This is a genomic window from Pigmentiphaga sp. (genome assembly GCF_033795525.1).
In the GTDB taxonomy this organism is placed as follows: Bacteria; Pseudomonadota; Gammaproteobacteria; order Burkholderiales; family Burkholderiaceae_B; genus Pigmentiphaga.
Window position 1 is genome coordinate 223258 of record NZ_JARYGM010000001.1, and the last position, 115343, is coordinate 338600.

Genomic DNA, 115343 nt, shown 5'->3' on the forward strand with positions numbered 1-115343 from the left:
CGCCGCGCGCCGCACGATGGTGGGGCGCTGGAACAGTTCCGACGGCACGAAGGGCTCGGCCGAGGGCGTGACGTGCAACCGCGGCGTGCCGCGTAGCGCACAGCCCGCCTCGTCGATGGCGCGCAGAAACCTCGGCACCAGGTCCTCCACGCGGCTACGCACGATGCAACAGACGTTCAAGGTATTACAGACCTTGCGATCGAGAGAATGGCGCACCGAACGCTCGAACCGCTCCGCGTCCGCGCTAGGATCGGCGACCAACCATGCCCCACCCGTCCCGTGGGCGCTGACCGGCACGCCGGCCTGGCGCGCGACGCTGCTCAATTGCATGACTGCCTCGCCGGATCCCCGCGCGACCGCCAAAGCGAGACGGCTGTCGCTGAACATGGCCCAGCCGGCAGCGCGATCCTCGAGCTCGACGAGGCTCACGGCGCCGGACGGCAGGCCTGCCGCGGCCAGGGCCGGCTCCAGCGCGTGGCGCAGGAGCGCGGACGCGGTCCCTAGCGCGTCACTGCCGATGCGCAATACGGCGGCATTGCCGGTGGACAGCACACCGCAGGCATCGACGAGCACATTGGGACGTCCCTCGAACACGAAACCGATCACGCCCAACGGAACACGGACCACCTCCACCTGCCAATCGCCGTGGTCGACGCGATCGACCACGCGGCGATCCGCGGCCGCCAGCCCGGGCCACACGCGCAGTCCGTCTATCATCGCGGCGCGCATCTTGTCCGAGACCCGGAGCCGGGTGGTCGAGCGGCCCCGTTGCATCGCCCGCCGCACGTCCTCGTCGTTGGCCGCCATCACCCGTTCCCAGACGTCGTTACGGGCCAGCGCATCCGCGAACACATGGTAGAACCGGTCCACCGAACCGGGCGGAACCTGGGCCAGCGCCTCGAAGGCCGCCCGGGCCTCCGCCACCCGGGCTCGCACGACCTCGTCCACGCGCCCCGGAATGCGCAGCAATGCGCCGGTTTCCTGAACCACTAGCAGCCGGTCGCCAGGACCGAAGGCGTTCGCCAGCGCCTCGCCCACCCGCGTGTACCGGTTTCCACCATAGGGAATCATCATCCCCGGTTCCAGACGATCCAGGGTTCCGTGCTCATTCATTGAAACTCTCCTTGACCCGCCGCTACGGCGGACGCGGGCCTTGGCAACCATATTACTCCGCCAGCGGCGTTGGACGGCTTGCTCGGGCGCCCTCACTTTCGTTCAACGGACGAGTATTTTTTACCAGCGCGCCGGGAAGCAGCCCTGCTCCGCGCCCCCGCGACACCTCTTCGAGGGCTGGCGCGGAAATTGATACTGCAGGGCTTGCACCCCGGCCCAAGCGGCCACACCCGGGAGAGAACCAGCCCGGGCGGCGGATTCATCGGCCTGGAGATCGGCCGACACGGGCAATCACTACAGGACCACTATGGCAAATCGTCCTTTCCGGATCGGTATTTCCGGCTCCTACGGCGGATTGAATCTTGGCGACGAAGCGATTCTCGAGAGCATCGTGTCGCAGCTGCGCGCCGGCACATCGGTCGACATCACCGTCTTTTCACGCAACGCGCAGGACACCGAACAGCGCCATGAAGTCGACCGGGCCGTTCCGGTCCGCGAACTGTCCCGCAATGAGGCGAGACAGGAGATCGCACGGCTCGACCTGTTAGTGCTGGGTGGCGGAGGTATCCTGTTCGATGCGGAAGTCGACATCTACCTGCGCGAGGTGCTGCTTGCAAACGAGCTGGGCATTCCAGTCATGGTTTACGCGGTCAGCGCGGGGCCGCTTGCGCAGCGGTCCAGCCGCGAACTGGCCCGCCAGGCACTGATGCCTGCCGCGCTCGTCACGGTGCGAGACCGCCAGGGCGCCCGCCTGCTGGAGGAAGTCGGCCTGCAGCGGGCCATTCATGTCACCGCCGACCCTGCCTTGTTGATGAAGGCCCAGCCGCTGCCGGAAGATGCCTTGACACGCGAAGGCCTGGACCTGCCCCGCCGCCGGATCGGATTTTCGGTTCGGGAACCCGGTCCGGCGGCGCCTGGCATGAGCGCCGGCCACTATCACGACCTGCTCGCCAACGCGGCCGACTTCATGGTGCGACGTCTCGATGCCGACGTCGTTTTCATCCCGCTGGAGCGGGGCAACAAAGACCTGCAGCACAGCCACGCGGTCGTCGCCCAGATGCAATGCGCGCAGCGCGCCACGGTCCTCAAAGGGGAGTACAGCCCCGGCCAGCTGATGACCATCATCGAGAGCTTCGAATTCTGCGTCGGCATGCGGCTGCATTTCCTCATTTTTTCCGCGCTGCAGGGCGTGCCTTTCGTGGCGCTGCCCTATGCCTCCAAAGTCACCGGCCTCCTCCAGGACCTGGACATGGACACACCACCGCTGGACGACGTGAATCCCGGGCGGCTGCTTGCGACCATCGACCATGCGTGGGACTACCGTGCCCATATCCAGGCCCGTATCCAGGAGCGCCTGCCTGCCCTGCAAGAGCGGGCCCGCGAAAACAACCGGCTGCTCGTCTCGTTGCTGACGCAGCTCGGCGCCCGCGCGGCCGCCAATGAAGGGGGATGAAATGCCCATACTGGAGAAACCTGCCGACATTACCGAGCTCACCTTGTCTCCCCGGCGCGCAAAGCTGGCGGCCGAGACCGACGTTCTCGTGGTTGGCGGCGGTCCCGCCGGGATCGGCGCCGCGCTGGGCGCCGCCCGCGCGGGCGCGGACGTGATCCTGGTGGAGCGCTACGGCTTCCTCGGCGGCAACGCGACCGCCGCCCTGGTCATGCCGCTGATGTCTTTCCATACCCAGCGGCCGACGTTCGAGAAACTCGGCGTCAGCAACCTGCTGCCGAACGACCACGGTCCCGGCCATCCCGTCATCGCGGGCGCGCTGAAGGAGCTGCTCGAATATCTGGTACAGCGCGGCGGCGCCATTTCGCCTTCGCTCGCGACCGGCTATGTCGTTCCGTTCGACCCCGAGATCTTCAAATGGGCGGCGCTCGACCTGCTCGACAAGGCCGGCGTTCGCATCCTGTTCCATGCCTTTGCCAGCGGCGTCTACGGGGACGGTCATGCCCAAGGGGGGATATTCGAAACGAAAAGCGGCCCGCTCGTCATCAAGGCGGGCACCATCGTGGACGCCACCGGTGACGGAGATATCGCCGCCCTGGCCGGCGCCGACTGCGACATCGGCCGAGAGGAAGACGGTTTAGTGCAACCGATGACGCTCATGTTCCGCATGGCCGACTTCGAACACGCGGCCTTCCAGGCCTACGCGCAACGGCATCCAGATCAGTGGCGCGGCGTCCACGGCCTATGGGATCTCGTGCAGCAAGCCACGGCGACCGGCGAACTGGACCTGGCGCGGGAAGACATCCTGTTCTTCGCTACGCCGCACCCGCGCGAAGTCAGCGTCAACTCCACCCGGGTCACGCGAGTGCTGGGCACCGACGTCTGGGACTGGAGCTGCGCGGAATGGGAAAGCCGGCGCCAGCTCGACCAGATCGTGCGCTTCCTGCGCAAGTACGTACCTGGCTTCGAAAGAAGCTATGCGGTGCAAAGCGGCGTGCACACCGGCGTGCGCGAAACGCGCCGTATCGTCGGCGAATACCAGCTCACCGCCGAAGACCTGCTGAGCGCACGCAAGTTTCCCGACGCCATCGCACGCGGTTCGTATCCGGTGGACATCCATAACCCGACGGGCAAGGGCACTCTGCTCAAGCGCATTCCCGCCGATGATGCCTATGACATTCCCTTGCGTGCGCTCATTCCTCAGCGCGTCGAACGGGTAGTGGTGGCTGGCCGGTGCATCTCCGGAACACATGAGGCGCATTCCTCTTATCGCGTGATGCCGATCGCCATGGCGACCGGCCAGGCAGCCGGCGTCTGCGCCGCGATGGCGGCGAGGCGCCGCATCGTGCCTCGCGACGTAGCCGCGGACGAAGTGCGACAGGAGTTGATCCGGCAGGGAGCGAACCTGGGCGAGCCGGCGAAGACGGCTTAGACGCCGTCCGTGGTGCCAACGGTACCGGCGTAGCGGCCGCCTCTTGATTCTGAACGATGACCGAGGAGGCGATCCGCGCGGCTTGATTTAGATGATGATCATAATCTATCATGCGCCTGGTCAACGCACCGGAGGCATCCATGCGGGTAAGCCGAGCACAAGCCGAACACAACCGCGCCAGGGTCATCGATACGGCGAGCCATCTTTTTCGCGAGCGTGGCCTCAACGGCATCGGCGTCGCCGATCTCATGAAAGCCGCAGGCCTCACCCATGGCGGCTTCTATCGACAATTCGACTCCAAGGAAGACCTGGTGGTGGCGGCCTGCCGCCACAGCGTCGCCCAAAGCCGCGAAGCTTGGAGCAAAGTACTGACGAAAGCGGCAAACAGCCGCCTTGCCGCCCTGGTCCGCTTTTACCTGTCGCGCTCCCATCGCGATCAACCGGGCGTGGGCTGCCCCTTCGCGGCCCTGGGGCCGGATGCCGCCCGCGCTGGCAACGCCGTGCGAGAGGCCTTTGCAGAAGGCATCGAGCAGCGCGTGGCCATGCTGGGCGAACTCCTGCGCTCCCGCGATGCAGGAACGCGGCGAAAACAAGCCATCGCGATGCTGTCCACCATGGTAGGCGCATTGCTGCTCTCGCGGGCGGCCGGGGACGAAGCCCTTTCCCGGGAGATCCTGGATGCCGCGGCCGATGAACTCATCACCGGCCACACCGCCGCCCCGGACACGGGAACCCATCCATGACCGGGCACGGACATCCATCGCCACCCGCTCGCCACGACCAGCCAGCCCCGCAACAGCTCGCCGGACTAGATCGCGTACGGGCCCTGGCCGACGGCCGGACGCCCGCGCCATCGATGGCGCAAACCCTGCCGGCAACGGTCCTTGCGCCCGCGCCCGGTCACGTCGAACTTCGCGCGACGCCCGATGGGCGATTTCTCAATCCCATGGGCACCGTCCACGGCGGCTGGATGTTGACCATGCTGGACACCGCCATGGCCTTGGCCGCGCAGACGACCTTGCAAGCAGGCGAGGACGGCCCTACCCATGAAACCTCGGCAAAGTTCGTACGCCCCATTCTGCCCGATGGAAAACCCTTCCGCATTTTCGGTACGGTGGTCTCGCGCGGCCGCGGTCTCATTACCGTCGATGGACGCATTGAAGACGAAACCGGCAAACTCTATGCTCATGGAACGTCGACGTGCGTGGTCGTCCGCCGGGAGGTCGCGGGTGGATGATCCGTCCGGCTAGCACCCGATCAGATAGCGACGGCTTCTCGGCCATCGATCGCACTTCGCAGAGAACGACTTCGGTCCCGCTGTGGACCGCCTGCTGCGGCCGGCAATCCCTGAGTGGCCGCTGGCACGTTCGTCAGCCTGAGATTGTTGACAATTATTGAATTGACACGGCAATTTTTCCATCTTTATCCATTCCAGGTTAACCGACATCATGACGTCCGTGGTGCTACTGCACGCACTTCGTCAAAACCCTGAATGGAAAAATTGCCATGAACGCGAAACTGACCCTGACCGCCTTGTGCCTGAGCCTCTCTGGACTGGCCTTCGGAGCCTCCGCTGCCGAAAGCGACAACCCCATGCCGGAGATCACCAAAGGAACATCCAGCCGCGCCGAAGTCCTGGCCGACCTGGCCTTGTGGAAGCGCGCCGGTGTGCCGGAATACATGCTGGAGTCCGGCCCGGACTTCGCCAACCCCAAGTATCGCGAAGCCTTTGCGCGCTACGAAAGCCTGCGCAACAGCGCTGAGTATGCCCGCGAGGTCGACCGCATCGCCCGGGCGCGTGGCGAGCGCCTTTCGCTGGCCAGCGGCGGCTGATGTCGTGACGGTGGTGCTTCCGCCGTGGACGCGTCCCGCGGACACCACTTTTTCTGTACGAGAGACATTCCCACCGTGAAAACGTCACGTAACTCGATCGTTGTCGCGTTCTGGGCGGCAGTCGGCTTGGCGGCGCTTCTGACCGCTGCAGCTTGCGCCGGCGGCGGCCAAAAGAACGGCTCGGCGCGTCCCGCCTCCTTCGATGCCTATCGGCAAGAGATGGTGCAGATGCTGCAGCAGCGACGCGCCTTCCAAAGCTCCGACAGCATGTCCGAGCTCGCGTGGAATGCGCCGCGCGAATGGCGCCCCGAAAAGACGCCGCAGCGAGGCGTGCTGCTGGTGCACGGTTTAGGAGATTCTCCCTGGTCTTTTCACGATGTCGGCAAGCAGCTGGCCGACGATGGGTTTCTGGTCCGGGCGATACTGCTGCCAGGCCACGGAACGCGCCCTGAGGACATGCTGGACGTAACGCTTGAAGACTGGCGCCGAGTGGTGGCGGAACAGGCCGCGGCGTTGCGTCATGAGGTCGAACAAATCTATCTGGGCGGATTCTCAACAGGTGCGAACCTGGTCCTCGATTATGCGTACGCGCATGCGGACGTCGCTGGCCTGCTTCTTTTTTCGCCCGCCTTCAAGTCGAACAGTGCCTACGATTGGCTGACGCCGCTCATCGCGTGGGCTCGACCATGGCTGCTGGAACCGGACAACGTCCGGCCGATGCAAAATGCCGTGCGATACATGACGGTGCCGACGAACGGCTTTGTGCAGTTTTATCGAAGCAGCGTCCGGGCGCGCGATTCGCTGCGGAAGAATGCGTACGACAAGCCGACCTTGATGGTTGTGGCCGAACATGATTCGGTGCTAGCCACCGCTTACCTGTCGAAAATGTTCAGCTCGCGTTTCACCCATCCCGCCAGTCGCTTGATCTGGTACGGCGATTCGCCTGGTCCGGAAAGCGGTGATCCGCGCATCGTGGTGCGCAAGGACAAGCTCCCGGAACTCCGCATCAGCCAGTTTTCCCACATGGGCCTGCTGTTTTCGCCAGACAACGAACTCTATGGAGCCGAGGGCCGGCTTCGCCTTTGCTGGAACGGACAGACCGAACCCGCACGGCTAGCCTGCGAGCAGGGCGCGCCCGTGTGGTTTTCCGAATGGGGTTATCGAGAGGCGGGAAAAATCCATGCGCGGCTGACTTTCAACCCTTATTTCAAATGGCAAAGTCGCGTCATGAGGGAGGTGCTGGCCGCTTCCTCGGAAGTCGGCGTGGCCGTCGCAGCGCGATAACGGATGCCCTCCCAAACGTATCAAATCGCGCCATTGCCCTGCCCGCGCTGTCGGGAGCCATTTCCCGCGCGCGGAAGACGCGGGGTTATACCGTTTCAATCACGATAAGCTCTCATGGACCGCCTTACCGCGTTGCAACTGTTCAACCGAATCGTTGAGCTGGGCAGCTTCACCGAAGCTGCCGAAATGCTAGCCATCCCGCGCGCGACCGCGACTCATGCCATCAAGCAGCTTGAGAACCGGTTGGGCGCGCGACTGCTCGACCGCACCACGCGGCACGTCAAGCCGACCCTGGACGGCCAGGCCTTCTACGAACGAAGCCGGCGCATTCTGGCTGAACTGGAGGATGCCGAGTCCTCGCTGAGCACCCAGATCGCCAATCCACACGGGACACTGCGGCTGGACGTCCATGGCGTACACGCCACGACAGTCATCCTGCCGCGCATCGCCGAGTTCAGGGACCGCTATCCCCACATCGAAGTCGTCCTGAGTTGCGGCGACCGCCTGGTTGACCTGGTGAAAGAAGGCATCGACTGCGTCGTGCGCGCGGGCCAACCGCGCGATTCCTCACTCGTCGTCAGAAAACTGGTGGACCTGGAAGAGATCATCTGCGCCAGCCCGGAATACCTGGCCCGCTACGGAACGCCGACGCATCCCTCCGAATTGGAACGGCATCATGCGGTCGGCTTTTTCTCGCGGGGCAGCGATCATCGCTATCCGTTCTCCGTCATGGTGGACGGGCAGCTGCAGGAGTTCCAGGCCCGCGGCTGGATGTCCGTCAGCGACGCGGAATGCTATACGAGTGCCGCGCTTGGCGGTTGCGGGCTGATCCAAGTGCCTCGCTTCCGCCTGGAAGACTACCTGCGCGATGGTCGCCTGGTGCGAGTCTTGGCCGATTGGCCGTGCCCGGACCTGCCGGTCAGCGTGCTCTACCCCTTTCATCGGCAACTCTCACCGCGGGTCCGCGTATTTATCGATTGGGTCCGCGAGCTGTACGGCGAAACGTTCAGGCGCCGCCCGGGCAAGTGACGGCGGATGGGACGCAAGAGCGAGGTCTTCGCGACGGCGGGCGGACACGTGCCGGTTTAACTATCAGGCAGAGACAGGAAAGAGAAAGGCCTTTCGAGCAGACTGCCCGAAAGGCCTTGATTGTATTGGTCGGGGCGGCGGGATTCGAACTCGCGACCCTCTGCTCCCAAAGCAGATGCGCTACCAGGCTGCGCTACGCCCCGATTGGCGTCATTGTATCTCAAACCCTCTAGCGGCCCCACCGGTAAATGAGCCAAGCTATGGTATGGCGCTTTACCCATTGACCCACAAGGCCATCGTCAATCAGCAGCCTCTCGCGAAGGAGGGATTCTTGAACGGTGGAGGTGGATTGTACCTGCGTCTGCGGCCCGTTGGGTCCAGACTCCGGCCTTTCCGCTTCTCCACGCCAATGGACAAACCGGGTCCCGCGGGCAGAATCTCGACCGGCCGTTACTTGAGAATCCGCCTGCCATCCGAACGGCAGTCTGCCCCATCAGGGTGTCCAGATTCGGAAGCGGTGTCATGCTGTGCCGGCGACTTTACGTACAAGCGTTCCGCCCCTTTAGACCGGCCCACCTGGCGTATGACTTGTCATGTGTCATGCCATAAATGGACCATGGACTTCGGCGGCCCACTATGAGCAGCTCCCGCCCTGAAATGGACCAATGCTATCGGAATCTGTCATAGCGCCGGCTGATCGTCTCCGCAACACACACAGGCTTGGTCGAACCCTCGCGCTCGATGCGAGACTCCCAAGTCAGCTCGACGACGCTGACGTCCGGCCGGTCGGGCATGGACGGTAGCCGCTGCATGTCCTTCAGCCTGATGCGGGCGCGAACCCTGCTGTCCCGAGGAACCGGCGCGGGGAACCGGACCTTGTTGAGCCCATAGTTGATGCTCATGTCGGCGGGCGGCAGCGCCAGGGCCTGGCGCATCAAATCCGGCAAGAGAGAAAGCGTCAGGTAACCGTGCGCAATCGTGGTGCCAAACGCCGACTCCTGTCGGGCCCGCTCCTGATCCACGTGTATCCATTGATGGTCCCCCGTAGCTTGCGCGAACAGGTCTATGCGTTGCTGGTCCACGCGCACCCACGGGCTGACGGCAATTTCTTTTCCGATCTGTTCATGCAGTTCATCGAGCGTCCGGATGGTCCGCATTCTTGTCTCCTGGCAATGAAAAGACAGGCCATTGGTAAGACAGTGGCTCCCGCGCCAACAGCCTTCGGGCTGCGTCGGCGTGATAACTCGTGGAGTAGGCGATGGCCTGCGAGGACGTTTCCATATCGCACATCGAACCGAGATCGGCGGACAGGGATCTGGCGAGGGCCGCTTTGGTCATGGCGAACGCGCTGCGCGGCAGGCGAGTGAGCGCCCGTGCGATCATTTCGGCGCGCTGGTCGAGCGCATCGGGCGGAACCACTTCGCTGGCAATGCCCAGCTGCAAAGCTTCTTCCGCGCCGATCTCGCGGTTCGAATACAGCAGCGTCTTTGCGCGCGCCCATCCCACGATGCGCGGCAGCGTAAAGAGCGAACATAGATCGGGCACCAGCCCAATGCGGAGGAACGACATGGATAACCGGACCCGGTTCGTGGCGATCACGACGTCGGCCGCCAGCACGAGACTGCAGCCCGCGCCATAGGCGCATCCGTCGACCGCCATGATCACGGGCTTGGGAAGTTCCAGCAGGCGGCGCGCGCCGTCCGTGGCGGAAAGAATGCGATCGCGGCCCGCTTCGGCGTCGAGCTCGCCGGGGCGCATGTCGGCGATGTCGCCACCCGCGCAGAAATGTCCGCCTTCCGCGCGCAGCAGTACCGCTCGCACATGCTCATCGTGTTCGGCGCGGCCCAAGCAGGCCCATAGTTCGTCGCGCATGGCCGAGTTCATGGCGTTGCGCTTTTCCGGCCTCGCCAACGTGATGGATGCAAGGCGTCCTTCAACGCGATAGCGGATGAATGAGTGGCTCACGGGCGGCCCCTCCTCGGGCCTGGCCGGGACAGCCGCTTCTTGGCGATTTCTATGAAACACTCCCGCAGCCGGGATTCGGCGCCGGCGTTCCACGCCAGCGCGAGCGTCAACGTAAGCGGGCCCGTCGGTCCGGCCAGCGGGCGGAAGGCAACCTGTTTCATCCGGATGTTCTCCGAGGAGGAGGGCACGAGCGCCATGCCCATGCCGCTGGATACGAGCATGATCATGCTAGGTATGTCGCCCACTTCCTGGACGATGCGAGGGTGGAAGCCCGCATCGTTGCACAGGCGGGTGATGCGATGCGAGAGCGACGAGTCGAGCGAACGGTTGAATGCGATCAGCGGCTCGCCCGCCAGCCGCGCGATGTCTATTTTTTCGCGCCGGCTCAGAGGATGATCGACAGAGAGCGCCACCACCAGACGTTCCCGGGCAAAAGGCAGCAGCGCGATATCCGACGAGGCGACGGGCGGCCGCACGATGCCCAGATCCAGCTTGCCTTGTAGGATGGCCTCCACTTGCTGGGGAGTCAGCATGCTGTCGTGCAGCTCCAGCTGCACCTCCGGATACTGGCTTCGATAATCGGCGAGCAGCCGCGGCAATTCGGAATAAATGGCCGAGTTGGTAAAGCCCAGACTGAGCCTGCCCATTTGCCCCGCGTCGGCCCGTATGGCCGTGTCGCGGGCCCGCTCGGCTGCCTTCAGGATATCCCGGGCTTCAGGCATAAAGGCCCGGCCGGCATCGGTAAGCGCCACATGCCGTTTGGTGCGGACGAACAGGACGACGCCCAGCGATTCCTCCAGAAGCCGGATCTGCCGCGACAGCGGCGATTGGGCGATGTGCACCCGCTCGGCCGCGCGGCCGAAGTGGAGCTCTTCGGCAACGGCAAGAAAATATCGGAGTTGTTTCAGATCCATGGTCGGGGCGGCGGCTCAGGGTGGCGTTTTCTAAGACCCCCAGCGAGGCAGGCTTGCTCCCAGCAGCAAGGGGGGGCTGCTCCAGAACGCCGGCGTGCCCGAAAACCGGGTGATCGGAGCAAGATAATCGAGCTTCCCGAAGGGGCTGTCCATATGCAGCACCTCCGGCTCCAGCGGCGCTGCGGGCGGGCCGGACTCCACAAGCCCCATGTCCTGGACCCACATGCAGGTGCGGGCAAGCGCGAGACTGACGCGATAGCTTCCGCCCTCGGCCGCGCGACGCCTCAATGCGGCCAGTACGCCCGCGGCGCCAAGGTAGGCCGTGGTGTAGTCCGCCACCAAGGTAGTGGGCGGCAGGCGGGGGGAGTCCGGCCCGCCCTCCACCCAGCTGATGCCCGTCGTCGATTGCGCATTGTGGTCGAATCCCACGCGGTGCGCCCATGGGCCGCCGGCATCGCCATAGGCGCTCAAATCGACGTAGACCAGGCCGGGATGTCCCGCGATCATGTTCTCCAATGACAGGCCGCGCCGAGCAAGACTGCCAGGGCTGTACGACTGGACGACGACGTCCGCCCCGGCTATCAGCTCGCGTACGGTAGCCAGATCCCGGCGCGTGTCGAAGTCGAGAAATGCGCTCCGCTTGCCGAACCCGGTATCGAGCATGAAGTTCAGCGGGTCCGTCTGGGTCGGGGCGGAAATGCGCAACACGTCGGCGCCTTGCTCGGCGAGCGTCCGGGTCAGCCCCGGGCCGGCAAGAATATGGCTAAGGTCCAGAACCCTCAGCCCCGCGAGCGGCCGCGGGCCGGTCTGGCGCCACAGCCGGGGGGCGCCCGGCGCCGCCCGTTCGATATGGATCACGGGAAGTTTGGACAGAGCCCGGCCGTGCGGGTGGCTGCGCCATTCCTCGGGCGAACGGACCAGCGAAACCGGCAGGTTGGCCGCAATGCACGCATCCTCGAGCTCCTGGCCGGACCAGGTAGCCACCGCCTTCTCAATCGCCTCCCGGTTGTTCGGGGCGCCCAGCAGCGTTAGCAGTTCGTTGCGCAATTGCGGACGGGTGAAGACCAGATAGACCCACCGCCCGTCCCGCGTCCGGAAATAGCCGTTGCCGGGCTCGTTAAAGGTGAAGTCGAACCCTATCGGATAGCCATTCTGCTTGAGGTATCGCGAAGGATGCAGCGCATGCGCCGCCCTTCCGATTTCGACGGACACGTCCTGGCCGGCATGCCCGTGTTCCCGGGCAAGACTGGCCAGCGCGGTGCCCTGCGCCGCGGCGGCAACCGCCATGGCGCCTGCCAGCCGATGCGGACTATCGATGGCCGGGTCGGCTCCCTTTATCGATACTTCGCCGCCGGAATCCGCGCGTTTCAGCCCCAGGACTTCCAGGCATGCGTCCAGCTGCGCATTGGCAACCGGGTCGGAATCGGAATGCGCGCTTGCCGGCGCATCCGCAGCCTCTTGCCGCGATTCGCACATCATTGGTTCTCCACGTGGCGATCGCTTCCATCGCCATATCGCATTTTCAGCCTCAGCTTGTCGATCTTGCCCGCCCCGTTCTTGGGCAAGTCATCCACGATGAAAATCTTCGTCGGCTGCTTGTAGCGGGCGAGCCTGCCTTGCAAGTGCGCCATGATTCGGCGTTCGTCCAGGCCGCATCCAGGAACGGGACTGACAACGGCGCAGACGGTTTCGCCCCATTTCGGATGAGGAATGCCGATAACGGCCGACTCCAGAATTTCGGGGTTTTCGGCCAGCTTGGCTTCCACCTCGGCAGCGTAGATGTTCTCGCCGCCGCTGACGATCATTTCCTTGATGCGCCCCGCGACGGTCAGGAACCCTTCGCCGTCCAGCCGCCCCAGGTCGCCGGTGCGCAACCACCCGTCTTCGAGCACGGCTGCCGATTCGGCCGCCTGATTCCAATAGCCGAGCATGACGTTGGGGCCGCGCATCCGGATTTCTCCGACCCCATCGCTGCCGGCAGCCGCGATGCGGACGTCGCCGAACATGGGGGCCTGACCCGCCGTCATGGCCTTGGAGGCGGCCGAGCCCGGAGCAAGGGCGGTGACCAGCGGCGCGGCCTCGGTCAGCCCGTAGCGCTGGATCACGGCGATGCCTCGGTGGTGATAGCGCTTGATCAGCGCATCAGGGACCGGGGCTCCCCCGACGATGATGCCGCGCAGGCTGGACAGATCGGCGCGGTAGAACTCGTTCTGTTCTGCAATGAACTGGTACATGGCTGGTACGCCGGCGATGATCGAAATGCGCTCCGAGGCGATACGCTCGATGATGCTGCCGGGGTCGAACGATTTTTCCAGATGGATCGTGGCGCCGCGCAGAAAGCTTTCCATGACCGTCGAGACGGGCGCGGCATGGAACAGGGGCGCCGATACGAGCACTCTGTCGGTGGGCAGCCCGCCCTGAATAAGAATCGTATTGATGGTATTCCAGAAAATATTGCCATAGCTGAGCATGACGCCCTTGGGACGGCCGGTGCTGCCCGAGGTATAGAGCAGCCATGCCGTTTCCTCCCACCCTGCCTGCCGTAGATCGGCGAGATGGTCGGGCTCGACGGAGCAGGCCTCTTCGAATTCGTCGTTGCCGCGCCTGTCAGAGCGCAGGAAGCGACCGCAGCCGGTCCGCCGCGCCACCTCGGCCTGAATGGACGCGAACTCCGCGCCATGGATCAGCAGAGTCGCGCCGCAGTCCTGCATCATGGCCACGACCTCGGGCGCGGCCAGCCGGAAGTTCAACGGAACGAAGATCGCTCCCAGACTGGCGGCGGCAAACATCGTCACCAGAAAGCGCACGTCGTTGAAGTCCAGCAGGGCGACGCGGTCGCCTGGCCGCACCCCCGACGCCCGCATCCAGGCGGCCAAGCCTTGCGCCATCCGGTGCATGCGCCCATACGTCCAGCGTTCGGCCTCTTCTCCTTTCCTCCAATAAACCATCGACAGCGCATCGGGACTTCTTTCGGCATGCTTGGCCAGCCAGTGCTGAAGATTCGGATTGGGCATGGACCAAGGGTGCTTCATGCGGGGCGACCCTCCGAGGAAGTTCCAGACAGGCGACCTCCCGCCATGAGCAGGCCGTCGACCATGGCCAGCGTACTGCCCAGGTAGGATTCCGGGCCGCACAGCCGTTCGATTCCCGCTGCGCCGCCCAGCGCATCGCAGATATCCGCCTGTTCGGCCAGGACTTGCGAAAGCGGTCGAGCGTTTTCCGCAGCCTGCTTGCAGGCTTCGTAGACGCGTTCATGGGCGGCCTGGCGGCCCAGCACCGAGGCGGCCGCCATCATGATGGCCTCCGCGACGATCAAGCCGCCGGTGATGTCCAGGTTCTGGCGCATGCGCTGCTTGTCGACGGTCAGTCCCTCGAGCATGAAGACCGCGTTCGCCAAGGCCCCTGCCGTCAGCACGAAGCTCTGCGGAATGGCAAGCCATTCCGCCTGCCATGGACCGGTCGAACGTTCGAAATCGTGCACGGCCGCATCGAACATCAGGGCGGCGTTCTGGCGCACCGCCTTGGCGTTCGCAATGATCACCTCGCACGAAATGGGATTGCGCTTTTGCGGCATCGTGCTGGACGCGCCCCTACCGGGAACGAAGGGCTCGGCCACTTCGCCGAACTCATTGGCCATCATGAGCGATACATCGGTGGCGATCTTGGCCAGCGATCCCGTCAGCAAGGCCAGGAAGCCGACCGCTTCGGCCAGGTTGTCGCGCGCCACGTGCCAGGTGATCGCCGGAACACCAAGATCCAGCTCCTCGCACAGCGCGCGCTGGACTTGCAGTCCTTGGCTTCCCAGCGAAGCGAGCGTACCGGCCGCGCCGGAAAAGGATCCCACTAGAAGTCTGGGTTTGAGCTCCCGCAGCCTGGCCATGTGGCGGTCGAACATCGACAGCCACACCGCCGCCTTGTAGCCGAACGTGATGGGTAGCGCGTGCTGCAGATGCGTGCGGCCTGCCATCAGGGTCTCGCGATGATCCTGAGCCAGGCGCGCAAGCGTCGCCTGAAGCATGCCGGTCTGTTTCTCGAGTTCCCCTATCGCTTGCCGAAGCTGCAGCACCAGCGCGGTATCCATGATGTCTTGCGTCGTCGCGCCCCAGTGCACATATCGTCCCGCCTCTCCTGCCGCTTCGGACAGTTGCCTCACCAGGGGCAGGATGGGATAGCCGACGATCAGCGTCTCGCGCGCCAGACGATCGATATCGGCAGTAAAGGCGCCGGCGGCGCGGGCGATGTCGGTCGCGGCCTGGCCGGGAATGATGCCGACGCGGGCCTGGGCTCTGGCCAACGCCGCTTCGACTTCCACGTAGCGGTCAATCAACGCTTCGTCGCAGAAAACCTGGCGCATCTTCGCGGTACCGAACATATCGCCGAAGATCCGCGAATCGATGAGGGATGTACTCATGGTCGTTTCTCTGTACTGGTTTCGCAAGGCTGCTCAGACCGGATCCCAGCTGAACACGTCTGCCGAGCGGTCGAGCGCATAGAAGCTGGCGCGCATGGCCGGCATGGCGTGTTGCGCGATCGTCTCGGGCGTCCAGCCTTCGCTGCGTTGCACCGAGCGCAGCGGGCGGTTCTGGCTGATCAGGAAGAGCTCATTGGCGCGCACGGCGAACACCTGGCCGGTCACGTCGCCGGCGGCATCCGAGGCCAGATAGACCATCATGGGCGCGATCTTCGCGGTCTCCATGGATTTGATCTTCTCGACCCGGGCTTGCTCCTCCGGCGTATCCGCGGGAATGGACCCGATCAGCCGGCTCCAGGCGAAAGGACACACCGCATTGGCGGTGACGCCATACCGCGCCATATCCAGGGCGACCGACTTTGCCAAGGCAACGACGCCCAGCTTGGCCGCTGCGTAGTTGGCCTGCCCGAAGTTGCCCACCAGGGCCGAGGCGGATGTCATGAACAGGTAGCGGCCGCCATTGCGGGACTTGAAGTGCGGCGCAGCCGCGCGGCTGACGTAGAACGAGCCGTTAAGGTGGACGTCGACGACGGCTTTCCATTCCTCTACCGACATCTTGTGGAAGATGCGGTCCCGCACGATGCCCGCATTGTTGACCACGATGTCGAGCTGCCCGAAGTTCCGGATCGCCGTGTCCACCATGTTTTGCGCCGCGTTCCAGTCCGATACCGAGTCGGTATTGGCGATGGCTTGCCCTCCGGCCGCACCTATTTCGCGAACGACCTCGGCGGCCGGGCCAGCGTCGGCCCCGCTGCCGTCCAAGGAGGTGCCGAGATCGTTGACCACCACTTTCGCGCCATGCGCGGCCATGGCCAGCGCGATGTCGCGCCCGATACCCCGCCCCGCTCCTGTTACGAGCGCAACTTTTCCATCCAGCATACCCATTGTTTTTCCTCGATCTTCCGATGATCTGGCAGGCGGCATCAAAGCGTGCCCGCGCTGCCGAAAAGCGCCGTGCATTGGCTCGACAGCACGGCGCCGTTGCCGTGCGCCAGGCCGACGTCGCAAGAAGCGACCTGGCGCGCGCCGCATTCCCCGCGTATCTGCCGCACGATCTCTATCATGGCGAGCAGGCCGTACATCCCTGGGTGACAGTACGACAGGCCGCCGCCGTTGGTATTGACGGGCAGGCGCCCGCCCGGCGCGATCGCGCCGTCCGCGACGAACGCGCCGCCTTCTCCCTTCCTGCAGAAGCCCAGATCTTCCAGAAACAGAATGGGCGTGATCGTGAAGGCGTCGTAGAGCCCGAGCACGTCCACGTCGGCGGGCGTGAGCCCGGCCATGGTGAAAGCACTTTGCCCGGATTGAACCGCGCAAGTCGTGGTCAGCTCGGGCATGTTCGAAATCGTGCCGTGCCCCAACGCTTCGCCCACGCCCAGCACATAGACCGGAGGCTTGCGCAATGAACTGGCGCGGGCGGCCGAGGTCAGCACCATTGCGCCTCCGCCATCCAGGACCAGGCAGCAGTCGCGCACCGTCAGCGGCTCCGAGACCATGCGCGACGACAACACCTGTTCGATGGCGAGCGGCTCTTTCTCCCACGCGCTGGGGTTCAGGAGCGCCCATTGCCTGGCAGCCACGGCGACTTCCGCTAGATGCCTGCGAGTCGTCCCGTATTCATGCATGTGGCGCGATGCAGCCAGGGCATAGGCGCTGACCGGCAGAAGCGGCCTGAACGGATCCTCATAAGGGTTCGGGTCGGGACGCGATGCCGTAGCGCGGGATACCGACCGCTGGGTGCTGCCATAAGCGATCAAAGCGACTTGGCAAACCCCGGCCTCGATGGCCTGAACCGCATGGGCGACATGAGACATGAACGACGATCCGCCTATCTGCGTGCCGTCGAAGCAGCGCGGCGAGAGGCCCAGATACTCCGCCAGCATCATCGGTCCGAACCGGACCTGGGCGCTGGCGACGAACAGTCCGTCCACATCCCGTAGCGACAAGCCCGCGTCCGCCAGGGCTCGCGTCGTAGCCTGCGCCATCAGGTCCAGCGGCGTCGTGCCGGCCGCCATCTGGCCGAGATCGGACTCCGCGACGCCGACTACCGCCACGCGTCCGCGCATCGATGCATTCATAGCTCGTTCTCCGCACGGGACGGCAGCGCCACCGTCCGGTCGACGTCGAATACCGGATAAGGCTGACCCTCGTCGGGGCGATGGACACGCATGCGTACGCGCGTGCCTATCCTGAGTTCCGAAGGCGGGATACCTTCCACTCGGCTCATCAGCCGGAATCCTTCGTCCATGTCGATGAGCGAGACGTTCAGCGGCACTTCTCCGCGGTAATGAACCACGGTGGTGGCATAGACCGTGCCGGTTCCGGCCGAGACTTCCCACACCAGGCCGCAGGCGCCCGTGCCGGGAGCCGCTACGCGGGGATAGAACACAGCGCGGCCCGTCTCGGGGTCGCGCTGGAACACCAGCTTCCCTTGTTCGAGAAACGCCAGGTAGCGTCCGTATGGCGATTCTTCGGCCAGGCGATTCAGGTCGCGATAGGCGCAATCGCCTGCTTCGGGCCGGCTCATGCCTGCCCCCCGGCGTTGACGTCGACCGACCGCTGCTGGCGGTCCGCCTCGGTCTGCGCCTTGATCCGCTCGCGCGATTCGCGCCATTGCTCGTCTCCCCACGCCATGTAGTGGGTAAAATACGCGCCCTGCGCCAAGTGGTAGGCGCCATCGATGGCAATGGTCTCGCCGCTCAGCCATTCGCAGCCGTCCGCCATCAGGAAGGCCGCGAGGTTCGCCAGCTCGTGCATCTGGCCGAGCCGCCCCGAAGGATTATCCGCGGTCTCGCGGGCGTGCGGATCGCTTCCCGGACGCAGCCGGGCCGTCGCGCCCTCGGTTGGAAAAATCCCGGGAGCAATCGCATTGAAGCGAATGCCATAGCGCCCCCATTCGGTAGCCAATGACTTGGTCATGGCGTCCACCCCCGCCTTGGACATGGCCGACGGCACGACGAAGGGCGATCCCGTACGCACCCAGGTCGTGACGATGGAAAGCACCGATCCCTTGCTTTTCTGTGCGATCCAGCGCTTGCCCACCGATTGCGTCACATAGAAGGTACCGTGCAGCACGATGTTGGCGATGGCGTCGAAGCCGTTGGCCGAAAGGTCTTCGGTGCGGCTGACGAAATTTCCGGCGGCATTGTTGACCAGGCCCGTCAGCGGACCGTCTTCCCAGATGCGCGCCACCATCGCGTCCACGGCCTGGGCATCGCGTATGTCGACGGGCAGCGGAATGACCTGCCCCCCGTAGCGCCGTTGCAGTTCATCGGCGGCATCCCGCAGCACGCTCTCGCGCCGGCCGCAGATATACAGAATGGCTCCCAGCTCCAGGAGCCGGCCGCCGATCTCCTTGCCGAGGCCGGACCCGCCGCCGGTTACGAGAATCCGATGTCCTTTGAAAATGCCAGGTGCAAACATGTCCTATTCGTTCCTTCGCGAAGCTGAGGCTAGTCTTCCAACAAACCGAGTTCCTGGATCTTCTGCCGGTAGACGGCGTCCTGTTCGGCGATGAGCCGTTCGAATTCCGGCCTGCCAGATGCGTTGAGTTCGAAGCCCGCGGCGCGCGCCGCCTGCGAGACCTCTTTGCTGGCCAGGGCCTTGTTGACGATCGCATGAAGCCGTTCGGCCGTGGCGGACGGCACGCCAGCGGGGCCGAACAACCCGGCCCACGGCACGATGTCCAGGGCGGGAACGCCCAGTTCGGCCAGCGTAGGCGTATCCGGCAGCAGTTCCGTGCGCCGCGATCCCATAACGGCCAAGGCGCGCAATCGGCCGTTCTCTACGTGGGGAACGCCCATGGTCGTTGCAACGATGGCTTGCACGCGGCCGGCAATGATTTCCTGGATAGCCGGCGGCTCCCCCTTGAAAGGAATGCGGGTCATCTCCAGCCCCGATTTCTGGCTGAGGTGGGCAAAGGCCATCAGGTTGGTGTTGGAGCCAGTTCCATAGTTGTACTGGCCCGGCTTGCGCTTGACCTGGGCGACGAACTCCGCGTAGTTGCGTGCCGGAAAGCTGGCGCTCGTGTACAGCAGATAGGTGTAGCGCCCGATGTCGGCGATGGCGGTAAAGTCCCGGCGGGCTTCATAAGGCGGCTGACGGCGGATGTGCGGGGCAATGGACAGATTGCCCGACGTAGCGAACAACAGCCGGCAACCATCGGGTTTGGCCTTGAGCACGTCGAGCGCCGCGATCTGGCCTTCGGCGCCGGGCTTGTTCTCCACGACGACGGCCGTGGTGAGCTGCGTCCCCATGTCCTTGGCCAGCGCACGGGCGATCGTATCGGTGGTCGACCCGGCCGGGAACGGCGCAACCAGCGTGGTGACGGGGCAGTCGGCCGCTTTCGCGGCAGGGGCGGCCGCGAGCAGGGACAGGACGGCGCTGCGGGCGAATCGGGCGATAAGCATCGAAAGGTCTCCCAATCGGTTGGCGCTTAGAGTTGTTCGATCTTTGCGCTCTTGACGATGCGCGACCACAGTTCGATCTCTTCCTTCTGGCGGGCGCGGAGCGTAGCGGCTCCGCCGGTCGGGACTTCCGCGCCGCGGTCAGTGAAGAACTTGCGAGTGGCCGGGTCATCGGCGATCTTGGCGAATAACTGTTCGAGCTTGGCAAGCCGGGCCGCAGGAACCCCGGCCGGCGCAACGGCCGCGACCCAGGTAGAAGCCACGAAATCGGGAAGGCCGGCCTCGGCGGTGGTCGGCACATTGGGCAGGAGCGCCAGCCGTTCCTTGGAGGCCACAGCCAGCGCCTGAGCCGTCCCGCCTTGCACCGACCCCAGCGCGCTCGTCGCGTCGACGATCGAGAAATCGACCTCCTTGCCGATAAGCGCATTGAGCGCCGCGCCCACGCCCTTGTAGGGAATCGCGCGAGCGGTAAAGGAGGCCTTTTCCTGGAGCAGTTCGCCCATCAGCTGGTAGCTCGTCGCACCGGCGGAGTAGTTCAGCGAATCGGGTTTGGCGCGGCCCACCCTCACCAGCGTCTCGATGCTGGAACGCTCGGAGCCCGCAGGCACGGCGATGACGCTCGGCACCGAAGCCATCATGCCCAATGCCGCCAGATCCTTGAGCGGGTCGTAAGGGAGGGCGCGGTACAGCGCGACGTTGGTCGCCAGGATGGAGGTCGTTCCTATCAGGATCGTGTAGCCGTCGGGCCGCGCGTTCAGGACGGCGCCCACACCTATGAGCCCATTCCCGCCCGCTCTGTTCTCCACGACGACCGACTGGCCGGTTTCCTCGCCCAACCGCATGGCGTAATAGCGGGCGGCAATGTCGGTGATGCTGCCCGGCACGAACGGGACGACGAACTTGATCGCATGGGAGGGAAAATCGTCGGCCGCTGCCGTACCGCTCGCGGCGCTAACCGCTATCGCGAAAGCAAGGGCCAGCATGCGAGAGGGCAAACCGGCGCGAGGGCGGTGGGAAAAGAACATGATCGTCTCCTGTGCGGCTGCCGACGCAGCCATAGCCTTGTTGTGAGGCTATGGTAGGAGGACGGTCTATGCTCGTCCAACACTTAAATTCGCACGATTGAGACCTGATGAGTCTTTATTCTGAACGACTGATAAGGACCGACGGCAGTACATCGCCCAGTTCCGACATGGCCTCCGCTAATGACAATAGTTAGTGCGCATCGCCGATAGGGAAGGAATTCGAAGCTATTCGCCTTGATGAGCGACGACCGGCTTTTGCGTGAGCTTAGCGCCTAAGGCAAACTCTGTGCGATGCAAAGCACCGCGAACGGGAGACCCCATGTCCAAGCCACCGGATCTCGATGCATATTTCGGCCGTATCGGCTATGTCGGCGCCGCTACCCCTACGGCCGACACGCTGCGCAACCTCGTCCTGCACCATGTGCGGACCATCGCCTTCGAAAGCGTCGACCCTTTCCTGGGCCGGCCGGTCAGCCTGGCACTCGCCGACATCGAGCAGAAACTGGTCCACGGCCGCCGTGGCGGTTACTGCTACGAGCACAATGGCTTGTTCGGCGCGGTGCTGCGTGCGCTGGGTTTCAAGGTGACGACGCTGTCGGCGCGAGTCTTGTGGGGGCAGCCAGAAGACGCTACCGTACCGCGCGCCCACATGCTCTTGAAGGTGGAGCTGGGCGATGCGCCGCTGATCGTGGACGTCGGGTTCGGCGGCCAGACCCCCACGTGCCCGCTAAGGCTGCACACCGATCTTCCCCAGCCCACGCCCCACGGCCATTGCCGACTGCTGTCCGACGAGCAGGGCTGGCGGCTGCAGGCCGATGTGCGAGGTGAGTGGCGCACCCTGTACCGGTTCGGCATCGAGCCGGATTTTCCGCCCGATTACGAGATAGCCAATTACTACCTGTCCACGCATCCGGAATCGCCTTTCGTATCGAACCTGATCGCAGCACGCGCCACCGCCCAAGGCCGGCTGGCCTGCACAACCGGGACTACACGCGTTACGGCGCGGATGGCAGCGCCGTGCGCCGCAGGCTGGAAAGCGCCGCAGAGATCAGGGAAGTGCTGCGCCGCGAATTCCTGGTGGAACTGCCGCATACCGCCGAAGGCGACCGTAAACTGGACGCGCTTCCCTAGGGGGCAGCGTCGCTCCCACGTCAGCCGGCCTATAATCCTACGATCGGGCGGCAGCACCCTGTGCGCCGAACACGCCGGCGCCACGCCGCCGGCCACTACCATTCAAGGCCCCATGGAGACCACCCACCGGCTGCGTCGATGTCTCGCCTGGCTGGCGCTTTGCGCCATGTGCCTAGGGGTCTTCGCGCCGGTTGTTTCGCAGTGGTTGGCGAATGCGCGAACCGTCGTATGGGTCCACATCTGCAGCGAGGCCGGCGCAGCGCCGGTGGCGATCGCCGTATCGCACGGACACTCGCCGAAGGCCCCGGCCGTTGGGGATGGCTACTGCCCTTATTGCACCCTGGCGCAGCATTGGCCGTTCGCGCCGCCAATGTCCGCCGGCTCGATCCCGCCTCCCCAGGGCGCTACGCTGGCCTATGCCGGCTCGGCGCTTCCTTCCCCGTCCCTTGCTCCGCGCTGGCACGCGCACGCACCGCGCGCGCCGCCCCTTCTTTCCTGATCCGTCCCGATACGCCCATGGTGCGGCCTGCGTGGCGGCCTCCATGGCGCCAGCTTGCGCGCGCGTGATGCGCGCGGGGTAGTCATTCGCTTGAGGAGGGGAAAGTGCATCCGGCCTGGACGGTGATGCGCGGACTCGCAGGTAGACACTGGCATTGCGCCGCCTGGTGGCTGGCGCTGGCGGTGTTCGTCCTCAAGGCCACGATTCCGCAGGGATTCATGCCGGGCAAAGCCGACGGCCGGGAAGCGTTCGTCGTCCTGTGTTCGGCGGGTGGCCCGCTGCCGTGGCGAATAGCGCTTCCGGGCGGGGACACCGGGGACGATGGTCCGACCCCGGTGCATGTTCTGGATCTGGCTTGCCCGTTTGCAGCGGCCGCAACGCCGGGACTGCTTGCCGGCCCGGGCCCAGGTCTGACGGGCAGCCTGCGCGTCGCCTACCTGCTTCCAGCTCCAGCGTTTACGTCGCAGTGCGCCGTCCAGCCGGCCCGTGCGCCACTGGGCGCGCGGGCGCCGCCGCATTCCGCGTGAAGACCCGAGACCGGGCCGGGCGCGTTGCCTGGCCCTCTTCCCACGATCTTCTACCGGAATGCTGCCATGAAGCTCTCTTTTCGCGCCGCGGCGCGCCGCGCGCCTTCGGTGCGCGCCTCCCTGTACTGGCTTTGCCTGCCGCCCTTGGTTCTCATTGCCCAAGCGGGCTGGGCCGAGGATACCCCTGTCACGCTCCCTTCGATTTCGGTCACGGCGGAGCCCGAAACACCGCTGGACCAGCCTGCCTCGACGGGATCGAATCTGCCGTTGACGCGGCGGGAGACGCCAGCCAGTGTCGATGCGATCACGCGTGCCCAGCTCGACGAACGCGGCGATACCCGGCTGACCGACGCCATCATCCGCGCGCCAGGCTTCAGTTCTATCGGCCACCCTGGCAACGGCGGCTCCGGGCTGTCGGTACGCGGCTTTACCGATGCAGCATCGGTAATGCAGCTCTACGACGGCATACGCCAATACGGACAGATTGGCGTGACGTTTCCGTTCGATACGTGGGCGGTGGACCGTATCGAGGTGCTGCGCGGGCCGGCTTCGGTCATCTACGGCGAAGGCGCGATCGGCGGCGTGGTGAACGTGATTCCGAAGAAACCGCGCCGCGGACCAGTCGAGAACCAGATCCGCGCCACGCTCGGAACGGATGCGACGCGGGGGCTGGCTTTTGGCAGCGGCGGCTCGATCGACGAGCAGTTCTCGTATCGTTTCGATATCAGCGGCGACCGGTCGGCCAACTGGGTGGATCGGGGCGATTCGCGCAACCTGGCGATGTCGGGGGCGCTGCAGTGGGAGCCATCGCCCGACTTCCGCCTCAAGCTGAGCCATGCCCAGGGCTGGCAGCGGCCGATGCGGTATTTCGGCACGCCGCTGGTGGACGGGCGGCTGGATGATGCCTTGCGCGGGAAGAACTACAACGTGGATGACGCGCTGATCCGCTACAACGACCAGTGGACCGAGCTGTCGGCGGAATGGACGCCGAACGATGCGACCACGGTGCGCAGCCGCCTCTACCGGATCGGCAGCCGCCGCCACTGGCGCAATGCGGAGTACTACGATTACCTGCCGGCCACCGGCCTCGTCCAGCGCTCGTCCTACACCGAGATCCTGCATGACCAGTGGGAGATCGGCAACACCACCGATGCGACGTTCAAAGGCCGCCTGCTGGGCCTGCCCAGCCAGGTATCGGTAGGGGTATCGCTCAGCCACAGCGCGTTCCGGCACACCAACAATTCGCCTTATGCGGGCACGTCGGAGGTCGACCCTTACGACGTCGATCCTGGCCACTTCGTGAACGTCGCGGGCACCTCTCCGCGGTATCGGAACGGGGCTTGGCAATACGCGGTTTTCGGCGAAAACCGGTTGGCGCTGACGGATAAGTGGTCGGTGCTGGCCGGGATCCGTTATGACCATGCGGAGGTCGCGCGCCGCGACCTGGTCCTGGGCCAGGAGACGCTGTCGCGTTCGTTTTCCCACGTCGGCTGGCGGGCAGGTACGGTGTACGACCTGACGCCGGACCTGGCCCTCTATGGCCAGTATGCCGAGGCCGCCGACCCTATCGGCGCGCTGTTGATGCTGTCTCCCTCCAACGGCCGCTTCGACCTGGCCAGCGGCCGGCAGGTGGAGCTGGGCATCAAGCAGACGTTCTGGGGCGGCAAGGGCGACTTCACACTGGCGGGCTATCACATCGTCAAGAAGAATCTGGTGACCGCCGACGTGGCCGATCCCTCGGTCAGCGTTCAAGTCGGCCAACAATCGTCGCGTGGCATCGAAGCCACCCTCGGCCTGGAATTGGCCTCCGGCTGGCGGCTGGACGCCAACGCCGCGCTGCTGCGTGCCCGCTACGACGACTTCACCGAATCGGCGGGCGGCGTTGCGGTTTCGCGCGCCGGCAACACCCCTGTCAACGTCCCGGAACGTCAGGCCAGCATGTGGCTGAGCTGGCGCTTCCTGCCTGCCTGGACTGCCAGCGCCGGCATGCGCTACGTGGGGCGGCGCTTTGCCGACCGCGCCAATACGTTGGAATTGCCGTCATACACGGTGGCGGACCTGTCGCTGCAATGGCAACCGCGGCGCGACACGACCATCTCATTGCGCGGCTTCAACGTATTCGACCGCGACTATGTAACCACCGCCTATTACCACCCCACGCAATGGCTCTATGGCAGCGGCCGGCGCGTGGAGCTGACCGTGCTCCATCGATTCTAGGAGACGCCTATGCTGACGCGATCGCGTGGCAAGCGCGCCATTTACCTGATCCACCGATGGACCGGCATCGCCGCCTGCCTGCTGATGGTGGCTTGGTTCGCCAGCGGCATGGTCATGCTGTTCGTAGGCTACCCCAAGCTCACGCCTTGGGAACGGCTGGGACACTTGCCCGACCTGCCGGCTGGTCCATGCTGGGCGCCGGTGGAACGGGCGCTGGCCGCAAGCGCCGATCCGGCCGCCGTCACCGAAATCATGCTGACAACGGTGCGCGGCCGGCCGACTCTGCGCCTGCGGGAAGGCGACGGCCGCTATCTCGCCGTCGATGCGCGGACGGCCTCGCCCATGCCCCCCGCGGATGCAGGCGACGCGGTCGAGAGCGCACGCGCCTATCTGCCCGGCGTAGGCGCCCGCTACCTCGGCTCGGTAGACGAGGACCGGTGGACGCATTCAGCCACGCTGAATCCCCATCGTCCGCTGCACAAGGTCCAGATGAACGACCCTGCCAGCACGCTACTTTATGTGTCATCGGCCACGGGGGAAGTCGTGCTGGACGCGCCCCGCGCGCAACGCCTGTGGAACTACGCCGGCGCATGGCTCCATTGGCTCTATATGTTCCGAGACCGGCCCGTCGACCCGGGATGGAGCTGGCTGGTCATCTCGCTCTCCGCAATGGGGACCATGGTGTCGGTGACCGGCACGGCAGCCGGTCTTTGGCGCTGGCGTTTCCGCGGCACCTACAAGTCGGGCGCCCGCTCGCCTTATCGCGACGCTTGGCTGAGATGGCACCACATCGCCGGCCTTGTGTTTGCGGGGATCACCTTTGCGTGGATCTTCAGCGGACTGATGTCGATGAACCCGGCCGGCCTGTTCCACCCCTCGGGCCTGCGGCCGGACCTCGCCGCCTATCGCGGTGCGACGCCCGGCCAGTCGCGGCCCACGCTGGACCTGACTGAGGTTACCGCGGCCTTGTGGGAGCAAGGGTTCGAGCCGCGCGAAATCGAATGGCGGGTATTGGGGGGCCGGCCCTACTTGTTGGCCCGCGACGGCGCCGGCCACACCCGCCTGGTCACCGGCGATGCCGGCGCAATGAGAATTCTTGGACAATGGTCGCCACCCCAGCTGAAATACGCCGCCACGCGCTTGCTTGCCGCGCCCATCGCCGCCTATCGCCGGCTCGACGACTACGATGCCTACTACTATGGCCGGGAGCCGGAAGCCATGATGGGCGCGAGCGAACGCCGGCTGCCAGTCTGGCGTGCGCAGTTTGCAGACGCCAGCAAGACCTGGGTCTATCTGGATCCGTATACCGGCGACCCGGCATTGAGCGTGGACGGGCGGCAGCGCCTGGGCCGATGGCTATTCAATTTCCTTCACAGCTGGGACCTGCCGCCCATGCTCGCGGCCGGCGTCTGGCGGGAGGCGGTGCTGATCCTGATGAGTCTGGGCGGCCTGGCCTTGAGCGTGACCGGGACTGTCATCGCGTACCGGCGGGTACGGATGGCGGCGCGCCGCCCTGGGCGGGGCCGGACTAGCCTTGCGGCGCCGCCGGCACGGTATCCACCGCCGCAATAAGGCCGTCCTCGGTGTGATGCACCACGAGGATGCGCGCGCTTTCCATCCGGGCCAGCAGTTCGGCCGACACGCCGAAGCCCGTGGCCAACCGCTCTGGCTTCATGGGAGCCGGGGCGCTGCGCCGGTCCAGGCCGCGAAAGCGCCGCCAGTTGTACCAGGCCCAGGCGAATAGGATCAGCGCGTTGATGACGGCCAGCGCGGCATACACAGCCAAGGTCCGCATCGTCGGGAATGCGCCGGACCAGAACGGCGCGTCCAGCCCCGCCATCCGCCCTTCAACGACTGCGATCATGCCGCGCGCGAACAGATAGAGGAACACGATCCACGCGATCGCCGTCAATACGACGTCCAGAAGGTAGCGCAGCCGCGTCCGCTTGGTCGTGATGACCATGGTCGAGGCGTCGATCGCCACCCGGGGCTCGCCGGCGGCCGGCGCATCCAGCTTGGTGGGAGGAGGAACGAGACTCATGCTTTCTCCAGCGATTTGATACCCCGGTCAGGACTGATCCAGCGCGCGCGCCGCCGCCGGATCTTGAGCATGACCTTGGGAAAGCTGACGAGCGATGTGAAGAGGCTGAGCATCCAATAGGCCAGCGGATACCACACCACCCAGTACAGCGCGCCGGCCAGGCGAGGCTCGTAGCGCCGGTCGATGAAAATACTGAGGGCGAACTGCAGCAGGCATGCCATGGCCAGCACCAACCCGGTGAAGGCCGGCGGCATCAAGGTCTCGATGTGGATATGCGGCGGCAACTCGATGAACTTGCCCAGGGCCCACAGGACGATGGACATCGCGAACGCGAAGGCCCAGAACGTCGAAAGGCAGAACTCCGCGACCAGCGGCCACAACCGCCGGTGGCGCCACGTCCATATCGAACGCACGTTCTTGAGGAAGACTTCCGCCCCGCCCTGCGCCCAGCGCAGCCGCTGCTTCCACAACCCGCGCAGGGTCTCAGGCATCAGGATCCAGCACAGCGCCCGGGGCTCGTAGAAAATGGACCAGTGATCACGCTGCAGTTTCCAGCTGATGTCGATGTCCTCGGTCACCATGTCGAGGCTCCAGTACCCGACGCGGTCCAGTGCCTGCCGCCGGAACGCCGCCACCACGCCGGACACGGTGAACACCTGTCCGTACACACGCTGGGTCCGCTTGATCAGGCCGATGATGGACGAGAACTCGCCCACCTGCACGCGCCCGATCAGCGTCGACCGCGTACGCACGCGCGGATTGCCGGTGACCGCGCCGACCCGCGGATGCGCGATCAGCGGATGGACCAGATAGGACACCGCGTCCGGCGCCAGCACGGCATCCCCGTCTATGCATACCAGGTAGTCGCTGCGGGCCGCCAGCGCGTCCAGCATCGGCGCCGTCCCGTCCTTGGAGCCGTCATTGATGGCAATGACTTCGAGGTTCGGATAGTTCTGGCCCAATGCCGCCAGTACGGTTTCTTCGCCGTTCTCTTCTTCGTTGAAGCAGGGAATGAGAATGGTGACCAGCGGATTGCCCGGCAGCTCGGGCACGGCACCCGGCTCGTCCCAACGCCAGCGCCTCTCCAGGCGCAGCCAGAAGTACAGGCCGCCCGACATCCACAGCCCCGACATGAACAGCGGGTAGAAGAAGACGAAGTCGAGCAGGAAGTCCCCGGTCACGGCAAGAGCGATACAGAACGGCAGGATCAAGACCGCGGCCAGGATGAAGGAAGCTAGGATTCGGTCTTTCATCGGTAGGGATACCAGGCGTTGGACAACACGGGACGGATGGTCTCCAGGCGCGGCTGATCCTGAGAGAAATCGTCGGGGTAATAGCCGAAATGGACAGCACCACGGCGCTGCAGGCGCTTCATCCAATCGGCCAGCAATACGGAGTCGATGGGCGCGCCCGCTCCGCGCCAGTCGCGGCTCTGCAATTCGAAGACGGTCTTGCCGAGCGCGCCAGGGCGCTTGGCGACCTCATCGACCAAGCGATCGAGCCAGGCGCTGGCTTGCGAGGACGGCACTTCTTCCATGAACGGCATTGCCATGGGCGCAGTCCAGTCGTAGGCGGCGAGGAAATCGTCGAGGTTCTGCGCGAACCACGCTTCGGACTCGGGATTCAGGATGGGACCGGCGAAGATGTTCCGGGCGGTCAGCACCTGCGGTCCGCGCACCGCCCGCACGCGTGCCGTCAACTCGGCGGTGAAGTCCACGAGGTAGCGGCTCTTGAAGCGGGTCCATTTCCACAAGGTCGTGGCATCGGCGCGCAAGGCCTCGATCGAGTCCGGTAGGCCCGCAGCACGGTAAGCCGCCAGCGCCGGCGCGCTCGCATCCTCGTAGTCGGACAGGACGGCGTCGTCGTGGAACAGGATGCCGTCGAACACCGCGTAGCGCGCCAGGTCTTCATACAGTTCGCCTATCCTGGCCCGCACCTGGGGCGAGAATGGCGACAGCCGGCGGTACTGGTCCGGATCGATGGCGGCGCCTACCTGCGGATTCCATCGCGTCACCCGGGGCAGAGAGGGATCGAGGTCGAACGAGAGCACCGGCATCCAGGCGAATATCTGCACGTGGGCACGATTGCGCAGTTGCCAGGCCGCTCGGTTGAACAGGTCGGCCCGCATGGGGAGCACGCGATTGGGGAAGTACACCGATTTCACCAGCCCGTCGCCCACGGGATCGGCGTAGGCCTGCAGGAACACGGCCGAGATCTGCATGTCGGCAATGCGTTGCACGAGCGCTCCGAGATTCCGGTCGGTCTGGGCCGGGTCGGGATCGTAGACATAGTCCAGGTCGACATGCGCGACGCGCATCTTGTCGAGCTCCTGCACGTCGACGATCGCGCTCGCAACGTTGCGCAGCGAGGCTTCTCCGGACAACAGCACGCGCGGGGTCGACATCAGGCGGTCGATGCGGCCCAGGCCGCTTTCCAGCGTGAGTGCCATGTCGTAGCCGTTATCCCCGACGATCTTCAGCGCCACGCCGCTGGCGGCGCCGTAGGGCCAGACCCACACCCGGGGCGGCTTGCCCGTCACGCGGCGGATCTTCTCGGTAATGCGCGCCGTGTCGCGGGCCATGCGCTCCTGGTACTGGGCCGGCGATTCGTATTTCGCGGCTACGGGGTCGTAGACCAACGTGGCCGCCGCAGGCTGTTCGCTGCCCTGCGGGTTGGCCTGCACCCCGTAATGCAGGTTGTCGGTATGGGCGCCGATCTCGACCACCCCGGAACGCGCAAGCTCGGCGACCTGCTCCCAGGTGAGGAATTTGTCGCGCGGCGCAGGCTGGCCGCCGAAGTTCACCTCCTGATCGGCAGGCGTATCGATCCAGGCGCCGACGGGCGCGAGCACCGCGGGCCAGCCATAGGCCTTGAGTACGGGAAACACCCGCGTATAAAAGCTGCTGTAGCCGTCATCGAAGCTCAGCAGGACCGCCCGCGGCGGCAACGGCGTCCCGCCCCGGCGGGCTTCCAGGATCTGGTCCACCGATACCGCGCGGTAGCCGTTCTCGCGCAGCCAGGCCAGCTGCGCAATGAGTTGGTCGGTACGCACCGACAGGTAGGTCTGGTCGGGCTCGCTGTCCTCGACGTCGTGATAGGCCAGGGTCAGCAGCTGGTTTTTCGGCCAGGGCTGGTCCGCGGCCGCGACCGGCCGCTCGGCAGGGGGAACGAACAGGGGAATGTCCTTGGCACAACCGGCCAGCACGGCGCAGGCCGTGATCAGGAACCAGCCCAGTATCAGGCGGAAACGAATTCTGCACATTGCTGCTTCTCTCAGAACCGGAAGATCACGTCGGCGACAATGCGCCATTCGTGTTCGCGGGTGCCGTCGTAAGGGCGCGTGATGCCCGATACGGTGGCGCCCACCTCGAAGACGTCATTGGTGCGGTAGCGCTGTCCATAGCTGATCAGCCCGACCGCCCCCGTGCCATAGTCGCGCTGGGTGTAGCTTCCCGCAGCCACGGTGGCCTCCTGTTCCCACACCGTCTCGTAGCGGCGGTGCAGGATATGGGTGACCGTCACCGACGGCAGGAACACCAGATCGCGGCTAGGGTTGAAGTACGGCGCGTCGGTCCGCGTATTGCGCGATGCCGACAGCTCCAGGCCGAGGTCGACCTTCAGATGCGGGCGGGTATAAAGACGCTCGCTTCCGGTCAGCGCGGCGGACAACCGGTTATTGCCGTCGCTGAAGCGCGAGGGCGTGAGTGCCAGCGTCCACTCGCGCCGCTCGCTCTGGCGCCATCGCACATAGCCCTGAAGCGCGTTGGACGAAATGTTGTGGCTCAGGGCGCGCAGCGGCGTATCACGCGAACGCAGGCTGGCCTCGCCGCCGATCTGCCAGTGGTCGTCGATGTCGTACGCGACCGAGGCACGTGCGCCCTGCTTGGCGCCGAAACCATAGTGGTTGACGGACAGCTCGGCTTCGGCCGTCAGGTCGCGGCCCCGATACTCGAGGCCGCCCCGCAGCCAGCGCGATGTGCCCCGGCCCTCGATGAACTTGCCGGTGGCATAGCCGCCGCCGCCGAAGGCGCGCCAGTTGTATTGCAGCGGCGCGGAGTACAGGACCGAGTCGAAGCCATAGCTGCCGCTGCCGGCCACCGGGCTGTCCGATGAGAAGCCACGATAGGCCGAGGTTCGCCATTCCGCCTTGTTGTGGACTTGCCAGACACGCGCCAGCCGCTGCGCCCTTAGATTCTCGGGAAAACGCGCCATGGTGTCTGCGCTGAGCAATTCGGCCTGCCGCCATTCCTGCAGGTCCATCGCGGTGAATCCCTGGCCGGATTCCACGTCCAGGCCCCGCGGCGCCAGCGCCTCGGCCAGCTTGTATTCCGATTCGGCACGGCGCGGCCATCCGCGGCCCAGGTAGACCGTAGCAAGCGAGGTGCGCAGGCCTGAATTGTCGGGGGCGAGGTCGACCCACTCGCTCAGGCGCTTTTCGGCCTCGACGGTATCGTCGCCATAGTAGTAGGCCATGGCGGCCGTCTCGTCGGCCAGCAAGCGCGGATCGTTGGGCAGACGCTCGGGATTCCCGACCAGGTAGCGCCAAGTCGAGTAGCCGGCCGGCGCACCATCGGCCGATGCCAGCGCGGGGCCAAAGGATTCTTCCTCTATGTGCGCATACAGCAGCCCGGTTTCATTGGCCAGGCGCATTTCCTCGTCCAGCCCCTTGCCGCCGTTCCTGACGAGCCGGTCATAGATTTCGCGGGCCGCTTCCGGACGCCGCAGGTACAGATAAGCCGAAGCCACGTCACCCAGGGCGTAATCCGGTACCTCCACGCCTTCGGCGCGCAGCGCCTCGTATTCGGCCACGACTTCGCCCATGCGGACTCGCGCGTGCAGCGCCTGCAGGCGGTCGATGCGGGCACGCCGCACATCGGCGGCGGCCTCTTCGCCCAGCGCCTGCCAGGCAGGAATCAATTGCGCGTAACGTGCCAGGGCGCGGTCGGCCACTGCGAACCGTTCCGCTTCGCCACGCGATGGCAGCGACGAAAGGCGCGCCAGTTCCGCGGCTGCGTCGCCCTCGAGCTGCCGCATCTGCGACTCGTTCAACAACCCCGGGTGCTGCCGCGCCAGGCGCAGCGCCGGTTCGGGCATTGCGGCACGCTGCCAGGAAAGAATGCGTTCGCGCACGACGTAAGGACGCTGCGGCGCAAGTTCGTAGGCTCTGTCGACTTCGCTCAGGGCTGCATAGGGCCCCTCGGCCCGCAGGTACGCATAGCCGAGCGCAAGGTGATTGTCAGGGTCGGCCGGATTGCGCTGGACCAGGGCCCGGCCCCGGCGCACCGCTTCCTCGGCCTGGCCCGCGTCGGCCAGCGTCATGACCTCGCCCTGTTCGAACGAAGCAACGCCGGGATAGCGCCTCGCCCCTTCGCGAAAAAGATCGAGGGCCGCATCCCAACGCTGCGCATCCCGGTGCGAACGTGCCTGCGTCAAGAGCGGCTCGTAGGAGGCCTGCTGGGCATGGACCATGGGAGGAGCGGCCAATAGCAAGGCCAAGGAAACGCTAAGTGCGGCACGCCGAGGCAGATCAGGAAATCTGCGCGCACGACAGCCCGCCGATACAGCCGCAATGGGCTCGTCGGGTAAGAACGACATTGAACGTCTCGTTGAAGAAATGCTCCGCCGGCCGGCGGGATGCCGACCGCTTCGCGTTGTCTTTGTTAGTCTTTAAGATGAACGCCGGCGCGGATGCCGCTCAAGCGAGCGGACGCAGTCTTCTTGTCGCCATCTCTTCCACGACTACATTCTCGACAAGCCCGGACAAAACTTGAAAGCAATGTTCAGGCTTGTTGACGATGCTGCAACCGTGCCGTGCCGCAGGACACGATACGAGGAGGCGCAAGCATAACTAAACGTATCTGGAATTGTCTACTGGAAAAGATGCCGCCCCACAACACTTGGATGCTGCGGGGGGATGAGGCGGCTCCTCCGGATGGAGGAGCCGACGCAGCCGGAGCCGCGGTTTTTCAGCCGAAACGGCCAGTGATGTAGTCTTCGGTCGCTTTCTTGGTCGGCTTGATGAAGATCTCATCGGTCACGCCGAACTCGACCAGCTCGCCCAGGTACATGTACGCCGTGTAGTCCGAGCAACGCGCGGCCTGCTGCATGTTGTGCGTCACGATGACGACCGTGTAGTCGTTTTTCAGTTCGGCGATGAGCTCTTCGATCTTGGCGGTGGAGATCGGGTCCAGGGCGGAACACGGTTCATCCAGCAACAGCACTTCCGGCTTGATCGCAATGCCCCGCGCAATGCACAGGCGCTGCTGCTGGCCACCGGACAGGCTGTGCCCGCTCTGGTGCAGCTTGGTCTTGACCTCTTCCCAAAGAGCGGCCTTGGTCAGCGCCCACTCCACCCGTTCATCCATTTCGCCCTTGCTGAGGTTCTCGAACAAGCGCACGCCGAAGGCGATGTTGTCGTAGATGCTCATCGGGAACGGCGTGGGCTTCTGGAACACCATCCCGACCTTGGCGCGGATCAGCGAGATGTCCATCTTCGAAGCCAGCAGGTTCTCGCCGTCCATGTTGATCTGCCCTTCGGCCCGCTGCTCGGGATAGAGCTCGAACATGCGGTTGAACGTACGCAGCAGCGTCGACTTGCCGCAGCCCGATGGCCCGATGAAGGCCGTGACCTTCTTCTCGGGGATCCTCAGGTTGATATTGCGCAGGGCGTGGAACTTGCCGTAGTAGAAGTTCAGGTTCTTGACTTCCAGCTTGGGGTTCGAGATCTCGGCGATGTTTTCCATGGCGTATCCGATAGTGTCGCTTCGATGTCCGCGGGCTCAGGCGGCCTGCTTGCGGAACATGATTCGGGCAATGATGTTGATGGCCAGCACGAGCAGCGTGATCAGCGTCGCGCCAGCCCACGCGAGGCGCTGCCAGTCGGCGAACGGGCTCATCGCGAACTGGAAGATCGTGACGGGCAGGTTGGCCATGGGCGCGTTCATGTCGAACGACAGAAACTGGTTGTTCAGAGCGGTGAACAGCAGCGGCGCCGTTTCGCCCGCGATGCGCGCCACAGCCAGCAGGATCCCGGTGATGATGCCCGAGCGCGCTGCCCGATAGCACACCATGGTGATCATCTTCCAGTGCGGGCACCCCAGCGCGATGCAGGCTTCGCGCAGGCTGTTGGGCACGAGTTTGAGCATGTCGTCGGTGGTGCGGACGACGACCGGGATGACGATGACCGCCAGCGCCAGCGTGCCGGCCCAGCCGGAAAAGTGCTGGATGTGAGCAACGAACACAGTGTAGATGAACAGGCCGATCACGATGGACGGCGCCGACAGCAGCACGTCGTTGATGAAGCGCGTGGCCGGCGCCAGCCAGCCGCGCTGGCCGTACTCGGCAAGATAGGTCCCGGCCAGGATGCCGATGGGCGTGCCGATCATCGTACCGAGGCCGGCCATCAGGACACTGCCTACCAGCGCGTTGAGCAGGCCGCCGTCCTGGCCCGGCGGGGGCGTGATCTCGGTAAACAGCGAAAGCGAGATCGCCGCCGCGCCCTTGGACAAGAGCGTCAGGATGATCCAGAACAGCCAGAAGAGTCCGAACAGGAGCGCTATGGCCGACAAGGTCAACATCACCTTGTTGACGACGCGGCGCCGCCGGTAGACCGAGTTCTGCATGGTAATGACGGACATCGCGGCTCCTTAGGTCCGTGCGCCTTCGCCCCGGGCCAGACGCAGCAGCAACAGCTTGGAGCAGGCCAGAACGATGGTGGTGATAAGGAAGAGGATCAGGCCGAGCTCGATCAGTGCCGACAGGTGGACGTCGTCCGAAGCCTCGGCGAACTCGTTGGCCAGGGCGGAGGCGATCGAGTTGCCCGGCGCGAACAGCGAACTCGAAAGCCTATAGGCGTTGCCGATGACGAAGGTCACCGCCATGGTCTCGCCCAGTGCGCGCCCCAGGCCAAGCATGATGCCGCCGACCACGCCGACCTTGGTGAAGGGCAGCACGACGCGGGAGACCACCTCCCAGGTGGTCGCGCCGAGCCCGTAGGCCGACTCCTTCAGCAAGGCCGGCACCAGCTCGAACACGTCGCGCATGACCGCGGTGATGAACGGGATGATCATGACGGCCAGGATGATGCCGGCGGTGAAGACACCGATACCGAAGGCCGGCCCCTGGAACAGGATGCCGGCACCCGGGATGTTGCCCAGCGTGGCGATCAGTGCGGGCTGCACGTATTGCTGGAACAGCGGGGCGAAAACGAACAGCCCCCACATGCCGTAGATGATGGATGGGATCGCAGCCAGCATTTCGATGGCGGTCCCCAGCGGGCGGCGCAGCCATGCAGGCGACAGTTCTGTCAGGAACAAGGCGATACCGAACGAGACCGGCACCGCGATCAAAAGCGCGATGGCCGAGGTGATCAGCGTGCCGATGATGGGCACCAGCGCGCCGTATTCATTGTTGACCGGGTCCCATTCCGAGGACCACAGGAAAGACAGGCCATACTTTTCGAGCGTGATCTGGCTGCCCAGCACCAGCGATACCAGGATCGCGGCCAGCAGGCTCAGCACGGCAAAGGCAAAGAACCGCGTCAGGTTCTTGAACAACGCGTCCATGGCCGCGTTACGGTTTTTTTTCATCGGGGGCGTATTCCCGGTAACAAGGGGATCAGAGGACGGATTTCCTCGGCGTACGCCCGAAATGTTATCAAGTACCGCGCTCATGGGTATTTCCGGAAGAGAGGGACGGGTCGGAAAGAGGGCCTGGAGACGCGAAAAACGGGGCGGACGTTACTCGCCCGGCCCCGCTTCCGGTAGCGATGCCTAGGTGCTTAGTACACAGCCTTGCCGCTGGCGTCCTTGATGTCGGACTTCCACAGCGCGCGGATCTGGGTGGTCACTTCGTCGGGCAGGGCGACGTAGTCCAGCTCGGAAGCCGACTTCTTGCCGTTCTTGAACGCCCAGTCGAAGAACTTCAGCACTTCGGCGCCTTGTTGCGGCTTGTCCTGGACTTTGTGCATCAGGATGAAGGTGGCGCTGGTGATGGGCCAGCTCTTCTCGCCCGGCTCGTCGTTCAGGATCACGCCCATGCCAGGCGCGCTCTTCCAGTCGGCGTTGGCGGCCGCCGCGGCGAAGGCAGCTTCCTCGGGCTGGACGAACTTGCCGGCCTTGTTCTGCACCTGGCCGTGCGACAGCTTGTTCTGCTTGGCGTAGGCGTACTCGACGTAGCCGATGGCGCCAGCGAACTGCTTGACGTAGTTGGCCACGCCTTCGTTGCCCTTGCCGCCCTGGCCGGTGGGCCACTTCACAGCCTTGCCTTCGCCAACCGTGGACTTCCACTCGGGGGAAACCTTGGACAGGTAGTTGGTCCAGCCGAAGGTCGTGCCCGAGCCGTCCGAACGATGGACGACGATGATGTCGGTCGACGGCAGCGTCACGCCGGGGTTCAGCTTGGCGATGGCTTCATCGTTCCACTTCTTGACCTTGCCCAGGAAGATGTCGGCCAGCAGGGGGCCGGTGAACTTGAGCTGGCCGGGCTGCACGCCCTGCAGGTTGACCACGGGCACGATGCCGCCGATCACGGCCGGGAACTGCACCAGGCCGTTCTTGGCCAGGTCGTCGCCGCCCATGGGGTCGTCCGAGGCGCCGAAGTCGACGGTCTTGGCGATGATCTGCTTCTGGCCGCCGCCCGACCCGATGGATTGGTAGTTCACGGTGTTGCCGGTAGCGGCCTTGTAGTCGGAAGCCCACTTGGCGTAGATGGGATAGGGGAAGGAAGCGCCTGCCCCGGTGATGTCGGCGGCGTGCGCGGATAGCGCAGCTACGCCCAGCACGACGCCAACCGAAACTTGCTTGAATACGGATTTCAACATTTGCAGGTCCTCTGCTTTGTGGAGGGGAAACTCACGACATCGACAGATTACGTATCAAATATGACATGACCATGACAGTCACACTGCCCCCGGTCCGCCTCGCTCCGCCAGGCGGCTTGCTGCGCCAATTGGTATACAAAAGTATTTCCCTGAATACCGTCAATCTCGGCCATTGCACCGGTACACGAACCTGGCCGCCCTACTCTCCCGGCCCCTCGAATCCGCCCAGCGTCTTCATCAAGTGCGCGTGCAAGTTGAATGGCCGGCGCCGCGAGCGCACCCGCTCGTAGTCGCCCGAGGGCAGCTGCTGCCACGCGAGGCGGTTGTCGCGCAGCGCGAAGGTGAACGACTCATCGATAACACGCTTCTGCAGCGCCTTGTCCAGGATCGGAAAGGCCACTTCGATACGCCGGAAGAAATTGCGGTCCATCCAATCCGCCGACGAGAGATAGACCGCCTCCTGGCCGTCGTTGAGGAAATAGAACACCCGCGAATGTTCCAGGAACCGGCCCACGATGGACCGGACGGTGATGTTCTCGGACAAGCCGGGCACACCGGCCCTCAGGGTACATACGCCGCGCACGATCAGGTCGATCCGCACCCCGGCCCGGCTCGCCTTGTAGAGTTCCTCGATGACCGAGGGCTCGAGCAGCGAGTTCATCTTGGCCATGATGCGCGCGGGCTTGCCGGCCCGGGCATGGCGCGCCTCGCGCCGGATCAGCGCCACCATCGTCTCGTGCAGCGAAAAGGGCGCCTGCAGCAGGCATTTGAGCTGCCTGCGCGCACCCAACCCGGTCAGCTGCGAAAAGATCTGGTCCATGTCCTCGCACAGCCGCGGATGGGCGGTAAACAGGCCGAAGTCCGTGTACAGACGAGCCGTGCTCGGGTGATAGTTGCCCGTGCCCAAGTGGCCATAACGGCGGATCCGCCCCCGTTCGTGGCGCAGCACCAGCGACATCTTGGCATGCGTCTTGTGGCCCACCACGCCATAGACTACATGGGCGCCAACCTCTTCCAGCCGGGCAGCCCAATTGATATTGGTCTGCTCGTCGAAGCGCGCCATGAGTTCCACCACCACGGTTACTTCCTTGCCCGAACGGGCAGCCGCCAGCAGCAGCTGCATCAGCTCGGAATCCTCGCCGGTACGGTAGATGGTCTGCTTGATGGCCACCACACTGGGGTCGGCCGCCGCCGCGGTCAGAAAGTCGATGACCGGCTGGAACGACTGATAGGGATGGTGCAACAGCCGGTCCTGCGCAGCGATGGCCTTGAAAAGCTGGTCTGGCGTCTGGCTGCGCTGGTCGAACGGCGCCGGGATGGGGCTCCGGAAGACCGGGAACTTCAGGTCCGGCCGGTTGACCCCGTTCACCAGTTGCATCAGCCGGCCCAGATTGACCGGCCCATCCACCCGATAGGCATCGGCCGGCGTGAGCGCAAACTGCTTGAGGAGGAAGTTCTCCAGCTCGGGCGGGATGGAATCGGCCAGCTCCAGCCGCACGCCGTCGCCGAAATGGCGCTGGGTCAGCTCGCCCTGCAGCGCCTGCCGCAGATTGGTAATTTCCTCGTCATCGACGAACAGGTCGCTGTTGCGGGTCAGCCGCCACTGGTAGCAGCCATCCACCGTCATGCCGGGAAACAGATCGCCCACGAAAGCCTGCATAAACGAAGTCAGCATCACGTAGCCATGGGGGTGTCCCGACAGCTCGGGCGGCATCTGGGTCAGCCGCGGCAGCGCGCGGGGAGCCTGCACGATGGCGATGGCCACGTTGCGGCCGAACGCGTCGCGGCCCGACAGTTGCACCGCGAAATTCAGGCTCTTGTTGAATACCCGGGGGAACGGGTGGGCCGGATCGAGCCCGATCGGAGTCAACAGCGGCATGACGTCGAGCCGGAAGACCTCGTGGGCCCAGGCCCGCTGCGCCGGCGTCCAGCTTTGCGCCATGTGCAGGACGATCCCTTCGGCCTGCAGGCGTGGCAGGATCTCGCGATTGAGCAAGGCATACTGGCGATGCACCAGTTCGCGCGCCGCGGCCGACACCTGCTGCATCACCTCCGCCGGCGTCAACCCATCCTGGCCCCGGGCCTCCGGATTCTGGCGTACCTGCTCGTGCAGGCTGGCCACCCGGATCTCGAAAAACTCGTCGAGATTCGACGCTACGATGCACAGAAAGCGCAATCGTTCGAGCAAAGGGGTATTCTCGTCTTCAGCCAGCGCCAATACCCGCTCGTTGAACTTGAGGAGCGCAAGCTCGCGATTCAGAAACAGGTCTTTGGCGGGCAATCTGGCGGCCATGTCGGTATCCCGGCGACGGGGGTAGAAGATAGGGCGCTTATTTTTGCGTCAAAATGATGACTACCTTATGACAATGCAACCATTCTGTCATCGAAGCGCCTTATTCTTCCTGGCTTCCCTCCTATCCCCTTGCACGCCTTGTCCATGACCCATTTGCTCGCCGCCGTAGATCTCGGCTCCAATAGTTTCCGCCTGGTAATCGGCCGGGTCGTCGACGAGGGTGGGACCATCCAGATCTATCCGGTGGACCGGCTCAAGGAGACCGTCCGCCTGGCGGCGGGGCTGCGTCCCGACAAGACGCTGGACACGTCCACCGCCGAATTCGCGCTGGAGGTCCTTCGTCGATTCGGCGAACGCCTGCGCAGCTTCCACCCCGAACGCGTACGAGCCGTCGCGACCAACACCTTCCGGGTGGCACGCAATGTCGCGGAGTTCCTGCCGCAGGCCGAAGCGGCCCTGGGCTTTCCTATCGAAGTCATCGCCGGCCGCGAAGAAGCGCGCCTTATTTTCTCCGGCGTCTCGCACTCCCTGCCGCCCTCCCCGGCCAAGCGCCTGGTGGTCGACATTGGCGGCGGCTCCACCGAGTTCATCGTCGGCCGGCGTTTCGAGCCGGAATTGATGGAATCCCTCTATATGGGATGCGTCAGTTACAGCCGCGCGTATTTCCCCGGCGGCGTCGTCGACGCCCACGCAATGAAACAGGCGGAAATGGCGGCTAGGCGCGAAATCGAAGTCATTGCCCGCCAGTACCGCAAGGCGGGCTGGCAGGAAGCCTATGGCTCCTCGGGAACCAGCAAGGCGCTGGGCGCCATCCTGACCGAGTCCGGCTTCTCGGAGTACGGCATCACCCGGCGCGGCATGGACAAGCTCAAAGAGCGGCTGGTCAAGGCCGGGACGGTGGAACGCGCACAACTCGCTGGTATCAAGCCGGATCGCATATCCGTGCTGCCCGGCGGACTGGCCATCATGAGCGCCATTTTCGACGAACTCGGCATCGAGCTGATGCGCACGGCAGACGGGGCCTTGCGGGTCGGCGTGCTGTACGACCTGGCCGGGCGGGACGCCTCCCTCGACAAGCGGGACGATACCGTGCGCCAGTTCATGAACCGCTACAAGGCGGACAGGGCGCAGGCCGCCCGCGTGCGGCAGCTGGCGCTGGGGTTGTTCCACCAGCTGGTTCCTTCGCCGGAACACGAGGAACTGGCCCGGATCCTCGGCTGGGCCGCCGATCTGCACGAGATCGGGTTGTCCATCGCGCACAACACTTATCACAAGCACTCGTCCTACATCCTGCAGCATGCCGACATGCCCGGATTCTCGCGCCAGGACCAGAGCCTGCTGGCACTGCTGGCGCTGGGGCACCAGGGCAAGCTGGGCAAGCTGCAGACGCTGGTCACCCACGACGAGCAATGGATCGCCATCCTGTGCCTGCGCATGGCGGCCATTCTCTACCGGCGGCGCGAGGACATCGGCGAGCCGCCCCTGACGGTTTCGGTCAAGGGTACGTCCATCGTCGTCAAGACGGATGCTGCGTGGATGAGCAGCCACCCGCTCACCGATTTCACGCTCCGCGCCGAGGAGTCAGAATGGCGCAAGGTGGGTTTCACGTTCGAGCTGCTTGAGCTCTGAACGGATCCGGCGCGTCAGCCGGCGCTGCAAGCGCAGCCCGGCGCGCCGTAGCCGCCGAGCCAGCCGCAGGCGGCGCCGATGACGCGGCCGGCCCACCGGAACGACAGCCCCGCCGCCGGATGCCAGCGGGCTCACGAACGCCTCGAACCCTGCGACTCCAGCCCGAAGTGCCGGCGATAACGATCGTCCAGTGCATCGATGGACAGCAGCATCGGGAAATCGGCGGTATTGAAATCGGCGTCCCAGGCCGGCTCGCCGCAGACGCGTGCCCCGACCTTCAGATAGCCTTTGATGAGCGGCGGCACGCGGGTCGGCAGGTTGCAATCCAAGCGCTCGACCGGCAGCCTGTGCAGCGGCTGCACTCGCAGGTCGCGCGCCTGTTCGATATGGGAGGCAATCGACCGGTAGACGCCGGCGGCCGTTGCGCCATCGTCGCGCAGGCTCACGCTGGCGCAGCCGAACACGTAGCGGTAGCCCGAGCGACGCAGGAATTCCGCGAGTCCCGACCACAGCAGCATGATGACCGCGCCGCTGCGGTAATCGCGATGCGTGCAGGAGCGGCCGAACTCGACCAACTCGCTCCGTATGGGGCTCAGGCCGGACAGATCGAACTCGGATTCGGAGTAATAGCTGCCGGCATGGCGGGCCTGCTCCGGCCCCAGAATGCGGTAAGTGCCCACCACGCGGTCGGTATCGAGCTCGCGGACGATCAAGTGCTCGCACCAAGCGTCGAACTTGTCTTCGTCAACGCCGTCGACCGCTGTCGGGAATACGGCCCCCATGTCTTCCGTGAAGACTTCATAGCGCAGGCGCTGGGCTTGTCGGACTTCTTCCCAGGACCGCGCTAGCCCCACAGCCAAGCCGGGGGTCTGGACACCGTCATGAAGCTCGTCGACCAGGCCTCGACTCGCTTCGATGCGGGTGAATTCGAGCATATGCACACTCCTTGACAGGTAAGGTCGAGTGTCGGCGCTTCGCGTTTCACGTCATTGACAGAATAATGACGGTACCATGACTACGACACAATACCCCTGCCCGACCGGAAACGCCTGCTTACGAATGCCTTACAGGAACTCCGGATTCACCACCGCCCGCACGACCACCTGGAAGTCCTCGTCGCGCTGGCGCCGGGCGAGCCACCAAAGCCCGCCCTTTTTCAGGCTCCAGGGCAGGTCCTGCCCGGCCAGCAGCGTGCTGGCCACCCGCCCCAGCGTGGGCTGGTGGCCGACAACCAGCACCGGCCGCGGCGACAGCGGCCAGCCGGTCGCGGCCAGCACGTGGACGGGCGCAGCGTCGGGCGCCAGGTCCGGCACCACGGCATAGTCCAGGCCCAGCGCATCGGCAGTCTGGCGGGTGCGTACCGCGGGGCTCGCCATCACCAGCAGATCGGACGGCGCATGGGCGCGCAGCCAGCCCGCGACGGCCTCCGCCTGCTTGCGGCCACGCCGCGTCAGCGCGCGCTGCAGGTCGTCCTGGCCGTCTTCGGCCTCTGCGTGGCGCCAGAGAAGTAGATTCATGGATGATGCTTGCATAGTCATAATCGGCGGACCCTGATTGTGCCCAAGGGGCATGACTGGCGCTTGACAAAGGGCCCGCCGCGCCGGCCCTAACGCAGGCTGGCGGACAGGGTTTCCAGGCAACCGTCCACCAGGGCGGCATCCGCAGCTTCGACCATCAGCCGCAGCTTGGGCTCGGTGCCGGAGGCGCGTATCAAGACGCGTCCCTTCCCGTCCAGCTGGCGTTCGACCTCTTCACGTGCCTGGTTCAACCCCTCGTGCGTGCGCCAGTCCAGCCCCGGCGCAAGCGGTACATTGACGAGTTTCTGCGGATATAGCCGCAGGCCGTCCAGCAATTCGGACAGCGGCTTGCGTTGGCGCTGCATGGCCGCCAATACCTGGAGCGCCGCCACGATGCCGTCGCCGGTGGTATGGCGATCCAGGCAGATCAGGTGGCCCGAACCTTCACCTCCATAAAGCCAGCCCTTCTGTTGCAACATCGCCAATACATAGCGGTCGCCCACCGCCGCCCGCTCGAAAGGCACGTTCAATTCCCGCATGCGATGCTCGAACGCCAGATTGGTCATCAGGGTCCCGACCACCCCCGCGACTGGGCCTCGGCGCAAGCGATCCGCCACGATGACATACAACAGCTCGTCGCCGTTATAGAGCCGGCCGGTGCCATCGACCATCAACAGCCGGTCCGCATCGCCATCCAGGGCAATGCCAAGATCGGCCTGAGCGGTCACCACCGCCTTGACCAGCGCGTCGGGCGCCGTGGCGCCCACACCGTCGTTGATGTTGAGGCCGTCGGGCGCGCATCCGATCCGGCTGACGGTAGCCCCCAGTTCTTCGAACACGCTGGGAGCAATATGGTAGGCCGCGCCATGGGCCGCATCGACCACCAGCTTCAGCCCGACCAAATCGAGGTCGGCCGGGAATCCGCTCTTGCAGAATTCAATGTAGCGGCCAGCGGCGTCGTTCAAACGCTTGGCCCGTCCGAGTTTTTCGGAAAACACGCAGCCGACCGGCTCGGCAAGCGCCTGTTCGATGCGCAGCTCGACCTCGTCGGGCAGCTTCATGCCGTCGGATGAAAAGAACTTGATGCCGTTGTCGAAATACGGATTGTGGGACGCGCTGATCACGATCCCGGCCGACAGGCGCAGCGCGCGCGTCAAATAGGCCACCGCCGGCGTGGGCATGGGGCCGGCCAGCAGGACGTCGATGCCGGCGGCGGACAACCCGGCCTCGAGCGCCGACTCCAGCATGTACCCGGAGATCCGTGTGTCCTTGCCGATCAGCACGATGGGCCGGGCGCTCTCCCGGTGCTCGCGGGTCAGGACGCGTCCTGCGGCATAGCCCAGGCGCAAGGCGAACTCTGCATTGATGACGCTGGAACCGACCCGGCCCCTGATGCCGTCGGTCCCGAAATACTGGCGTTCTCCAACCATTACGGTTGCCCTCGTTTGTTATTTGTCTATCGAAAAAAACCTGCCGGCTCAATCGTCCCAGGCCTGCACGGCGCGCCAGACCTTCAATGCATCGACCGTGGCCGCGACATCGTGGACGCGGACGATGGCGGCCCCCCGGTCCACCGCGGCCAGCGCGGCCGCCACGCTGCCGGCCAACCGCTCCCCCACCGGCTTGCCGGTTACCGCGCCTATCATGGTCTTGCGCGACACGCCGATCAGCAGCGGATACCCCAGTGCGCCCATAGCCGGCAAACTGCGCATCAGCTGGTAGTTATGGCCGGTGGTCTTGCCAAAGCCGAATCCCGGGTCGAGGCAGATGCGCTCGCGGCGCACGCCTGCAGCCGACAGGCGCTCGGCACGCCCGGCCAGGAAGGCGGAAACTTCCCCCACCACGTCGGCATAGACAGGCGCCTGCTGCATGGTGCGCGGTTCTCCCTGCATATGCATCACGCATAAGCCGCTCGTTCCCCGTGCCACCGCCTCTATTGCTCCCGGCTGCCGAAAACCATAGATATCGTTGATCATGTCGGCGCCGGCGTCCAGCACCGCATGCATTACGCCGGGTTTGAACGTATCAACCGACAGCGGTACGCCCGTGGCGCGCAGCGCCTCGATCAAGGGCAGGAGCCGCGCGAGCTCGTCTTCCTGAGACACGGGCTGGGCGCCGGGCCGGGTCGACTCGCCGCCCAGGTCGAGAATGTCGGCGCCTTCGGCGATCAACGCGTGGGCGTGCGCGATCGCCGCGTCCAGTGCGAGATTCTTGCCGCCATCCGAGAAGGAGTCGGGCGTGACGTTGATGATGCCCATGACCAGCGGCCGGGAAAGATCGAGCTCGAAACGGCCCAGGAGCAGGGTCCGTCCGCTGCCCGTGGGTGCGTGGTCCCCACGGGACGGCGCAGGCAGGACCGCGGACCGGACCTCACCTGTCCGCGATTGCCGCGCCTTGTCTTCGTCGATCATTTCCGCCACCGAAAATCAAAAGCGGCGTCGAGACGCCGCCATCGTAGATATCCTGCTGCCCGGCCCCGCCGCCACGCAGGGCGCGCGGCGGGGACCCCATCACGCAGGCGCGGCAGCGTTCTGCGCCACGCCGCCCGTGCTGGGGGGCGTATTGGGAGGCGTATTGGCCGAATCCGACGTCTTGGGCGGGCGCGGAGGACGGCCGTCGATGATGTCGTTGATCTGGTCGGCGTCGATGGTTTCCCATTCGAGCAAGGCCTTGGCCATCACTTCGACCTTGTCGCGGTTGTCCTCCAGGATCTTGCGGGCGACGCCGTATTGCTCATCGATGATGCGGCGGATTTCGGCGTCGACCTTCTGCATGGTCGCTTCGGACACCTGGGTGGTCTTGGTAATGCTGCGGCCCAGGAACACTTCGCCTTCGTTCTCGGCATAGACCATGGGGCCCAGCGTATCGGTCATGCCATAGCGAGTAACCATGTCGCGGGCGATCTGGGTCGCGCGCTCGAAGTCGTTCGAGGCGCCGGTGGTCATCTGGTTCATGAAGACCTCCTCGGCGATACGGCCGCCGAACAGCACCGCGATGGTATTGAGCATGCGGTCCTTGTCCATGCTGTAGCGGTCGCCTTCGGGCAGCTGCATGGTCACGCCCAGCGCGCGGCCGCGCGGAATGATCGTAACCTTGTGCACCGGATCGGTCTTGGGCAGCATCTTGGCGACGATGGCGTGCCCGGACTCGTGGTAAGCGGTATTGCGGCGCTCTTCCTCGGGCATGACGATAGAGCGGCGCTCGGCGCCCATGATGATCTTGTCCTTGGCCTTCTCGAAGTCCAGCATGTCCACCGTACGGCCGCTGCGCCGGGCGGCGAACAGCGCCGCCTCGTTCACGAGGTTGGCAAGATCCGCGCCGGAAAACCCGGGCGTGCCGCGCGCGAGAATGGTGGCGTCCACGTCGGACGACACCGGCACCTTGCGCATGTGCACTTTGAGGATCTGCTCGCGGCCCCGGATATCGGGCAGCGGCACCACGACCTGGCGGTCGAAACGGCCCGGGCGCAGCAGCGCCGGATCGAGCACGTCGGGACGGTTGGTGGCGGCGATGACGATAATGCCCTGGCCGGTTTCAAAGCCGTCCATTTCCACCAGCATCTGGTTCAGGGTCTGCTCGCGCTCGTCGTTGCCACCGCCCAGGCCGGCGCCACGCTGGCGACCGACCGCGTCGATTTCGTCGATGAAGATGATGCAGGGCGCGTGCTTCTTCGCATTCTCGAACATGTCCCGCACCCGGGCCGCGCCCACGCCGACGAACATCTCGACGAAGTCGGAACCCGAGATGCTGAAAAACGGCACCTTGGCCTCGCCGGCGATGGCGCGTGCCAGCAGCGTCTTGCCGGTGCCGGGCGAACCGACCATCAGCACGCCGCGCGGGATACGGCCGCCCAGCTTCTGGAACTTGGTGGGGTCACGCAGGAAATCGACCAGTTCCTGCACGTCTTCCTTGGCCTCGTCGCAACCCGCGACATCGGCGAAGGTGACGGTATTGGAGTTTTCGTCGAGCATGCGCGCGCGCGACTTGCCGAAATTGAACGCGCCGCCGCGCCCGCCTCCCTGCATCTGCCGCATGAAGAATATCCAGACGCCGATCAGCAGCAGCATCGGGAACCAGGAGACGAAAATGCTCATCAGCAGCGACGGCTCTTCCTTGGCCTTGCCCGAGACCTGGACGCCATATTTCATCAGGTCGCTGACCAGCCAGAGATCACCGGGCGACGTGATGGTATAGGGGCGGCCGTCGGTCGGGGTAACGCTGAGCACGTCTCCCTGAATGTCGACTTTCTGGATGCGTCCCGCCTTGGCCTCTTCCATGAATTGGGAATAGGATATGGTGTCCTGGGGACGGGCACGGCCTTCGAACTGCTTGAAGACCGTGAACAGAACAAAAGCGATCACCATCCAGACCGCGACTTTGGAGAACATATTGTTCAAGGTCGATCTCCTACTTGATTGCCGATCGGTCGACCTGCCGGGAAATCCCGGTCCGACCGGACACTAAGTCCGATTCTACTATTGTCCGCCGCCAGGATTCTTCAGCCCTATTCCGACCAGGAAGGTTTCCGAAGATTTGTCCCGGGACGCCTTGGGCTTGCGCTCCACCACCCGGCGGAAAGTCTGCTTGAAACTCTGCACGATCTGGGAAAAACCGCTGCCGTGGAAAGCTTTGACGATCAAGGCCCCATCCGGTTTCAGATGGGCCTGGGCAAATTCCCGAGCAAGATCGCATACATGCTGGATCCGCGCGGCGTCTGCCGCCCCGACCCCGGATAGGTTGGGGGCCATGTCGGAAATCACAAGGTCCACCGGCTGGCTGCCGAGCAAGGCCTCGAGCTGGTGCAGCACCTCTTCCTCGCGGAAATCTCCCTGGATGAACTCGACGCCCGGCACCGGTTCCATCGGCAGCAGGTCCAGGGCGATAATCCTTCCCCGAATAGTACCCTGCGGACCGGCCAGCCGTTCCCGCGCCACCTGCGACCAGCTCCCCGGGGCGGAGCCGAGATCGATGACCACGTCGCCCGGCTTGAGCAACTTTTCCGTGTCCAGGATCTCGGTCAGCTTGAAGGCTGCCCGTGCACGATACCCCTTTTGTTGCGCGAGCTTCACATAGGGGTCGTTAATGTGCTGGTGCAGCCAGTTCTTCGAAAACTTGTTTTTTGCCATATTTGCCCAGTTTCCTGGGTCGGTATCTAGAAAAATGCGGCCCGCGATTGCGGCACGGCCGCCATATCGCAAGCATACTTCGTCCCGGGCATCGCGCCTTGCGCCCGGCTCCCGTACAATCTCGAAATGCCAGTCCTTGACATCCCTTCACCCTTGCGCAGCGCCCTGCGGGCCGCTGCCCATCCGCTCAAGCCCGTCGTCCTCATCGGCGACAAGGGGCTGAGCGATGCCGTCCTGCAGGAAATCGACCGCAACCTTACGGCGCACGGCCTGATCAAGGTCCGCGCCGGCGGCGAGGACCGCGCTGCGCGCGACGAACTGCTCTACAAGATCTGCGACGAGCTCGGATGCGCGCCGGTGCATCACCTGGGCAAGATCTTCATCCTGTACCGGCCCACCGAGCGCGACCCCGACGCCGCCCTCCTGCTGGGAGCCGGCAAGGCCAAGTCCGGCCTCGCAGCACTGGGTACGGCCCCCCGCAAGGCGAACGAACCGCACTTGCCCAAGAAAATGGCAGTGGTCGGCAAATCCGCACCGGCCCGCGCCCGCGCGGATCGTCCGGAACGGGAACGGACGGCGCGCGATGCCGGACCGATGACACCGCGGGAACGCTACCTGGGCATCGAAGGGAAGCGCCAGCGGCCAAGCACGCATGAAGAAACCGGCTCGCGCCGCGGCGCGGCCCGTACCACGCCGCCGCGGCGTCCCTCGGGCCTGTCTTCCACGCTGGGCGCGGCCGGGAAATCGGCAGGCAGGCCGGCGGCCAAACGCTCGGGCAGCGCCTTGTCCTTGCGGGCGGGTGCCCGCGAAGGAGGCCGTTCCGCAAGCGGCGGTCAGCGCACCACGGCCACCAGCCGCAAGCCCAGGACCGCCACCAAGAAGTAAAGCACGCTTGCCACGCCGTGCCAGGTACCGAAATCCGCCCAGGCGGGGACGGCCTGGCCGGCAGCAATCAAGGCCCGGCCATAATCCATGACCGGCCGCGTTCCGAAATACCCCAACCCCACCCCTACCGCCATGACCAGCACGGTACGCCGGCCCGCCGCCCCGAGCGGCAAACCGCGGCCGATCCGGTCGAACAGCAGCATCGCCAGCGCGACGCCCAATCCGCCATAGGCCAGTAGCCGGAACAATGATCCGGCCGTTGCCGCGGCCCGCATGGGCTCGAGCTGGGAGAAAAGCAGGGGCACGACCAGCAGCCCCACGGTCCAGAGCGCGCCGCACCACAGCGCCGCCAACCACCGCACCAGCGTCGCCATCAGTACGCGCTCCCCCGCACCCGGCTACTCATAGCGCACGTCGAGGACCTCGTACTCCCGGATGCCCGACGGCGCCTGCACTTCGGCGACGTCGCCCACCGACTTGCCGATCAGCGCACGGGCGATGGGGCTGGACACCGAGATGAGGTTGGCGCGGATGTCCGCTTCGTCGTCGCCGACCACCTGGTAGGTCACGCGCTCGCTGGTTTCGAGGTCTTCCAGGTCCACGGTCGCGCCAAAGACGATGCGCCCGTCGGCGTCGAGCTCGACCGGGTCTATGATCTGCGCGTTCGACAGCTTGGCTTCGAGCTCCTGGATGCGGCCCTCGATAAAGCCCTGCTTTTCCTTGGCGGCATCGTATTCGGCATTCTCGGAGAGGTCTCCTTGCGCACGAGCGTCGGCGATTGCATTGATCACCGCGGGACGCTCCACCGTCTTGAGGCGATGCAGTTCTTGTTTCAGGCGCTCGGCACCGCGCACGGTCAGCGGAATAGCAGCCATGTGTACTTCCTTTTTTACGTCTGGTGGATTTCTTTCTCCCGAAGGGGCGCGCGCAGGCACCTACCCTCGTGGGTTGCGTGGCCGCGGGCTGGAAGAAAGAAAAATAAAACCCCGGCTCGATCAGGAACCGGGGCGATCAATGTAGATTGTCCAAAAACTCGACCGAACGTGCAAGCGCCCTCGGGCAAACTTTACCGTTTGAAATCCAAGGGTTATCCCTAGACACCACTGGCCAAGCCGCACCGCGCGGGGCTTGGGCTCGACCGAACCGCTTCCCGGCCGATCCGGGCATTTATCGCAATTGGCACGCCCTGACCTGTGCTCTATGCTCGATACGCGGTTTTTACCTGACGGACCAGCATAGGAGCACTGCCATGTTCGACAACGCACCACGTGTCGGTTATCTGCGCGATCAACTGACCGTCTGGGGACCACGCATCCTCATGGCGATCGTCATCCTGGTCATCACCCATTTCGTCGCTCGCGGGGTCAAGTGGGCCGTCGTGCGCGGGATCGGGGCACTTCCGTTCTTCTCCCGACCCGCGCACCGGCCGGGCCAGACCCTGGCGGAGTCCCTGGGCTCGCTGGCTTACTGGATCGTCTGGCTGGTCGGCTTGATCGTGGCAATGCAGCCGCTGGGACTCGATCAGGCCATGGACCCCATCCATGCCCTGACCCACGAAGTCTTCTCGTATGCGCCGCAGTTGATAGGCGCGGCGCTGATCTTCTTCGTCGGCCTGATATTTGCCAAGATCGTGCGGAACATCGTCGAAACGGCCTTGGGCGCCGTCAACTTCGACCGTATCGGCTCGCGCCTGGGCCTGTGCAAGCCCGCCGACGCCGCGGCGGACGGGAACCGCTGCGCCGAGCCGCTGGTCCGGGCGTGCGGCGCCATCGTATTTACGCTGATCATCATCCCTGTTTCGATCGCAGCCCTGCAAACGCTGGGGATTTCCTCTATCGTCACGCCGGCTGTGACGGTGCTCGAGACGGTCCTGGACGCCATTCCGCGGGTGGTCGCGGCCGCTCTGCTGCTGGCCATCGCCCTGGTCATCGCGCAGTGGGTACGTCAGCTGGTGGCCAGCACGCTGGCATCGCTCGGGTTCGACCGGGCCCTGGCAAGCATCGGCATCTTCGGCACTTCTCCGACGCCCTCCTCGGTGGCGGCCATGGTGGCCATGGTCGCCATCATGCTGTTCGCTGCGATCGAAGCCGCCAGCCTGCTGGATTTCGATGCCGTGGCGATCCTGCTTACCGAGGTCACCGAACTAGGGGGCCAGGTGATTTTCGGCAGCGTCATCATCCTGGTCGGCGTCATCATGGGCCGTATCGTCGCCCGCATCGTGGGCGACTCGGTGGGCGAAAGCGGCCTGCCGTCCATCCTGAAGTACGCCGTCATTGCCCTGGCCGTTGCCATCGGGCTGCGGTTCATGGGGTTGGCCAACGAAATCGTCAATCTGGCCTTCGGCCTCATCCTGGGTGCCGCGGCAGTGGCGTGCGCGCTGGCATTCGGCCTCGGCGGACGGCAGACGGCGCACGAGCTCCTGCAGAAATGGACCGCAAGCCGGCCGTCGATCCTGCGCGAGCCGCCGCCTGCGGGCGACCGGCCCATACCGGGCCCCGAGGACCGGATCTGAGGCTGTAGCGTACCGGCCGCCCTCGATGACCGAGGACGGCTTGTACGCCCCGCTTACACCATCGACTGGTGCAACTCTTGCACCGAGTAAACCTGCAATCCGGCGCCGCGCCGCATGTACTGCATGCCTTCGACCGCTGCCCAGGCTCCGGCCACCGTGGTGTAGTAGGTGACGCGCGAAGCCAGTGCCGAGGTGCGGATGGCACGGGAATCGGCAATGGCGTTGCGGCGCTCTTCGACCGTGTTGATGACCAGCGACACCTCGCCGTTCTTGACCATGTCGACGATGTTGGGCCGCCCTTCGGTCACCTTGTTGACGATACGCACCGGGATGCCGGCCGCCTCGATGGCCGCGGCCGTACCGCGCGTGGCGACCAGCGAGAAGCCGAGCGCGTGCAGGCCGCGGGCAACGGCGATGACCTTGCCCTTGTCCTCGTTCTTGACGCTGATGAAGGCCGTCCCGCTCTCGGGCAGGCGCACGCTGGCCGCCAGTTGCGACTTCACGAAGGCCTCGCCGAAGCTGTAGCCCACGCCCATGACTTCGCCGGTAGACTTCATTTCGGGTCCCAGGATGGTATCCACGCCCGGGAACTTCACGAAGGGGAACACCGCTTCCTTGACGGAGAAGTACTTGGGCACGATCTCCTGACCCAGGCCCTGGTCGTCCAGCGACCGGCCGGCCATGGCCCGCGCGCCTATCTTGGCCAGCGGCAGCGAGGTCGCCTTGGACACGTACGGCACCGTACGCGAGGCGCGCGGATTGACCTCCAGCACATACACCGTGCCGGCCTGGATAGCGAACTGGACGTTCATCAGACCGACCACGTTCAGCGCCCGAGCCATGAGACCGGTCTGGCGCTTGATTTCCTCGATCAGCTCGGCCGACAGCGAGTACGGCGGCAGGCAGCACGCCGAATCGCCCGAGTGGACACCGGCCTGCTCGATGTGCTCCATCACCCCGCCGATGAACACGCGCTTGCCGTCGGACAGGCAGTCGACGTCCACCTCGATGGCATCGTTCAGGAAACGGTCGAGCAGCACCGGCGAATCGTTGCTGACCTTCACCGCCTCGCGCATGTAGCGCTCCAGGTCTTTCTGCTCGTGCACGATCTCCATGGCGCGGCCGCCCAGCACATAGCTCGGGCGCACCACCAGGGGATAGCCGATGTCCTGCGCGTGGGCGAGCGCCTCGGCCTCGGTGCGTGCGGTCCGGTTGGGCGGCTGGCGCAGGTCGAGCTTGTGCAGCAGTTTCTGGAAGCGTTCGCGGTCTTCGGCGATGTCGATGGACTCGGGGCTGGTGCCGATGATGGGCACGCCATTGGCCTCCAGCGCCTTGGCCAGCTTGAGCGGCGTCTGGCCGCCATACTGCACGATCATGCCGACCGGCTTTTCCTTGTCCACGATCTCGAGCACGTCCTCCAGCGTCAGCGGCTCGAAGTACAGGCGGTCGGAGGTGTCGTAGTCGGTCGATACGGTCTCGGGGTTGCAATTGACCATGATGGTCTCGAACCCGTCTTCGCGCAGCGCCATGGCGGCGTGCACGCAGCAGTAATCGAACTCGATGCCCTGGCCGATGCGGTTCGGACCGCCGCCCAGCACGATGATCTTCTTCTTGTCGGTCGGATGGGCCTCGCACTCTTCCTCGTAGGTCGAGTACATGTAGGCCGTGTGCGTGGCGAACTCGGCAGCGCAGGTATCGACGCGCTTGTAGACCGGACGCACGTCGAACTGGTGGCGCAGCTTGCGCACCTCCGTTTCGGTGGTGTCGAGCAAGTACGCCAGGCGACGGTCCGAGAAGCCCTTGCGCTTGAGCTGCCAGAACGTGTTGCGGTCGAGGTCGGCCAGCGTCTTCTTCTCGAGAGCCAGTTCGATGTCGACGATTTCCTTGATCTGAGCGAGGAACCACGGATCGATATGGGTCAGCGCGTGCACTTCCTCGAGCGTGAAGCCCTGCGCGAATGCGTCGCCTACGTACCAGATCCGCTCGGGCCCCGGCTCCCCCAGCTCGACCTCGATGCGCTCGCGGTCGGTGGTCTTCTGGTTCAGGCCGTCCACGCCCACTTCCAGGCCGCGCAGCGCCTTCTGGAACGATTCCTGGAAGGTGCGGCCGATGGCCATCACCTCGCCCACCGACTTCATCTGGGTGGTGAGGTGGGAGTCGGTCTGGGGAAATTTCTCGAACGCGAAACGCGGCACCTTGGTGACCACGTAGTCGATGGTGGGTTCGAACGACGCCGGGGTAGCGCCGCCGGTAATGTCGTTGCGCAGTTCGTCGAGCGTATAGCCCACCGCCAGCCGGGCGGCGACTTTGGCGATCGGGAAGCCGGTAGCCTTGGAAGCCAGCGCGGACGAACGCGACACCCGCGGATTCATCTCGATCACGATCATGCGGCCATTGTCCGGATTGATCGCGAACTGGACGTTCGAGCCGCCGGTATCGACCCCGATTTCGCGCAACACCGCGATCGAGGCATTGCGCATCAGCTGGTATTCCTTGTCGGTCAGCGTTTGCGCGGGGGCCACCGTGATGGAGTCGCCCGTGTGAATCCCCATGGGATCGAGGTTCTCGATCGAGCAGACGATGATGCAGTTGTCGGCCTTGTCGCGCACGACCTCCATCTCGAACTCTTTCCAGCCGACCAGCGATTCCTCGATCAGCAGCTCGCTGGTGGGCGAGGCCTCCAGGCCGCGCCGGCAGATGGTCTCGAACTCTTCGGCGTTGTAGGCGATGCCGCCGCCCGTGCCGCCCAGCGTGAAGCTGGGCCGGATGACCACCGGGAAACCGCTGGTGCCGGTTTCTTCGGCGATCCGGCGCTGGGTTTCCCAGGCTTCGTCCATGGAGTGGGCGATGCCGGACTTGGCCGATTCCAGCCCGATGCTGGTCATCGCTTCCTTGAACTTCTGGCGGTCCTCGGCTTTCTCGATCGCGTGCGCATTGGCGCCGATCAGCTCGACGCCGTACTTGGCCAGCACGCCGTGGCGGTCGAGATCGAGCGCGCAGTTGAGCGCGGTCTGGCCGCCCATGGTGGGCAGCAGCGCATCGGGACGTTCTTTCTCGATGATTTTCTCGACCACCTGCCAGGTGATGGGCTCGATGTAGGTGACGTCGGCCGTTTCCGGGTCCGTCATGATGGTGGCCGGGTTGCTGTTGACCAGGATCACCTTGTAGCCCTCGGCCTTCAGGGCCTTGCAGGCCTGGGCGCCGGAGTAGTCGAATTCGCACGCCTGGCCGATGACGATCGGGCCGGCGCCGATAATGAGGATGCTTTGTATGTCTGTACGCTTGGGCATGACGCGGCTTAACCTTGTTGCTTGCTGTTTTGCATCAGTTGGGCGAACCGATCGAACAGCACAACGATATCGTGGGGTCCGGGGCTGGCTTCGGGGTGGCCCTGGAAGCAGAACGCGGGCCGGTCGGTCAGCTCGAAGCCCTGCAGCGAGCCATCGAACAGCGACACGTGGGTGACGCGCGCGTTGGCAGGCAGGGTGTCGGGATCAACGGCAAAGCCGTGGTTCTGGCTGGTAATGAATACGCGGCCGGTGATGACGTCCTTGACCGGATGATTGGCGCCGTGGTGGCCCAGCTTCATCTTGAGGGTCTTGGCGCCCACGGCCAGGCCCATCAACTGATGTCCCAGGCAGATGCCGAACAGCGGGATCTTGCGGTCGAGGAACACGCGCGCCGCCTCGATGGCGTAGTCGCACGGCTCGGGATCGCCCGGCCCGTTGGCCAGGAACACGCCGTCGGGATTCATGGCCAGCACGTCGGCGGCCGGCGTCTGTGCCGGCACCACCGTCACGCGGCAGCCGCTGTTGACCAGCAGCCGCAGGATGTTCCACTTGACGCCGAAGTCGTAGGCCACCACGTGGAATTGCCCTGCCCCGGAGCCGTCGTGGCCGGCGCCGAGTTTCCAGACGCCTTCGCGCCATTCGTAGGACTGGTCCACCGAAACGACCTTGGCCAGGTCCAGGCCCGACATGCCCGGGAATCCCCGGGCCAGGCGCAGCGCTTCCTGTTCGTCGCTACCCACGTAGACGCAGCCATTCTGGGCGCCCTTGTCACGCAGGATGCGGGTGAGCTTGCGCGTGTCTATGCCGGCGATGCCCACGACGTTCTGCTGTACGAGATATTCCGACAGGGAACGCTGCGAGCGGAAATTGGACACCACCAGGGAATGGTCGCGAACCACCAGGCCGGCAGCATGGACCCGGGCCGCCTCGCGGTCTTCGTCGTTGACGCCGGTATTGCCGATATGCGGGTAAGTAAGCGTTACGATCTGGCGGTTGTAACTGGGATCGGTAAGGATCTCCTGGTACCCTGTGATGGCGGTATTGAAGACGACCTCGCCCACGGCATGGCCCGGCGCGCCGATGGACATGCCACGAAAAATCGTGCCGTCGGCAAGCGCCAGTATTGCGGGGGTAGTCTCGGGAAAGAGAGACGGCAACAAGAGAGAATCTCCGAATCGAGTCCTCCCCCCGAGGGTACGCCAATGGGCGCCGCCGGTGTCGACGACGCAGCCACTCGCGCGCTGCGCCCTGTGCGGACCGGGCGTTGCGCACGCGCCGTCCGCGCGCTGCCACGCAATCTGGCGGGCATCGGAAGCGGATTTGGCGGCGCAGGCTCCGGAACGGTCGCAACAAGACCGCGGGTGTAGCCATTCAGCGGCGGGAATCGGGTACGCGCTAGGGGAAGACGTGAAATGTGAACGTCAAACCTTACAATTATAGCCCATAGAACCAGTCTTACGGAGGAACCGTGTCCAATCAGCTTGAAGCCTTGCGGCGCCACACGGTGGTGGTGGCCGACACCGGAGATTTCGAGGCCATGCGGGCCTTCCGCCCCACCGATGCGACCACCAACCCTTCGCTGATCCTCAAGGCGGTGCAGAAAGAAGCCTACCAACCGTTGCTGGCCCGCACCGTACGCGATTACCGCGGCGCCAGCGCGGCAGAACTGATGGACCGGCTGCTGGTTGCCTTCGGCATCGAGATCCTCGGCATCGTGCCCGGCCGGGTCTCGACCGAAGTCGATGCCCGCCTTTCCTTCGATACCCGCGCGACCATCGAGCGGGCGCGCACCATCATCTCGTGCTATGAAGCCGCCGGCGTCCCCCGCGAACGCGTCCTGATCAAGATCGCCTCGACCTGGGAGGGCATCCAGGCCGCGCGCGTGCTGCAATCCGAAGGCATCCGCTGCAACATGACGCTGCTGTTCTCGCTGGTCCAGGCGGCAGCCTGCGCCGATGCCGGCGTGCAACTGATTTCGCCGTTCGTCGGACGGATCTACGACTGGTACAAGAAATCCCTGGGCGCGCAATGGGACGAGGCCAAGTACAGCGGCGCCGACGACCCGGGCGTGCAGTCGGTCACCCGCATCTACGAATACTTCAAGAAGTTCGGCATCGCCACGGAAATCATGGGCGCCAGCTTCCGCAACACCGGACAGATCGTGGCGCTGGCCGGCTGCGATCTGCTCACGATCAGTCCGGAACTGCTGGCCACCCTGGAACAGACGCAAGGCGACGTGGCCGCGCGCCTGACACCGGCGCTGGCGCAGGCAACCCGGGTTTCCCGGCTCGACACGTCGGAAGTCGCATTCCGCACGCAGCTCAACGACGACGCCATGGGCACCGAGAAACTGGCCGAAGGCATCCGGCAATTCGCGGCCGACGCCATCAAGCTCGATGCCTTGATCGAGCGGGCGCGAGGATGAGCCGGGATACACGATGACAACGCCCGATATCGAACGCCGGCTCACCGAACTGGAAATCAAGGCGGGCTTCGCCGAAGACCTGCTGGAGCGGCTGAACGAGACCGTTTTCCGGCAGCAGCAACAGATAGAGCTATTGGCCCGGGAGCTTTCCGCGTTGCGGCGGCAGCTGGCCGAGTCCCCTACGCCGGCCGGGCCCCGCAACCCCCGGGACGACATTCCCCCGCATTACTGAAGCTTCCCTGAACCGCAAGGGGCGTCGCCACCCCGTGCGTCGGGCGGCCCACAGGACTACGGCGCCCGCCGGTCCATCAACGCCCAGGCGATGGTGCCGGCGTCGACGTATTCCAGTTCGCTGCCCGCAGGCACGCCGCGCGCCAGGCGTGTGACGCCCAGGCCGCGCGCTCGCAGCAGCTCGGCCAGGTAGTGTGCGGTGGTCTCGCCCTCGGTGGTGAAATTGGTGGCCAGGATGACTTCCTTGACCTGACCGTCGGCCGCCCGCTCCAGCAGTCGATCGAACCCGACCTCATGGGGACCGACGCCCTCGAGGGGCGAGAGTCGTCCCATCAGGACGAAATACAACCCGTTGTAGCTATGGCTGGCCTCGATCATGTTCTGGTCGGCCGGCGTCTCGACCACGCACAGCAAGCCAGGATCGCGCCGCGGGTTGGCGCAGGTTTCACAGATCTCGGACTCGGTGAAAGTATTGCAGCGCGCGCAATGGCGCAGTCGATCGACGGCGTCGCCCAGCGCCTGGCTCAGCAGCCGGGCGCCGTGCGGGTCGTGCTGCAGCAGATGGTAGGCCATCCGCTGCGCCGACTTGGCGCCCACCCCAGGCAGGCGCTTGAGGGCATCGACCAGCACCGAAAGCGGCGCCGGCCCGACGAATCTATCGCCCGCCATGCGAACCCTTGATCAGAACGGCAGCTTCATGCCCGGCGGCAGCGGCAGCCCGGCGGTCAGCGCAGACATTTTCTCCTGGCTGGTCGCTTCGGCCTTGCGCAAGGCATCGTTGAACGCGGCGGCCACGAGATCTTCCAGCATGTCCTTGTCGTCGGCCAGCAGGCTCGGATCGATCGCCACGCGCTTGACGTCGTTGCGGCACGACATGGTCACCTTTACCAAGCCGCCACCGGAAGCGCCCTCGACGAGGATGTCGGCCAGCGCTTCCTGCGCCTTCTTCATGTTTTCCTGCATCTGCTGCGCCTGGCGCATCAGGCCGGCAAGCTGTCCTTTCATCATGATGGGGTTCCTTGGTTGGAGTCGGTGGAAACCGGGCGTATCGAGTCGGGCACGATCTGACCGCCGAAATTGTCGAGTAGATCCCGCACGAAGGGATCGGCCAGGATTGCCCGTTCGGCCGCTTCCTGGCGTGCCTGGCGCTCGGACTCGGCCACCGCGAAAGCGGTGGCGTCGCCGGTTTCGCCGATTTCGAAGCGTAGCCGCACGGGTACGCCGAAGTGGTTTTCCAGCACGGTGCGCAAACGCTCCACGCCGGCACCCTCGGCAAGGCCCCGGGTTGCCACGCGCAGAACGATGGTGCCGCCCTCGACGCCCACCCATTCGCTCTGCTGGGCCAACTGGGCGGCGAGGCCCTTGATGGGCAGCCGCGCGGCCAGCGAGGGCCAAGGTTCGGCCAGTTCGATGGCGGACGCGGGCTCCCGGACGGGTTCACGGGAGGACACCTCGGCGGGCGGCCTCGTATCAGTTTCCGGGACCCCTTCAAACTGCGGCTTCGTATCGGACGGGCGCCCGGCATCAGACCGCGGTTGCGCGTCGGCGGCCTGCCGCGTGCCGGCCGGCGGCCGTGCCTCTACGGGTGGCTCGGCCGGCGCCGGCTCGGACCGTCCGGCAGGGACAGGCGCAGCAACGGGGGCGGAGGCCGGGGCAGGCTCTGGCTCCGGAGGCGTCTTCGGACCCGTTTCATGCCGCGCCCGCTTTTGAGCCGGGGCAGACATGCTGCGGGCCGCGGCGAGGGCTTGGGCCGCAGCCGAGGCTCGCGCCGGGCCGCCGGACGGCTCCCGCACAGGCGACGGCGGAGGAACCGGCGCCGCCCTGGCGGCCACGGCCGCAGGCGCCTTCAGCGCAGCGGAACGGGGGGCCGGAGACGGCGTCTCGACCGGCACGCCCTGCGACTGCGACTCGGCGGTAAACGCCAGCATGCGCAGGCATGCCATGACGAAACCGGCGTATTCGTCAGGAGCGAGGGCCAGTTCCGCCCGGCTATGCACCGCAATGGAATAGAACAGCTGAATCTCGTCGGCGCTGAATTGCTGCGCCAGCCGCAGGATGTCGCCCGCCAGCGGATCGTCGTCCGGCAGGGTCCGTGGCACACGCTGGGCCATGCCCATGCGCGACAGCATGACCGCCAGGTCCGCCAACGCCCCGGTATACGACAGGCTGCGCGCCGCCAGCTCGTCCGCCACGGCGACCACCGCAGCGCCGTCTGCCGCCCGGATCGCCTCCAGCAGCCGGACCAGGTGCCGCTGGTCGATGGTGCCGAGCATGGTGCGCACCGCCTCTTCCGACAGATTGCCCGCACTATAGGCAATGGCCTGGTCGGTCAACGACAACGCGTCCCGCATGGATCCCCGTGCGGCCTGGCCGATCAGGCGCAGGGCAGGCGTCTCGAAGGGTACCTGTTCCTCGGTCAGCACATGCGCAAGATGGCCCACGATGGATTCAGGCGGCATTTGCTTCAGGTTGAACTGCAGGCAACGGCTCAGCACCGTGACCGGGATCTTCTGCGGATCGGTGGTCGCGAGGATGAACTTGACGTGAGGCGGGGGCTCCTCGAGCGTCTTGAGCATCGCGTTGAACGCATGGCCGGTCAGCATGTGCACTTCGTCGATCATGTAGACCTTGAAGCGCCCCGAAGTGGGCGAGTAGACGGCCTGCTCGAGCAGCTGGGTCATTTCGTCCACACCCCGGTTGGACGCCGCATCCAGCTCCAGGTAATCAACGAAGCGCCCGGCATCGATCTCGGTGCAGGCGCGGCACTGCCCGCAAGGCGTGGCGGTAATGCCGGTCTCGCAATTGAGCGACTTGGCGAGGATGCGCGACAACGTGGTCTTGCCGACCCCGCGCGTCCCGGTAAAGAGCCAGGCATGATGCAGGCGCTGGGTCGAGAGGGCGTGCGTCAGCGCACGCACCACGTGTTCTTGTCCGACCAGCGTATCGAATGAACGCGGCCGCCATTTGCGGGCCAGCACCAGGTAAGTCATGGAAAGTATTGTACCCCCCTGCGCTCGCAGAAAGCCCACCCCTGGCGGCCTTCGGCCATTCCATTGGAAGGGCGGCGCGGGCGGCCCGGCGAAGCCTCGTCCGTGGCGCCCGGATTCAAGGAGGGAAGATCGGTGGCGCGGCCGCTTAGCGGCTGCGCCCGCTGTGCAGGGCAGGCGCAAACGCAGGGGGGACAGCCGGGGGAATTGGGGTGGCGAGCCTGACTTCGGCACTGGCGGGTGACAGCTATGGCTGCTTCGTTCCCGACCTGACCAGGTTCACCGCTCCGCCATGCGAAGGGGCCCGCCACGTAGAAGTGTAGCAGTTACGGCGGGCCGCCGCTGGGCACCCTGCCCGTGGCAAATACCCAACGTATGCCCGCCGCAAGACGGAGCGGCCGCCCGCTCCGGAAAAAAAACACACTGACCGCTTCGTGACACTTGGAAAAACCACTTTTTTGCGGTTACCATAAGGTTATCTCGGGCTCTACGCCGACCGGTTCCGGCGCCTACCTGCCCTGCTCCAGCCGCGCATCGTGCTTCCACGCATCGCCAAGGGGTACTCCCGTCAGGACCCGCGCATAAAAATTTCCAGGAAGGGGTCTGGAATCCGAGCATCGGCGCCCATATAACTATCGAGCGACATACCGCGATATACCCCGATATACCTTTACCGCGCGCTGCACGGCTCTCCCGTGCACATTGCGCATACCTCCAGAAGGAAAACCATGAGCGACGCGATCAAGCACGTGAGCGACTCCAGCTTCGATGCCGACGTACTTCAAGCCAATGAACCGGTCCTGGTCGATTACTGGGCCGAATGGTGCGGTCCCTGCAAGATGATCGCGCCCATCCTGGAAGAAGCCGCGGCGCAATACAAGGGCAAGCTGACGATCGCCAAAGTGAACGTCGATGAGAACAACGCCACGGCGGCCAAGTACGGCATCCGCGGCATTCCCACCTTGATGCTGTTCAAGAACGGCCAGGTGGTGGCAACCAAGGTCGGCGCGCTGTCCAAGTCGCAGCTCACCGCCTTCCTGGACAGCTCGCTGTAATCCAATAAACGACACGGACCGGCCCTCGCGCCGGTCTTTTCCGATCAACCTACCACGCCCTCTCTTGCGCACAGGCGGGGCCCCGGCCTCGGGAACAGCCCTCCGCCCCCAGGAGCAACAGACTCCCTGCGCAAAGTCCTCTACCGAGGACGTGTCACCACCAAGAACTCCCCCCGGAGCTTTATCCGAGATGCATCTCAACGAACTGAAGGCGCTGCACGTATCGCAACTGCTGGAAATGGCTGCCACGCTCGAAATCGAGAATGCCAGCCGCCTGCGCAAGCAGGAACTGATGTTTGCCATCATGAAGCGGCGCGCCAAACAGGGTGAACCGATTTTCGGCGACGGCGTGCTCGAAGTGCTGCCCGACGGTTTCGGCTTCCTGCGTTCGCCTGAAACGTCCTACCTGGCCAGTACCGACGACATCTACATTTCGCCTTCGCAGATCCGCCGCTTCAACCTGCATACCGGCGACTCCATCGAGGGCGAGGTCCGCACCCCCAAGGACGGCGAACGCTACTTCGCCCTGGTCAAGGTGGACAAGGTCAACGGCCAGGCGCCGGAGACCATGAAGCACCGGATCATGTTCGAGAACCTGACGCCGCTGCACCCGAACAAGCCGCTGCGCCTCGAACGCGACATCAAGAGCGAGGAAAACCTCACCGGCCGCATCATGGACATCTTCGCGCCGATCGGCAAAGGCCAGCGCGGCCTGCTGGTGGCCAGCCCCAAGTCGGGCAAGACGGTGATGATGCAGCACATTGCGCACGCCATCACCGCCAACCACCCGGACGTCACCATGATCGTGCTCATGATCGACGAACGCCCGGAAGAAGTGACCGAGATGCAGCGCTCGGTGCGCGGCGAAGTGGTCGCCTCCACCTTCGACGAACCTGCCACCCGTCACGTGCAAGTGGCCGAAATGGTGATCGAGAAGGCCAAGCGCCTGGTCGAACTCAAGCATGACGTCGTCATCCTGCTCGACTCCATCACCCGCCTCGCCCGCGCCTACAACACCGTGGTCCCGGCCTCCGGCAAGGTGCTGACCGGCGGCGTCGACGCCAACGCCCTGCAACGCCCCAAGCGCTTCTTCGGCGCCGCCCGCAACATCGAAGAAGGCGGCTCGCTCACCATCATCGGCACGGCCCTGATCGAAACGGGCAGCCGCATGGACGACGTGATCTACGAAGAATTCAAGGGCACCGGCAACTCCGAAGTCCACCTGGAACGCCGCCTGGCCGAAAAGCGCGTCTACCCGGCCATCAACCTGAACAAATCCGGCACCCGCCGCGAGGAACTGCTCATCAAACCCGACGTCCTGCAAAAGGTCTGGGTCCTGCGCAAATTCATCTTCGACATGGACGAAATCCAATCGATGGAATTCATCCTGGACAAGATGCGCTCGACCAAGAACAACGCCGAGTTCTTCGACATGATGAAAAAGGGCGGCTAAGCCCTCCCGCGCGCCATCGGCAGCCGTCTCAAGAACCCCACCCCAGCGCCCCCACCGACACACGACAGTTGCACACCCGATAAAATCCCGCGATAATATCGGGCTTAGCTCTCAAAATTGGGCACGTTGTCGGACCGGCTTTCCATCCCCTGCGGGATGTGGGGCCCCAGGCGCAAGCAAACGTCTCGGCTGGCGACCCGCACTTTCCAAGGAAGACCATGAAAGAAGGCATCCACCCCGAATACCGCGAAGTCGTGTTCCAGGACCTCCAGACCGGTAACAAATTCATTACCCGTTCGACCCTGAACAGCCGCGAAACCATCGAAATCGACGGCAAGACCTACCCGCTCTTCAAATGCGACGTAACGTCTGAATCGCACCCCTTCTACACCGGTGCGCAAACCCGTATCGTCGAAACCGGCCGCGTTGAAAAATTCCGCGCCCGTTTCGCCCGCACGACCGGCAAGCCGTCTGCCTAAGCGGCACTGTCCCCAGCAAAAAAGGCAGCCCTCGCGGCTGCCTTTTTTGTCTGGTAACACACCCGACGGCCAGCTCCCCACCGCCAGGGAAGCGCACCAGCGCCCACGGGACACTAGAATTCGATTTGTCGCCTGTTAGGCCCCAGCCGCTCGATGTCCGATCGATTTTCGTCCTCGTTCTACCCTTCGGTGACGCCCACTCCGGCGCGCCTGACCGCGCTCGCGGCGATCAAGCTGCCGCGCTGGTGGCTGCTTGGCCTCTGCCTGCTCTACATCGTGACAGGGCTGGTCATGCGCGAGCCCTGGAAAAGCGAGGACGTGATCGGTTTGGCCCAGATGTGGAGCGCCTACGATGGCGGATGGCGACAGTGGCTGGCGCCGGAGGCCGCCGGAGTGGCCGTATCCCAGGAAGGGCCGCTTGCAACCTGGGTGGGGGCGCTTTGCATGTGGCTGTTTTCGCCCCTACTCGGCTATATCATGGCGGGACGAGTGCCCAATCTGGTCTGGTTCGGCATTGCCAGCTCCAGTCTCTGGTATGGCGCCTACCTGCTGGGCCGCCGGGCGGAAGCGCAACCGCTCGCCCTGCCCTTCGGTGGCCAGCCGGAGCCCCGCGATTACGGGCGCATGCTGGCCGATGCGGCCCTATTGCTGCTATTGGCCACGCTGGGGATTCTGTGGCGCAGCCACGAAACGTCCGCTGAACCGGCCAGCCTCGCCTTCCATGCCCTGGCCTTCTATTCCCTCGCCCGTATGCTGGACCATCCCCGGTCCGGGGCATTCACCTTGGGCCTGGCGCTGGCCGGCGCCTTCCTTGCACGGGGGTTTCCGGCGCTCGTCCCGCAACTGCTCGCGATCGCCCTATTGGCCTGGCGCTGCCAGGCGCTGCGGCCGGCGGTACGATGGATGGCGTGGATCAGCCTGCCCATCGGCCTTGCCCTTGCGCTGGCCTGGTGGTGGCCCACGGCGGTGCTCAATCCCTACTGGATGAACGGCTGGTGGAATTGGAATGCCAGTGTGTTCGGCCTGATGACGCCCAATGGGCTCTCCGGCGCCGTGCGCAACATGCCCTGGTTCCTGTGGCCGACCGGCCCGCTCGCCCTGCTGGCGCTGTGGCGCTGGCGCGGCCATTTACGGTCGCCGCATATCCAGGTGCCGCTGGCCTCGATGCTGGCGGGACTGGTCATGCTCTGCCTCACCCGCGAACCGGTCGACGCTGAATACCTGACGCTCGTCCCCGCCTGCGCGATGCTGGGGGCGCTCGCGCTGCCGACTTTGCGGCGGGGCCTGGTCAACGCCTTGGACTGGTTCGCCGTCATGGTGTTTTCGGCGGCGGCCTGCGTCGTCTGGATGGGCTGGATCGCGATCATGACCGGGGTACCCCCGAAGATCGCGCGCAACATCGCCCGCCAGACACCGGGCTTCGAAGCGGACTTCTCGATATTCGCGTTCACGGCGGCAACGGCCGCATCGATCGCCTGGATCGCGCTCATCATCTGGCGGTTCCGGTCTCGCCCCACCGGGCTTTGGCGCGGCACGGTGCTGTCGGCGGGCGGCGTGGTTGCCTGCTGGCTGTTGATCATGACATTGTGGCTGCCGTCGATCAATTACAACAAAAGCTACCGCGAGGTCTCGAACCATATCGCCCGCACGCTGACTGACGAACGGGCGCGGACTGGCAAGCACGAATGCGTCCGCAGCGCGGGCTTGGGCCTGTCCCAGCGCGCCTCGTTTGCCGTCTTCGACAACCTGCGCTTCGAATTATCCGGCGACTGTCCGCTCGTCTTGCTCCAGGGCAATGCCAGCGTGCTGTGGAATACCATCCGCAAAGGCGAATACGCCGGAGGCCGCGTGCTGTGGGAAGGCACGCGCGCGGCGGAATTCCGCCGCGCGCCCGACTCCCGCGAATATTTCATCCTGCTGCGCCCGGGTCCGGCCGGGCGCCCCGGACCGTGAGCGGCCCTGCGGCCGAGCTTCCCGCCGGCTGGGGCGCCACACTGCGCCGCATCCTGCAACAGGGCTGGCCGGTCCTGGTCGGCCAGTGGGCCAGCATGGCGTTCGGCGTATTGGACACCGCCATGACGGGCCACGCATCTCCTGTCGCGCTGGCCGCCATGGCACTGGCGGTTTCCATCTACGTCACGGTCTTCATCGGCCTGACCGGCGTCCTGCACGCACTGATACCCATCGCGGCGCAGCATTTCGGCGGGCGGCGCCTGGCGGACATCGGGCGCGCCTGGGGACAGGCGGCGTGGCTCTCGTTCGGCCTTGCGCTCGTGGGCGGCCTGGCCATGATGTTCCCGGACGCGTGGCTGGCCATGTCGGGCGACATCGATCCGGCCGTACGAGCCCAGGTGCATGGCTACCTGTACATGCTTATCCTCGCGCTGCCGGCGGCGCTACTGTTCCGTACCGTCTATGCCCTCAATACCGCCGTCTCGCGGCCCAAGGTGGTCATGGCGATCAACATCGCCGGCATCGGGTTCAAGGTACTGTTCAACTGGCTTTTCATCTATGGCAAGTTCGGCCTGCCCGCCCTGGGGGCCGTCGGCGCCGGGCTGTCGACCGCCCTCGTATTCTGGATCAGCTTAGGCATCAGCGCGGTGGTACTGCGCCGCGACCCGTTCTATCGACCCTTCCGCCTGCGCATGGGCCGCCCGGATCCCAAGGCCCTGGGAGAATTGCTAAGGCTGGGCTTGCCCATGGGCGCCTCTTACCTGATCGAGGTCACCTCGTTCACGTTCATGGCCTTGCTAGTCGCGCGCGAAGGCATTTTCGCCACCGGCGGCCACCAGATCATGGCTAACCTGGCCGCGCTTTGCTTCATGATGCCGCTGGCGCTGGGGGTGTCCACCGGCGCGCTGACCGCACAGGCCATAGGCGCCGGTGACACGCTGCGGGCCCGGCGTACGGGCGCGGCGGGGCTGGGGGTTTGCATGGCGGGCGCGCTGCTGACCATCGCCGTCGTCATCCTGGCCCGCCAGCCCATCGTGCGGGCCTACACCAGCGATCCCGGTGTAGGGGCGGTTGCCGTGGGGCTGCTCGGCATGCTGGCGTTCTTCCACCTGTTCGACGCCTTGCAATGCATGTCCAGCTACCTGCTGCGCGCCTACAAGGTGGCGGTCATCCCCATGCTGATCCAGGCGGGGACCTTGTGGGGCATCGGACTGCTAGGCGGGTGGTGGCTGTCCTTCGGCCCAGGCGCAGGGGCGCTGGCGGGAGTCGTGGCGGGCTTGATGCCCGGGGCGCCGGTAGGCGCCGGGACGATGTGGCTGATGGCTTCGGTCAGCATGGCGATATCCGCGCTCATGCTGCAATACTGCTACTGGCGGGTGGCCGGCCGCCGGCCTGCAGGCAAGCTGGCGGTACCGGCCTAGCGGCGCGGGGCTACACCCGCAGGAAATGCTCGCGGTAGTACTTGAGCTCGTCGATGGATTCGTAGATATCCGCCAGCGCCTCGTGCTTGCTCTTTTTCTCGAAGCCTTTGTAGATGTCGGGCTTCCACCGGCGGCACAACTCCTTCAGGGTGCTGACGTCGAGGTTGCGGTAATGGAAAAAAGCCTCCAGGCGGGGCATGTAGCGATACATGAAGCGCCGGTCCTGGCTGATGGTGTTGCCGCACAGCGGTGATTTGCCGGCGGGCACATATTGCCCGAGGAACTCGAGGAGGATGTCCTCGGCTTGCGCTTCGGTCAGCGTCGACGCCTTCACCTTGTCGATCAGGCCGCTCCTGCCATGGGTAGCCTTGTTCCAGGCGTCCATCCCGTCGAGCAGCGCGTCCGGCTGCTTGAGCACCAGCACCGGCCCCTCGGCCACCACCTCGAGCTGGGCGTCGGTCACCACCACCGCAACTTCGATGATGCGTTCCTTTTCCGGGTCCAGGCCTGTCATTTCCATGTCGAGCCAAACCAGGTGATTTTCGTTCAACGCCATATAATCGATGCTCCGGAGCTATGCATAATCGCGCGCGCAGCGCCGTGCGGCCGCGCGGGCATAAATGGCAATTTTCTCACAGGCTGGCGCATCTGCCGCCCGAATGCACCGCGGGGGCGCATCGGGACTTGTGCGTACGTCCACTGACATCGGGCCGTCGTCATCGTGTTTACCCTGTTGTTCGTCTTCCTGCTGCTGGCGGGCGTCGCCACCCGGCTATGGCTGGCGACCCGCCAGACGCGCCACATCGCGCGCCACCGGGAACAAGTACCGCCGGAGTTTACGGACCGCATAGGCGAGGCCAGCCATCGGCGCGCCGCGGACTACACCGTCGCCCGCATCCGGCTGGATATGGTCGCGCTGATTTTCGACACGGCGGTCCTGGTCGGGCTGACCTTGCTGGGCGGCCTGCAGGCGCTGAACGAACTCGCCGCGGGGCTGGCGGGGTCCGACTTCACCCGCCAATTGCTGCTGGTCGGCATGGTGGCCGCCTTGCTGGCGGTACTGGATCTGCCCTTCACGATATGGCGCCAGTTCGTGCTCGAGGCGCGCTTCGGATTCAACCGCATGACTTGGCGGCTGTTCGCCGCGGATACCGCGAAAGGCCTCGCGCTGGCGCTGCTGTTCGGCCTGCCGCTGCTGTCGGCGCTGCTGTGGCTGATGGCCAGCGCCGGCCCATTCTGGTGGGTGTGGGGCTGGGCCTTGTGGGTCGTGTTCAACTTGTCGGTCATGCTGCTCTTCCCGACCGTCATCGCTCCGCTCTTCAACAAGTTCACGCCGCTGGCGGACCAGGCCCTGGCCGACAGGATCCATGCGCTGGCGCGCCGTACCGGCTTCGCGCTGGACGGCCTGTTCGTCATGGACGGGTCCAAGCGCTCCGCCCACGGCAACGCCTACTTCACCGGGCTGGGCAAAAGCAAGCGCATCGTGTTTTTCGATACCTTGCTAGCGCGGCTCGCACCCGAAGAAATCGAAGCCGTGCTGGCGCACGAGCTCGGCCACTTCAAGCACCGGCACATCGCCAAGCGGCTGGCCTTCGGCTTTGGCATTTCGCTGATCTTCTTCGCCCTGTTGGGATGGCTGTCCCAGCAAGTCTGGTTTTATACCGGGCTGGGCACCGTGCCCATGCTTGGCGGCCGCAACGACGCGCTGGCCCTCGTCCTGTTTTTCCTCGTCGCCCCGGTCTTCACCTTTGCCTTCATCCCGCTTGCCAGCTGGTACTCGCGCAAGCATGAATTCGAAGCCGACCGATTCGCCAGCGAACAGACCAATCCGGCCAACCTCGTCTCGGCCCTGGTCAAGCTCTACGACGACAATGCGGCCACGTTGACGCCAGACCCGCTGCATTCGGCCTTCTATGATTCGCACCCGCCCGCCAGCATACGAATAGGGCGGCTGCGACCGAAGGTCCATGCGGCCTGAGATGCGTACACGCCCTGGCCGGCACGGCCCCCAAGCCGGCGTGCGAGGCCGCGTAGTGGCCGCCTTCGGACGCCACTTCACCGTCGAATGCGAAGACGGTTCGACCCGGCAATGCTACCCACGGGGCAAGAAGGGCACCGCCGCGGTGGGGGACTGGGTCATGATCGCGCCCGAGGGTCCGTCCGAAGGCGCGATCGACTCGGTGCTTCCCCGCCGCAACCTGCTCTACCGCTCGGACGAGATGCGTACCAAGCAGTTTGCCGCCAACGTCGACCAGTTGCTCATCGTGGTCGCCACCGAACCGGACTTTTCCGACGAGCTGGTCGGCCGGGCGCTGGTCGGCGCAATCAATGCCGGCATAGCCCCCCTTGTGCTGCTGAACAAGATCGACCGGCCCGCCGGGCTTCCCGCCGCGCGTGCGAGGCTGGAGCCGGTGGCGGCCCTGGACGTACCCATTCTGGAACTCAGCGCGCGGGACGCCGGCGCCACTCGGGCCGCCCTGGCGCCACGGTTGGCCGAGCGCACCAGCCTGCTGCTGGGCCAGAGCGGCATGGGCAAATCCACCCTGCTCAACGCGCTGGTTCCCGGCGCCTCGGCAGCCACCCAGGAACACTCCCAGGCGCTTGGCGCCGGCAAGCACACGACGACCAGCACGCGCCTCTACCATGTCCCTGCCGGCATCGCGACGGGGGCCGACCTGATCGACTCGCCGGGTTTCCAGGCCTTCGGCCTGCAACACCTTGACGGTCCCCAGATCGTGAACGGTTTCCCGGAATTCGCACCATACCTGGGCAAGTGCCGCTTCTATAACTGCACCCACGTCCATGAGCCGGGATGCGCGGTCCTCCAGGCCTTGGAGGCCGGCCGGATCCACCCGCAACGGCACGCGCTGTACCGCCGCCTGCTCGAAGAACGGGAGCTCGGCCAGCGCTATTGACCGCGCCGCGCCCGAAGAAATATTCGATAGGCAAAGCCATTCCCGGAGGTTATGGTGATCGGGGTGTGCGCCCCTCACAGGAGCTCCCTCGTGGCTGTTGCGGCAATCCGGAAACTGATCGAGAAGCTGGCCAGCGAGCCGGACTTCCATGCCTCGCTGCGGCTGGCCAGCGACGGAACCGTATTGGGCAGGTTCTATGAGTTCCAGCTGGCCAGCGGCTTCCAGCCGGTGATGCGGCTGGACACCCGCACGCCCATCGGCTATGACGCGTACGCGCGTTCGCACGCGACAGACGGTGACGTCATCAGCCCATGGGGCCTGTTCTCGCGGGCGGCCGACGACGCCACCTTGGTACGGCTCGACCGCTTGTGCAGGCTGGTTCACACGCTCAATTACTTCTCGCAGGCCGATGCGACGCTTCCTCTGTACCTGCGCGTGCACGGCAGGCTGCTGGCGGCCATCACGCGAGACCATGGGCAGGCCTTCCGCCGCATGATCGAGGCGCTGGAGCTCTCGCCTTCCCGCATCGTCCTGCAGTTGCCGGCTGAAGCAGCGCGCGATGTCCTGCTATCGGGCATCGTGCTCGGCAACTACAAGAAGGCCGGCTTCCAGGCGGGGGTGCATGCCAACGACGCGCGCGAAGCGCGTTCGCTGCTGCATCTCCATACCCCGGACGTCATCAAGCTGGACCCGCGCACCGTCGACGATCCCGAACAAGAACTGGCGCCCGTGCTGGAAGCAGCCTCAGAACTCGGCACCCGCGTAGTGTTCAAACACGTGGAAGACGAAAGCACGCTCGCGCGGCTGGTGCAATGCGGGGCCCAATACGCCCAGGGCTACCTGTTCGGCTTCCCGTCTGCATCGATCGCCCGGACGTCCCCGCCGCGGGCCGGCGGCTGAGCGCCGCACGCACCACCTAGCCCCGCTGCAGCAGGTCGGACATATCGTCCGCGTGTTCCTCTTCCACCGCCAGGATTTCCTCCAGCATGCGCCGCGTCGTGGGATCCTTATCGCCCAGGTAGCGGATCATGGCCCGGTAGCTGTCGATCGCGATGCGCTCGGCGACCAGGTTCTCCTTGATCATGCTCTCCAGGCCATCGCCTTCGACATACTCGGAATGGCTGCGATCCAGCATTCCCTTGGGCGAGAACTCCGGCTCGCCGCCCAATTGCACGATGCGCTGCGCGATCTGGTCGGCGTGTTGCTGTTCTTGTGCCGCGTGTTCGGCGAACTCAGCCGCCACCGGCTCGGCGTGGATCCCGCGCGCCATGAAATAGTGCCGCTTGTACCGCAGCACACAGACCAATTCGGTCGCCAGGGCTTCATTCAGCATCTGCAGCACGGCGGCCCGGTCGGCGCCGTAGTCCTCGGTCACGGCGCCCTCGTCCAGATGTTCGCGCGCTCTGGCGCGTATGGCTTCCACGTCTATCGAGAACTTCTCGGCACTCGGGGCCTGCGGCTTCAATGCCTGTTCCATGTTCCTCTCCTTTAACGAGTAAACCTTGGATCAGGATAGACCTCAGGGTGGCGAGGCGTTGTAACAACAGCTCTCTATCTTCGGATCGCTGCAAGCAGCAGCACCGTCCCAGCCCGCATACCTTGGGCCGGCACTGCCTGCGCAAGGTAGCGGCACGTTACACCTGGACACGGCGCGGGCGGGCCGATCGGCCAGCGCACGGTATCGCCCGGGACATCAGAACGTCAGGCGCACCCCCATCACGATGCTGCGGCCCATGAGCGGCGCAGCGTTCTTGATGAACGAGGTATGCCGGTAAGCCAGCTTGTTCGTGAGGTTGTTGGCGCGGACATAGATCTGGTAGCGGCTGCCCGAGACGCGGCCTTCATAGGCCGCACCCAGGTTCAGCATGGCATAGCCTGCCGTTTCCGTCTCGAACTCCGCCACCTTGTTCTGGCGCCCCACATAGGAAAGCTCGACGTCGCCGCTCCAGGCCTGCCACCTTGCATCGAGGCGGGCCCCCACCCGATGCGCCGGAATCCGCGGCAGGTTGCCCGCGCCGCCGTCCAGCTTGGCCCGTACATAATCGCCCATCAGCGAGACGGCGAATACCTTGTTGAGCTGATGCCGAACCTTGGCCTCGAGCCCGGTGAAGGTCGCATCGTGCTGCGAATATTCCAGCAGCTGCAGATTCTCGTAGACGTCCAGCGTCCGTCCGTAGATGAAGTTGTCGACCTTGTTGTGGAAAACCGAGACCGAGAAGGTGGTGGGCCCGGCGAACTTGCGCAGCGTGAGATCGACGTTGTTGGAGGTTTCCTTCTTCAGGTTCGCGTTTCCCACTTCATAGGTGGCGGTGGCCAGGTGCAGCCCGTCGGCGTAGAGCTCCTCGGCGGTCGGCAGGCGCTGCGAGCGCGACGCGGACAGGCCTACCGAATACTGCGGCGCGAACTTCCACACTGCCCCGGCCGACACCGAGGTACCGCGATGCTTGGAGTCGGGAGACCCGCCCTGCGCGTCGATGCGCTGCCATTCATGCCGCAGGCCGCCCTCGAAACGCCAATCGCCGACGGTATATTCCTCGACCGCAAACAGGCCGTGATTGCGGGTAATGGTGGGCTGGACATAGGCTTCCTCGCCCAGCGCGCTGAAATCGCGGCGCGTGGTCTGCGCGCCAATGACGCCGCGCAAGCCGCCGATAGGTGCGTGTTCGAGCTCGACGCGGCCGTCGTGCGCCTTGTTCCTGAAAGTCGTCGCGACGGTGCCGCCCTCGATCTCGTCATGCTGGTAGTCGGTCAGGCCGGCCCGCACCCGCAGCCGGGAGAACCCGGCGAACGGGTCCTGCAGCTCGCCGCGCACGTCCCACCGCTGGCTGCGCAGCTTCACGAAAGGCACGCCGTGCTCTTCGTGGTCGTGGTCATGGTCATGCTCGTCTTCCGCGTGCCCCTCTTGGCCATGATCGTGGCCGTCATCCGGGCAATGCAAATGCGCGCCATGGGTATGGCAGCCTTCGTAGCTATGATCGTGTCCCGGCAGCCCGTATCGGTTGTGCTGGCTGGTATAGGCCAGGCCGATATAACCTCGGTCGCCTATCCACGACAGGCCGACGCTGCCGGTTTCGGTATGGTTGTAGGAGCCGTCGACCCGGTCGCCGCCCGCCCAACCCCGTCCGACCTTGTAGTCGCTCGCGCCGCGCTTGAGCCCTTCCGCATGCAGCGCAAACCCCTTCCCGCCCGTTGTCAATTCGAAGGCGCCAGTCGTTTCGCGCGGAGCCGTCGCGCCGCGAAGCTCGACGCTGCCTTCCACACCGTCCTCGGGTACGGCGGTCGGGATCTTGTTATCGAGCACGTTGACGACCCCGCCCACCGCACCTCCGCCATACAGCAGCGCGGCCGGGCCGCGCAGGACCTCCACCCGGTGCGACAGCATAGGCTCCAGCCCCACCGCGTGGTCGGGACTGATGGTGGACGCATCCTGGACCTCGGCGCCGTCGGACAGGACCTTGACCCGCGCCGCATCCATGCCGCGGATGATGGGGCGACTGGCACCGGCGCCGAAATGCGAAGACGTGATACCGGGTTCGTGCTCCAGGGTTTCGCCCAGGGTGGCACGACGCGTGGTCAACAAGTCCTCTTCGTCCAGCACCGTAACGGGCGCTGCCAGGTCCTGCTCGCCGCGGGACAGCGGCGTCGCGGACACGGTGATTTCCTGCAGCTGCTGCGGCGCCGGTTCACTCCCCGGCGCGGCCTGCGCCCACCCTGCAGCCGGCACGCCGGCCCACGAAATGCTCATCAATGCCCATACGAGGGGGGTTGGCCTTCCCGACATACACATTCCTTTTTCCTTCGAGTCGTGATGGAGAGGCGTCTCCCAATGCAGTGCGTGCACCAGACTGCCAAGCCGCCGTCCCGGGGCGCATTTTTCCGCAGAATCGAATTTAATGCAACTATATTGCATATGCATAGGAGTTGCATGACTCCAGGAAATCGGCTCTGAGGGGCACGCGGCATCAAGTCGAAAATCGACTGAATCCCTGACGAAAATGATCTTGGACAAAGCCGTGGCGGGGATCAAGAATGAAAACTGTCTTGGCCACCGGCGAGCGTCCCATGCGACCAGTCCCTCATTCGGAACGATACGTCCAGCTCTCCGACGTCCGGGTCCACTTCGACCTAGCCGACTATTCCGACCCGTGGAAAGAGCCCGAGACCGTGCTGCTGCATCATGGATTTGCCCGCAACCTGGAGTTCTGGCGGCCGTGGGTTCCCTTGCTCGCCCGGCACTATCGCGTGCTCCGATACGATTCGCGAGGCCACGGGAAGACCACGATTCCGCCACCCGGCGTTCCCTATACGCTGGATCAAATGGTGGACAATGCGGTCGCGCTGCTCGATGTCCTCGAGATCGACAAGGTCCACTGGGCAGGAGAAGCCTCGGGCGGCATTGTCGGCATGGCCGTCGCGCTGGCCCATCCCGATCGCATCGCTTCCCTGACCCTTTGCAACACCCCCTTCCGCCTGCTGCCATCCACCAACGAGCTTTTTGTTCCGGAGGAAGTGCAAGCCCATGGGCTGGCGTACTGGGCCCGCAAGACGCTGTCCAACCGGATCGACGTCGACAAGGCGGAGCCGGAATGGATAGAGTGGTCCATCGCCCAGCTTGACCGCACACCGCCGCACATCGCGATAGCCGAACACAAGATGCTCGAAGCCGGGGACTTCTTTCCCCGGCTGCGGGAGATCCGGCAGCCGGTCCTGATCATGGCGGGAGACCAGGGGAAGATCGCCCCCAAGGAACAAATGGAGCAGATGGCCGCGCAGATGCCCAACGCGCGGCTGCATCTATTCCAGGGCTATCGGCAAGGCATCGCCTTTACGGCACCCGAGCGTTGCGCCGCGCAGATGCGGGCCTTCCTGGCCGAGATCACACCCACCGAGCCACAGCGGTGAGGCGACCCATGTTGACGCGCACCTTGTCCAAGATTCTGCTGGCCGCCTTCGCAGCCGCTGTCATCGCCACTCCGGCACGGTCGGCGGACACCGATTATCCCGCCCGCTACGTGACGATCATCAATCCGTTCGCGCCGGGCGGCCCTACCGATGTGGTGGCCCGCCCGCTCGCCAGAATCCTGGGCGACGCGCTGGGGCAACAGATCATCATCGAGAACAAGGCCGGAGGCGCGATCGCCGCGTCCCAGGTGGCTCGGGCCAAGCCGGACGGATATACCCTGTTCCTGGCCACCGGCGCTGCGCTTATCGTGACGCCCCTGCTGCAGAAAACGGACTATGAGGGCTGGCGCGATTTCGACTATCTCGGCATGGCCGCCTACCTGCCCAGCGTGCTGGTCGTAAACCCTTCGGTCCAAGCCAACACCGTGCGCGAACTCGTGGACCTCGCCAAACGCGAACCGGGCAAGCTCAACTTCGCGTCCTCCGGCCAAGGCAGCTCCTCCCACCTGGGCGGCGAAGCCTTCAGGAAAATAACGGGCACCGACATCATTCACGTCCCGTACAAGGGAGCGGCCCCCGCGGTGACCGACCTCGTCGCGGGCGTCACCAGCATGGCGCTGCTCAACCTGACCAGCGTCCTGCCCCACATCAAGTCTGGCAAGCTGCGCGCACTGGCCTTCGCAGGGAAGGAACGATCGGCGCTCATTCCCGACGTCCCCACTTTCTCGGAAGCCGGCCTCCCTGGGTTCGAGCTGGCCTCGTGGTACGTGCTGGCCACGCCCAAGCACATCCCGCCCGCCGTCTTGCAGGTCCTGCGCAACGCCTGGGACAAAGCGATGGCCAATGAGGAATACCGCGCCACCATCGTCGCCAACGGCGGCGAAATCCGCCCGTACACCGCCGAGCAGACGGCCCGGTACGTGGAGGAAGAAAGCGAACGAACCCGTACGCTGATTCCCGCCGCGCAATCGAGGTAACACCGCTCCGCGCCCGCAAACACCAGGCAAACGAAACGATCAGGCCAACACACCGAGCGCGGGACTCGTGGGCCGGCGTGCTTCGTCGACCTGCTCCACGAAGCGCTGCGTCAACCGCGAGGCCGATTGCGGATGCCAGATCAGCGACACTTCCGAATAAGCGTCCGGGTTGCTGATGCGCTTGAAGGCCACGCCCGGTTGCCCCAGCCGCGCGACCGCCTCGGGAACAATCGCAATCCCGCACCCTTGGGCGACCAGGCTGACCATGGCGAGGAACTGCGGGCTGCGATGGGTGACCTCCGGTTCAAAGCCATGGCTGACACACAATCGGTGAATCTGCGCGGCCATGGCCGAAGCACCGTTGTTATCCCACATGACGAACCGTTCCCGCTTCAAGTCCTGCATGGACACTTCCTGGCTCGAAGCCAGGACGTGACCCAACGGCAGGCCGGCGAACAGCGGCTCATAGGCCACGATCTTCGACCGGAAGGACGGATCGCCCGCCCCCCGGACAATGCCCAGGTCGATCTGGTTGGCGAGCACGGCCTGCTTGAGCACCGCCGCGCTCAACTGCGACAAGCGGAATGTGGCCTGCGGCAGCCTTTCCCTCAGTAGCGCCAGCAACCTGGGGAAAATACTGTAGGTAGCCGTGGCGATCACACCGAAGCGGAGCTCGCCGAGGCTGCCGCAATGCACCGCACGCGTGCTGTCGATGATGCCGTCGATTTCCTTCAGGATGGGCTCGATGCGACGTAGAAGAAACTCGCCGGCCTCGGTCAACTCGACGTTCCTCGTCGTGCGCTTGAAAAGCGTCACGCCCAGCTCTTCTTCGAAGCGCCGTATCTGCTGGCTGAGAGGAGGCTGCGACATATGCAGTTTTTGAGCGGCCCGTCCGAAATGCTGCTCGGACGCTACCGCCAGGAAGTAAGGCAGGCGCTTGAACATACCGAGTCTCCTTGGCTTGCTCTTTTTTATCGGCTAAGCATAGCTTGATGCGCCTATGAAAAATATGTGGCGTCAAGATTGTCCATGTCGGGGCGGAAAATCGCCTCGCCGATCCGCCGAGCATCAGTCGATGGCCTTTCCGGTCTGCAGCCTCCTTCGACAGGAAATGGTGAAATAAAAAACCCGCATCGATACACGATGCGGGTTGACTGCTGCCGCGCCCTGCAAGCGGGCGCGGTAATGCGGCGAACCGGTCAGGCCGTTACGTGGAAGCCGACGCGTCCGAGGTTCTGCATCTCGAGCTCGACCCAGGTCCCCGCGACCAGCGCCTCGGCGGCACTTGCACCGCCCGCCATGACGATGGAACCTTCGGGAAGGACTTCGCCGGCCTGCGCCACCAGCCGCGCCGCTGCGACGAGCGAACGCAGGGGATGGCCGAGGATCGCGGCGGTCGTGCCAACCTGCTGGGCCTTGCCGTTGCACGACATGATCAGGCCCAGGTTGGAGAAATCGATGCTGGGCGAATGCCATGTACCGAGGACTACGCCGGACGACGAGGCATTGTCCGCCACCACGTCTTCGAGGGAGAACTTGAAGGCCTTATAGCGCGAATCGATGATTTCAAGCGCCGGCGCAATCGCCTCCACGGCATCCAGCGCCTCGATGGGCGACACCACGCCGGCCAAAGGCTTGCGCAGCAGGAATGCGATTTCGGGCTCGACGCGCGGATGCACGCGGGTCGACAGCTTGAGCTCGCCGCCTTCGTCCACGCGCATGTCGTGCGTCAAGCGCCCCCAGATCATGTCGTGCACGCCCATCTGGATCATCTTGGCACGGCTGGTGAAACCCATTTTCATGCCGATGCGGCGATGGCCGCGATCGACCCGGCGCTGGATCAGCATGCGCTGGACTTCGTAGGCTTCGGCCAGGGTCAGCGGGCGGCGCTCCGCGAACTGCTCGGCGGCGCGAGGCGTGCTGGCAGCTTCGTCCAGCTCGCGGGCCACTTCGGGTAGGGACATCTGCGAACCGCTCATGCTTACTCCTTTGCGCCAAACGCCGCGCGTACCGAACCCAGACCGGCGATACGCGCTTCCAGAATTTCCTCGCCCTGCACCGCGACCATTGGCCCCAGTGCGCCCGTCAACACCACGTCGCCCGCCCGCAGGGGGTTGCCGCGCTCGGCCATCTTGCGGGCCAGCCACAACGCCGCATTGAGCGGATTGCCCAGGCAGGCGGCGCCGGCGCCGATGGAAACCTGGTCGCCATTGCGCTCCATCACCATTCCGCACAAGCGGGCGTCGAAGTCGCCCAGCTTGACCGGGCGGTTGCCCAGCACGAACAGGCCCGAGGAGGCGTTGTCGGCAATGGTATCGACGATGCTGATCTTCCAATTGGCGATACGGCTGTCGACGATCTCGATCGCCGGCAGCGCATAGGCGACCGAAGAGATCAGTTCGGCCATCGTAGCCAGCGGCTGAGTGAGGTCCCGCTCCATGACCAGCGCAATCTCGGCCTCGACCTTGGGCTGGATGAGGGTGGAAAGAGGCACTTCCTCGCCGTCGCATACCGACATGTCGGCGAACAGCATGCCGTAGTCGGGCTGGTCCACGCCCAGCTGTGCCTGCACCGCCTTGGAGGTCAGGCCGATCTTGCGGCCCACGAGCCGGCGGCCCTGCTGCGTCCAATGGTCGGTGTTGGCCTGTTGCACCGCATATGCGGCGTCCACGTCGCCGGCCGGCAACTGATCCCGGATCGGATCGATGGCGGTGCGGCTTTCATGCGCGCCGCGCAAGCGCTGCGCCAGCCCGGCGATCGCCTCGGCGGCAATGCCTCCTTGTCCTATCTGCCCCATGGGTAGTCCTGTTTGAAGTTGGAAAAAAACACCTTTATGCCGTATACGTACGAATATACGGGAGAACACAGCACCCCGGCAACGGCGGCGGGCTTCATGGCGCCACCCCCGCCATCAGCTTCAGGCACTTGATGAACAACGCGCGGTACTCCGGCGGCAAGACCGCGATGATGGCCTCCTCGACGTCCTTGTCTCGGGGCAGCACGCGCTCCAGGAGATCCACGCCGGCCTCGGTGATGTAGACCGCGTAGGCGCGCTTGTCGTCCGCCGAGCGGCGGCGCTGCAGATAGCCCTTGCGCACCAGGCGGTTGATCATGTCTGCCAGCGAATTGCGATCCAGCGCGATGTCTTCGGCCAACTGGTTCTGCGTTGCGCCCGGGTGCTTGCAGACGGTAATCAGCAGCGCCTTCTGGCGGGGCGTGAGGTCCTCGTCCTGGAACGCCTGCATGAACAGCGCCTCGGCACGGAAATGCGCGCGCCGCAGCAGGTGCGAGACGACGTCCGTCAGCTCGAACGCCTGCACCACGTCCGTGCGCGGGACGGCATGCGGACCGGGCGGTGATGCGGCGGGCTGGCGCGGCGGAACGGAGGATCGAGTCATGAGTGGCGAGCCGATGCTGACCTGAGATCTTAACTGAACTGGACCGCCTCGCGCCTGGCGTGCGCGGCGGCGCCCCGTCGATCCGGCTATGGCGGGCACCGGATTTGTTATGACGCGGAGGACGCCGGCGCCCTGGATTCCATTATATTATGACGTATACGTACTATATTCCCGAGGATTTCCAGACATGCCTGCCCGCTCCCTACGCAACTTCATCGACGGCCGCTTCGAAGACGGCATACGAACCTTCGACAAACTCAACCCCGCCAACGGAGAACTCGTGGCACACGTGCATGAAGCCGGCCGGGCGCAGGTGGACGCCGCCGTGGCCGCGGCCCGCCGGGCCCTGCCGGCATGGGCGGCGCTGCCGGTCGCCCAGCGCACCGACTACCTATACGCGCTGGCCGACGGCATCGAACGCCGCTTCGACGATTTCCTGGCGGCGGAAATCGGCGACACCGGCAAACCCGTCGGCTGGGCCAGCCAGATCGACATCCCTCGGGGAGCAGCCAACTTCCGGGCGTTTGCAGAAATCGCCCGCACCCTCGATATGGAAAGCTTCATGACCGACACCCCCGACGGGCGCCAGGCATTGAACTACGCCTATCGCAAGCCGCTGGGCGTGGTCGGCGTCATCTCGCCGTGGAACCTGCCGCTGCTGCTCTTTACCTGGAAAGTGGCGCCGGCATTGGCCTTCGGCAACACCGTCGTGGCCAAGCCCTCGGAGGTCACGCCGTCCACCGCCACCCTGCTGGCCGAAGTCGCGGCCGAGGCCGGGCTGCCGCCCGGGGTATTCAACGTGGTCCACGGGTTCGGACCTGGCTCCGCAGGGGAATTCATCACCACCCATGCCGACATAGACGGCATTACTTTTACCGGCGAATCGGCAACCGGCAGCACCATCATGAAGGCCGTCGCCCCCGACGTGAAGCCGGTATCGTTCGAGTTGGGCGGCAAGAACGCCGCGCTGGTGTTCGAAGACGCCGACTTCGATGCTGCCGTGGCCGGCGTCGCCCGCTCGGTATTCGCCAACTGCGGCCAGGTTTGCCTGTGCACCGAGCGTGTCTACGTGCAGCGCCCGATCTTCGACCGCTTCGTGGCTGCGCTCAAGCAGGAGGCCGAGAAGCTGGTGCTGGGCCGCCCCACGGATCCGGCCACGACCATGGGTCCGCTGGTTTCGCACGAGCATCGCGAGAAGGTCCTGTCCTATATGCGCCTGGCCGTCGAGGAAGGCGCCACCGTCGTCACCGGCGGCGGCGTGCCGGCCTTCGGCGACGAGAGGGACCAAGGCGCCTATATCCAGCCCACCATCTGGACCGGCCTGCCGGAGACGGCCCGCTGCATCAAGGAAGAAGTGTTCGGCCCCGTCTGCCACGTCGCGCCCTTCGACACCGAAGAAGAAGCCATACGCTTGGCCAACGATACCCAATACGGGCTGGCCGCGGCGGTCTGGACCACCAACCTTGCGCGCGGACATCGGGTCGCGCAGGCCATGCAGGTGGGCCTGGCCTGGGTGAACTGCTGGTTCCTGCGCGACTTGCGCACTCCCTTCGGCGGCAGCGGCTTGTCGGGCATCGGCCGCGAAGGCGGCCGCCACTCGCTACACTTCTATACTGAGCCCACCAACGTGTGCGTCAAGCTGTAGTGTCCCTTACGCGCTGACGCGCGCCCCCCTGGGGGCGAAACCGGCGGACTGGCAAAGCCAGTTCCGCGGTTTCCTCGGTCAAACCGGAGCCGCTGCAGCCGTCTATGTCCAATTTCCGCCTCACTCCCAACGCGCTCGGCCACAAGCTCAAGCTGCACCAGTTGCAGATCTTCGAGCGTGTGCTTGAGCGCCGTTCGCTTTCCCGGGCCGCCAATGAACTGAATCTGACGCAGCCGAGTGTCACCAAGGCCATCTACGAGCTGGAGAAATTTGTCGGCGCGCCGCTGTTCGAACGCTCGAACCGAGGCGTTGCCCCCACCGAGCTAGCGCACATGCTGGGGCGCCGCGTCAAGACGCTGATGGCGGAATTGCGCTACATGACCGACGAACTGAATGCCGCCCTGACCGGGGAAAGCGGCCACGTCATCGTCGGAACCTTGATCGCCGCCTCCGCCAAGCTGCTGCCCGAGGCGATCTCGATGCTGATGCAAGACCACCCGGGCATCCGTGTCACCATTACCGAGGGGCCGTCGTCGCAATTGTTTCCCGCGCTGGCCACGGGCGACCTGGACATCGTCGTGGGCCGGCTGCCCGAGCGCGACATCGCGCTGGGCTACGCTTATCCATTGACTCACTACACGCTCTACGAAGAAAAACTGCACGCGGTAGTCGGCGCCCATCATCCGCTGGCCGGCGAAACGCACGTAGAACTGGGCCAGCTGATGGATTGGCCATGGATCCTGCCATCGGCCGAATCGCCGCTGCGTGCATCGGTCGAGCAGACCTTCCATCGCACTGGACTGGGGCTTCCGCACCGTAACATCGAATCGCTGTCGCTACTGACGAACCTGGGGATATTGCTACGCGGCGAAGCCATCGCCTTGATGCCGCAAGACGCCGCCGCGCAATTCCTGGACCACGGGCTGCTCAAGCGCCTGCCGCTGGCGGAGTTCGGCCTGTTCGGCCGGGTCGGCTATTCCGTACGGGCCCACCGCCAGCTCACGCCGGCAAGTCAACACCTAATCGAATACCTGCAGCAAATATGCGGCCAGCGTCCCCCTGACTGAGCGCGTGTATCCTGCGCATAACCGGAACGCCGCGGCCATAACCAATTTGCATACCCCGGGCGGCAACTTCTATTTCTCGCGCCGCGCGTGCCTCACATAGACTGCAATTAGCCTACGATAGGCCAGGACCGCCGCATCCCGGCGCGGGCACCCGCCGCCAGGCGGCACAGACCTACCGACTTCAAGAGAACAGCATGTACAAATACGGTCTTCCGCTGAACTTCCAGAAATGGATCGACGATCATGCCCACTTGCTCAAGCCGCCGGTCGGCAACCAGCAGATCTGGCAGGACTCCGATTTCATCGTCACCGTGGTCGGCGGCCCCAACCATCGCACGGACTACCATGACGACCCGCTGGAGGAGTTCTTCTACCAGATCCGCGGCAACGCCTACCTGAAGCTGTGGGTGGAAGGCAAGGAAGAGCGCGTCGACCTGAAGGAAGGCGACATTTTCCTGCTGCCGCCTCACCTGCGCCATTCGCCCCAACGTCCGGAAGCGGGAAGCGCCTGTCTGGTCATCGAGCGCCAGCGCCCCGCCGGCCTCGTGGACGGCTTCGAATGGTATTGCCTGAACTGCGGACACCTGGTGCACCGGGTCGAGGTCCAACTCAAAAGCATCGTGACCGACCTGCCGCCGCTGTTCGAGGCTTTCTACGCCAGCGAGGACAAGCGCCGCTGCCCCTCCTGCGGCACCGTGCATCCCGGTAAAGCAGTCCCGGGGGCGGCGTGACGACACGGTTCGATTTCGGCGGCGTCGAGCTGGTCCGCATCGTCGAAGCCGAGGGACCGCTGCTGCGTCCGGCCGAAATCTTCCCGGACTCGACGCCCGAAGCCATCCAGGCCAACCTGGACTGGCTGGCGCCGCGTTTCTACGATCCCGTTTCGGACCGGCTCGTCATTGCCATCCAGTCGTTCCTGCTCAAGAGCCACGGTCGCCTGATCCTGGTCGACACCTGCGTGGGCGACTGCAAGACGCGCGTACGACCGGACTTCGACCAGCAGCACTGGGGTTGGCTGGGCAAGCTCGAAGCAACCGGCGTGCGGCCCGAGGACATCGACGTGGTCGTATCCACTCACCTGCACGTCGACCATGTGGGCTGGCATACCCGGCTGGTCGATGGCAAGTGGATACCGACCTTTCCCAACGCCCGGTATCTGTTCACCCATGAAGAATGGGCGTACTGGAAAGAACACGAAGGCCACCCCGGGCTGGTGCGCACCGGCGACTACGTGGGCGACTCGGTCCTGCCCGTGTTCGAGGCGGGCCTGGCCGATCTGGTCGGCATGGACCATGAGATCGACGAGTCCGTGCGTCTGGCACCGGCTCCCGGCCACACGCCCGGCCACGTCGCGGTCGAAATCCGGGGCACGCGCATGCGCGCCCTGCTGACCGGCGATGCTTTCCATCATCCGCTGCAATGCTGCTATCCGCAGTGGAGCACCCGTTTCTGTGCCGACGCCGAGCATGCCCGGCGCACCCGCCTGTCGCTGCTGGAAGCCTGCGCGCGCGACGGCACCCTGATACTGCCGGCCCATTTCCCCGGCCCCACCGCCGGACGCGTGAAGCGGGCGGAGCCGGGAGACAGGCATGCGTTTCATTTCGAATTCCAAGAAACGAACTAACCAGAACACCAATCAGGAGACATCGCATGACCTTGCGAGCTATCCCGGCCCTGGCAGCCGGCGTTTGCCTTGCGCTGGGCGCCGCCCTGCCCGCGCAGGCCGATATCAAGATCGGTTTCCTCGCCACCCTGTCGGGCCCCGGCGGTACGCTGGGCCAGGACCAATACGACGGCTTCATGCTTGGCATCGATGCCGCGGGCGGCAAGCTCGGGGGCCAGGCGGTGCAGATCGTCCGGGAGGACGACCAGCTCAAGCCCGAAGTCGGGCGCCAGGCCGCCAAGAAGCTGATCGAGCGGGACCGGGTGCAGGTGCTTACCGGCCTGAGCTTTTCCAACGTCCTGATGGCGGTGTACCGCGACGTGGTGAACAGCGGCACGGTGCTGTTGGTCAACAACGCCGGCCCGAGCCAGATTGCCGGCGAAATGTGTTCGCCCTTCTACTTTTCCACTTCATGGCAGAACGACCAGCAGCACGAAGCCATGGGCAAGTACGCCCAGCAGAAGGGCTACAAGCGCGTGGCCCTGCTGGCCCCCAACTACCAGGCAGGCCGGGAGGCCCTGATCGGCTTCAAGCGCTATTTCGAGGGCGAGATCCTGAGCGAGACCTACACTCAGGTCAACCAGCCGGACTACTCGGTCGAAATCACGCAGCTGCGCAACAGCAATCCCGACGCCGTTTTCATCTTTTATCCCGGCGGCATGGGCGTGAATTTCGTCAAGCAATACCACCAGGCCGGCATGATGGGCAAAGTGCCGCTGCTCTCGGGATCGACGGTGGACGGCACCACACTGCCCGCCTTGCAGGACATCGCGCTGGGCGTGATGTCGGCCGGCCCCTGGTCGCCCGACCTGCCCAACCCGGCCAACCGCAGCTTCGTCGAGCAGTTCCGCAAAAAGTACGGACGCACGCCGTCGCATTACGCCGCCTATGGCTACGATTCGGCACAAGCGCTCAATGCCGCGCTTGCCGCGACCGGTGGACGCCTGGACGACAAGAAAGCCTTCGAACAAGCGATGGTCAAGGCGAACTTCCCCTCAGTGCGCGGCGGCTTCAGATTTAACAATAATCACTTTCCTGTATCGAACTATTACGCCTTCGAAGTGGTACGCGACCCGGCAGGCGGCGTGACGCTGGCCACCCGGGAGACGGTATTTCCCGACCACCAAGACCCCTATCACGGGAAGTGCAAGCTCAAGTAATCGTTCGGACCACCCTAGCCGTGCGCACCGGCCGTCCTCCCCTGGCCGGTCTGCCGGCCATTCACCCGCAGGCAAGTTAGGAGTCGTGCATGAAAACCGCCAAACTGATAGCCATCGCATCCATACTGCAAGCGGCTTTCGCCGCTTCTTCGTTCGCCGCCGTCAAGATCGGCTTTGTATCCACCCTGTCGGGTCCTGGCTCGGTGCTCGGACAGGACCAGTACGACGGCTTCATGCTGGCGGTCGAGCAGGGCCAGGGCAAGCTCGGCGGCGTCGACGTGGAGGTCGTCAGGGAAGACGACCAGATGAAGCCGGAAGTGGGCGTGCAGATCGTCCGCCAGCTGCTGCAGCGCGAGAAAGTGCCCATCATCACGGGCGTCATTTATTCCAACGTCATGATGGCCATCCATCGGCCCGTTACCAGCGCCGAAGTCTTTCTGATCGGCTCGAACGCCGGGCCGACGCCCGTGACCGGCAAGGGCTGCTCGCCGTATTTCTTTTCGACCTCCTGGAATAACGACCAACTGCACGAAGCCGGCGGCGAGCTGGCCAATCAGATGGGCATCAAGAAAGTCCATCTGCTGGCCGCGAACTACCAGGCAGGCAAGGACGCGATGGAGGGGTTCAAGCGCACCTTCAAGGGCGAGGTGGTCGGCGAGACCTTTACCCAGGTCAACCAGCCGGACTACTCGGTCGAGATCTCGGCGCTGGGCGCAGCCAAGCCCGAAGCCATCTATACGTTCTACCCGGGCAGCATGGGCGTGAATTTCGTCAAGCAGTACCGGCAGGCCGGCATGTTCTCGAAGATTCCCCTGCTGTCGACCTCGACCATCGACGGCTCGACCCTGCCGGCTCTGCAGGAAGCGGCACTGGGGGCGGTAACCGCGGCGCCCTACTCGCCGGACCTGGATAACCCGGCCAACAAGAAATTCGCCGAGGCCTTCCGCAAGAAGTACAACCGCGAGCCGTCCATCTACGCCGCGCAATCCTACGACGCCGCCAGCCTGCTGGCCTCGGCCCTGCGCAAGACCAACGGCAACGTCAGCGACAAGACGGCCTTCCGGGCAGCATTGCGCGAAGCCAAATTCGAATCGGTACGCGGCTATTTCGCTTTCAACACCAACCAGTTCCCGATCGCGCCGTTCTACCGCGTGGACGTCGCCAAGGATGCCAGCGGCAAGCCCGCTTTCGTCACCAAGGGCGTCATCTACGAACGCAGCAAGGATTCCTACGCCAGCCAGTGCCAGCTGAAGTAAGGCGGCGCAGGAAACGGGCGGGCACGGGCGGCTTCAGGCCGCCTCGCTGAACTGCATCCTGTAGAGCGCGGCGTACAGGCCCTCCGCGGCGAGCAATTGGGCATGGCTGCCCTGCTCCACGATGCGGCCCTGGTCCAGCACGACGATGCGATCGGCATTCTGGACCGTGGTCAGCCGATGCGCGATGACCAGCGTCGTACGCCCCGCCATCAAGCGCTCCAGCGACGCCTGCACTTGCCGTTCCGACTCGTTGTCCAGCGCCGAGGTCGCCTCGTCCAGGATCAGGATGGGCGCGTCCTTGATCAAGGCGCGTGCGATGGCCAGGCGCTGCCGCTGGCCACCCGACAGGCGGGCGGCGTTCTCCCCCACGCGGCTATGGATGCCGTTGGGCAGGCTGTCGACGAACTCCAGCAGGTTGGCGTCGGCCAGCGCGCGCCGTATCAAGGCTTCGTCGGGTTCCGCCCCGGCGCCATAGCTGACGTTGGCAGCGATCGTGTCGTCGAACAGCACGACATCCTGGCTGACCAGCGAGATGGCGCTGCGCAGGCTGGTAAGCGTCAGTTCCTCGATCGGTATGCCGTCTACGCGGATGGTGCCGGACGACGGCAGCGCGAATCGCGGCAGCATCGACACCAATGTCGTCTTGCCGCTGCCCGACCTCCCGATGAAGGCCACCGTCTGCCCAGGCTCGACGGACAGCGAGATATCCTCCAGCGTATCCCGGGCGGCGTCCGGGAAACGATGGGAGACGTGCTCGAATTCGATATGGCCGCGCACCGGCCGGGGCAGCTCGCGTACCCCGCTATCGCTCTCGGGGACTTCGTCCATCAGCGCGAATACGCTTTCCGCCGAAACCAGCATGCGCTGCATGGGGCTGGCAACATTGGCAAGGCGCTTGAGCGGATCCAGCATCTGGATCATGGCGGTCACGAAAGCGGCAAAACCGCCCACCGTGATCTGGTTGGACCCGGATTGGCTCAGTGCGGTCGCGACGACCACCGCCAGGGCGACCGCGGCGATCGCCTGGGTGATCGGGGCGGAAGCGGCTCCCGCCACGGTATTGCGCATGGCAAAACGCCGCAGCCGGCCACTGATATGCAGAAACCGCTTTTCTTCGTGCTCATAGCCGCTGAACAGCTTGATGACCCGCTGTCCGTCGATGGCCTCGCTCACCACCCGGGTCAGCTCGCCGTTCATCGCGATGGTCTCGCGGTTGATGCGGCGGATGCGCTTGGAGATGGACCGCATGATGATCGTGGACAGCGGAAAGGCCACCAGCGCGATCAGCGTCATTTGCCAGGACAGGTACAACAGCACGCCGACCAGCGAGACCACGATCAGCGTTTCCCGTACCAGGACGGTAATCACCTCGGTTGCCAGCTGCATGACCGAATTGGCGTCGACCACGAAGCGGTTCAGCAGCACCGACGAGCCCATACGCTTGAAATAGGAATCCGGCAGGCGCAGCAGGCGGTCGAACATTTCGCAACGCAAATCGGCCAGCACCCTATTGGCGGCCCAGGCCATCAGGTAGTCGCTGAGAAAAGTAAGCACGCCCCGGACCAGGAAAATGCCGACGATGGCCAGCGGGATCATCCACACATAGTGTGGATTCTGGCCGTTGAAACCGCCGTCCAGCAGGGGTTTCATCAGGATAGCGAGCAGCGGCTGGGATGCCGCCACGCCCACCAGGAACAGCATGCCCAGGCCTAGGGCCTTCCAATATTTGAGGACGCGGCTGTAGACCCTGCGCCACAGTTCGGATTTAACAGGATGTGAATTCACTCGGACTCTTTGCTGCCGCCCCGGTGCGGCACTCGGCTATTCAGGCGGCGGAGGGTCCCGCCGCGTACAATGGGCAATCGTTTGATTGTACGCGGAGCCGCCCTTGCCGCATCGACGTCGCTACAGCCGCCTGCATGCCTGACACCGCGCCCCTATATGTCCGCCTGCCGAACTGGGTGGGCGATGCCTGCATGTGCCTGCCGGCACTGCACCTGCTGCGCGAGGCGGGATCGCGCCTCTTTCTCTGCGGCCGCCCCTGGGCCCGGGACCTGTTCGCCGGCTTTGCGGCAGCCGGTTTCGTGCCGCTGGGATCCTCCTTCACCGAAAACCTCCGGGCCCTGCGGCTCGCCGATGGCGTACGAGGCGCCCTGGGAGTGGTGTTCCCCAACTCCTTGTCCAGCGCGGCCTTGTTCCGCCTGGCCGGCATCCGTACGGCCGGGTACCGCGGCGACGGCCGCAGCCTGCTGCTGGATTGGCCCATCACCAAACCGGACGGCCTGCACGAAGTCGAGGTCTTTTACCGCCTGGCCCGGGCAGCGCTGGCCCGCTGGCAGCCGGACCGGCCTAACCCCGGGGCCGCGCCGCGCCGGCTCGACCTGCCGCTTACCGAGGCGCATCGCCGCGCTGCCGACGAGGCCCTCGAGCAGGCGGGCGTCCAAGGACCTTTCGTGCTGCTGGCCCCCATCGCCACCGGCCTGCACCATGGGCGTCCCAAAGCCTGGCCGCATTTCGGCGGACTGGCCCAGGCGCTGCAGGCGCGCGGCTGGACCTGCGTGGTTTGCCCCCCACCCCACGAACGGCAGCAGACGCAAGAGGCGGTTCCTACCGCCACCGTGCTGCCGTCGCTGGAATTGGGCGCCTTCGCGGCGCTGACTCAGCGGGCGGCGCTGGTCGTATGCAACGACTCGGGCACCTCGCACGTCGCCGCCGCGGCCGGCGCGCGCCAGATCACCCTGTTCGGCGTCACCCGCCGGGAGCGTACCGGCCCCTGGTCACCCGATGCCATCTGCCTGGGATCGGACGGCCGCTGGCCCGCCCTCGGCGAAGTCGTCGAAACGTCCCTAGGCTGTGTCACACCGTCCGCCCCATGAGCCCCTCCCGCTTGTCGCCTCCCCGACGCATACTGGTCATTGCGATGCGCTATCTCGGCGATGTCCTCCTTGCCACGCCGCTGATGCGGGCCGTGCGGGAACACTACCCGGACTGCACCATCGAGGCGCTGGTGCTCCAAGGCACCGAAAGCATGCTCGAGGGCAATCCCGACATTGCGGCCGTCCATAGCCTGCCGGAGAAGCCGGACCGCGGGACGCTCGGCGCCATGGTGCGCAAGCTATGGCGCCGGTACGACATCGCCCTCGTGACCCAGCCCGGCGACAAGCCCCACTTGCTGGGGTGGGCAGCGGCTCCCGTGCGCTATGGGCTGGTCCCTGAAAAACGCAGCCAATCGTGGTGGAAACGCCTGCTGCTCACCTCCCCTCTGGTGACGGACATGTCGCTGCACCGCGTGCTGGAAGGCGAGCGCATCGCCCGGGCCATGGGCATCGCCCAGGCGCGCAAGGTCGTCGCGCCGGCGCCGGTGCAGCCGCCCCAGGAATGGCCTGCGCTGCATACCGAGGCGTCCTCGGACCGGTTCGACCCCGAGCGGCCCTACGCGGTCGTCCATCCCACGCCGCGCCGCCGCTACAAGCAGTGGACGCCGCAAGGCTGGCAGGCGCTGCTGAACTGGCTGGCCGAGCGCGAGCTGCAGATTCTCGTCACCGGCGGCCCGGGTCCCGGCGAAACCCAATACGTCGATACGCTCTTGCAAGACCTGCCCGCCGCTACCCGCCGCGTGGTCATCCGGGCCCAGGGCCGGTTGACGCTGGCACAGACTGCGCACTTGCTGCGCGGCGCGCGGCTCTATGTCGGACCGGACACGGCCACGACCCATCTGGCCGCCGCATGCGCCACGCCGACAGTCGCCCTGTACGGCCCTACCGATCCCCGCCTGTGGGGACCATGGCCCGGCGATGGGCAGGCTCCGGGATGGAAGAAAGCCGCGCCGGTACAGCGGCGGTCCAACGTGACGTTGCTGCAGAACCCGGCCCGGTCCTGCGTACCTTGCCAACAGGAGGGCTGCGACCGGCACCGCGAAAGCCTGAGCCATTGCCTCGAAACGCTGTCCATCGAAACGGTGCTCGACGCCGTTGCCGAACACCTTGGGCACGGGGCTCCAGGCGCCTCCGTCAGCGGGGGTGCGGCATGAGCGTAGGCATCGCATGCCAGGCTTTCGGATACGGCGGCGGCATGGAACGTTATGCCATGGACCTCGTCAACGGCCTCACCCAGCTCGGGATACGCCCGGTGGTTTTTGCCACGCGCTTCGAACAGTCGATCCCCGAGTACCGCTGCATCGAACCTGTAACCATCAAGGTCCGCGGCGTGCCCGGGAAGCTGCGCGACCATTGGTTCGATGCCCGCCAGAACCACCTGAAGGCGACCTTCGGCATCGATCTGCTGATTGCCTGCAAGCGCACCGGCGCTTCGGACGTCGCCATATGCGGGGGCACGCACATCGGGCACCTGCGCTCCCAAGGCCGGACCGGCGGTTTCTGGGACCGGCAGCAGATCGCACTGGAACGACGGCACTATATGAACGCACGGGTGGTCATCGCCCATTCGCGGCTGATGGCCGATGAGCTGCGCCGCGACTACGGCGTGCCGGCGGAACGGCTCCATGTCCTTTACCCGCCGGTAGACACCTCCAAGTTCTCGCCCGCCGACGACGCCCAGCGGCGGGCGCTGCGGGCAAGACTCGAGCTGCCCGACGACAAGCTGGTTTTTCTGTTCCCCTCGTCGGGACACGAACGCAAGGGTTATCCGCTGCTGGCCGACTTCTTCGAGCGAACGACCCTGCCCGTCATGCTGGCGGTGGTGGGCCGGCCGGTCTGCAGCCCATCGCCGAACATCCGCTACCTGGGATTCCGCCAAGACATCGAAAACTGCTATCGCGCCGCCGACTTCACGATCCTGGCCTCGCTCTACGAGCCGTTCGGGCTGGTCGGCCCGGAATCGGTGCTATGCGGCACGCCGACCGTGCTGGCCGACAATATTGGTGCCACCGAAGTGCTGGACGACGACAGCGTCTTTACCTTCGACCGCAGGAATCCCGTGACGCTGGCGGCAGCGGTCGACCGCGCGCTCGCCTTGCACCGTGCTGGCCGCGGACGGCTCCACCCGCCCTCTTCGCACTTGCGCTATAACCCGTCGGTGCGCGCCCATGTGACGGCGCTGCTGGAAGTCGCGCGGGCTGCATCCCTCGGCCCGGCATAGCGCGGTCACCACGTCTTGCGCTGTTTTGCCACGCGCAGGAACGGCCGCACCAGCACCTGGTACAGAAAACGCTGGTACAGATACCGATGCAGGTAATAACCCACGCTGCGGCGCGCCTTGTCCGCGGCGTCGAGGTCGAAGCGGGTGGATTCGAGCGACGAGTCGGCCGCCAGGTCGGACAGCCCTATGCAATAAGGGACGACGGCCTTGACCTGGACGATGCCACGCTTCTCGAAAGCGGCCCAGTAATCCGCCGCGCTCCAAACCGGTACCAGCCCGTCCAGCAGGCGCTGGGCCGCTGCGCGGGTGACGACATAGCCATGCGCCCGCCACCAATGGCCGTAGCGGCCGACCAGCCGGCCATGGGCGCCCAGCTGGCGGCTTCCCCAGCGCGTGTACTTGTCGACATGGGACAACAAGACAACCGTAGGATCGTCCGGCGCGACGGCTTGCTCGACCTGCGCCAGCACAGCGGGCAGCCGATCGCCCAGCGCGGCGTCATCTTCCAGGACCAGCGCGTGCGACGCGCCGTCGGCCAGCATGCGGCGGTAAACCTCGAGATGACTCAGGGCGCAGCCCAGTTCGCCCGGTGACAACCGCCGGTAGAGACGCGCCGCGGCGCGTTCGTCATAGAGCCTGGCCCGCTGCGCCTCATCCAGTAGACGGCCGTCGACCGCCGTGCAGGTCGTGAACGGTACGCCCAGCCTGTCGAGTTGGCGCGCGATGGCCCGCCGCCGTTCGGCCGCCTGTTCCAGATTGATGACGTAGGCGCCGATCAAGCGCCGGCTCCGCCGCCAGCGGCCAGTTCGTCGCGCCGGGCCACGATGAAGGCAACCACGACGGCCAGGGACAGTACATAGAACGCGTTGGTCATCGCGATGACGAACATGGTCTCCGTCAAGCCGAACATGAAGAACCCAGTCGTGATTGCCAGGCCCATCACGGCCGCGACCGCCGTCGGGTGGTCCGGGCTGCGCAGGTGCCGCACGAAAAACCATGCAGGCGCCAGATACAAGGCCAGGATGGCCAGCAGGCCGGGAATACCCAAGGTTGCCGTGGCGTACAGGATATCGTTGTGCGAATGCGGCAGTGTCGCGGCGAAGGTCGTGACCAGCCCTTGCCGCCACTGCTCTTCCAGCGCCGGCTCGAAGCCCTTGACGCCGACGCCGGTCAGCGGGTAGGCCTCGATCATCCGCAGCGATGCGGCCCAGACCTGCAGGCGGCCGCCTTCGGACGTATCCAGGTCGTCCGGCCCGTAGTCCGACAAGTGCCGGATACTCTGGGCGACGCGCTCGCGGACCGTATCGCTGGCCATGCCTACCACGGTGCCCATGACCAGCAGCGCCGCGAAAACGGCCATCCGCCGTCGCAGCGACCACCGGCGGAACCCCAGCAGCGCCACCAGCAGCAGCACCGGAATGGCGATCCAGCCGCCGCGCGTACCGCTGGCATACGAGGCGTAGAGGCCCGCGAGCCCGGCCAGGAACTTGACGGCGATTTCCACTCGGCGGTGGCCGGGGCTCCAGCCTATGGACACCACCGTCACGATGCCCATCAGCAATGCCAGGTTGGAAAACGGGATCACGTTGAAAATGCCCACGTGGGCGGGCCGCCCCCCGAGCGTGGCGAAGTGAATCCAGATGGCCGACGAGATCGCGCCTGCGGCGAACCCCCATTGGGCCACCTCCAGGACGGACCTGCCGAGATTCAGCAGGCCCCATACCAGCAGGCCGAATAGCGCAAACCGCAGATACAGGTACGGAACGTCGATGGCCATGCCCATCAGCGCCTGATGGAAGACGACCGCCAGCGGCAATCCGGCCATCCCCAGCATGAGGGGCCAGCCCCCCCGCCACCACTGCGGCCACCGACAGGCGCCAGGCCGCAAGGCCGTTGCGGCACATCCCAGGCTCCACAGCAACAGGATGGTATAGGTGGCATTGGCGGCAGACGGTTCTGGCAACAGCAAGGCGGGAAACGCGATCAACGCCACGCCGGCGAGCACGCCGGGCAGCTTACCGACCCCCCGAAGCAGGGTCATGGATGTGGCTACCACAGGCACCTCTCGCTAATATTCCAAGCCGACGTCGGCCGGCGCGCCGGTGAGCTTGCCCAATTGCTGGATCAGTACATCGGGCAGCCGCACCCGCCAGTCCTCGCTCAGTCTCACCACGCACTTGGCGTCGCCGCGGTTGTAGACGATCTCGACCGGCGTGCCCGGGAACCCGTTCTCCGGGTCGGCGCGGTAGGGGTTGAGCACCTCGCGCAACGATTCGGCGTGCGCATTCCCGTTCAGCTTGATGGACAACGCCCTGGCCTTGGCCTCGCGGGCCATCTGCAGGTCGTACAGTTCGTCCGCAACGATGCGCATGCCGCCGGAATAGTCGTCGTTGCTGACCTTGCCCAGGACGATGAGCAACTGGTCTTCGCGCAACCTGGCCCGATGCCGTTCATAGAGTTCGTTGAACACCGAGATCTCTACCTGAGAGGTCCCGTCGTCGAGCACGGCGAAGACCATCTTGCCCCGCCGGGTCATCTGGGTGCGCACCGCAGACAGGATGCCGGCCATCCATTGCAAATCCCGGCTGGGCTGCAGGTTGGACAGGGGATTGCGCACGAAGCGCCGGACCTCGTTGCGATAGGCGTCGAACAGGTGTCCGCTGAAATAGAAGCCAAGCGCGGTCTTTTCCTGTGCCAGGCGCTCGCGCTCGTCCCAGGGCTCGACATCGGCAAGTTCGCCCGCCAGGTCGGCATGGTCGTCACCGCCGAACAGCGAGGCCTGGCTGGCGGCGCGCGCCGCCTGGTCGGCGGCATCCATGGCGGTGCCCAGCGTCGCCAGCAGCGCCGCGCGGTTGGGCGTCATGGTATCGAACGCGCCCGCCTTGATCAGCGCCTCGATCGCGCGGCGGTTGACCACATGACGGTCGATACGGCGGCAGAAGTCGAACAGGTCGGCGAACGGTCCCTTTTCGGCGCGCGCGCGCAGGATTTCCTCGACCGCGTTCTGGCCGGTGCCCTTGACCGCGCCCAGGCCGTAGCGGATGGTCCGCGGCGGTTGGCCGCGGGCCGAGTATTCGTCCAGCACCGGCTCGAACCGATAGCCCGACAGGTTGATGTCGGGCGGCAGCACCTTGACCTTGTTGGCCACCGTGTCGGCCCAGAAGATCTGCACCTTGTCGGTGTCGTCCATGTCGGACGACATGGTGGCGGCCATGAACTCGGCCGGGTGATGGGCCTTGAGCCACGCGGTCTGGTAGGCGATCAGCGCGTAGGCCGCGGTGTGCGACTTGTTGAAGCCGTACTCCGCGAATTTCTCCATCAGGTTGAACAGCGTGACCGCGATGTCCGGGTCGTAGCCCTTCTTTTCGGCGCCCGACTGGAAGATCTCGCGGTGCTTGGCCATTTCCTCGGGCTTTTTCTTGCCCATGGCCCGGCGCAGCATGTCGGCCCCGCCCAGCGTGTAGCCGCCGATGATCTGCGAGATCAGCATCACCTGTTCCTGATAGACGATCACCCCGTAGGTGCTCTTCAGGACAGGTTCGAGATCCGGATGGAAATACTCGGCCTTGGCGCGGCCGTGCTTGCGGTTGACGAAGTCGTCCACCATGCCCGAACCCAGCGGGCCCGGGCGGTACAACGCCAGCACGGCGATGATGTCTTCGAAGTTGCTGGGCCGCAGCTTCTTGAGCAGTTCCTTCATGCCGCGCGATTCCAGCTGGAACACCGCGGTGGTGTTGCCGTCGCTCAGCAGCTTGTAGGAATCGGCGTCGTCCAGGGGCAGCGCCATGACGTCGAAGTCGCGCATGCCCTCGTTGAACTCGCGCACGTAGCGCACGGCCCAGTCGAGAATGGTCAGGTTGCGCAGGCCGAGGAAGTCGAACTTCACCAGGCCCACGGCTTCGACGTCGTCCTTGTCGAACTGCGAGACCGCGATGTGGCTCTGGCCCGGCTGGCAGTACAGCGGGCAGAAATCGGTCAGCTTGCCGGGCGCGATGAGCACGCCGCCGGCGTGCATGCCGATGTTGCGGGTCAGACCCTCCAGCGGCTTGGCCAGATCTATCAGCGCCCGCGCTTCCTCGTCGTTGTCGTAGCGCTCCTTGAAGGCCGGTTCTTCCTTGAGCGCACGATCCAGGTCCCACGGGTCGGCAGGCGAATGCGGAATGATCTTGGACAAGCCGTCGCAGAACAGGTAGGGCAGGTCCAGCACCCGGCCGGCGTCGCGGATCACGGCCTTGGCGCCCAGCGTACCGAAGGTGGCGATCTGGCTCACGGCGTCGCGGCCGTATTTCTGCTTGACGTATTCGATGACCTTGTCGCGGTTGTCCTGGCAGAAGTCGATATCGAAGTCGGGCATGGACACCCGTTCGGGATTCAGGAAGCGCTCGAACAGCAGGTCGTAGCGGATGGGGTCGATGTCGGTGATGCCCAGGCTGAACGCCACCAGCGAGCCGGCGCCCGAGCCCCGCCCCGGTCCCACGGGCACGCCGTTCTTCTTGCCCCAGTTGATGAAGTCCTGAACGATCAGGAAGTAGCCAGGAAAGCCCATGTCGATGATGGTCTGGCATTCCTTCTCGAGGCGCTGGGCGTAGGTTTCCCTATGCGCTTCGCGTTCCTTCTCGTCGGGAAAAAGCTGCTGCATGCGGCGCTCGAGCCCTTCGCGCGACAACTGCACCAGGTACTCGGCCAGCGTGACGCCTTCCGGCGTGGGGAAATTGGGCAGCTTGGGATTGCCCAGTTCGAGCGTCAGGTTGCAGCAGGTGGCAATGGCCACGGTATTGGCCAGCGCCGACGGCACGTCGGCGAAGCGCTCCGCCATTTCCTGCGACGACAACAGGTATTGTTCTTCCGTGTAAAGACGCTGGCGCCGCGGGTTGGCCAGGATCTCGCCTTCGGCGATACAGACACGGGCCTCGTGGGCGCGGAAATCCCCGCGCTCGAGGAACTGCACAGGGTGAGTGGCCACTACCGGCGCACCGCATTCGGCCGCCAGCCGCATCGCCGCCTGCACATAGGTTTCGTCGCCCTCGCGCCCGGCCCGCTGCAGCTCGATGAAATAGCCGCCGGGAAACACCTTCATCCAGTGCTGCGCAGACGCCAGCGCGGCCTCCTGGTTGCCGGCCTCCAGCGCCTGGCCGACGTCTCCCTGGCGACCGCCGGACAGCGCGATCAGGCCGGCGCCGTACGTTTCCAGCCATTCGGGCCGGATTTCCCCCCTGCCCCGGTATTGGTTGGTCAGGAAGGCCTGGGTCAGAAGCTCGCAAAGGTTCAAGTACCCGGTGCGGTCCCGCACCAGCAGCAGCATGCGGTACGGCTTGTCGCGATCGGCATCGTTGGAGACCCAGACGTCGCAGCCCGCAATGGCCTTGATGCCCTTGCCCCTCGCCGCCTTGTAGAACTTGATCAAGCCGAACAGGTTCGACAGGTCGGTCAGCGCGACGGCGGGCTGTTCCAGCTGCACCACGCGCTTGACCAAGTCGGGAATACGGACGATGCCGTCGGACACCGAAAACTCGGAGTGGACGCGCAGGTGGACGAAGGAGGGGGTGGATGGTTCGGACATGGCGGCATTTTAGCGTTGCCGGGAGGCAGATGGGGATGAGCTTGTGTCCAGTTCGCCCTGCGCGTGTTCGACGCACCGCCTGACGCGTCGCGCGGCTGACTGCACGCCGTTCGAACATCAAAAAAATCCGGGTTTGAAACGGATGTCACCTTCTTTTTCTTCCGTCGTTTCTTCCCAAGAATAGCGCTGCTCATTACCAAAACTCAGCCATCAGAGAAGTGCGATGCCCAAACTAAGAATCCGTGGAAATCACCTGAATTATTTCGACTCGGGAACCGGCCGACCCATTATTTTCTTTCATTCGACGCCGGCCACGGCCAAGTTCTACCAGCCTCAGATCGCGCATTACTCGAGCCGCTATCGGACACTGGCTTTCGACCTGAGAGGACACGGTGATTCGGACAAGCCCGCCGGAGCGTACCGGATAAACGAGTTCCTGGAAGACTACCTGGCGATCTTTGATGCGCTGGACTTGCAGGACTTCGTGCTGGTCGGCTGCTCGGTGGGGGGGATCGTGGCGCAGCTTTACGCACTCGAGCACGGCGAGCGGCTTCGAGGACTGGTCCTTATCGGGGCGCCCTGCTCGCGCCGTGGCCGCGACGTAGCTGGATTCCACGCCGCGGTCGCCCAGTCGGGCTGGCCGGCGGTCGTCGAGCGTCTGGTAGACAAACAACTGCACTCATCCACGCCACCTGATGTCAAGGCTTGGGCCATACAGGAATACCTGAAGACACCGCTCCATGTCCGGGCCGCGGAGGAGGAGGCATTGTTGGCCGATGTCCACCACACTGACAGATTGGGAGACATCCGCGTGCCCACGCTGTTGGTGGCCGGGGAAGAGGAGGAAACCGAGATCTACGAACAGATGGAGTACATGGCCACAGCTATTCCCGACGCACGCCACCACGTTATCCATAACGCGGCCCACATGCCCAATTTCGAGCAGCCCCGCGAGTTCAACCGCATCATGGATGACTTCCTGGCCGGCCTTGCGTACTGAACGCCCGCTCGTGCGTCCATCTTTTTCGATCCCCTCAGTCAGGAGAATCTCCATGCCACTGCTGCGCTACGTGACCGCGATAACCGCCCTGCTCGGCATCGCCGTGTCCGCCCACGCCGACACGTATCCATCCAAGCCCATCCGTCTAATCGTGCCTTTTCCACCGGGCGGCACGGTAGACGTCACGGCCCGGGCCATTGCGCCTACCCTGTCCGAGGTACTGGGGCAGACAGTGGTGATAGACAATCGTGGTGGCGCCGACGGCGCTATCGGCGCCCAAGCGGTGGCCAAATCCGCACCGGACGGCTATACCTTGCTGATGGGGTCCAACAGTTCGTTGACCGTTTCTGCCGCTTTGCGCAGCAGTCTGCCGTTCGATCCCCTGCGGGACTTTTCACCGGTCAGCTTGGTGGGCAGCACCCCGTTTGCACTTGTCGTCCACACGTCCGTACCCGTCCAATCGATCGCCGAGTTGATTTCTCTAGGCAAGTCCCAACCGGATAAGCTGACGATGGCGGCCGGCGGAGTCGGGCACTTGGTAGGCGAACTTTTTCAGTCCATGACGGGCGCGAAATTCTTGCACGTGCCATTCCAGGGCGTAGGTCCGGCCAGCGTTGCCCTGATGGGCGGCCAGGTAGACCTGATGTTCGAGCAGTTGGCGAGCGCAATCCCATCGACACAAAGCGGCAAGACGCGGGCCTTGGCGGTCACGTCGGCGCAGCGTGTGACGCAACTGCCCGGCATTCCCACCGCCATCGAATCCGGCGTGGACGGTTATGTAGTGGAGAGCATTACGGGCATACTTGCTCCGGCCGGTACGCCGCTTGACGTAGTGGCACGCCTGAATGCGGCGCTGAATAAGACCCTGCAATCACCGGCGATACGGGAACGTTTTGCTACTATTGCGTTGCGCCCGACGCCAAGCAGCCCGGAGGAATTCGCCGATTACCTGGCCCAAGATCTGGCGCGCTGGCAGAAGGTCGTGAAGGACGCGGGCATTCCACGCCAGTAGCGAATGCCTCTAGCTTGACGGGGCGGGATGCGTACGGAATATCTGGAAAGTCTCGTAACCGTGGTCGAATGCGGCTCGCTGGCCGAGGCAGCGCGCAAGCTGAATCTGAATCCCGCTACGCTGGCAGCCCGGCTGCACGCGCTGGAAGAAGAAATTGGCGCCCCGCTCGTGCAGCGGGCAGGGCGGACCATCCAGCCCACCCAGGCAGCGTTGAACATCCTAGAGCAATCGCGCGCCGTGCTCAGGCATATCCGGGACCTGGGCGTCATCGCCCAAGCCCGAACCGCCCTCGGGGAACTACGTCTGGGCGTATTCGTTTCGGCCCTGCCCAACTTCCTGCCTGGCGTCATGGAACGAGTCTACGCCGCACATCCAGCGCTCAAGGCATATATTCAGCCCGGCTCCTCGCTCGATCTGTGCCGGAGCGTCGAAGAAGGCCACCTCGATGCCGCTGTCATTGTCGAACCGCAATTCGCCATTGCCAAGTCCTGTCGCTGGGCCCGGCTGGTAGACGACCCCCTCATCGTGCTGGCCCCTGCGTCGCTACGGGACAGCCGGGCTCACGACGTGCTACGCGACCACCCTTTCATCCGCTATGACCGCACCACGCCTACCGGCCAATTGATCGACCGCTATCTCCGGGACCACGCCATCCGGCCAATCGAACGCCTGGAGGTGAACAGTGCCGCCGCTATCGCCGCCATGGTTGCCCGCGGGCTGGGAGTATCGCTGGTGCCGGCATGGACTTGCCCATGCAACCTGGGCCGGTCCCTGGCGCGCCTGCGGCTACCGGGAAAAGCCGTGACGCGTTCAATAGGCTTGATCTGGTCGACAACGGGAGTCCATGCGCAGCTGGCGGAACTGCTGCTGCGCGAAGCCCGGGTGGCCCTGCGCAGCCATCTTTGACGCCAGGTTAGCTCGGTAGCCGCTTGCTCCGGCTGCGGAAGGGGGGGCGTCCATACATGCGCAGCCGCCATACCTAGTATGAGCCGCGGGGCATGTGATGGGTCGACGTTCTTCGGTAGAGTCTGCCCATATCCGGCTTGATCCGCCGCTTCCGGCAAACACGATCCCAGGGCTCGCCATGCTTCCTGATACCGCCTCCGCTCCTTCCCCGCGCGACCTGCGTTCCTGGCTCGACCTCGTCGAGCGGCACGGCGGCCTGGCTCGCATCGGCGCCGAGGTCGACCCGGTCGAGGAGTTATCCGCCATTACGTTCCTGGGCAGCCGGCAGCCAGGGGCGCCCGCATTCCTGTTCGACAGGCTCAAGGGCAACGGCATGGGCGCGCGGGTGTTGTCTAACATGTTGGCGGCGTCGAAAGAGCGGTACGCGCTGGCGGTGGGGCTGGATCCGGCGCTGCCGGTGCGTGAGCTGGTCGCGCAGACCCGCAGGATAGGCAGCCGCCGCATTGCACCCTTGGACGTGCCGGCCGCGGTCGCGCCCGTGCGCGGGACGACACTGGCGGGCGAGGATATCGACCTCTCCCGCTTTCCGGCGCCGAAGTTCTGGCCGGCCGATGGCGGCCGGTATCTCGGCACGGGCAACGTAACCTTCATCCGCAATCCCGATACGGGCGTGGTCAATGGCGGGGTATATCGGCAGATGCTGCACGGCCCGCGCCGCCTGGGGCTCAACATGGTGCCAGGCCGGCACGGCGCACAGAATTGCGAAGCCTGGTGGAAGCGCGGCTTGCCGTGCCCGGTCGTAACCGCCTATGGCGTGGACCCCGCCATGTTCATTGCGGCCACGCAGGTTTATGCGCATGGGGAAAGCGAGATCGACGCAGCCGGCGGCCTGGCGGGCGAGCCCATGCTGGTGACGGCAGCCGATCTTTCCGATCTTCCTCTGCTGGCGCGTGCCGAGATGGTGATCGAGGGCTTCATCCACCAGGGCGACGTCGAGCGCGAAGGGCCGCTCGGCGAATTCCATGGCTATTACTCGGGCAAGTCGGATTTGCGCGCGGTGATCCAGGTCGAGCGTGTGCACTACCGCCAGAACCCTATCATTACAGCGGCGCTGATGGCGACCTGGCCGTCGTGCGAGATCGGCGAATACCACGCGATCATGCGTTCGGCCCGCGTCTGGGACAACCTGGACGCAATGGGCGTGCCGGGCATCGCCGGCGTGTATGTGTACCCGGCATCGGCGTCGGCGGCGGGGCTGATGGTGGTGTCGATGAAGCAGCTCTACGCGGGCCATGTGGCCCAGGTGCTGGCGCTGGCGGCTCAATGTCCGGCCGCGGCCTATGTGATCCGCTGGATCGTGGCGGTGGACGACGACGTCGATCCCACCAATATCGGCGAAGTGATGTGGGCGATGAGCGTGCATTCCAATCCGGCCGACGATATCGACATCCTGCGCAAGACATGGTCTTACCGCACCGACCCCAGCCTGGCACCCGACGCGCGCCCCTATGGCTCCAAGGCGCTGATCGACGCCTGCCTGCCGCACCGGTATCGCGCGACGCAGTCCAAGCGGGCTCGCCTGTCGCGCGCCACCTACGAGCGCGTGGCGGCGCGCTGGTCCGAACTGGGCCTGCCGGGCACCGTGCCTCCGGTTACCCATTTCCACGAAGACTGAAGGACCGACCCACTATGGCCCGACATCCCAACCTGATCGGCGGCGAATGGCGAACGGGCGAACCGTTCCTCAATATCAACCCTTCCGATCTCGACGACATCATCGGCGAGTATGCGCGCGCGACGGTCGAAGACTGCCGCGAAGCCATCGCCGCGGCGCGCAGCGCGGGCAAGGCCTGGGGGCTGGCGCCGCCGCAGACACGCGCGGACCTGCTGTACAAGGTGGCTGCCGGCATCGAGGCGGAGGCCGGCCAGCTGGCCGACCTGCTCGCACGCGAAGAAGGCAAGACGCTCCGCGAGGCCGCCGGCGAGGTACTGCGTGCGGTCCATCTGTTCCGCTTCTATGCGGGCGAGGCGCTGCGCGGGCCCGGCGAACGCTACGACAGTAGCCGGCCTGGGATAGAAATCCAGGTTACACGCGAACCGGTGGGCGTGGTCGGGCTGATCACGCCGTGGAATTTCCCGCTCGGCATCCCGGCATGGAAGATCGCGCCGGCCCTGGCGTGGGGCAATGCCGTCGTGCTCAAGCCGGCCGACCTCGTGCCCGGCTGCGCCTGGGAGCTGGCCCGCATCATCCACGAGGCGGGAGTACCGCCGGGAGTCTTCAACCTCGTCATGGGACGCGGTTCGGTCGTCGGTGCCGAGATCATCGACAATCCCGGCGTAGACGCGGTGAGCTTCACCGGCTCGGTGCAAACCGGTGCCAAAGTGTTGCAAGGCACCGCCCTGCGCGGCGCCAAAGTCCAGATGGAAATGGGCGGCAAGAACCCGCTGGTGGTGCTGGCCGACGCAGATATCGACCGGGCCGTCCAGGTGGCGCTCGATGGCGCGTATTACGGCACCGGGCAACGCTGCACGGCGTCCTCGCGCCTCATCGTCGAGGACGCCATCCACGACAAGTTCGTTGCCGGCCTCACCAAAGCTCTGGCGGCCCAGGTCGTGGACGATGCGCGCAAGCCCGGCACGACCATAGGCCCCGTGGTCGACCAGCGGCAATACGAGCAAGACCTGCGCTATCTGGACATCGGCCGCGGCGAGGCGCAACTTGCCTGGGGTGGCATGCCGCTCGAGCGCGCTACCAGGGGCTACTACCTGCAGCCGGCACTCTTCACCGAAGCGCGCAACGACATGACCATCGCGCGCGACGAGATCTTCGGGCCGGTGGCCGCGGTGATCCGGGTCCGGGACTATGAAGAAGCTTTGGCCATCGCCAACGACACGCCTTTCGGCCTGTCGGCGGGCATCTGCACCACCTCGCTCAAGTACGCGCAGCATTTCCGGCGCCATGCGCAGGCCGGCATGGTAATGGTGAATTGCCCGACCGCGGGCGTCGACTACACGGCGGCGTTCGGCGGCCGCAAGGCGTCGAGCTACGGATCCCGCGAGCAAGGCCGCTACGCCGTGGAGTTCTACACCACCGTCAAGACCGCCTATCAGGCCATTTGAGAGGGGCAGTCGCGCGCTTCGGCGCGAGGCAGGGAGGGCAGCCCGGCGACCATGCTGCGAAGCCAGCGGTTGCCCGAGTCGTTGTGCATGCCCACGTGCCAGAAAGCGCGCAGGTTGACCTGCGGCGTCTTGAACGGCAGCGGCAATTGCCTGCCGCCGCCGGCCTGCGCGATGACGCGGCGCGCGATCACGCGCGGCACGGTCACGAACATGTCGGTCTCGGCCATGATGGCGGGCAGGAGCAGGTAGCTCGGGACACGCAGCCTGATCCGCCTATGCAGGCCTTGGCGCGCCAGTTCCTTGTCGATGCTGATATCGGTCTTGTTGGCCGTGACCAGCACGTGGCTGGCCTGCAGATAGGTTTCGAGAGGCATAGTCTCGCCGCGGTAGGCCGACTTCGGGCCCAGCACGCAAACATGTTCGTCGACGAACAGGCCCAGCTGGTAGAAGCCGTTCTGCAGCTCTTGCAGGTGGCCGACGGCGAGATCCGCGTCGCCCGACTCAAGCGCGTCGCGGTAGAGCTCCCGCCCGATGTTGCAGACTTCCAGTTTGACGTTGGGCGCGGTTTCGTTGATGCGCGACAGTAGCGCCGGGATCACCAACAATTGGGCGAAATCCGACATCAATAGCTTGAACGTGCGGTGCGAGGTAGCCGGGTCGAAATCGTTGGCGTGGTCCATTCCCGTCCGCAGCAGTTCCAGCGCCTGCAGCACATTGGACGCCACCTGCTGGGCGTAGCGCGTCGGGTACATCTCGCCGCCGACCCGCGTAAACAAGGCGTCGCCGGTCTGCTTCCTGAGCCGGTTCAGGGCATGGCTCATGGAGGGCTGGGACATGCCTATGCGTTCGCCGGCCCGGGTGACGTTGCGTTCCAGGTAGAGAGCCTCGAACACTACCAGCAGGTTGAGATCGATATGGCTGATGAGCTGGTTCATGACGCCCGGGCACCATCGACTTACTTGCCGAAATCGATCGAGATATCGGCCTGCTTGGCGATATCGCCCCAGCGCTTCAGCTCTGCGTCGTTGAAGGCGGCGAACTCCTCGGCATTCATCGGCATCGGGTCCATGCCAGCCGCCTTGGCCTTGGCCATGTATTTCTGCTCCCTCATCCCCGCCGCCACCGCATCACCGATCTTCTTGACGATCTCGGGCGGCGTGCCGGCCGGCGCGTACAGGCCCAGCCAGCTCGTTACCACGAAATCCGGGAAACCGGCCTCTCCCATCGTGGGGACATCCGGCAGCTGATCCGTGCGCGCGGCGCCCGTTACCGCCAGCGCCTTCAGCTTGCCGGCCTTGATCATCGGGACAGCCGAGGTCATGTTGGCGAAACCGAAGTCCAGGTCGCCGTTGGCGATGCCGATCTGGGCTTCGGTGCCGCCTTTGTACGGCACGTGCTCGAACTTGATGCCGGTCCTCAGCGCGAACAGCTCGGTGGTGAGGTGGGCCGATGTGCCCACGCCGTTCGTGGAGGCGGTCACCACGCCCTTCTTGCGCGCGTAGGCCACCAGTTCCTGCGCGCTGTTGACAGGTGAATGCGATCCGACCACCAGGACATTCGCGAATCCGGAAATGCCCGCCACCGGCACGAAGGCCTTGGCGACATCGATAGGCAGGCCCTTCATCGTCACGGCGGGGATCACGTTTCCGCCCAGGCCGCCGCTGCTCAGCGTGTAGCCGTCGGGCTTGGCGCGGGCCACGTACTGCTTGCCGATCATGCCGGAGGCGCCGGGCTTGTTCTCCAACACCGTGGGCTGGCCAAGCTTCTCGGTGAGGATCTCGCCGGCGATGCGGCCGGAAGTGTCCGTTACGCCGCCCGCAGGATAGGCGCTGACCAACGTGATAAGCCGGTTGGGGTAGCTGGTCTGTGCATGGGCGGCGCCCAAACCGGCAGCGGTGGCAAGGCAGAATACGGCGTGCTTCGAAACCTTCTTCAAATCGGTCAGACTATGCATGGCATTTCCCCTGCAATGTGATTTAGCGCACGAACTGGTTGACGTAGTCTCCACCGAGGCCGACTTCTGCGTAGTAGCGCCGGCACATTTCTATCTTGCTGAATACATCCTCGTAGCCGATCTGGCGGCCCGCCTCATCGAGATAAATCATGGCGCCGCCGACGTTGAAGAAGGTGATCATTTCGTCGTCGGCGCCGCTGGCATCGACGGTGAGCGTGTGGATCTCCCCCGGGGGCTCGAAGACGAAGCGGCCCGCGCTGGCGATCCAGCCGTGTTCGAGATAGCGCCAGCTACCCTTGATGACGTAGCCATAGACGGGAGCGGGATGGATGTGGCGGCTCAGCACGCCGGACCGTCGCACGCGCAACAGGTTGCACCATCCGCCCGCGACACGGTTGAAGAACAGCGGGCGGAACCAGACGTTGGGCGCTTGCGGGACCCACACGCGTTCGTCTTCGGGAATGCCGTCGACCACCACTTCCGGTGTGATGCCGGGGTGCTGGGTGACGGGAACATGGAATTGCGTGCCGCTCATGGTTCCTCCGTCAGCGCCGCGCCGACGCCGCCGGCACGCAGGAAATCGAAATCGCAACCCTGCTCAGCCTGGGTGACGTGCTCCTGGTACAGCCACCCGTAGCCGCGCGATTCCTTCCGGGCAGGTCGCTGCCATTGCGCGCGGCGTCGCTCCAGCTCGGCCTCGTCGACCAGCAGGTCGATGGACTGCCGCGATACCGACAGGGCGATGCGGTCCCCGTTGCGCACGAAGGCGAGCGGGCCGCCCGCTTCGGCCTCGGGAGAAATGTGGAGAACGACCGTGCCATAGGCCGTGCCGCTCATGCGGGCGTCGGACAGGCGCACCATGTCGCGCACGCCTTGGCGCGCCAGCTTGGCCGGGATGGGGATATAGCCGGCTTCGGGCATGGCCGCCGCCTTGGGGCCCGCGTGCTTGAGCACGAGGACATCGTCGGCCTCGACGTCCAGGCAAGGGGAGTCGATGCGCGCAGCCATATCCTCCAGGCTCTCGAACACCACGGCGCGCCCGGTGTGTTCGAACAGGCGAGGGTCCGCGGCAGCACGCTTGATCAGTGCGCCGTTGGGAGCCAGCGACCCTTTCAAGGCCAACAGGCCGCCGTGCGCCAGCAGTGGCTCCTCGCGCCGGCGTACCACGCCGTGGTCGACCCAGCGCGCCGCCTGGGCTGCCATCCACTGGCCGATGGTCTCGCCGGTAACCGTGACGGCGTCCTGGTGCAGCAGGTCCCGCAGCTCATACATCACGGCCTGCACGCCGCCAGCGGCGTAGAAGTCTTCCATGTAGTGCGCGCCGGTGGGCTTGAGGTCGACCAGCACCGGCGTTTCGGCCGATAAGCGGTTGAGCCGTTCGCGGTCCACGTCTAGCCCGAGCCGGCCCGCGATGGCGGTCAGGTGGATGACTGCGTTGGTGGAACCGCTGATGGCCAGCAGCACCCTCAGGGCGTTCTCCACCGCGTCCTGCGTCACGATGCGATCGGGCGTGAGCCCTTGGTGCGCGAGCGCCACCGCGCGGGCTCCGCTGGCCTCGGCGGCACGCAACCGGTCGGCGTGCACGGCGGGTATGGCGGCGGCGCCGGGCAGCATCATGCCCAGCGCCTCCGCCAGGCAGGCCATGGTGCTGGCCGTGCCCATGACCGCGCAAGTGCCCGCGGTAGTCGCCAGATTACCCTCGATGGCTTCGATCTCGGCCTGGTCGATCTCGCCGCCGCGATAGCGGCCCCAATGCCGGCGGCAGTCCGTACAGGCGCCCAGGCGTTCGCCGTGATGACGGCCCGTCATCATCGGCCCGCCCACCAGCTGTATGGCCGGAACCCCGGCCGACAAGGCCCCCATCAACTGCGCGGGTACCGTCTTGTCGCAGCCGCCTACCAGGACCACCGCGTCCATGGGCTGGGCGCGGATCATCTCTTCCACGTCCATGGACATGAGGTTGCGGAACATCATGCTGGTGGGATGCAGGAAAGGCTCGCCCAACGAGATGGAGGGGAACTCCATGGGCAGGCCGCCCGCGGCCAGCACGCCCCGCTTGACCGCCTCGATCAGCTCGGGGAAATGGCGATGGCAGTTGTTGAAATCGCTGCGCGAACTGGCGATGCCGACCACCGGGCGCGTGAGCAGGCTCTTCGAGTAGCCCATCGATCGGGTGAACGACATGCGCAGGTACTCGGAGAAGGCCGTGTCGCCATAATGCGTCAGGCCCTTGCGCAGCCCCTTGGGCGCCGTGTGGTCGCTCATGGCGTCAGGCCTTGCGCGGCCATAGGCCGGCATTGACCAAGGCCCGCGGCCGTTCGCCGCGCAGGCCGAGGATCAGGTTCTCGACCGCGAGGTCCATCATGGCCCGGCGCGTTTCCACGGTGCCGCTGGCCACGTGGGGCTGCAGCACGACGTTGTCGAGCTGGCACAGGGGATGGTCGGCGCCTATCGGTTCTACCGTCATGACGTCCAGGCCGGCGCCGGCGATCTTGCGTTCGCGCAAAAACTCCACCAAAGCGTTTTCGTCCAGCACCTTTCCACGCGCGGTATTGATGAGGAAAGCCGAAGGCTTCATCCACCCCAGCTCGCGCGATCCCACGCATTGCGTCGTTTCGTCGCTGAGCGGAACATGTACGCTGACCACGTCCGACTGCCTGAACAGCGCTTCGCGTTCGACCCAGCGGGCCAGGCCGCTGCGTTCAGCGTCTTCGTCCTTCCTGCGGTTGTGGTAGATCACCTGCATATCGAACGCCTTGGCGCGTGCGGCGACCATGCGGCCGATGCGGCCCATTCCGAGCAGCCCCAGCGTCTTGCCCGCCAGGTCGGTGCTCAGGGGCAGCGCCCCCTGCATCCATTTCCCTGCCCGCACGAAGTTGTCCGCGCGCACCATGTCGCGCAGGGTGCAAAGCACCAGCCCCATCGTCAGGTCGGCCACTGCCTTGTCGAGCACCTCGGGCGTATTGCAGACGAGGACGTTGCGTTTCGTGGCGGCGGCGACGTCGATATTGTCAAAGCCCACGGCGTAGTTCGAGACGACCTCTACCCCGGGGTACCTTGCCAACAGGTCGTCATCCACCTTGAGGCGCAGCGTACCCAGCAGGCCGTGTACGCCGCCGCGCTCGGCGGCAGGCACCACGTCATCGATATTGCCGCCCACCGGCAGGTTGATCAGGTCGAACTCGCTCTCCAGCCGCTCGCGCAGATCTGGAGGTACGGTCAGGCTGACGACGATTTTCTTGCGTGATGCGGCCATGCTGCCTCGCTTGGTGAATGGAGGTTGGAAAGGGCTTCAATCCTGCCGCGACTCGAACTGGTCGTGCAGGCGTGTCTCGGTGTTGTCGATGTGGCGCCTTGCGGCGGCCACTGCGCGATCGGCATCCCGATCGCGGATGGCTTCGAAGATGGCCTGATGCTCGCGTTGCGCATCGAGCGGCCGGCCAACGATCTTCGCCGAGCGGCGCCGCGACACCTTCAAGCCGTTGTGCAGCAGCTCAGCCAGAAAGGTGAAGAACAACTGGTAATTCTGGTTGCCGGTGGCCAGAGCGATCGCGCCGTGAAAGCGCAGGTCGGCCTCCACGCCTTTCTCGATCTCGCCTCGCGCATTGGCGGCTTCCATGTCGGCCAGGGCCGCGCGCATGGCCTCTACGTCGTCTTCGGTCCGCCGCAACGCCGCCAGCCGCGCCGCCTCTACTTCGAAGCCGCGCCGCAGCTCCACGATCGCCAGCACTTGCGAGCGGTTCTCGGCGTCGGCTTCGTGCAAACGCAGCACTGCGCTCGGCGTGTTGGAAATCACGGTCAGCCCCCGCCCCGGACGGCTCGACACCAGCCCGTCGGCCTTGAGGCGGGACAGCGCTTCACGCAGGATGGTGCGAGAGACGCCGAGGCGTTCGGCGATCACCTGTTCGGACGGCAGCACTTCGCCGATGGCGTAGTTGCCGCTGGTGATTTCGTCGCGCAACCGCCTGGCGATGCGGTCAGAGAGAAGATCGGACGTATCGGCGGTATCCGCCTGTTTGAGCAGATTCAAAATACAAACCCCTGTTGCCTGAGGGTTTCGGCTACTTCGTGGTAGCCCGTGCCGGCGTACTTGGTCGCCATGGTGGCCGACCACGAAAGTGCGCCGGCACGGCTCAGTTCTGCGGAATAGGCAAGCGTCTGTGCGTCGAGCCAGTCGATGTCCGCTTCCAGGGTGGAACCGTCGTAGCGCTCCCGGTGCCACAGCGACGACAGCGGAAGCCGCGGCTTGTCCGGCTGGGCGAGCTCGGGTGCGTATCCCAGGCATACGCCGACCATGGGCATGACCAGGCGCGGCAAGCCCAGCAGCTTGATGACCTTTTGCGGCTCCCGCCGCACCCCGCCCACGGGGCAGACCGCCAGGCCCGCCGCCCGCGCGGCATTCATCATCGTCCCGGCCACGATGCCGGCATCCAGGACGCCGATCAATAACCCGTTCACGTTGCCCTGCACGCGTTGCTCGACGCCATGCCGCGCGCATGCGACGGCGGTCTTGTGGAAATCGACGCATAGCACGGCAAAGACCGGCGCCCGTTCGATCTGCGCCTGCTTCCCCGACAGGCGGGCCAGCTCGGCCTTGGCCGCCGGCTCGGTGACAGTGACCCACGACACGTTCTGGGCGTTGTTCCAGGTCGGAGCGCGCCGGGTAGCCTCGAACACGTCGGCCAGTAATGACTCGGCCACCGGCTGGGAGGTGAAATCCCGCCGGCTGCGGTGGCTCGTGAATATCTGCAGCAGCGTGTTCATAAAGTGGCCAAGCTTTGCGTGCCATCGATCAGTCATGTGTGTGTAGTATTTGTTTGTAGTACAAACTTGTATATCAGTATTACTACTCAATGACCGTCCAAGAACGATAAAAGCCATGCAACGAACTCAGTTGAAACACATCGCAGCCACCGGCTCGAGCTCGGCGAGCTGGTGTACACCCGTGCCAGCATCGTCAAGGAGCCTGGCTACCTTCCTCTGGACTTTCCCGCCTTCAACCGGGCCTATGCCGAAGCGTTCGTCACTACGCCGGGCCGTTAATCCGGCGCGGGTGGTGATGGAGATCTCCGGCCTCGTGAATCCGGGCTGGCTGCTCGAGATCGAAGCAGTCGCCGCACGCTGACCACGGCCTGCCCGGCCGGGCTCAAGCCTCCAGGCAAAGCTGGATGAGCTTGGGTCCGCCCTCGCGCATGGCGCGAGCGAATGCTCGGTCCATCTCATCGTTGGTGCCGACGCGCATGCCCTCCACGCCCAGGCTGCCGGCCAGGGCGGCCCAGTCCACGCCCGGGTCCGCCAAGTCAAGCAGCGAGGTGACGGCTGGATTCGTCAGGGCATGGCCCGTGCGGCGCATTTCGTCCTCAAGGATCTGATAGCGCTGGTTGGCCGCAATGCAGATGGTGACGTCGCTCTTGGTACGTGCGATGCTCCATAGCGCCTGCAGCGTATACATGGCACTGCCGTCCGACTGCAGGCCAACGACCTTGCGGTCGGGCGCGGCGATGGCGGCGCCCAATGCCGCCGGAATGCCCTGGCCGATGGCGCCGCCCGTCAGCACGATGGTGCTGTGCCTGTTGGCCAGGTGGGCCAGCCGATTGAACGGAAAGGCCAGCGTCTTGCCTTCGGCCGAAACGATGGCGCGTTCCGGTAAATGGGTGGCGACGATCAGCGCCGCCGTCTCCGGGGTGAGGCGGCCTTCCCGGGCGCGCCAGTCGGGCAGGCCCGCGCTGCTTGGCGGCATGGCCGGGGCTGGCCCCAGTGCTTCCACGAGTGCGCCCAGCGCCGCGACTGTGCCTTTGCTGCCGGCATGCAGCGTGATGAACTTTTCGCTATCACCCAGGAAACTGGGCACGCCTTCCGCACCGAAGAACGCAACGGGACGTGCGGCGCCCACCAGCACGACCAGATCGAAGCCATGCAGCCACTCATGCGCCTGGCGCGCGTCGGGATGCAGGCGCCCGACCGCGGGCAAACCGCGACCGTGTTCGCTGCGCGCCGGGAACGTCTCGCCCATGACGAAGACATTGGCCCGCCCGGCGAGCTTGCCCACGTGCAACAGCGATTCCTCGAACAAGGCATCGCCTCCCAGCAGCAGCAACACCCTGCGGCCCGCCCGGATGGCCCGGGCGGCAATGTCCAGGCCGGCGCCGTCAAGACGCGGGGAAGATGCGCCGCGCGGCGGGTGATAGGGCGCATGTGGAATGGACGCGGTCTGGATGTCCATCGGCATGGCGAGGGTATGGATGCCGCCCTCTTCGTCCACCACGCCATCGAGCGCTGCGGCCACCGAGCGCTGCAGCGCGTCGACCGAATCGGCGCGATAGTAGGCGCGCGACACCGGCGCCGCCAGCGACGCGATGTCCGAGGCCAACGGCGGGTCGGCATCGACGTGCCAGGTCATGTGGTCGCCGATGACGTTGAGGATACTCGAGCCGGCGCGCCGCGCATTGTGCAGATTGGCGATCGCATTGGCGAAACCCGGCCCCAGGTGCGTGAGCGTCATGGCCGGACGCTGGGCGATACGGTAATAGCCATCGGCGGCGCCGCTGCAGACCCCTTCGAACAGGCACAGCACGGGCCGCAGCCGGGGGACGTCCTCCATCGCCGCCACCATCGGCAGCTCAGTGGTGCCGGGATTGGCGAAGCAGGTATCTATGCCTGCGTCCGCCGCGCTTTCGAACAGCCACGACGCGCCGGTGCGCGTTGCCAGGATGTGTTCCATCGGGTCAGGTCCCTTGGGTGGCGGCCTCCAGCGAGGCGGAAAGTATCGCCAGGCCTTCCTGGAAGGTGGCGTTGTCGGTATTGAGTGGGTACAGGAAGCGGATGATGTTGCCATGCACGCCGCAAGTCAGCAGGATAAGGCCGCGCGCGCGGGCCTCGGCCTGGACCTTGCAGGCCAGGGCGCCGTCGGGCTCGCCCGACGCAGAGACGAATTCCACGCCAACCATCGAACCCAGGCCCTTGATCCGGCCGATGCATGCGTATTTTCTCCCGGCCTCGGCCAGGAACGCGCGGATCGTGGCAGACAGGTACTCCCCCTGCTCGATCACTCCCTCGCTGTCGAATATGTCGAGCACGGCATGAGCCGCCGCGATGGCCAGGGGGGCGCCGGCATAGGTGCTGCCCAGGCCGCCGGGTATCACCGCGTCCATGATCTCCGCGCGGCCGACCACCGCCGACAGCGGCGTGCCGCCGGCCAGGCTCTTCGCCATGGTGGTAATGTCGGCGTGGACGCCGAAGTGCTCCATGGCGAACAGCTTGCCGGTACGCCCCATCCCGCACTGGATCTCATCGGCGACCAGCACGATGCCTTCCCGGTCGCAGAGGGCTCGCAACGCCTGCATGAAGGTCGGTGGCGTGGCGTTGAACCCGCCTTCGCCCTGCACGGGTTCAATGACAATGGCGGCGACCTCGGCAGGATCGATTTCATACTTGAACAGGCGATCGAGCGATGCAAGGGCGGCCGCTACCGCCGGATCGCTATCGTCGTCCGGGAAGACCGCCTTGTAGATGTCGCCCACGAAGGGCCCGACACCGACCCGGTACGGCCGGACTTTGCCGGTCAGGGCCAGTCCGAGGTTGGTGCGCCCATGGAACGAGCCAGTGAAACTGATGACGGCGCGTCGGCGCGTATAAGCGCGAGCGATCTTGATCGCATTTTCGATCGCTTCCACCCCGGTGGAAAAGAACGCCGTCTTCTTTGCGTGGCTGCCGGGGGCGAGCCGGTTCAGGCGCTCGGCCAGCGTGATGTACGACTCATAGGGGACGACCTGCGCGCAGGTGTGCAGGAAGCGGTCGGCCTGAGCCTTGACCGCGGCGACCACGCGGGGATGATTGTGGCCGACGTTCAGTACGCCTATCCCACCTGCAAAGTCAATGTAGGTACGGCCTTCGTTGTCGGTAAGGCGGCTACCGCCAGCCGACGCTGCATAGATATCCGTTCCGAATGCAACGCCTGCAGGCACGGCCGCAGCGCGCCGGCGGGTCCAGTCGTTCGACATGATGTCCCTTCAGAAAAAAATGGTGAGCGCTTTGCCGAGCAGCACGGATTGATCCAGGAAGATGGAGCGCGTGCGCACCTTCCATCCAGCGGCAGTTTCGATCAGCGTATCGTCGCGCTTCCCCACGAACAGCGTCGTTTCGGTCTCGAGGCGGTTCTGGTAGACGAGGAAGCGCGACCGAGCCTGGACGCGGCGGCGGCCGTCGCCGCCATCGCGAACCTCGACGACGCGCACATTGGTAACCAGATGCGATACGCGGGAAACGGGCTCTTCGGCCCAGTGCATGCCGGTACGGAACTGCTCGACACGCTGGCGCAGCGTCTCGATTCCTTCGTCGAACCAGGCCGTGTCCTGTTGGGGCCGGGTGTATTCGTCGGCCAGCGCGCGGCTCTGCACGTTGCGGGCAATGGGCATCCAGTAGCGGATGCCCTCGTCCAGCGTGCCTAGCCAGGCTTCGTAGTCGCGTGCGTCCAGCATGTCGGACTGCCGGTAATAGAACTGCTCGATCGATTTCAACAGCAGCATGTCGGCCAGCTGCGTTTCTATGTCCGGTTGGATGGCCGTCGGCATATCACGCCCCTTGCTCGGCCCGCGAGGCCGCCATCAATTCGTCCCATGACAGGCCACGCACAAACTGGGCCCAGCGCTTGTAGTAGTTGCGGTTGTTCTCTTCGGTGAACTCGCCGGTGGAAACCGCTCCACGCAGGCCCGGGACAGGCTGCGCGTGGCCGATGCCCATCTGGTAGTTGAACGGCGTACGGCGGGCAACGCTGCCCTTGCACGACTGCGTGGCGTATGTCCAGTTCTCGGTATCGTCCGACTCCGTCATCCCGCCCGGACCGGAATAGCGAAGGTAGTAATGGCGGTGGGCGTCCTTGACGGCCTGCGGCGCATCCTTGTCCACCAGAAAGATGCGCCACATCTCGGTTTCAGTGGGGCTGATCGGGTGGAAAACGCCAATGGTGCGCGGCTGGCGGCCATGGATCGATGTGTTCGGGAAAATTCCCCCCACGCTGTGCAAGACCTTCATCTTTCCGCCCAGCAGCGCCTGGCGTTTTTCGTAGAGGCTGCGGTAATAGGCCTCCACCTCAGGATGATTGGAGAAAAGGGGGTTGTAAGGCCCCTCGTTCTCGTAAGGCGCCCGCCCCACGACGCCGTGGCCCGCATGCTTGAACGAAATCGACGTACGATCCGGGGTCGGGTCGCGGCGGCCCTTGCCCCCCGGCCCGATGCCGATCGAGTCCACCGAGCGGTGGCTGATGTCGTGATAGAGATCGCCGTTGAAATTCTCGGCGATGATCTTCCAATTGGTGCCTATGCGCCACTTCTGGACGCCGGCGATCATTTCCGAGCCGCCCGGGCTGCCATCGCGATGGTCCAGGGCATAATCCAGGTAGAGCTTCATGTCGCCCAGGTATTCGTCGAACTCCGGGGCGTCCGGGTCCCAGGTCGCCCAGATCGTGCCCTTGAAATTCACCAGCTTGGCCACGCGGCGCAGGCCCCAGGCGGAGGTATCCAGCTCGCCGTAGTAGTGCTTGTTCAGCCCGGGTACGCCTGTGAGCGCGCCGGGTATCGACGAGAGCTTGCCGTCGGTGGTGAACGTCCAGCCATGATAGGGGCAGGAGAAGGCGCGGGTATTGCCCTGGTCCTGGCGGCACAGCTTCATGCCGCGGTGCGTGCATGAATTGAGCAGCACCTGGATCTGGTTCTGGCGGTCGCGTGTGAGAATGACCGAATCGGTACCCATCCGGCTGACGAAATAATCGTCCGGGTTGGGAATCATGGATTCGTGACCGACGAACAGCCATGCCCGGGAAAACAGGTGTTGCTGTTCGAGCTCGAACAGCTCCTGGCTGACGAACAATTCCCGGCTGACCGTGCCAGCTTGGGCATCGACCAGCGTGTCGAGTGAAAGTGGCATCGATATTCCCCCGCGCAGCCACTGCTGCGCACAGGGGAACGTTAAGGAATGGCCGGCCGCGAGTCTATCGGACGCCGGGCATACCGGGTATGCGCCGCTTACATACTCGAGCGCCCGGGCACCGGGACCGTGTAGTTGAGAGCGAGCCTGCCGCCGTCCGCATACACGGTCTGCCCGGTCACATAGCTCGCATCGTCGCTGGCCAGGAACACCGCCACCCCCGCGACTTCGTCCGGACGGCCCAGGCGTGCCATGGGAATGCGCGACAAGACCGTATGGAGTGCCTCCGGATTATCGGTAATCGTGGCCATGATGTCGGTATCGATGCTCCCCGGCCCGAGCGCATTCACCCGCACTCCATGAGGCGCCATCGCAAGCGCCATGGCCTTGGTCATCTGCCGCACCGCCCCCTTGCTGGCGCCGTAGGCCAGCTGGTTGGACATGGCCAGCTCCGCCGTCATCGACGACAAGGTGATGATGCTGCCACCCCGGCCCTGGCGCACCATGGCCTTGGACGCGGCCTGCGCCACCAGAAAGGTGCCCCGCACGTTAACGTTCATCACGAAGTCGAGGTCTTCGAGCGTCAGGTCCAGGAACTCGGCAGCGCGAATCACGCCGGCATTGCAAACGCAAATGTCCACGCCGCCGAACTCGTGCTCGCACAACGCCACCATTTCGGCCACTTGGGCCGGATCGGTGACGTCCCCGCGCATGGCCTTGGCCGGCCCCGCCATCTGCGCCAGGGCCTCGTTCTCCACGTTCTGGGCGCGGTCCACCAGCACCACGCGGGCGCCTTCCTGGCTATACCGCTTCGCAATCGCCAGCCCGATGCCGCCGGCAGCGCCGGTCACCAGCGCCACCTTGTCTTTCAACCTCATCAATACTCCTCGAGAGTGGTACGTTCACACGCCCACGTACTGGGCAATCAGTTCGGGGCGCGCCGCCAGCTCGGGAGAGGAACCGCGCCACACCGTGACGCCCTTGTCCAGGATGAAGTTCCGGTCCGACAGCCGCAGCAAGGCCTTGGTGTTCTTGTCGACCACGATCATGGTCAGGCCGTCCTTCTTGAGCTGCGCCAGCACGCTCCAGATCTCGGCCCGCACGATGGGAGCGAGGCCTTCGGTGGCCTCGTCCAGCACCAGCAGGCGCGGGTTGGTCATCAAGGCCCGCCCGATGGCCAGCATCTGTTGCTCGCCGCCGGACAGCTGGGTGCCGAGGTTGGCGCGGCGCTCTTTCAGCCGGGGAAACAAGGCGTAGATCTTGTCCAGCGTCCAGGGAGACGCTCCCGCGCGCTTGGCCGTGGCGACCAGGTTTTCTTCCACCGTCAGCGTCGGGAAGACCTGCCGGCCCTCGGGCACCAACGACAGCCCCAGGCGC

The 115343-nt window shown here is 65.1% G+C and carries 99 protein-coding genes, 1 tRNA gene and 1 other RNA gene (2 of these 101 only partly in view); 40 read left to right on the forward strand and 61 right to left on the reverse strand.

The window, feature by feature from the left end; all coding sequences use genetic code 11:
- Nucleotides 1–1113: the 5' portion of an aldehyde dehydrogenase family protein gene (locus QHC78_RS01130; protein WP_319742032.1), read on the reverse strand. 393 nt of this gene lie to the left of the window's left edge; only the first 1113 of its 1506 coding nucleotides appear in the window; it begins with the start codon at nucleotides 1111–1113; the stop codon falls past the left edge of the window.
- 307 nt (nucleotides 1114–1420) lie between these two features.
- Between QHC78_RS01130 and QHC78_RS01135 the strand changes: the two genes are divergently transcribed.
- The 7 genes from QHC78_RS01135 (at nucleotide 1421) to QHC78_RS01165 (ending at nucleotide 8141) form a co-directional block, all read left to right on the forward strand.
- Complete coding sequence (locus QHC78_RS01135) at nucleotides 1421–2566, forward strand: polysaccharide pyruvyl transferase family protein (protein WP_319742033.1); 1146 nt, start codon at nucleotides 1421–1423, stop codon at nucleotides 2564–2566.
- Between the two features lies 1 nt (nucleotide 2567).
- Nucleotides 2568–3995 carry an FAD-dependent oxidoreductase gene (locus QHC78_RS01140; RefSeq protein WP_319742034.1) on the forward strand — a complete coding sequence of 476 codons (1428 nt, stop codon included), beginning with the start codon at nucleotides 2568–2570 and terminating at the stop codon, nucleotides 3993–3995.
- Between the two features lie 110 nt (nucleotides 3996–4105).
- Nucleotides 4106–4738 carry a TetR/AcrR family transcriptional regulator gene (locus QHC78_RS01145; RefSeq protein WP_319742035.1) on the forward strand — a complete coding sequence of 211 codons (633 nt, stop codon included), beginning with the start codon at nucleotides 4106–4108 and terminating at the stop codon, nucleotides 4736–4738.
- A complete protein-coding gene (locus QHC78_RS01150; protein WP_319742036.1) occupies nucleotides 4735–5232 on the forward strand; it encodes a PaaI family thioesterase in 498 nt (165 codons plus the stop codon). The genes QHC78_RS01145 and QHC78_RS01150 overlap by 4 nt, the downstream gene beginning before the upstream one ends.
- A 269-nt stretch (nucleotides 5233–5501) precedes the next feature.
- Nucleotides 5502–5828: a DUF4148 domain-containing protein gene (locus QHC78_RS01155; protein ID WP_319742037.1), complete on the forward strand. Its 327-nt coding sequence runs from the start codon at nucleotides 5502–5504 to the stop codon at nucleotides 5826–5828.
- A 75-nt stretch (nucleotides 5829–5903) separates the two neighbouring features.
- A complete protein-coding gene (locus tag QHC78_RS01160; protein WP_319742038.1) occupies nucleotides 5904–7112 on the forward strand; it encodes an alpha/beta hydrolase in 1209 nt (402 codons plus the stop codon).
- A gap of 114 nt (nucleotides 7113–7226) precedes the next feature.
- Nucleotides 7227–8141: a LysR family transcriptional regulator gene (locus tag QHC78_RS01165; protein WP_319742039.1), complete on the forward strand. Its 915-nt coding sequence runs from the start codon at nucleotides 7227–7229 to the stop codon at nucleotides 8139–8141.
- Nucleotides 8142–8267: 126 nt separating this feature from the next.
- On the opposite strand, the gene QHC78_RS01170 is transcribed toward QHC78_RS01165, so the two are convergent.
- The 13 genes from QHC78_RS01170 to QHC78_RS01230 form a co-directional block, all read right to left on the reverse strand.
- Nucleotides 8268–8344: transfer RNA gene (locus QHC78_RS01170), tRNA-Pro, on the reverse strand.
- Between the two features lie 465 nt (nucleotides 8345–8809).
- The gene (locus QHC78_RS01175) at nucleotides 8810–9298 is read right to left on the reverse strand and encodes a MaoC family dehydratase (RefSeq protein ID WP_319742040.1); all 489 of its coding nucleotides are present in this window, start codon (nucleotides 9296–9298) and stop codon (nucleotides 8810–8812) included.
- Nucleotides 9273–10106, reverse strand: coding sequence for an enoyl-CoA hydratase/isomerase family protein (locus QHC78_RS01180; RefSeq protein WP_319742041.1), 834 nt, complete (start codon nucleotides 10104–10106; stop codon nucleotides 9273–9275). The genes QHC78_RS01175 and QHC78_RS01180 overlap by 26 nt, the downstream gene beginning before the upstream one ends.
- Nucleotides 10103–11020, reverse strand: a complete 918-nt coding sequence (locus QHC78_RS01185) for a LysR family transcriptional regulator (RefSeq protein ID WP_319742042.1) — start codon at nucleotides 11018–11020, stop codon at nucleotides 10103–10105. The genes QHC78_RS01180 and QHC78_RS01185 overlap by 4 nt, the downstream gene beginning before the upstream one ends.
- A 30-nt stretch (nucleotides 11021–11050) precedes the next feature.
- Nucleotides 11051–12499 (reverse strand): CoA transferase, encoded by a 1449-nt coding sequence (locus tag QHC78_RS01190; RefSeq protein WP_319742043.1) that lies wholly within the window; start codon nucleotides 12497–12499, stop codon nucleotides 11051–11053.
- Nucleotides 12496–14052 (reverse strand): AMP-binding protein, encoded by a 1557-nt coding sequence (locus tag QHC78_RS01195; RefSeq protein WP_319742044.1) that lies wholly within the window; start codon nucleotides 14050–14052, stop codon nucleotides 12496–12498. The genes QHC78_RS01190 and QHC78_RS01195 overlap by 4 nt, the downstream gene beginning before the upstream one ends.
- Nucleotides 14049–15431, reverse strand: a complete 1383-nt coding sequence (locus QHC78_RS01200) for a class-II fumarase/aspartase family protein (RefSeq protein ID WP_319742045.1) — start codon at nucleotides 15429–15431, stop codon at nucleotides 14049–14051. Before QHC78_RS01200 ends, QHC78_RS01195 begins: the two co-directional genes overlap by 4 nt.
- Before the next feature lie 33 nt (nucleotides 15432–15464).
- Nucleotides 15465–16370, reverse strand: a complete 906-nt coding sequence (locus QHC78_RS01205) for an SDR family NAD(P)-dependent oxidoreductase (protein WP_319742046.1) — start codon at nucleotides 16368–16370, stop codon at nucleotides 15465–15467.
- 44 nt (nucleotides 16371–16414) lie between these two features.
- Nucleotides 16415–17569, reverse strand: a complete 1155-nt coding sequence (locus QHC78_RS01210; protein ID WP_319742047.1) for a thiolase family protein — start codon at nucleotides 17567–17569, stop codon at nucleotides 16415–16417.
- Complete coding sequence (locus QHC78_RS01215; RefSeq protein ID WP_319742048.1) at nucleotides 17566–18018, reverse strand: Zn-ribbon domain-containing OB-fold protein; 453 nt, start codon at nucleotides 18016–18018, stop codon at nucleotides 17566–17568. The genes QHC78_RS01210 and QHC78_RS01215 overlap by 4 nt, the downstream gene beginning before the upstream one ends.
- Nucleotides 18015–18914 carry an SDR family oxidoreductase gene (locus QHC78_RS01220; protein ID WP_319742049.1) on the reverse strand — a complete coding sequence of 300 codons (900 nt, stop codon included), beginning with the start codon at nucleotides 18912–18914 and terminating at the stop codon, nucleotides 18015–18017. The genes QHC78_RS01215 and QHC78_RS01220 overlap by 4 nt, the downstream gene beginning before the upstream one ends.
- Nucleotides 18915–18943: 29 nt before the next feature.
- Nucleotides 18944–19900, reverse strand: coding sequence for a Bug family tripartite tricarboxylate transporter substrate binding protein (locus QHC78_RS01225; RefSeq protein ID WP_319742050.1), 957 nt, complete (start codon nucleotides 19898–19900; stop codon nucleotides 18944–18946).
- A gap of 26 nt (nucleotides 19901–19926) precedes the next feature.
- Nucleotides 19927–20922 carry a Bug family tripartite tricarboxylate transporter substrate binding protein gene (locus QHC78_RS01230; RefSeq protein ID WP_319742051.1) on the reverse strand — a complete coding sequence of 332 codons (996 nt, stop codon included), beginning with the start codon at nucleotides 20920–20922 and terminating at the stop codon, nucleotides 19927–19929.
- Between the two features lie 319 nt (nucleotides 20923–21241).
- On the opposite strand from QHC78_RS01230, the gene QHC78_RS01235 reads away from it, so the two are divergent.
- The 4 genes from QHC78_RS01235 to QHC78_RS01250 all read left to right on the forward strand — a co-directional run bounded on the left by QHC78_RS01235 (nucleotide 21242) and on the right by QHC78_RS01250 (nucleotide 26868).
- Entirely contained in the window at nucleotides 21242–22552 is a 1311-nt protein-coding gene (locus QHC78_RS01235; protein WP_319742052.1) for an arylamine N-acetyltransferase, read from the forward strand.
- A gap of 104 nt (nucleotides 22553–22656) precedes the next feature.
- Nucleotides 22657–23079 (forward strand): DUF2946 domain-containing protein, encoded by a 423-nt coding sequence (locus QHC78_RS01240; RefSeq protein ID WP_319742053.1) that lies wholly within the window; start codon nucleotides 22657–22659, stop codon nucleotides 23077–23079.
- Between the two features lie 66 nt (nucleotides 23080–23145).
- Nucleotides 23146–25296, forward strand: coding sequence for a TonB-dependent receptor (locus tag QHC78_RS01245; RefSeq protein ID WP_319742054.1), 2151 nt, complete (start codon nucleotides 23146–23148; stop codon nucleotides 25294–25296).
- Nucleotides 25297–25305: 9 nt separating this feature from the next.
- Entirely contained in the window at nucleotides 25306–26868 is a 1563-nt protein-coding gene (locus QHC78_RS01250; RefSeq protein ID WP_319742056.1) for a PepSY domain-containing protein, read from the forward strand.
- Here the strand turns inward: QHC78_RS01250 and pgaD are convergent.
- The 9 genes from pgaD to ppk1 all read right to left on the reverse strand — a co-directional run bounded on the left by pgaD (nucleotide 26825) and on the right by ppk1 (nucleotide 39450).
- On the reverse strand, nucleotides 26825–27337 hold the full coding sequence (pgaD, locus tag QHC78_RS01255; RefSeq protein ID WP_319742057.1) for a poly-beta-1,6-N-acetyl-D-glucosamine biosynthesis protein PgaD: 513 nt from the start codon (nucleotides 27335–27337) through the stop codon (nucleotides 26825–26827). The genes QHC78_RS01250 and pgaD overlap by 44 nt on opposite strands.
- Nucleotides 27334–28590, reverse strand: a complete 1257-nt coding sequence (gene pgaC, locus QHC78_RS01260) for a poly-beta-1,6-N-acetyl-D-glucosamine synthase (protein WP_319742058.1) — start codon at nucleotides 28588–28590, stop codon at nucleotides 27334–27336. Before pgaC ends, pgaD begins: the two co-directional genes overlap by 4 nt.
- Nucleotides 28587–30599, reverse strand: coding sequence for a poly-beta-1,6-N-acetyl-D-glucosamine N-deacetylase PgaB (gene pgaB, locus QHC78_RS01265; protein WP_319742059.1), 2013 nt, complete (start codon nucleotides 30597–30599; stop codon nucleotides 28587–28589). Before pgaB ends, pgaC begins: the two co-directional genes overlap by 4 nt.
- Before the next feature lie 11 nt (nucleotides 30600–30610).
- A complete protein-coding gene (gene pgaA / locus QHC78_RS01270; RefSeq protein ID WP_319742060.1) occupies nucleotides 30611–32932 on the reverse strand; it encodes a poly-beta-1,6 N-acetyl-D-glucosamine export porin PgaA in 2322 nt (773 codons plus the stop codon).
- A 371-nt stretch (nucleotides 32933–33303) separates the two neighbouring features.
- Nucleotides 33304–34080, reverse strand: a complete 777-nt coding sequence (gene pstB / locus QHC78_RS01275) for a phosphate ABC transporter ATP-binding protein PstB (protein WP_319742061.1) — start codon at nucleotides 34078–34080, stop codon at nucleotides 33304–33306.
- 36 nt (nucleotides 34081–34116) lie between these two features.
- Entirely contained in the window at nucleotides 34117–34974 is an 858-nt protein-coding gene (gene pstA, locus QHC78_RS01280; RefSeq protein WP_319742062.1) for a phosphate ABC transporter permease PstA, read from the reverse strand.
- A gap of 9 nt (nucleotides 34975–34983) precedes the next feature.
- Nucleotides 34984–36009, reverse strand: coding sequence for a phosphate ABC transporter permease subunit PstC (gene pstC / locus QHC78_RS01285; protein ID WP_319742063.1), 1026 nt, complete (start codon nucleotides 36007–36009; stop codon nucleotides 34984–34986).
- 107 nt (nucleotides 36010–36116) lie between these two features.
- Complete coding sequence (gene pstS / locus QHC78_RS01290; protein ID WP_319742064.1) at nucleotides 36117–37157, reverse strand: phosphate ABC transporter substrate-binding protein PstS; 1041 nt, start codon at nucleotides 37155–37157, stop codon at nucleotides 36117–36119.
- Between the two features lie 199 nt (nucleotides 37158–37356).
- Nucleotides 37357–39450, reverse strand: a complete 2094-nt coding sequence (gene ppk1 / locus QHC78_RS01295; protein WP_319742065.1) for a polyphosphate kinase 1 — start codon at nucleotides 39448–39450, stop codon at nucleotides 37357–37359.
- A gap of 144 nt (nucleotides 39451–39594) precedes the next feature.
- Between ppk1 and ppx the strand changes: the two genes are divergently transcribed.
- Nucleotides 39595–41079 (forward strand): exopolyphosphatase, encoded by a 1485-nt coding sequence (ppx, locus tag QHC78_RS01300; RefSeq protein ID WP_319742066.1) that lies wholly within the window; start codon nucleotides 39595–39597, stop codon nucleotides 41077–41079.
- Nucleotides 41080–41210: 131 nt separating this feature from the next.
- Here ppx and QHC78_RS01305 read toward each other — a convergent pair whose 3' ends face one another.
- The 6 genes from QHC78_RS01305 to QHC78_RS01330 form a co-directional block, all read right to left on the reverse strand.
- Nucleotides 41211–42014 (reverse strand): GNAT family N-acetyltransferase, encoded by an 804-nt coding sequence (locus tag QHC78_RS01305; RefSeq protein ID WP_319742067.1) that lies wholly within the window; start codon nucleotides 42012–42014, stop codon nucleotides 41211–41213.
- A gap of 129 nt (nucleotides 42015–42143) precedes the next feature.
- Nucleotides 42144–42596 (reverse strand): SixA phosphatase family protein, encoded by a 453-nt coding sequence (locus QHC78_RS01310; protein WP_319742068.1) that lies wholly within the window; start codon nucleotides 42594–42596, stop codon nucleotides 42144–42146.
- Between the two features lie 89 nt (nucleotides 42597–42685).
- Nucleotides 42686–44026 (reverse strand): phosphoglucosamine mutase, encoded by a 1341-nt coding sequence (gene glmM, locus QHC78_RS01315; protein ID WP_319742069.1) that lies wholly within the window; start codon nucleotides 44024–44026, stop codon nucleotides 42686–42688.
- A gap of 48 nt (nucleotides 44027–44074) precedes the next feature.
- Complete coding sequence (gene folP, locus QHC78_RS01320; protein ID WP_319742720.1) at nucleotides 44075–44854, reverse strand: dihydropteroate synthase; 780 nt, start codon at nucleotides 44852–44854, stop codon at nucleotides 44075–44077.
- 252 nt (nucleotides 44855–45106) lie between these two features.
- Nucleotides 45107–46993, reverse strand: coding sequence for an ATP-dependent zinc metalloprotease FtsH (gene ftsH / locus QHC78_RS01325; protein ID WP_319742070.1), 1887 nt, complete (start codon nucleotides 46991–46993; stop codon nucleotides 45107–45109).
- A gap of 78 nt (nucleotides 46994–47071) precedes the next feature.
- The gene (locus tag QHC78_RS01330; protein ID WP_319742721.1) at nucleotides 47072–47722 is read right to left on the reverse strand and encodes an RlmE family RNA methyltransferase; all 651 of its coding nucleotides are present in this window, start codon (nucleotides 47720–47722) and stop codon (nucleotides 47072–47074) included.
- A 126-nt stretch (nucleotides 47723–47848) separates the two neighbouring features.
- Between QHC78_RS01330 and QHC78_RS01335 the strand changes: the two genes are divergently transcribed.
- The gene (locus tag QHC78_RS01335; protein WP_319742071.1) at nucleotides 47849–48607 is read left to right on the forward strand and encodes a YhbY family RNA-binding protein; all 759 of its coding nucleotides are present in this window, start codon (nucleotides 47849–47851) and stop codon (nucleotides 48605–48607) included.
- Here the strand turns inward: QHC78_RS01335 and QHC78_RS01340 are convergent.
- Both QHC78_RS01340 and greA read right to left on the reverse strand, forming a co-directional pair.
- Entirely contained in the window at nucleotides 48556–48981 is a 426-nt protein-coding gene (locus QHC78_RS01340) for a DUF4149 domain-containing protein (protein WP_319742072.1), read from the reverse strand. The two genes, QHC78_RS01335 and QHC78_RS01340, sit on opposite strands and share 52 nt — an antisense overlap.
- A gap of 24 nt (nucleotides 48982–49005) precedes the next feature.
- Nucleotides 49006–49482 carry a transcription elongation factor GreA gene (gene greA / locus QHC78_RS01345; RefSeq protein ID WP_319742073.1) on the reverse strand — a complete coding sequence of 159 codons (477 nt, stop codon included), beginning with the start codon at nucleotides 49480–49482 and terminating at the stop codon, nucleotides 49006–49008.
- A gap of 374 nt (nucleotides 49483–49856) precedes the next feature.
- On the opposite strand from greA, the gene QHC78_RS01350 reads away from it, so the two are divergent.
- Complete coding sequence (locus tag QHC78_RS01350) at nucleotides 49857–51119, forward strand: mechanosensitive ion channel (RefSeq protein WP_319742074.1); 1263 nt, start codon at nucleotides 49857–49859, stop codon at nucleotides 51117–51119.
- A 53-nt stretch (nucleotides 51120–51172) separates the two neighbouring features.
- On the opposite strand, the gene carB is transcribed toward QHC78_RS01350, so the two are convergent.
- Nucleotides 51173–54409 (reverse strand): carbamoyl-phosphate synthase large subunit, encoded by a 3237-nt coding sequence (gene carB, locus QHC78_RS01355; RefSeq protein ID WP_319742075.1) that lies wholly within the window; start codon nucleotides 54407–54409, stop codon nucleotides 51173–51175.
- A gap of 8 nt (nucleotides 54410–54417) precedes the next feature.
- Entirely contained in the window at nucleotides 54418–55569 is a 1152-nt protein-coding gene (gene carA / locus QHC78_RS01360; RefSeq protein ID WP_319742076.1) for a glutamine-hydrolyzing carbamoyl-phosphate synthase small subunit, read from the reverse strand.
- Between the two features lie 308 nt (nucleotides 55570–55877).
- On the opposite strand from carA, the gene tal reads away from it, so the two are divergent.
- Both tal and QHC78_RS01370 read left to right on the forward strand, forming a co-directional pair.
- Nucleotides 55878–56834, forward strand: a complete 957-nt coding sequence (tal, locus tag QHC78_RS01365) for a transaldolase (RefSeq protein WP_319742077.1) — start codon at nucleotides 55878–55880, stop codon at nucleotides 56832–56834.
- A gap of 13 nt (nucleotides 56835–56847) precedes the next feature.
- On the forward strand, nucleotides 56848–57066 hold the full coding sequence (locus QHC78_RS01370) for a SlyX family protein (RefSeq protein ID WP_319742078.1): 219 nt from the start codon (nucleotides 56848–56850) through the stop codon (nucleotides 57064–57066).
- A 56-nt stretch (nucleotides 57067–57122) separates the two neighbouring features.
- Here the strand turns inward: QHC78_RS01370 and recR are convergent, their stop codons facing one another.
- The 4 genes from recR to ffs all read right to left on the reverse strand — a co-directional run bounded on the left by recR (nucleotide 57123) and on the right by ffs (nucleotide 60361).
- On the reverse strand, nucleotides 57123–57734 hold the full coding sequence (gene recR, locus QHC78_RS01375) for a recombination mediator RecR (RefSeq protein WP_319742079.1): 612 nt from the start codon (nucleotides 57732–57734) through the stop codon (nucleotides 57123–57125).
- A gap of 12 nt (nucleotides 57735–57746) precedes the next feature.
- Entirely contained in the window at nucleotides 57747–58073 is a 327-nt protein-coding gene (locus tag QHC78_RS01380) for a YbaB/EbfC family nucleoid-associated protein (protein ID WP_319742080.1), read from the reverse strand.
- Complete coding sequence (dnaX, locus tag QHC78_RS01385; protein WP_319742081.1) at nucleotides 58070–60055, reverse strand: DNA polymerase III subunit gamma/tau; 1986 nt, start codon at nucleotides 60053–60055, stop codon at nucleotides 58070–58072. Before dnaX ends, QHC78_RS01380 begins: the two co-directional genes overlap by 4 nt.
- A 208-nt stretch (nucleotides 60056–60263) precedes the next feature.
- Nucleotides 60264–60361, reverse strand: an RNA gene (gene ffs, locus QHC78_RS01390) — signal recognition particle sRNA small type.
- A 419-nt stretch (nucleotides 60362–60780) separates the two neighbouring features.
- Here ffs and trxA point away from each other — a divergent pair.
- The 5 genes from trxA (at nucleotide 60781) to QHC78_RS01415 (ending at nucleotide 66413) form a co-directional block, all read left to right on the forward strand.
- Entirely contained in the window at nucleotides 60781–61107 is a 327-nt protein-coding gene (gene trxA, locus QHC78_RS01395; protein ID WP_319742082.1) for a thioredoxin TrxA, read from the forward strand.
- Between the two features lie 190 nt (nucleotides 61108–61297).
- Nucleotides 61298–62560 carry a transcription termination factor Rho gene (gene rho, locus QHC78_RS01400; protein WP_087782216.1) on the forward strand — a complete coding sequence of 421 codons (1263 nt, stop codon included), beginning with the start codon at nucleotides 61298–61300 and terminating at the stop codon, nucleotides 62558–62560.
- 218 nt (nucleotides 62561–62778) lie between these two features.
- Nucleotides 62779–63039, forward strand: coding sequence for a type B 50S ribosomal protein L31 (locus QHC78_RS01405; protein WP_319742083.1), 261 nt, complete (start codon nucleotides 62779–62781; stop codon nucleotides 63037–63039).
- Between the two features lie 153 nt (nucleotides 63040–63192).
- Nucleotides 63193–64992: an ArnT family glycosyltransferase gene (locus QHC78_RS01410; RefSeq protein WP_319742084.1), complete on the forward strand. Its 1800-nt coding sequence runs from the start codon at nucleotides 63193–63195 to the stop codon at nucleotides 64990–64992.
- Nucleotides 64989–66413: an MATE family efflux transporter gene (locus QHC78_RS01415; RefSeq protein WP_319742085.1), complete on the forward strand. Its 1425-nt coding sequence runs from the start codon at nucleotides 64989–64991 to the stop codon at nucleotides 66411–66413. Before QHC78_RS01410 ends, QHC78_RS01415 begins: the two co-directional genes overlap by 4 nt.
- A gap of 10 nt (nucleotides 66414–66423) precedes the next feature.
- Here QHC78_RS01415 and orn read toward each other — a convergent pair whose 3' ends face one another.
- Nucleotides 66424–66969, reverse strand: a complete 546-nt coding sequence (gene orn, locus QHC78_RS01420) for an oligoribonuclease (RefSeq protein WP_319742086.1) — start codon at nucleotides 66967–66969, stop codon at nucleotides 66424–66426.
- Nucleotides 66970–67134: 165 nt separating this feature from the next.
- On the opposite strand from orn, the gene QHC78_RS01425 reads away from it, so the two are divergent.
- The 3 genes from QHC78_RS01425 to QHC78_RS01435 all read left to right on the forward strand — a co-directional run bounded on the left by QHC78_RS01425 (nucleotide 67135) and on the right by QHC78_RS01435 (nucleotide 70228).
- On the forward strand, nucleotides 67135–68391 hold the full coding sequence (locus tag QHC78_RS01425) for a M48 family metallopeptidase (RefSeq protein ID WP_319742087.1): 1257 nt from the start codon (nucleotides 67135–67137) through the stop codon (nucleotides 68389–68391).
- A 1-nt stretch (nucleotide 68392) separates the two neighbouring features.
- Nucleotides 68393–69328, forward strand: coding sequence for a ribosome small subunit-dependent GTPase A (gene rsgA / locus QHC78_RS01430; protein WP_319742088.1), 936 nt, complete (start codon nucleotides 68393–68395; stop codon nucleotides 69326–69328).
- A gap of 90 nt (nucleotides 69329–69418) precedes the next feature.
- Nucleotides 69419–70228: an EAL domain-containing protein gene (locus QHC78_RS01435; RefSeq protein WP_319742090.1), complete on the forward strand. Its 810-nt coding sequence runs from the start codon at nucleotides 69419–69421 to the stop codon at nucleotides 70226–70228.
- Between the two features lie 16 nt (nucleotides 70229–70244).
- On the opposite strand, the gene QHC78_RS01440 is transcribed toward QHC78_RS01435, so the two are convergent.
- Nucleotides 70245–70805 (reverse strand): ferritin-like domain-containing protein, encoded by a 561-nt coding sequence (locus tag QHC78_RS01440; RefSeq protein WP_319742091.1) that lies wholly within the window; start codon nucleotides 70803–70805, stop codon nucleotides 70245–70247.
- A gap of 216 nt (nucleotides 70806–71021) precedes the next feature.
- Nucleotides 71022–73073: a TonB-dependent receptor domain-containing protein gene (locus tag QHC78_RS01445; RefSeq protein WP_319742092.1), complete on the reverse strand. Its 2052-nt coding sequence runs from the start codon at nucleotides 73071–73073 to the stop codon at nucleotides 71022–71024.
- A gap of 284 nt (nucleotides 73074–73357) precedes the next feature.
- On the opposite strand from QHC78_RS01445, the gene QHC78_RS01450 reads away from it, so the two are divergent.
- A complete protein-coding gene (locus QHC78_RS01450) occupies nucleotides 73358–74230 on the forward strand; it encodes an alpha/beta fold hydrolase (RefSeq protein ID WP_319742093.1) in 873 nt (290 codons plus the stop codon).
- An 8-nt stretch (nucleotides 74231–74238) separates the two neighbouring features.
- The gene (locus QHC78_RS01455) at nucleotides 74239–75207 is read left to right on the forward strand and encodes a Bug family tripartite tricarboxylate transporter substrate binding protein (RefSeq protein WP_319742094.1); all 969 of its coding nucleotides are present in this window, start codon (nucleotides 74239–74241) and stop codon (nucleotides 75205–75207) included.
- A gap of 39 nt (nucleotides 75208–75246) precedes the next feature.
- Here the strand turns inward: QHC78_RS01455 and QHC78_RS01460 are convergent, their stop codons facing one another.
- From QHC78_RS01460 to QHC78_RS01475, 4 genes are all read right to left on the reverse strand, one after another.
- Nucleotides 75247–76152, reverse strand: coding sequence for a LysR substrate-binding domain-containing protein (locus QHC78_RS01460; protein WP_319742095.1), 906 nt, complete (start codon nucleotides 76150–76152; stop codon nucleotides 75247–75249).
- Nucleotides 76153–76406: 254 nt separating this feature from the next.
- Nucleotides 76407–77186: a 2-keto-4-pentenoate hydratase gene (locus tag QHC78_RS01465; RefSeq protein ID WP_319742096.1), complete on the reverse strand. Its 780-nt coding sequence runs from the start codon at nucleotides 77184–77186 to the stop codon at nucleotides 76407–76409.
- A 2-nt stretch (nucleotides 77187–77188) separates the two neighbouring features.
- Entirely contained in the window at nucleotides 77189–78004 is an 816-nt protein-coding gene (locus QHC78_RS01470; RefSeq protein WP_319742097.1) for a 2-keto-4-pentenoate hydratase, read from the reverse strand.
- A gap of 94 nt (nucleotides 78005–78098) precedes the next feature.
- Nucleotides 78099–78605, reverse strand: coding sequence for a MarR family winged helix-turn-helix transcriptional regulator (locus QHC78_RS01475; protein WP_319742098.1), 507 nt, complete (start codon nucleotides 78603–78605; stop codon nucleotides 78099–78101).
- Nucleotides 78606–78792: 187 nt separating this feature from the next.
- On the opposite strand from QHC78_RS01475, the gene QHC78_RS01480 reads away from it, so the two are divergent.
- The 6 genes from QHC78_RS01480 to QHC78_RS01505 all read left to right on the forward strand — a co-directional run bounded on the left by QHC78_RS01480 (nucleotide 78793) and on the right by QHC78_RS01505 (nucleotide 85396).
- On the forward strand, nucleotides 78793–80250 hold the full coding sequence (locus QHC78_RS01480) for a 2-hydroxymuconic semialdehyde dehydrogenase (protein WP_319742099.1): 1458 nt from the start codon (nucleotides 78793–78795) through the stop codon (nucleotides 80248–80250).
- A gap of 104 nt (nucleotides 80251–80354) precedes the next feature.
- Nucleotides 80355–81317: a LysR substrate-binding domain-containing protein gene (locus QHC78_RS01485; protein WP_319742100.1), complete on the forward strand. Its 963-nt coding sequence runs from the start codon at nucleotides 80355–80357 to the stop codon at nucleotides 81315–81317.
- 194 nt (nucleotides 81318–81511) lie between these two features.
- Nucleotides 81512–82048: a 3-hydroxyanthranilate 3,4-dioxygenase gene (locus QHC78_RS01490; RefSeq protein ID WP_319742101.1), complete on the forward strand. Its 537-nt coding sequence runs from the start codon at nucleotides 81512–81514 to the stop codon at nucleotides 82046–82048.
- Nucleotides 82045–82941: an MBL fold metallo-hydrolase gene (locus QHC78_RS01495; protein WP_319742102.1), complete on the forward strand. Its 897-nt coding sequence runs from the start codon at nucleotides 82045–82047 to the stop codon at nucleotides 82939–82941. The genes QHC78_RS01490 and QHC78_RS01495 overlap by 4 nt, the downstream gene beginning before the upstream one ends.
- A 26-nt stretch (nucleotides 82942–82967) precedes the next feature.
- Nucleotides 82968–84140, forward strand: coding sequence for an ABC transporter substrate-binding protein (locus QHC78_RS01500; RefSeq protein WP_319742104.1), 1173 nt, complete (start codon nucleotides 82968–82970; stop codon nucleotides 84138–84140).
- Between the two features lie 89 nt (nucleotides 84141–84229).
- Entirely contained in the window at nucleotides 84230–85396 is a 1167-nt protein-coding gene (locus QHC78_RS01505; protein ID WP_319742105.1) for an ABC transporter substrate-binding protein, read from the forward strand.
- A 33-nt stretch (nucleotides 85397–85429) separates the two neighbouring features.
- Here QHC78_RS01505 and msbA read toward each other — a convergent pair whose 3' ends face one another.
- Complete coding sequence (msbA, locus tag QHC78_RS01510; RefSeq protein WP_319742106.1) at nucleotides 85430–87181, reverse strand: lipid A export permease/ATP-binding protein MsbA; 1752 nt, start codon at nucleotides 87179–87181, stop codon at nucleotides 85430–85432.
- 134 nt (nucleotides 87182–87315) lie between these two features.
- On the opposite strand from msbA, the gene QHC78_RS01515 reads away from it, so the two are divergent.
- The 3 genes from QHC78_RS01515 to QHC78_RS01525 are packed head-to-tail and all read left to right on the forward strand — an operon-like array spanning nucleotide 87316 to nucleotide 90493.
- Nucleotides 87316–88272 carry a glycosyltransferase family 9 protein gene (locus QHC78_RS01515; protein ID WP_319742107.1) on the forward strand — a complete coding sequence of 319 codons (957 nt, stop codon included), beginning with the start codon at nucleotides 87316–87318 and terminating at the stop codon, nucleotides 88270–88272.
- 11 nt (nucleotides 88273–88283) lie between these two features.
- Nucleotides 88284–89426 (forward strand): glycosyltransferase family 9 protein, encoded by a 1143-nt coding sequence (locus tag QHC78_RS01520; protein WP_319742108.1) that lies wholly within the window; start codon nucleotides 88284–88286, stop codon nucleotides 89424–89426.
- A complete protein-coding gene (locus QHC78_RS01525; RefSeq protein WP_319742109.1) occupies nucleotides 89423–90493 on the forward strand; it encodes a glycosyltransferase family 4 protein in 1071 nt (356 codons plus the stop codon). The genes QHC78_RS01520 and QHC78_RS01525 overlap by 4 nt, the downstream gene beginning before the upstream one ends.
- Before the next feature lie 5 nt (nucleotides 90494–90498).
- Here QHC78_RS01525 and QHC78_RS01530 read toward each other — a convergent pair whose 3' ends face one another.
- The 3 genes from QHC78_RS01530 to dnaE are packed head-to-tail and all read right to left on the reverse strand — an operon-like array spanning nucleotide 90499 to nucleotide 96053.
- Nucleotides 90499–91272 (reverse strand): glycosyltransferase family 25 protein, encoded by a 774-nt coding sequence (locus QHC78_RS01530; RefSeq protein WP_319742110.1) that lies wholly within the window; start codon nucleotides 91270–91272, stop codon nucleotides 90499–90501.
- Nucleotides 91269–92534 carry an O-antigen ligase family protein gene (locus QHC78_RS01535; protein WP_319742111.1) on the reverse strand — a complete coding sequence of 422 codons (1266 nt, stop codon included), beginning with the start codon at nucleotides 92532–92534 and terminating at the stop codon, nucleotides 91269–91271. Before QHC78_RS01535 ends, QHC78_RS01530 begins: the two co-directional genes overlap by 4 nt.
- Before the next feature lie 27 nt (nucleotides 92535–92561).
- Entirely contained in the window at nucleotides 92562–96053 is a 3492-nt protein-coding gene (dnaE, locus tag QHC78_RS01540; protein ID WP_319742112.1) for a DNA polymerase III subunit alpha, read from the reverse strand.
- 223 nt (nucleotides 96054–96276) lie between these two features.
- Between dnaE and QHC78_RS01545 the strand changes: the two genes are divergently transcribed.
- From QHC78_RS01545 to QHC78_RS01565, 5 genes are all read left to right on the forward strand, one after another.
- Nucleotides 96277–97053, forward strand: coding sequence for an alpha/beta fold hydrolase (locus tag QHC78_RS01545; protein WP_319742113.1), 777 nt, complete (start codon nucleotides 96277–96279; stop codon nucleotides 97051–97053).
- Nucleotides 97054–97105: 52 nt separating this feature from the next.
- A complete protein-coding gene (locus tag QHC78_RS01550; protein ID WP_319742114.1) occupies nucleotides 97106–98065 on the forward strand; it encodes a Bug family tripartite tricarboxylate transporter substrate binding protein in 960 nt (319 codons plus the stop codon).
- Between the two features lie 27 nt (nucleotides 98066–98092).
- On the forward strand, nucleotides 98093–98971 hold the full coding sequence (locus QHC78_RS01555; RefSeq protein WP_319742115.1) for a LysR substrate-binding domain-containing protein: 879 nt from the start codon (nucleotides 98093–98095) through the stop codon (nucleotides 98969–98971).
- Between the two features lie 178 nt (nucleotides 98972–99149).
- A complete protein-coding gene (locus QHC78_RS01560; RefSeq protein ID WP_319742116.1) occupies nucleotides 99150–100646 on the forward strand; it encodes a UbiD family decarboxylase in 1497 nt (498 codons plus the stop codon).
- A gap of 14 nt (nucleotides 100647–100660) precedes the next feature.
- Nucleotides 100661–102091, forward strand: a complete 1431-nt coding sequence (locus QHC78_RS01565) for an aldehyde dehydrogenase family protein (RefSeq protein WP_319742117.1) — start codon at nucleotides 100661–100663, stop codon at nucleotides 102089–102091.
- On the opposite strand, the gene QHC78_RS01570 is transcribed toward QHC78_RS01565, so the two are convergent.
- The 13 genes from QHC78_RS01570 to QHC78_RS01630 all read right to left on the reverse strand — a co-directional run.
- A complete protein-coding gene (locus tag QHC78_RS01570; protein WP_319742119.1) occupies nucleotides 102079–103026 on the reverse strand; it encodes a LysR family transcriptional regulator in 948 nt (315 codons plus the stop codon). The genes QHC78_RS01565 and QHC78_RS01570 overlap by 13 nt on opposite strands.
- Nucleotides 103027–103046: 20 nt before the next feature.
- Nucleotides 103047–104045 (reverse strand): tripartite tricarboxylate transporter substrate binding protein, encoded by a 999-nt coding sequence (locus QHC78_RS01575; RefSeq protein WP_319742120.1) that lies wholly within the window; start codon nucleotides 104043–104045, stop codon nucleotides 103047–103049.
- Between the two features lie 22 nt (nucleotides 104046–104067).
- Nucleotides 104068–104580 carry a 2,4'-dihydroxyacetophenone dioxygenase family protein gene (locus tag QHC78_RS01580; protein ID WP_319742121.1) on the reverse strand — a complete coding sequence of 171 codons (513 nt, stop codon included), beginning with the start codon at nucleotides 104578–104580 and terminating at the stop codon, nucleotides 104068–104070.
- Nucleotides 104577–106310, reverse strand: a complete 1734-nt coding sequence (locus tag QHC78_RS01585) for an IlvD/Edd family dehydratase (protein ID WP_319742122.1) — start codon at nucleotides 106308–106310, stop codon at nucleotides 104577–104579. Before QHC78_RS01585 ends, QHC78_RS01580 begins: the two co-directional genes overlap by 4 nt.
- A gap of 4 nt (nucleotides 106311–106314) precedes the next feature.
- The gene (locus QHC78_RS01590) at nucleotides 106315–107301 is read right to left on the reverse strand and encodes a 2-hydroxyacid dehydrogenase (protein ID WP_319742123.1); all 987 of its coding nucleotides are present in this window, start codon (nucleotides 107299–107301) and stop codon (nucleotides 106315–106317) included.
- Between the two features lie 36 nt (nucleotides 107302–107337).
- Complete coding sequence (locus tag QHC78_RS01595; RefSeq protein WP_319742124.1) at nucleotides 107338–108075, reverse strand: FadR/GntR family transcriptional regulator; 738 nt, start codon at nucleotides 108073–108075, stop codon at nucleotides 107338–107340.
- Nucleotides 108072–108809 carry a nitroreductase family protein gene (locus QHC78_RS01600; RefSeq protein WP_319742125.1) on the reverse strand — a complete coding sequence of 246 codons (738 nt, stop codon included), beginning with the start codon at nucleotides 108807–108809 and terminating at the stop codon, nucleotides 108072–108074. The genes QHC78_RS01595 and QHC78_RS01600 overlap by 4 nt, the downstream gene beginning before the upstream one ends.
- A 382-nt stretch (nucleotides 108810–109191) precedes the next feature.
- A complete protein-coding gene (locus tag QHC78_RS01605; RefSeq protein ID WP_319742126.1) occupies nucleotides 109192–110766 on the reverse strand; it encodes an acetolactate synthase large subunit in 1575 nt (524 codons plus the stop codon).
- Between the two features lie 4 nt (nucleotides 110767–110770).
- Nucleotides 110771–112045 carry a 4-aminobutyrate--2-oxoglutarate transaminase gene (gene gabT, locus QHC78_RS01610; RefSeq protein WP_319742127.1) on the reverse strand — a complete coding sequence of 425 codons (1275 nt, stop codon included), beginning with the start codon at nucleotides 112043–112045 and terminating at the stop codon, nucleotides 110771–110773.
- A gap of 9 nt (nucleotides 112046–112054) precedes the next feature.
- Nucleotides 112055–112615 carry a 3-phenylpropionate/cinnamic acid dioxygenase subunit beta gene (locus tag QHC78_RS01615; protein ID WP_319742128.1) on the reverse strand — a complete coding sequence of 187 codons (561 nt, stop codon included), beginning with the start codon at nucleotides 112613–112615 and terminating at the stop codon, nucleotides 112055–112057.
- Nucleotide 112616: 1 nt separating this feature from the next.
- Entirely contained in the window at nucleotides 112617–113966 is a 1350-nt protein-coding gene (locus QHC78_RS01620) for an aromatic ring-hydroxylating oxygenase subunit alpha (protein ID WP_319742129.1), read from the reverse strand.
- A gap of 98 nt (nucleotides 113967–114064) precedes the next feature.
- On the reverse strand, nucleotides 114065–114844 hold the full coding sequence (locus tag QHC78_RS01625) for an SDR family NAD(P)-dependent oxidoreductase (protein WP_319742130.1): 780 nt from the start codon (nucleotides 114842–114844) through the stop codon (nucleotides 114065–114067).
- 24 nt (nucleotides 114845–114868) lie between these two features.
- Nucleotides 114869–115343, reverse strand: partial view of an ABC transporter ATP-binding protein gene (locus tag QHC78_RS01630; RefSeq protein WP_319742131.1) — the 3' portion only. The gene runs 221 nt beyond the window's last position; the window shows 475 of its 696 coding nt (coding positions 222–696); its start codon lies beyond the right edge, outside the window; it ends in the stop codon at nucleotides 114869–114871.

Excerpts from the sequence above, each read along its gene's own strand:
- QHC78_RS01600 (WP_319742125.1), bottom strand. The coding sequence starts at position 108,809 with ATGAACACGCTGCTGCAGATATTCACGAGCCACCGCAGCCGGCGGGAT.
- folP (WP_319742720.1), bottom strand. The coding sequence starts at position 44,854 with ATGGGCATCATCAACGTCACGCCCGACTCCTTCTCGGATGGCGGCAAG.
- QHC78_RS01465 (WP_319742096.1), bottom strand. The coding sequence starts at position 77,186 with ATGAGCGGTTCGCAGATGTCCCTACCCGAAGTGGCCCGCGAGCTGGAC.
- glmM (WP_319742069.1), bottom strand. The coding sequence starts at position 44,026 with ATGGTTGGAGAACGCCAGTATTTCGGGACCGACGGCATCAGGGGCCGG.
- QHC78_RS01580 (WP_319742121.1), bottom strand. The coding sequence starts at position 104,580 with ATGAGCGGCACGCAATTCCATGTTCCCGTCACCCAGCACCCCGGCATC.
- QHC78_RS01165 (WP_319742039.1), top strand. The coding sequence starts at position 7,227 with ATGGACCGCCTTACCGCGTTGCAACTGTTCAACCGAATCGTTGAGCTG.
- pstB (WP_319742061.1), bottom strand. The coding sequence starts at position 34,080 with ATGGAAAACATCGCCGAGATCTCGAACCCCAAGCTGGAAGTCAAGAAC.
- QHC78_RS01305 (WP_319742067.1), bottom strand. The coding sequence starts at position 42,014 with ATGCTCGAATTCACCCGCATCGAAGCGAGTCGAGGCCTGGTCGACGAG.
- QHC78_RS01175 (WP_319742040.1), bottom strand. The coding sequence starts at position 9,298 with ATGCGGACCATCCGGACGCTCGATGAACTGCATGAACAGATCGGAAAA.
- QHC78_RS01145 (WP_319742035.1), top strand. The coding sequence starts at position 4,106 with ATGCGCCTGGTCAACGCACCGGAGGCATCCATGCGGGTAAGCCGAGCA.
- pstS (WP_319742064.1), bottom strand. The coding sequence starts at position 37,157 with ATGTTGAAATCCGTATTCAAGCAAGTTTCGGTTGGCGTCGTGCTGGGC.
- QHC78_RS01230 (WP_319742051.1), bottom strand. The coding sequence starts at position 20,922 with ATGTTCTTTTCCCACCGCCCTCGCGCCGGTTTGCCCTCTCGCATGCTG.
- QHC78_RS01490 (WP_319742101.1), top strand. The coding sequence starts at position 81,512 with ATGTACAAATACGGTCTTCCGCTGAACTTCCAGAAATGGATCGACGAT.
- QHC78_RS01535 (WP_319742111.1), bottom strand. The coding sequence starts at position 92,534 with ATGACCCTGCTTCGGGGGGTCGGTAAGCTGCCCGGCGTGCTCGCCGGC.
- QHC78_RS01505 (WP_319742105.1), top strand. The coding sequence starts at position 84,230 with ATGAAAACCGCCAAACTGATAGCCATCGCATCCATACTGCAAGCGGCT.
- QHC78_RS01440 (WP_319742091.1), bottom strand. The coding sequence starts at position 70,805 with ATGGAACAGGCATTGAAGCCGCAGGCCCCGAGTGCCGAGAAGTTCTCG.
- QHC78_RS01410 (WP_319742084.1), top strand. The coding sequence starts at position 63,193 with ATGTCCGATCGATTTTCGTCCTCGTTCTACCCTTCGGTGACGCCCACT.
- recR (WP_319742079.1), bottom strand. The coding sequence starts at position 57,734 with ATGGCGGGCGATAGATTCGTCGGGCCGGCGCCGCTTTCGGTGCTGGTC.
- QHC78_RS01200 (WP_319742045.1), bottom strand. The coding sequence starts at position 15,431 with ATGAGTACATCCCTCATCGATTCGCGGATCTTCGGCGATATGTTCGGT.
- QHC78_RS01370 (WP_319742078.1), top strand. The coding sequence starts at position 56,848 with ATGACAACGCCCGATATCGAACGCCGGCTCACCGAACTGGAAATCAAG.
- QHC78_RS01470 (WP_319742097.1), bottom strand. The coding sequence starts at position 78,004 with ATGGGGCAGATAGGACAAGGAGGCATTGCCGCCGAGGCGATCGCCGGG.
- QHC78_RS01195 (WP_319742044.1), bottom strand. The coding sequence starts at position 14,052 with ATGAAGCACCCTTGGTCCATGCCCAATCCGAATCTTCAGCACTGGCTG.
- QHC78_RS01350 (WP_319742074.1), top strand. The coding sequence starts at position 49,857 with ATGTTCGACAACGCACCACGTGTCGGTTATCTGCGCGATCAACTGACC.
- QHC78_RS01525 (WP_319742109.1), top strand. The coding sequence starts at position 89,423 with ATGAGCGTAGGCATCGCATGCCAGGCTTTCGGATACGGCGGCGGCATG.
- QHC78_RS01590 (WP_319742123.1), bottom strand. The coding sequence starts at position 107,301 with ATGGCCGCATCACGCAAGAAAATCGTCGTCAGCCTGACCGTACCTCCA.
- rho (WP_087782216.1), top strand. The coding sequence starts at position 61,298 with ATGCATCTCAACGAACTGAAGGCGCTGCACGTATCGCAACTGCTGGAA.
- QHC78_RS01460 (WP_319742095.1), bottom strand. The coding sequence starts at position 76,152 with ATGTTCAAGCGCCTGCCTTACTTCCTGGCGGTAGCGTCCGAGCAGCAT.
- QHC78_RS01515 (WP_319742107.1), top strand. The coding sequence starts at position 87,316 with ATGCCTGACACCGCGCCCCTATATGTCCGCCTGCCGAACTGGGTGGGC.
- QHC78_RS01500 (WP_319742104.1), top strand. The coding sequence starts at position 82,968 with ATGACCTTGCGAGCTATCCCGGCCCTGGCAGCCGGCGTTTGCCTTGCG.
- QHC78_RS01190 (WP_319742043.1), bottom strand. The coding sequence starts at position 12,499 with ATGATGTGCGAATCGCGGCAAGAGGCTGCGGATGCGCCGGCAAGCGCG.
- QHC78_RS01250 (WP_319742056.1), top strand. The coding sequence starts at position 25,306 with ATGCTGACGCGATCGCGTGGCAAGCGCGCCATTTACCTGATCCACCGA.
- QHC78_RS01615 (WP_319742128.1), bottom strand. The coding sequence starts at position 112,615 with ATGCCGACGGCCATCCAACCGGACATAGAAACGCAGCTGGCCGACATG.
- ppk1 (WP_319742065.1), bottom strand. The coding sequence starts at position 39,450 with ATGGCCGCCAGATTGCCCGCCAAAGACCTGTTTCTGAATCGCGAGCTT.
- trxA (WP_319742082.1), top strand. The coding sequence starts at position 60,781 with ATGAGCGACGCGATCAAGCACGTGAGCGACTCCAGCTTCGATGCCGAC.
- QHC78_RS01150 (WP_319742036.1), top strand. The coding sequence starts at position 4,735 with ATGACCGGGCACGGACATCCATCGCCACCCGCTCGCCACGACCAGCCA.
- QHC78_RS01340 (WP_319742072.1), bottom strand. The coding sequence starts at position 48,981 with ATGGCGACGCTGGTGCGGTGGTTGGCGGCGCTGTGGTGCGGCGCGCTC.
- QHC78_RS01245 (WP_319742054.1), top strand. The coding sequence starts at position 23,146 with ATGAAGCTCTCTTTTCGCGCCGCGGCGCGCCGCGCGCCTTCGGTGCGC.
- pgaD (WP_319742057.1), bottom strand. The coding sequence starts at position 27,337 with ATGAGTCTCGTTCCTCCTCCCACCAAGCTGGATGCGCCGGCCGCCGGC.
- QHC78_RS01575 (WP_319742120.1), bottom strand. The coding sequence starts at position 104,045 with ATGCATAGTCTGACCGATTTGAAGAAGGTTTCGAAGCACGCCGTATTC.
- QHC78_RS01405 (WP_319742083.1), top strand. The coding sequence starts at position 62,779 with ATGAAAGAAGGCATCCACCCCGAATACCGCGAAGTCGTGTTCCAGGAC.
- pgaC (WP_319742058.1), bottom strand. The coding sequence starts at position 28,590 with ATGAAAGACCGAATCCTAGCTTCCTTCATCCTGGCCGCGGTCTTGATC.
- QHC78_RS01545 (WP_319742113.1), top strand. The coding sequence starts at position 96,277 with ATGCCCAAACTAAGAATCCGTGGAAATCACCTGAATTATTTCGACTCG.
- pstC (WP_319742063.1), bottom strand. The coding sequence starts at position 36,009 with ATGAGCGCGGTACTTGATAACATTTCGGGCGTACGCCGAGGAAATCCG.
- QHC78_RS01625 (WP_319742130.1), bottom strand. The coding sequence starts at position 114,844 with ATGAGGTTGAAAGACAAGGTGGCGCTGGTGACCGGCGCTGCCGGCGGC.
- gabT (WP_319742127.1), bottom strand. The coding sequence starts at position 112,045 with ATGTCGAACGACTGGACCCGCCGGCGCGCTGCGGCCGTGCCTGCAGGC.
- QHC78_RS01485 (WP_319742100.1), top strand. The coding sequence starts at position 80,355 with ATGTCCAATTTCCGCCTCACTCCCAACGCGCTCGGCCACAAGCTCAAG.
- rsgA (WP_319742088.1), top strand. The coding sequence starts at position 68,393 with ATGCGTACACGCCCTGGCCGGCACGGCCCCCAAGCCGGCGTGCGAGGC.
- dnaE (WP_319742112.1), bottom strand. The coding sequence starts at position 96,053 with ATGTCCGAACCATCCACCCCCTCCTTCGTCCACCTGCGCGTCCACTCC.
- QHC78_RS01445 (WP_319742092.1), bottom strand. The coding sequence starts at position 73,073 with ATGAGCATTTCGTGGGCCGGCGTGCCGGCTGCAGGGTGGGCGCAGGCC.
- QHC78_RS01585 (WP_319742122.1), bottom strand. The coding sequence starts at position 106,310 with ATGAGCGACCACACGGCGCCCAAGGGGCTGCGCAAGGGCCTGACGCAT.
- QHC78_RS01235 (WP_319742052.1), top strand. The coding sequence starts at position 21,242 with ATGTCCAAGCCACCGGATCTCGATGCATATTTCGGCCGTATCGGCTAT.
- dnaX (WP_319742081.1), bottom strand. The coding sequence starts at position 60,055 with ATGACTTACCTGGTGCTGGCCCGCAAATGGCGGCCGCGTTCATTCGAT.
- QHC78_RS01550 (WP_319742114.1), top strand. The coding sequence starts at position 97,106 with ATGCCACTGCTGCGCTACGTGACCGCGATAACCGCCCTGCTCGGCATC.
- QHC78_RS01605 (WP_319742126.1), bottom strand. The coding sequence starts at position 110,766 with ATGGAACACATCCTGGCAACGCGCACCGGCGCGTCGTGGCTGTTCGAA.
- QHC78_RS01335 (WP_319742071.1), top strand. The coding sequence starts at position 47,849 with ATGCCAGTCCTTGACATCCCTTCACCCTTGCGCAGCGCCCTGCGGGCC.
- greA (WP_319742073.1), bottom strand. The coding sequence starts at position 49,482 with ATGGCTGCTATTCCGCTGACCGTGCGCGGTGCCGAGCGCCTGAAACAA.
- QHC78_RS01555 (WP_319742115.1), top strand. The coding sequence starts at position 98,093 with ATGCGTACGGAATATCTGGAAAGTCTCGTAACCGTGGTCGAATGCGGC.
- QHC78_RS01330 (WP_319742721.1), bottom strand. The coding sequence starts at position 47,722 with ATGGCAAAAAACAAGTTTTCGAAGAACTGGCTGCACCAGCACATTAAC.
- QHC78_RS01210 (WP_319742047.1), bottom strand. The coding sequence starts at position 17,569 with ATGAATGCATCGATGCGCGGACGCGTGGCGGTAGTCGGCGTCGCGGAG.
- QHC78_RS01480 (WP_319742099.1), top strand. The coding sequence starts at position 78,793 with ATGCCTGCCCGCTCCCTACGCAACTTCATCGACGGCCGCTTCGAAGAC.
- QHC78_RS01205 (WP_319742046.1), bottom strand. The coding sequence starts at position 16,370 with ATGCTGGATGGAAAAGTTGCGCTCGTAACAGGAGCGGGGCGGGGTATC.
- QHC78_RS01220 (WP_319742049.1), bottom strand. The coding sequence starts at position 18,914 with ATGTTTGCACCTGGCATTTTCAAAGGACATCGGATTCTCGTAACCGGC.
- pstA (WP_319742062.1), bottom strand. The coding sequence starts at position 34,974 with ATGTCCGTCATTACCATGCAGAACTCGGTCTACCGGCGGCGCCGCGTC.
- pgaB (WP_319742059.1), bottom strand. The coding sequence starts at position 30,599 with ATGTGCAGAATTCGTTTCCGCCTGATACTGGGCTGGTTCCTGATCACG.
- QHC78_RS01135 (WP_319742033.1), top strand. The coding sequence starts at position 1,421 with ATGGCAAATCGTCCTTTCCGGATCGGTATTTCCGGCTCCTACGGCGGA.
- pgaA (WP_319742060.1), bottom strand. The coding sequence starts at position 32,932 with ATGTCGTTCTTACCCGACGAGCCCATTGCGGCTGTATCGGCGGGCTGT.
- QHC78_RS01155 (WP_319742037.1), top strand. The coding sequence starts at position 5,502 with ATGAACGCGAAACTGACCCTGACCGCCTTGTGCCTGAGCCTCTCTGGA.
- QHC78_RS01225 (WP_319742050.1), bottom strand. The coding sequence starts at position 19,900 with ATGCTTATCGCCCGATTCGCCCGCAGCGCCGTCCTGTCCCTGCTCGCG.
- QHC78_RS01140 (WP_319742034.1), top strand. The coding sequence starts at position 2,568 with ATGCCCATACTGGAGAAACCTGCCGACATTACCGAGCTCACCTTGTCT.
- QHC78_RS01380 (WP_319742080.1), bottom strand. The coding sequence starts at position 58,073 with ATGATGAAAGGACAGCTTGCCGGCCTGATGCGCCAGGCGCAGCAGATG.
- QHC78_RS01560 (WP_319742116.1), top strand. The coding sequence starts at position 99,150 with ATGCTTCCTGATACCGCCTCCGCTCCTTCCCCGCGCGACCTGCGTTCC.
- ppx (WP_319742066.1), top strand. The coding sequence starts at position 39,595 with ATGACCCATTTGCTCGCCGCCGTAGATCTCGGCTCCAATAGTTTCCGC.
- QHC78_RS01620 (WP_319742129.1), bottom strand. The coding sequence starts at position 113,966 with ATGCCACTTTCACTCGACACGCTGGTCGATGCCCAAGCTGGCACGGTC.
- carB (WP_319742075.1), bottom strand. The coding sequence starts at position 54,409 with ATGCCCAAGCGTACAGACATACAAAGCATCCTCATTATCGGCGCCGGC.
- QHC78_RS01215 (WP_319742048.1), bottom strand. The coding sequence starts at position 18,018 with ATGAGCCGGCCCGAAGCAGGCGATTGCGCCTATCGCGACCTGAATCGC.
- orn (WP_319742086.1), bottom strand. The coding sequence starts at position 66,969 with ATGGCGTTGAACGAAAATCACCTGGTTTGGCTCGACATGGAAATGACA.
- QHC78_RS01565 (WP_319742117.1), top strand. The coding sequence starts at position 100,661 with ATGGCCCGACATCCCAACCTGATCGGCGGCGAATGGCGAACGGGCGAA.
- QHC78_RS01450 (WP_319742093.1), top strand. The coding sequence starts at position 73,358 with ATGAAAACTGTCTTGGCCACCGGCGAGCGTCCCATGCGACCAGTCCCT.
- QHC78_RS01185 (WP_319742042.1), bottom strand. The coding sequence starts at position 11,020 with ATGGATCTGAAACAACTCCGATATTTTCTTGCCGTTGCCGAAGAGCTC.
- QHC78_RS01310 (WP_319742068.1), bottom strand. The coding sequence starts at position 42,596 with ATGAATCTACTTCTCTGGCGCCACGCAGAGGCCGAAGACGGCCAGGAC.
- QHC78_RS01475 (WP_319742098.1), bottom strand. The coding sequence starts at position 78,605 with ATGACTCGATCCTCCGTTCCGCCGCGCCAGCCCGCCGCATCACCGCCC.
- QHC78_RS01570 (WP_319742119.1), bottom strand. The coding sequence starts at position 103,026 with ATGAACCAGCTCATCAGCCATATCGATCTCAACCTGCTGGTAGTGTTC.
- QHC78_RS01455 (WP_319742094.1), top strand. The coding sequence starts at position 74,239 with ATGTTGACGCGCACCTTGTCCAAGATTCTGCTGGCCGCCTTCGCAGCC.